General features: G+C 55.2%; 71 protein-coding genes and 3 tRNA genes (1 of these 74 running past the window's edge). 35 read left to right on the top strand and 39 right to left on the bottom strand.

The features are described from left to right. Positions 1-55: 55 nt before the first annotated feature. The 7 genes from VF694_RS13665 to mnmG form a co-directional block, all read right to left on the bottom strand. Positions 56-130, bottom strand: a tRNA-Thr gene (locus VF694_RS13665). A gap of 38 nt (positions 131-168) precedes the next feature. Further along, positions 169-242, bottom strand: a tRNA-Gly gene (locus VF694_RS13660). 56 nt (positions 243-298) lie between these two features. Beyond that, positions 299-385: transfer RNA gene (locus tag VF694_RS13655), tRNA-Tyr, on the bottom strand. Between the two features lie 529 nt (positions 386-914). Further along, the gene (locus VF694_RS13650; protein WP_003800820.1) at positions 915-1,853 is read right to left on the bottom strand and encodes a ParB/RepB/Spo0J family partition protein; all 939 of its coding nucleotides are present in this window, start codon (positions 1,851-1,853) and stop codon (positions 915-917) included. A gap of 29 nt (positions 1,854-1,882) precedes the next feature. After that, positions 1,883-2,698, bottom strand: a complete 816-nt coding sequence (locus VF694_RS13645; RefSeq protein WP_003800818.1) for a ParA family protein — start codon at positions 2,696-2,698, stop codon at positions 1,883-1,885. A gap of 2 nt (positions 2,699-2,700) precedes the next feature. Continuing rightward, complete coding sequence (rsmG, locus tag VF694_RS13640) at positions 2,701-3,372, bottom strand: 16S rRNA (guanine(527)-N(7))-methyltransferase RsmG (protein WP_003800816.1); 672 nt, start codon at positions 3,370-3,372, stop codon at positions 2,701-2,703. Next, complete coding sequence (mnmG, locus tag VF694_RS13635; RefSeq protein ID WP_440164660.1) at positions 3,369-5,285, bottom strand: tRNA uridine-5-carboxymethylaminomethyl(34) synthesis enzyme MnmG; 1,917 nt, start codon at positions 5,283-5,285, stop codon at positions 3,369-3,371. The genes rsmG and mnmG overlap by 4 nt, the downstream gene beginning before the upstream one ends. Before the next feature lie 826 nt (positions 5,286-6,111). Here mnmG and VF694_RS13630 point away from each other — a divergent pair. Next, positions 6,112-7,281 carry a methionine aminotransferase gene (locus tag VF694_RS13630; RefSeq protein WP_440164658.1) on the top strand — a complete coding sequence of 390 codons (1,170 nt, stop codon included), beginning with the start codon at positions 6,112-6,114 and terminating at the stop codon, positions 7,279-7,281. Between the two features lie 1,167 nt (positions 7,282-8,448). Here the strand turns inward: VF694_RS13630 and VF694_RS13625 are convergent. Continuing rightward, positions 8,449-9,507: a metallophosphoesterase gene (locus tag VF694_RS13625; RefSeq protein ID WP_440164656.1), complete on the bottom strand. Its 1,059-nt coding sequence runs from the start codon at positions 9,505-9,507 to the stop codon at positions 8,449-8,451. A 1,486-nt stretch (positions 9,508-10,993) separates the two neighbouring features. On the opposite strand from VF694_RS13625, the gene VF694_RS13620 reads away from it, so the two are divergent. The 3 genes from VF694_RS13620 (at position 10,994) to VF694_RS13610 (ending at position 14,539) form a co-directional block, all read left to right on the top strand. Next, positions 10,994-12,361 carry a diguanylate cyclase gene (locus VF694_RS13620; protein WP_003800809.1) on the top strand — a complete coding sequence of 456 codons (1,368 nt, stop codon included), beginning with the start codon at positions 10,994-10,996 and terminating at the stop codon, positions 12,359-12,361. Positions 12,362-12,580: 219 nt separating this feature from the next. Continuing rightward, on the top strand, positions 12,581-13,429 hold the full coding sequence (gene asd, locus VF694_RS13615; RefSeq protein ID WP_039943175.1) for an archaetidylserine decarboxylase: 849 nt from the start codon (positions 12,581-12,583) through the stop codon (positions 13,427-13,429). Positions 13,430-13,537: 108 nt separating this feature from the next. Continuing rightward, on the top strand, positions 13,538-14,539 hold the full coding sequence (locus VF694_RS13610) for an Lnb N-terminal periplasmic domain-containing protein (protein WP_440164653.1): 1,002 nt from the start codon (positions 13,538-13,540) through the stop codon (positions 14,537-14,539). 210 nt (positions 14,540-14,749) lie between these two features. Here VF694_RS13610 and VF694_RS13605 read toward each other — a convergent pair whose 3' ends face one another. Continuing rightward, entirely contained in the window at positions 14,750-15,667 is a 918-nt protein-coding gene (locus VF694_RS13605; protein WP_039943139.1) for a pyridoxal-phosphate dependent enzyme, read from the bottom strand. Positions 15,668-16,228: 561 nt separating this feature from the next. On the opposite strand from VF694_RS13605, the gene VF694_RS13600 reads away from it, so the two are divergent. From VF694_RS13600 to VF694_RS13585, 4 genes are all read left to right on the top strand, one after another. After that, on the top strand, positions 16,229-16,582 hold the full coding sequence (locus tag VF694_RS13600) for a hypothetical protein (RefSeq protein ID WP_003800802.1): 354 nt from the start codon (positions 16,229-16,231) through the stop codon (positions 16,580-16,582). Between the two features lie 260 nt (positions 16,583-16,842). Then, positions 16,843-17,631, top strand: coding sequence for a PhzF family phenazine biosynthesis protein (locus VF694_RS13595; protein WP_131071106.1), 789 nt, complete (start codon positions 16,843-16,845; stop codon positions 17,629-17,631). Positions 17,632-17,936: 305 nt separating this feature from the next. Next, positions 17,937-18,812: a hypothetical protein gene (locus VF694_RS13590; protein WP_440164650.1), complete on the top strand. Its 876-nt coding sequence runs from the start codon at positions 17,937-17,939 to the stop codon at positions 18,810-18,812. A 279-nt stretch (positions 18,813-19,091) separates the two neighbouring features. Continuing rightward, complete coding sequence (locus VF694_RS13585; RefSeq protein WP_059318436.1) at positions 19,092-19,841, top strand: DUF4880 domain-containing protein; 750 nt, start codon at positions 19,092-19,094, stop codon at positions 19,839-19,841. Positions 19,842-19,868: 27 nt separating this feature from the next. Here the strand turns inward: VF694_RS13585 and VF694_RS13580 are convergent, their stop codons facing one another. Continuing rightward, positions 19,869-23,171 carry an autotransporter outer membrane beta-barrel domain-containing protein gene (locus VF694_RS13580; RefSeq protein ID WP_440164647.1) on the bottom strand — a complete coding sequence of 1,101 codons (3,303 nt, stop codon included), beginning with the start codon at positions 23,169-23,171 and terminating at the stop codon, positions 19,869-19,871. Positions 23,172-23,371: 200 nt separating this feature from the next. Between VF694_RS13580 and VF694_RS13575 the strand changes: the two genes are divergently transcribed. Then, on the top strand, positions 23,372-23,872 hold the full coding sequence (locus tag VF694_RS13575; protein ID WP_440164644.1) for a hypothetical protein: 501 nt from the start codon (positions 23,372-23,374) through the stop codon (positions 23,870-23,872). Positions 23,873-23,995: 123 nt separating this feature from the next. On the opposite strand, the gene VF694_RS13570 is transcribed toward VF694_RS13575, so the two are convergent. From VF694_RS13570 to VF694_RS13560, 3 genes are all read right to left on the bottom strand, one after another. Further along, complete coding sequence (locus VF694_RS13570) at positions 23,996-24,385, bottom strand: DUF6180 family protein (protein WP_003800789.1); 390 nt, start codon at positions 24,383-24,385, stop codon at positions 23,996-23,998. A 268-nt stretch (positions 24,386-24,653) separates the two neighbouring features. Then, positions 24,654-26,027 carry a tRNA uridine-5-carboxymethylaminomethyl(34) synthesis GTPase MnmE gene (mnmE, locus tag VF694_RS13565; protein ID WP_003800786.1) on the bottom strand — a complete coding sequence of 458 codons (1,374 nt, stop codon included), beginning with the start codon at positions 26,025-26,027 and terminating at the stop codon, positions 24,654-24,656. 283 nt (positions 26,028-26,310) lie between these two features. Further along, on the bottom strand, positions 26,311-26,913 hold the full coding sequence (locus tag VF694_RS13560; protein WP_230406229.1) for a helix-turn-helix domain-containing protein: 603 nt from the start codon (positions 26,911-26,913) through the stop codon (positions 26,311-26,313). Between the two features lie 108 nt (positions 26,914-27,021). Between VF694_RS13560 and argE the strand changes: the two genes are divergently transcribed. The 4 genes from argE to VF694_RS13540 are packed head-to-tail and all read left to right on the top strand — an operon-like array spanning position 27,022 to position 31,234. Continuing rightward, entirely contained in the window at positions 27,022-28,218 is a 1,197-nt protein-coding gene (argE, locus tag VF694_RS13555; protein WP_003800783.1) for an acetylornithine deacetylase, read from the top strand. Positions 28,219-28,250: 32 nt separating this feature from the next. Continuing rightward, complete coding sequence (locus tag VF694_RS13550) at positions 28,251-29,225, top strand: threonine ammonia-lyase (protein WP_301606236.1); 975 nt, start codon at positions 28,251-28,253, stop codon at positions 29,223-29,225. A 2-nt stretch (positions 29,226-29,227) separates the two neighbouring features. Then, the gene (locus VF694_RS13545; RefSeq protein WP_003800779.1) at positions 29,228-30,232 is read left to right on the top strand and encodes an ornithine cyclodeaminase family protein; all 1,005 of its coding nucleotides are present in this window, start codon (positions 29,228-29,230) and stop codon (positions 30,230-30,232) included. 30 nt (positions 30,233-30,262) lie between these two features. Then, positions 30,263-31,234: a tripartite tricarboxylate transporter substrate-binding protein gene (locus VF694_RS13540; RefSeq protein WP_059318432.1), complete on the top strand. Its 972-nt coding sequence runs from the start codon at positions 30,263-30,265 to the stop codon at positions 31,232-31,234. Between the two features lie 66 nt (positions 31,235-31,300). Here the strand turns inward: VF694_RS13540 and VF694_RS13535 are convergent, their stop codons facing one another. The 6 genes from VF694_RS13535 to rpmH form a co-directional block, all read right to left on the bottom strand. Continuing rightward, positions 31,301-31,690, bottom strand: coding sequence for a VOC family protein (locus VF694_RS13535; RefSeq protein WP_003800776.1), 390 nt, complete (start codon positions 31,688-31,690; stop codon positions 31,301-31,303). Positions 31,691-31,795: 105 nt separating this feature from the next. Next, positions 31,796-33,238: a catalase gene (locus tag VF694_RS13530; RefSeq protein ID WP_003800775.1), complete on the bottom strand. Its 1,443-nt coding sequence runs from the start codon at positions 33,236-33,238 to the stop codon at positions 31,796-31,798. 352 nt (positions 33,239-33,590) lie between these two features. Further along, the gene (yidC, locus tag VF694_RS13525) at positions 33,591-35,258 is read right to left on the bottom strand and encodes a membrane protein insertase YidC (protein WP_440164636.1); all 1,668 of its coding nucleotides are present in this window, start codon (positions 35,256-35,258) and stop codon (positions 33,591-33,593) included. A 107-nt stretch (positions 35,259-35,365) separates the two neighbouring features. Beyond that, positions 35,366-35,608 (bottom strand): membrane protein insertion efficiency factor YidD, encoded by a 243-nt coding sequence (gene yidD / locus VF694_RS13520; protein ID WP_035269485.1) that lies wholly within the window; start codon positions 35,606-35,608, stop codon positions 35,366-35,368. Next, a complete protein-coding gene (gene rnpA / locus VF694_RS13515; protein ID WP_003800772.1) occupies positions 35,605-35,970 on the bottom strand; it encodes a ribonuclease P protein component in 366 nt (121 codons plus the stop codon). Before rnpA ends, yidD begins: the two co-directional genes overlap by 4 nt. A 66-nt stretch (positions 35,971-36,036) precedes the next feature. After that, the gene (gene rpmH / locus VF694_RS13510; protein ID WP_003800771.1) at positions 36,037-36,171 is read right to left on the bottom strand and encodes a 50S ribosomal protein L34; all 135 of its coding nucleotides are present in this window, start codon (positions 36,169-36,171) and stop codon (positions 36,037-36,039) included. Between the two features lie 224 nt (positions 36,172-36,395). Here rpmH and dnaA point away from each other — a divergent pair, with 224 nt between their 5' ends. The 3 genes from dnaA (at position 36,396) to gyrB (ending at position 41,435) form a co-directional block, all read left to right on the top strand. After that, the gene (gene dnaA, locus VF694_RS13505) at positions 36,396-37,793 is read left to right on the top strand and encodes a chromosomal replication initiator protein DnaA (RefSeq protein ID WP_003800768.1); all 1,398 of its coding nucleotides are present in this window, start codon (positions 36,396-36,398) and stop codon (positions 37,791-37,793) included. A 2-nt stretch (positions 37,794-37,795) separates the two neighbouring features. Beyond that, entirely contained in the window at positions 37,796-38,905 is a 1,110-nt protein-coding gene (gene dnaN / locus VF694_RS13500) for a DNA polymerase III subunit beta (RefSeq protein ID WP_003800766.1), read from the top strand. A 76-nt stretch (positions 38,906-38,981) separates the two neighbouring features. Then, on the top strand, positions 38,982-41,435 hold the full coding sequence (gene gyrB, locus VF694_RS13495; protein WP_003800764.1) for a DNA topoisomerase (ATP-hydrolyzing) subunit B: 2,454 nt from the start codon (positions 38,982-38,984) through the stop codon (positions 41,433-41,435). Positions 41,436-41,781: 346 nt separating this feature from the next. On the opposite strand, the gene VF694_RS13490 is transcribed toward gyrB, so the two are convergent. Genes VF694_RS13490 through VF694_RS13465 form a run of 6 tightly spaced genes read right to left on the bottom strand, consistent with a single transcriptional unit; the run spans position 41,782 to position 50,920 of the window. Continuing rightward, positions 41,782-42,633 carry a hypothetical protein gene (locus VF694_RS13490; RefSeq protein ID WP_440164630.1) on the bottom strand — a complete coding sequence of 284 codons (852 nt, stop codon included), beginning with the start codon at positions 42,631-42,633 and terminating at the stop codon, positions 41,782-41,784. After that, positions 42,630-44,459 carry an AAA family ATPase gene (locus VF694_RS13485; RefSeq protein WP_440164627.1) on the bottom strand — a complete coding sequence of 610 codons (1,830 nt, stop codon included), beginning with the start codon at positions 44,457-44,459 and terminating at the stop codon, positions 42,630-42,632. The genes VF694_RS13490 and VF694_RS13485 overlap by 4 nt, the downstream gene beginning before the upstream one ends. 1 nt (position 44,460) lies before the next feature. Beyond that, entirely contained in the window at positions 44,461-46,440 is a 1,980-nt protein-coding gene (locus VF694_RS13480) for a restriction endonuclease subunit S (RefSeq protein ID WP_440164624.1), read from the bottom strand. Next, positions 46,440-48,218 carry an N-6 DNA methylase gene (locus VF694_RS13475; RefSeq protein ID WP_440164621.1) on the bottom strand — a complete coding sequence of 593 codons (1,779 nt, stop codon included), beginning with the start codon at positions 48,216-48,218 and terminating at the stop codon, positions 46,440-46,442. Before VF694_RS13475 ends, VF694_RS13480 begins: the two co-directional genes overlap by 1 nt. Positions 48,219-48,253: 35 nt before the next feature. Continuing rightward, the gene (gene hsdR / locus VF694_RS13470; RefSeq protein WP_440164618.1) at positions 48,254-50,692 is read right to left on the bottom strand and encodes an EcoAI/FtnUII family type I restriction enzme subunit R; all 2,439 of its coding nucleotides are present in this window, start codon (positions 50,690-50,692) and stop codon (positions 48,254-48,256) included. Further along, positions 50,693-50,920, bottom strand: coding sequence for a helix-turn-helix domain-containing protein (locus VF694_RS13465; protein WP_440164616.1), 228 nt, complete (start codon positions 50,918-50,920; stop codon positions 50,693-50,695). 1,224 nt (positions 50,921-52,144) lie between these two features. Between VF694_RS13465 and VF694_RS13460 the strand changes: the two genes are divergently transcribed. The 5 genes from VF694_RS13460 (at position 52,145) to VF694_RS13440 (ending at position 58,287) form a co-directional block, all read left to right on the top strand. Then, positions 52,145-52,570: a helix-turn-helix domain-containing protein gene (locus VF694_RS13460; protein WP_440164614.1), complete on the top strand. Its 426-nt coding sequence runs from the start codon at positions 52,145-52,147 to the stop codon at positions 52,568-52,570. A gap of 319 nt (positions 52,571-52,889) precedes the next feature. After that, a complete protein-coding gene (locus tag VF694_RS13455) occupies positions 52,890-53,438 on the top strand; it encodes a TnsA endonuclease N-terminal domain-containing protein (protein WP_440164612.1) in 549 nt (182 codons plus the stop codon). Further along, positions 53,419-55,392 (top strand): hypothetical protein, encoded by a 1,974-nt coding sequence (locus VF694_RS13450; protein ID WP_440164610.1) that lies wholly within the window; start codon positions 53,419-53,421, stop codon positions 55,390-55,392. Before VF694_RS13455 ends, VF694_RS13450 begins: the two co-directional genes overlap by 20 nt. After that, on the top strand, positions 55,379-56,416 hold the full coding sequence (locus VF694_RS13445) for a TniB family NTP-binding protein (RefSeq protein ID WP_440164608.1): 1,038 nt from the start codon (positions 55,379-55,381) through the stop codon (positions 56,414-56,416). The genes VF694_RS13450 and VF694_RS13445 overlap by 14 nt, the downstream gene beginning before the upstream one ends. Continuing rightward, on the top strand, positions 56,413-58,287 hold the full coding sequence (locus tag VF694_RS13440; RefSeq protein WP_440164605.1) for a TniQ family protein: 1,875 nt from the start codon (positions 56,413-56,415) through the stop codon (positions 58,285-58,287). The genes VF694_RS13445 and VF694_RS13440 overlap by 4 nt, the downstream gene beginning before the upstream one ends. An 89-nt stretch (positions 58,288-58,376) precedes the next feature. Here VF694_RS13440 and VF694_RS13435 read toward each other — a convergent pair whose 3' ends face one another. Together VF694_RS13435 and VF694_RS13430 are read right to left on the bottom strand one after the other, a co-directional pair. Beyond that, positions 58,377-60,470 (bottom strand): DEAD/DEAH box helicase, encoded by a 2,094-nt coding sequence (locus tag VF694_RS13435; protein ID WP_440164603.1) that lies wholly within the window; start codon positions 60,468-60,470, stop codon positions 58,377-58,379. A gap of 2 nt (positions 60,471-60,472) precedes the next feature. Beyond that, a complete protein-coding gene (locus tag VF694_RS13430; protein WP_440164601.1) occupies positions 60,473-61,330 on the bottom strand; it encodes a HamA C-terminal domain-containing protein in 858 nt (285 codons plus the stop codon). Between the two features lie 870 nt (positions 61,331-62,200). Between VF694_RS13430 and VF694_RS13425 the strand changes: the two genes are divergently transcribed. Beyond that, positions 62,201-62,902, top strand: a complete 702-nt coding sequence (locus VF694_RS13425) for a pseudouridine synthase (protein ID WP_003800762.1) — start codon at positions 62,201-62,203, stop codon at positions 62,900-62,902. Positions 62,903-63,306: 404 nt separating this feature from the next. Here the strand turns inward: VF694_RS13425 and VF694_RS13420 are convergent, their stop codons facing one another. The 7 genes from VF694_RS13420 to VF694_RS13390 form a co-directional block, all read right to left on the bottom strand. Further along, a complete protein-coding gene (locus VF694_RS13420) occupies positions 63,307-63,981 on the bottom strand; it encodes a GntR family transcriptional regulator (protein ID WP_059318429.1) in 675 nt (224 codons plus the stop codon). A 70-nt stretch (positions 63,982-64,051) separates the two neighbouring features. Next, a complete protein-coding gene (locus tag VF694_RS13415; protein ID WP_219235384.1) occupies positions 64,052-65,821 on the bottom strand; it encodes a TRAP transporter large permease in 1,770 nt (589 codons plus the stop codon). Then, on the bottom strand, positions 65,818-66,411 hold the full coding sequence (locus tag VF694_RS13410; RefSeq protein WP_003800755.1) for a TRAP transporter small permease subunit: 594 nt from the start codon (positions 66,409-66,411) through the stop codon (positions 65,818-65,820). The genes VF694_RS13415 and VF694_RS13410 overlap by 4 nt, the downstream gene beginning before the upstream one ends. 169 nt (positions 66,412-66,580) lie before the next feature. Continuing rightward, on the bottom strand, positions 66,581-67,591 hold the full coding sequence (locus VF694_RS13405) for a PDR/VanB family oxidoreductase (RefSeq protein ID WP_219235387.1): 1,011 nt from the start codon (positions 67,589-67,591) through the stop codon (positions 66,581-66,583). 51 nt (positions 67,592-67,642) lie between these two features. After that, positions 67,643-69,148 carry a Rieske 2Fe-2S domain-containing protein gene (locus VF694_RS13400; protein ID WP_003800752.1) on the bottom strand — a complete coding sequence of 502 codons (1,506 nt, stop codon included), beginning with the start codon at positions 69,146-69,148 and terminating at the stop codon, positions 67,643-67,645. A gap of 33 nt (positions 69,149-69,181) precedes the next feature. Further along, positions 69,182-70,198, bottom strand: coding sequence for a ketol-acid reductoisomerase (gene ilvC / locus VF694_RS13395; RefSeq protein WP_003800751.1), 1,017 nt, complete (start codon positions 70,196-70,198; stop codon positions 69,182-69,184). Between the two features lie 119 nt (positions 70,199-70,317). Further along, positions 70,318-71,223 carry a LysR substrate-binding domain-containing protein gene (locus VF694_RS13390; protein ID WP_039943134.1) on the bottom strand — a complete coding sequence of 302 codons (906 nt, stop codon included), beginning with the start codon at positions 71,221-71,223 and terminating at the stop codon, positions 70,318-70,320. Positions 71,224-71,393: 170 nt separating this feature from the next. Here VF694_RS13390 and VF694_RS13385 point away from each other — a divergent pair, with 170 nt between their 5' ends. From VF694_RS13385 to VF694_RS13335, 11 genes are all read left to right on the top strand, one after another. Next, positions 71,394-72,233 (top strand): class II aldolase/adducin family protein, encoded by an 840-nt coding sequence (locus VF694_RS13385; protein ID WP_003800746.1) that lies wholly within the window; start codon positions 71,394-71,396, stop codon positions 72,231-72,233. Positions 72,234-72,307: 74 nt separating this feature from the next. After that, positions 72,308-73,390 carry a TRAP transporter substrate-binding protein gene (locus VF694_RS13380; RefSeq protein ID WP_440164597.1) on the top strand — a complete coding sequence of 361 codons (1,083 nt, stop codon included), beginning with the start codon at positions 72,308-72,310 and terminating at the stop codon, positions 73,388-73,390. Positions 73,391-73,715: 325 nt separating this feature from the next. Next, on the top strand, positions 73,716-74,873 hold the full coding sequence (locus VF694_RS13375) for an ABC transporter substrate-binding protein (protein ID WP_003800741.1): 1,158 nt from the start codon (positions 73,716-73,718) through the stop codon (positions 74,871-74,873). Positions 74,874-74,937: 64 nt separating this feature from the next. Then, on the top strand, positions 74,938-75,798 hold the full coding sequence (locus VF694_RS13370; protein WP_003800738.1) for a branched-chain amino acid ABC transporter permease: 861 nt from the start codon (positions 74,938-74,940) through the stop codon (positions 75,796-75,798). Next, entirely contained in the window at positions 75,795-76,775 is a 981-nt protein-coding gene (locus tag VF694_RS13365) for a branched-chain amino acid ABC transporter permease (RefSeq protein ID WP_440164595.1), read from the top strand. The genes VF694_RS13370 and VF694_RS13365 overlap by 4 nt, the downstream gene beginning before the upstream one ends. Further along, positions 76,772-78,379, top strand: coding sequence for an ATP-binding cassette domain-containing protein (locus VF694_RS13360; protein ID WP_059318423.1), 1,608 nt, complete (start codon positions 76,772-76,774; stop codon positions 78,377-78,379). The genes VF694_RS13365 and VF694_RS13360 overlap by 4 nt, the downstream gene beginning before the upstream one ends. After that, complete coding sequence (locus tag VF694_RS13355) at positions 78,372-79,889, top strand: class I adenylate-forming enzyme family protein (RefSeq protein WP_003800730.1); 1,518 nt, start codon at positions 78,372-78,374, stop codon at positions 79,887-79,889. Before VF694_RS13360 ends, VF694_RS13355 begins: the two co-directional genes overlap by 8 nt. Further along, a complete protein-coding gene (locus VF694_RS13350) occupies positions 79,889-80,260 on the top strand; it encodes a hypothetical protein (protein WP_003800728.1) in 372 nt (123 codons plus the stop codon). The genes VF694_RS13355 and VF694_RS13350 overlap by 1 nt, the downstream gene beginning before the upstream one ends. Positions 80,261-80,262: 2 nt before the next feature. Beyond that, positions 80,263-81,063, top strand: a complete 801-nt coding sequence (locus VF694_RS13345; RefSeq protein ID WP_003800726.1) for an alpha/beta fold hydrolase — start codon at positions 80,263-80,265, stop codon at positions 81,061-81,063. 12 nt (positions 81,064-81,075) lie between these two features. After that, positions 81,076-81,843: a GntR family transcriptional regulator gene (locus VF694_RS13340; RefSeq protein WP_059318421.1), complete on the top strand. Its 768-nt coding sequence runs from the start codon at positions 81,076-81,078 to the stop codon at positions 81,841-81,843. 27 nt (positions 81,844-81,870) lie between these two features. Continuing rightward, complete coding sequence (locus VF694_RS13335) at positions 81,871-82,701, top strand: enoyl-CoA hydratase/isomerase family protein (RefSeq protein ID WP_003800723.1); 831 nt, start codon at positions 81,871-81,873, stop codon at positions 82,699-82,701. Between the two features lie 228 nt (positions 82,702-82,929). Here VF694_RS13335 and VF694_RS13330 read toward each other — a convergent pair whose 3' ends face one another. From VF694_RS13330 to VF694_RS13320, 3 genes are read right to left on the bottom strand one after another with little or no spacing between them, the layout of a single operon-like run. Continuing rightward, the gene (locus tag VF694_RS13330; protein WP_003800720.1) at positions 82,930-83,685 is read right to left on the bottom strand and encodes a hypothetical protein; all 756 of its coding nucleotides are present in this window, start codon (positions 83,683-83,685) and stop codon (positions 82,930-82,932) included. A gap of 17 nt (positions 83,686-83,702) precedes the next feature. Beyond that, positions 83,703-84,671 carry a Bug family tripartite tricarboxylate transporter substrate binding protein gene (locus VF694_RS13325; RefSeq protein WP_440164590.1) on the bottom strand — a complete coding sequence of 323 codons (969 nt, stop codon included), beginning with the start codon at positions 84,669-84,671 and terminating at the stop codon, positions 83,703-83,705. Positions 84,672-84,717: 46 nt separating this feature from the next. Further along, entirely contained in the window at positions 84,718-85,446 is a 729-nt protein-coding gene (locus VF694_RS13320) for a GntR family transcriptional regulator (RefSeq protein WP_003800716.1), read from the bottom strand. Between the two features lie 166 nt (positions 85,447-85,612). Between VF694_RS13320 and VF694_RS13315 the strand changes: the two genes are divergently transcribed. Together VF694_RS13315 and VF694_RS13310 are read left to right on the top strand one after the other, a co-directional pair. Beyond that, positions 85,613-86,539 carry a DMT family transporter gene (locus VF694_RS13315; RefSeq protein WP_039943168.1) on the top strand — a complete coding sequence of 309 codons (927 nt, stop codon included), beginning with the start codon at positions 85,613-85,615 and terminating at the stop codon, positions 86,537-86,539. Between the two features lie 34 nt (positions 86,540-86,573). Next, entirely contained in the window at positions 86,574-87,815 is a 1,242-nt protein-coding gene (locus tag VF694_RS13310; RefSeq protein WP_440164586.1) for a CobW family GTP-binding protein, read from the top strand. Positions 87,816-88,028: 213 nt separating this feature from the next. On the opposite strand, the gene VF694_RS13305 is transcribed toward VF694_RS13310, so the two are convergent. Continuing rightward, the gene (locus tag VF694_RS13305) at positions 88,029-89,006 is read right to left on the bottom strand and encodes a tripartite tricarboxylate transporter substrate binding protein BugD (protein WP_003800710.1); all 978 of its coding nucleotides are present in this window, start codon (positions 89,004-89,006) and stop codon (positions 88,029-88,031) included. 222 nt (positions 89,007-89,228) lie between these two features. Then, positions 89,229-89,246 carry the final stretch of an MFS transporter gene (locus VF694_RS13300; RefSeq protein WP_003800708.1) on the bottom strand. The gene runs 1,497 nt beyond the window's last position, so only the last 18 of its 1,515 coding nucleotides appear in the window; the start codon falls outside the window, past its right edge; its stop codon occupies positions 89,229-89,231.

Below are 89,246 nucleotides of genomic sequence, written 5' to 3'. Positions count from 1 at the left end.
GCCTTTAGCCATGGCAGACTCCTGAAGGGATAGAACGATAGAGAGAAGAGAGATGTGGTGCCCATGACGCGGATCGAACGCGTGACCTCTCCCTTACCAAGGGAGTGCTCTACCACTGAGCCACATGGGCATTCAACTTCAGCCGAGCGTGGCTAAAGATTTTAAACCTGGAGCGGGTGAAGGGGATCGAACCCTCGTCTTAAGCTTGGAAGGCTTCTGCTCTACCATTGAGCTACACCCGCAGACTTTTCTTCACCCTCTCCTAAAGTTGCCTTGCTGGCTAACTTTAGAAAAGTGCTGGTGGTGGGAGTTGGATTCGAACCAACGTAGGCGCAGGGCCAACAGATTTACAGTCTGCCTCCTTTAACCACTCGGACATCCCACCCGAAGCGAAAATCGAATTATGGACACATTTTAGGATGTCGTCAAGTCTTTTGACAAGAAAACTGAATAATTCACGGAATTTTTTTAAAAAATGGCGATTCAAGTCCCTTTTCCTCTGGTTTTGCTCCGTTTTCAGGGTGACTTTTCGGCTCATTTCGAGCGTATAGGAAAAAGGGAAATCGGTGTGAAATCCGGGTAAACACCGCATTTTCTTCGTATTTTTACTCTTTTTTTTGTAAGCAAAAGATACTGTAGCCTGTTTTTAGATTTTTAGTTCCAACTACCGCTGCGCCCAAGCTTTTGGATTCAGCGCTGTCTGCGCTCTGCAAGCAGTTGCCTCGGGCATTGGATAAGTCACCTGGTCTGTCAGCAGTTCCACGGCCCTTCCAGCCTCATCGTCCTTGAATAGCCCTTTCCGACAAAAGCGTGCTGCCATTGATCCGGCAAGACAGGGGCAAACGACATACAAGGCAAAGAAAAAGCCGACCTACGGTCGGCTTTTAAATATGGCGACATTGCCCGGGCCTGACTTAATCGTCAGTCTGATCCAACAAGGACGACAAGCCCTGCTTTTCCAGCAAGGCATTCAAATGCTCCCAGCCATGAAAAGCGATCTGCAGTTGACCCTTATCCTTGGCCCCCACCTTCAGGGTCACTTTTGTGCCCAGGTGGTCCGACAACACCTTTTCAAACCGCTGAACATCGCCACTGCGACTTGCTTTGTTGTGCGCCTGCTTGCTGGCCGGCTCATCATCCTCATGCAAGGCGCGCGCGACCAGCTTCTCGGTTTCACGCACCGACAGTCGTCGAGCGATCACTTCATTGGCCAGCATGATCTGTCGTGCCGCATCCACCGCCAGCAAGGCACGAGCATGCCCCATGTCAATATCCCCTGCCAGCAACATGATCTGAACAGGTTCGGCCAGGTTGATCAGGCGCAACAGATTGCTGGTCGTCGAACGCGATCGACCAATGGCCTGGGCGGCCTGCTCATGGGTCAACCCGAACTCATCCAGCAGACGCTTCACACCTTGTGCTTCTTCAAGCGGATTAAGGTCTTCACGCTGAATGTTCTCGATCAGGGCCATGATAGCGGCGTTTTCATCGCCCACTTCCCGAACCAGAACCGGCACTTCTTCCAAGCCCGCAATCTGGGAGGCCCGAAAACGGCGTTCACCGGCGATGATCTCGTACTTGCCTTTGTCCTTACCGGATAAAGGACGCACCAAAATAGGTTGCATCACGCCTTGTGCGCGAATGGATTCGGCCAGCTCATTCAGAGCGCCTTCGTCCATGCGGGTACGTGGCTGATACACCCCGGCCTTGAGCAGCTTGACCGGCAACGTGGAAGGCGGGCCATCGCTCACTGCCGCTTCGCCTTTCTTTCCTATGCTTGCGATAGCGCCTGCGTCTGCGCCGAGCAAGGCATCCAAGCCTCGACCTAGACCTTTGGGTTTTCGTGTAGCCATGCTTACATTCCTATTGATTCTTATGTGCCTTATGCCTTGTCGCTGCGGGATTCTTTTTTCAAGCGTTTGATCAGCTCTTTGCCAAAATCCATATAGGCCTTGGCACCCCGGGAATTCTTGTCATAAACAATACCTGGCATGCCGTGACTTGGCGCTTCCGCCAAACGCACATTACGTGGCACTACTGTCTTGAACACCTTATCGCCAAAGTGTGTCTCGATCTGGTTGGACACCTGCTGCTGCAAGGTAACGCGCCCATCAAACATCACTCGCAGCAAACCAATCAACTGCAAATCCGGGTTGATATTGCGATAGACCCGCTTGACCGTATTGACCAGGTCCGACAGCCCTTCCAATGCAAAGTACTCACACTGCATGGGGATAATCACGCCGTGCGCGCTGGCCAGACCATTCAGTGTCAGCAGCGACAAGGTAGGCGGGCAGTCAATCAACACAAAATCATAATCGTCCAGGACCTGTGCCAGCGCTTGTTTGAGCTGTTGCTCACGCTCTTGCATCTGAATCAGGTCAATTTCAGCCCCCGAGAGCTCCCTGTTGGAAGGCAGGACATCGTAACCACCTGTTTCTGAATGTATCTTTACATTAGCAATGCTTTCATCGCCAATCAGCACTTGATACAAATTACCCGATAGGCTGTTTTTATCAATGCCGCTGCCCATGGTGGCATTGCCTTGGGGGTCCAGGTCGATCAATAAAACTTTTTTCTTCAAGGCAGCAAGTGCAGCGGCCAAGTTAATGGCTGTGGTTGTCTTGCCTACCCCTCCTTTCTGGTTTGCAATACAAAACACATAGGCACGGGGAGTTTTTACGTCGTTTTTACTCATGATTATCCTTGCTGCACCAACCACACTAGACAACGCTGTGCCTCTAGCTCCGGTACGGTTAATGATTCAATTCGTTCGACCTGCCAGTTGCTTTCGGATTGCAAGGCAGCTATCTCCAGATCGGGTTCTTTACCCTTCATAGCCGCAATGCGCCCACCTGGACGAACATGCCTACCTGCCAAATTCACAAAATCAAGCAGCGAAGAAAAAGCTCGGGAAACTACGATATCTGCTTGCAAAGGTTCCTGCTGCTCTACCCGTACATGCATGGCTGATAAATTGGGCAAACCCAATGCCCCAACCATTTGCTGGACAAATGCCATTTTTTTCTCGACCGCATCAATGCAGGTAATGTTCCACGTGGAACATGAGGCAGCCAAAACTACCCCTGGCAAGCCTGCCCCCGATCCCACATCTACAATCCGAACCGCTTCCTGAGTCGGAAGATTTTTACTGGCCAGATAATTCTGAAACGGTCGAACAATCGACAGGCTATCAAAAATATGTTGCACCAGCATTTGATCTGGGTCACGCAAGGCGGTCAGATTATAGGTACGGTTCCAGCGCTGCAATTGCTTGATGTAGTCGAGCAGCTTGCGCACCAGTACGGGGTCCTGATCAAGCCCCAGATCTACCAGGGCCTGATTCAGACGTTTTGAATACATATCACTCATGCCGATTGCTTGCTTTTCTGCTTGCGTTTCAGGTGTACCAACAATAATGAAACCGCGGCGGGAGTCACACCTTGAACCCGTCCGGCCTGTCCAATCGTCAATGGTTTGGCCGCCTTCAACCGTTGGCGAACTTCGATCGACAAGCCTTTGATATCGTCATAATCCAGATCCTCTGGAATAACCTGCTCTTCCAGGGCTGCCTGTCGCGTCACCTCATCCTGCTGGCGCGCTACATAGCCGGCGTACTTAACCTGAATCTCCACCTGTTCAATATGAACTGGATCTTCTAAGCCTGGTCCCGCTATAGGTAGTCCTTGGTCGTTCAGTACGGCCATCAACTTCCCATAGTCCACTTCAGGCCGCTTGAGCAAATCAAAAAAGGAATATTCCCGTTCGATATTTTTACCTAACAGTGCTTGGGCTTGCTCAGAAGGCAGACTGCGAGGGTTCACCCAAGTTCCCTTCAAACGCTCAATTTCACGTGCGACAGCGTCACGCTTGCGGTTGAAATGGTCCCACCGAGCATCATCCACCAGGCCCAGTTCACGACCAATTTCGGTCAGCCGCTGATCGGCATTATCCTCCCGTAAGCTCAACCGGTATTCAGCACGTGAAGTGAACATGCGGTAAGGCTCGGTGACACCGCGAGTGATCAGGTCGTCAACCAAGACGCCAAGATAAGCCTCATTACGACGAGGGTACCATTGCTCTTTATCCTGGGCTAAACGGGCCGCGTTCACCCCCGCCAACAAGCCCTGAGCGGCGGCTTCCTCGTAACCTGTCGTGCCATTGATCTGACCGGCAAAGAACAAGCCACGAATCTGCTTGGTCTCCAACGTGGGATACAGGGATCGAGGGTCGAAATAATCGTACTCAATCGCGTAGCCTGGGCGCATGATGCGGGCATTCTCCAAGCCAGGCAGACTGCGCACCATAGCTAACTGAATATCAAATGGCAAGCTAGTTGAAACACCATTTGGATAAATCTCGGTGGTGCTCAGCCCTTCGGGCTCCAGAAACACTTGATGACTGCTTTTGTCCGCAAAGCGATGAATTTTGTCTTCGATCGATGGACAGTAGCGTGGACCAATTCCCTCAATCGTTCCCTGGTCGCTATACATAGGCGAACGATCCAGACCCGAGCGAATAATGTCGTGAGTACGCTCGTTGGTATGCGTAATCCAGCACGGCATCTGTTGGGGATGCATGGAAACACCCCCCATATAAGAGAACACCGGAATGGGATCACTATCGCCGGGCTGAACTTCCAGACGGGAAAAATCGATGGTATTGGCATCAATACGCGGAGGGGTTCCTGTCTTCAATCGCCCTTGGGGCAGTTGCAGTTCCCGCAAGCGATGCGCCAGGCTGATGGAAGGGGGGTCCCCTGCCCGACCGGCAGAATAGTTATTCAGGCCCACATGGACCAGACCATTCAAAAAAGTACCTGCCGTCAGAACCACGGACTTGGCCTTGAACTCCAAGCCAATCTTGGTCACGGCACCGACCACCCGATCACCTTCCACAATCAGGTCCTCGACCGACTGTTGGAACACCATCAAATTGGGTTGATTTTGCAGAACCTCTCGAATAGCCTTGCGGTACAGGGAACGATCTGCCTGTGCACGAGTAGCACGCACCGCTGGGCCTTTGGAGCTATTCAGGGTGCGAAATTGAATACCTGCGCGGTCGGTAGCCAAAGCCATTGCCCCGCCCAATGCATCTACTTCCTTAACCAAATGGCCCTTACCAATCCCGCCGATGGAAGGATTGCAGGACATCTGTCCCAAGGTATCCATATTATGGGTTAGCAATAAGGTAGACACGCCGGTTCGAGCTGCCGCTAAAGCCGCTTCGGTACCAGCATGTCCGCCGCCTATGACAATAACGTCAAACTCTTCGGGATAAATCATGTCAGAACAGCTAAAAAATAAAAATCAATTATACGATTACCAGCGAGGTATGTTCCACGTGAAACACATGGAATCTGGATCTGTTCCACGTGGAACACACTTTTTTGCGTAAATACCACTGTGGATAACTTTGTGGAGAAAGAGGCCGTTTTTTCAAGTCGGACTTGACCAAGAGACGCGGAGCAACGCTCCAAAGCCAATCCTCGAGGGGATGACGCTATGGAGCGAAGCCATAAAAGGCGGGCTTGTCACTCTTAAATCTCTTAAAAGTAGCTATCTGAGCAGCTACTCCAGCTCATGGGTATAGAAGCTTGACTGTCAGGTGGCAAAATTGTGGATAACAGAACCCTAAGATGAAATATCGCCTGATGTCTTCCTAAGTGCTTCCAACGTGAAACAACCATAAAATCTCGGCAATTGTTGAACGAAACGGCACTACCGCTACTCCCTTTCTCCCGCTCCAACAGCTCACTGTGAAACGTCCTATGAGCAAGCAAAAAGGGAAACAGACAAAGCGGGTACACAGGTTTATTCTCCTTGTCATACCCGTGGGGCACGGCGATGCTGAAAAAATCCCAAGAAAAAAGGAGCGTTATCTAGGACTTTGCAAGAGGCAGTAAAAACGTGAAGAAGCGAAAAGCAGGGCCTATATAGGCACCCGCTATATTCATGTGTAAGAACAGCTCAGCCAAGCCGTTCCACGATCAACGGAACCATACGAAATCTGTGGTATTTTCCTCAGGAATTCGTCTGATACGTCGCCACCCCACTTTTTCCAGAAAATTTAAAGGGCGGGTGCATTCTTATTATTTATATCAGTAGACCCATGCAGATTACCTCCAAGCTCCCCTCTGTGGGCACCACTATCTTCACCACCATGAGTCAGCTGGCTCTGGAACATAAGGCTATCAATCTGGGACAAGGTTTTCCAGATTTCAATCCTGATCCCGCGCTTATTGAGGCCGTCCACCAGGCCATGCTCGATGGTCTTAACCAATACCAGGCAATGGCAGGTTACCTGCCTTTACGCAACGCTATCGCCAGCAAGACGCAATCACGCTATGGCCGTCGCTATGACGTAGAGACAGAAATTACCGTTACCAGCGGTGCCACCGAAGCATTGATGGCCAGTTTCCAGGCTTTCGTACACCCTGGCGACGAAGTCATTGTGATCGAGCCGTTCTACGATCTCTATATCCCTGCCATTGAACTAGCGGGAGGGATTCCTGTCGCCGTCCCCATGACACCACCAAGTGAAGCTGTACCTTACTACCGGGTAGATTGGGATCGCGTCGAATCTGCAATCAGCAGTAAGACACGCATGTTGGTGATCAACTTTCCACACAATCCCACTTGCACTATTTTGCGAGCAGAGGATCTGGATGCTCTGGAGCAGATTGTAGAAAAGCATCCTTTGATTATTTTGTCTGATGAGGTTTATGAGCACCTGACCTTTGATCAGAGAGAACATTTAAGCTTGGCGACCCGTCCCTCTCTGGCCGAACGAGCAGTGATCGTCTCTTCCTTTGGCAAGACCTTCCATGCCACAGGCTGGAAGGTTGGCTATTGCTGCGCCCCAGCCAAACTAAGTGCAGAGATTAGAAAAATCCATCAATACACAGTTTTTACCGTTCCCAGCCCTTTACAGGCGGGTCTAGCGACTTATATGCAAGAACCTGCTACCTGGGAGAGCCTGCCCTCTTTCTACCAGGAAAAACGCGACCATTTACACCAAGGCTTACAGCACACCCGTTTCAAACCCATGCCCAGCGAAGGTACGTTTTTTCTGTTGGCCAGCTATGACAATATTTCAGATCTACCTGAGTTGGATTTTGCCAAATACTTGAACCAACACTATGGTGTAGGCGCAATACCGGTCTCTGCCTTTTACCTGAATCCACACTCCGAACAGGCTAATCATCGTTTGCTGCGCTTTTGCTTTGCCAAACAGCCCAGCACCCTGGACCAAGCAATCGAACGATTAAAGAAGGTCTAGCACTCCGTTAACTATTCCGTACCACCAACCGCCGCCAGGCGGTTTTTTTTATCCCATTTTTGTGGACAAGTACACATCAGTAAATCTCATCTCTTCAAATGCAGAGGAGCGGCTCAGGCCTTGTGAAACATGCTTCCCCACTTGAAGCACAAAACCTCGTGCGCGCAACACAAAATCACCGCTTTGTGGCACATGCATAAAGAAACGTAAAACAGCCCTCTCAGCCTTCAAACGAGCCCCCTGTTGATAACTTTGGGGGTAAACCTGATTTTTTCTCCAGTTATGGCCTTTCTTTCACCGAGAAAAAAGCAAATTAAGCGATACAGTCGCTTTTTCGTGTTGAGTCCAAGCTTTACGAATGAAACCGGAGCAATAAACACAAAAAAGAAAAATATAGATATAAAACAATGACTTATTTCGATATTGAAAGCACATTCACAACTACGTAACTGTGTAAAAAAACAGCCTACTGACCTCAAGCGAACACAGGTGACAAGTGACAAACCGCCACTGACGCTTTACCCACAAATTGTGGATAAGTCAAAAGTCTAAACACGATTGACCTAGTACAAGCTCCAGGCACAACAACTCCCTAAGCCAAAGCAAATACTTGGCTAAACAATTTTTATCGGTAGAACAGGTCTTTTTGCTGCCAACACCCTTTCCTTGAGCTTTTCTCATACTGCAGTAAAGCCTCAGAAGGCAACAACAAAGCCGATCCTCAACAGGCTTGAAAAATATTTTTCAGCTCTGTTGGCTCAGTTTTCTGTATGCAAAACATGCATAAGCCAGTCTTGAGCGAGATCGTGATTTTTGTTCATGGACTGCATCTTAGTCGAGAACTTTTGACTTGCAAAGGGTAAGAGCCTGGTCAGGGTACCGCTGAACTTATCTTATATAACAAGCACTTAAATTTTTTATTAAGATGATTGGATGGAAGCCTGTTGATAAGTCGAACAAGTGCTTTTAAGAGTGGTAAAACAAGTACTTAGCCTGTTTTTTAACGGGGATAGATCTGACGCTTGTCAGTGGATGGTTTAGGAACAACTTTTAGAGAGCGCGAAGAAGTACCTACTTATACCTTATGTATCCACACGCTGTGCACAATCACCTTCCTAGAGCTTATCCACAGAAAAGAAAATTGTAACAGCGCACGGAAAGCCTTATTTATCGCGTGGGGTAAGTAAAACCGGTGTCGGTCATGATGATTTTTTCAGGCCAGCGCAACGCTGCCAGATGAAAAGCGGAGTCTTCAGGCGCCTGGGCTTTATGCCGATCGCGCCAGCGTGCCCCTACGGAGTAATCGATGCAAAACGTATTTTTCTTCGCTCCGTGCCATGAAAAAGGATCTATGTCTTTGAATAATAAGGAATATTTTGACATTTTCGCAACTGGCTGAGGAAACAGCTGACGCCAGTAATGGCCAAAAACCACAGGAACGTCGTCCAGGTAGCTGTCCCACCAGGCGGTACGATCCGAAAAACGCCATCGATTTCCTGCAAAAAAAGCTTGTTTAGCAGGGCCTTCGGTTCCGGAGGTCAGCAAACGGATTGGGTTGAACTCATTTTTGAGCAAATCGTAGTCAATATAGGACTGCAATAAGGGCATCAAAACGTGTGGATCTTCAATTTTTTCTTTCCAGTCCTGTTTTGCACGCAGATATTTATCTAGAATTCCTTTTTTTTCTGCATAATTATCCGCTTTATGTTCGCATTCAAAGAAATAATCAAGAAAATCGTCACTTTTTACGGCTCTAAGCGTATCAATTGCTGGATTACTCCACGCTGCATGCACGATTCTAAGATCATCTCTCTCCAAAACAATGGGTAATGTACGTAGAAATTCTTTAATTTCGTCTCTATTTTCAGGTTTTACCCGTTTGAATGGAGAGTAATTTCTTAAGTCTGATCGGTACCGTTCTTCAAAAAACCATCCAGAACCATCTTTTGCATCATCAATCAGCAGGTTGATCTCATGATTACCTAAAATTCCTTTTGCTTTTTTATTTGTAATCAATGACTTAAGGTAATCAATTACGGCTGGGCTATCTGGCCCTCTGTCACAATAATCTCCAACGAATATTAAATGACGGTTTTCAGGATGAGAGCCATCAGGCTCATAATCTAAATTTTCGATCAGTTGCAGTAGGGCCTGGAACTCTCCATGTACATCACCAATGATGTCTAAGGAACCAGTAGGTAAAGCTTGTACAAGAAAGTTGGGCATGGGTGAAAGCTTCTTTATTTAACAATAACTATATATATAACTGGTAATGGATAATGGGTGTCTGTGGATAAGTGGCATAGCCTAAAATTTATCTTTAATTTCATCCACTTAGCGACTGTTTTTACCTGTGAACCATCCCGAGGAAGACGGTGGAGCGAAACTGGACAACATTTGGGGTCTGGAAAAACAGGCGACTTATCCCCCTTTCATCCACAGCGCGTCCACAGCAACCCCTCTTGGAGCTTATCCACAGGGGCCAGACGCCTGTCCCAGCCTTAAATATAGCTTTTTTGTTCAGTCCTCGACCGGTTTTCTAAGCAAAATCCACCCTGGCGAGAAGTGCCGGGGTGAACGAGACCCCCCCCATCAACAGCATCATTTTCTGGGACTGATTAAGCCTTTATAATATCCACAAACTATTCACTTTCTTATTAACCGACCCTTTTGTCGGAAACGATATTTTCATTTTTGGTTTAATCGAATTTGTTAATAAGATTGTGGATTACTTTTTAATCCCATTCTGTGGATAAGTTCATATATCACGATTGTTATTGGTTTTGTTCAAAACAAGATCGTTGTTTTGTTAATCAAACCGAAGTTCTTGTGCGGTCTTTTTTTATTGAACCCGTATCGTCTTTTGTTATTTTTCTTCAGCTTTATTTTTATTAATCGACTTCTTTTTGGTCAAGAATCTTATTTCCCGTGTTATGAAAGTGAATGTTCTTGCTAATCAATAAGAAGGATTTTTATAGATGTCTTCATGTTTTCTATTTTTTTATAGAAAACGAATTTTTATTTTTTAATTTTCAAAATTTCAAAATTTCAAATTTTTAATGAGAGCACCTGTTCTCATTAGCAAAAATTCTGAAGTACAAATAAAAGAGTTGGAAGGTTGGGTTTTGCGCAGGAAACTACTTGCCGACCCGACCCGACCCGACCCGACCCGACCCGACCCGACTCGAGAGGACCGATCTGATAAGTTGTCGAGGAACAGGCTATCTTGCTGTATAAATCTGTTTATTTATTCAGTACTGATTATAAAATCAGTTTTTGTTCTGGGCAGGCAGTCCTAATCCTGGCGTTTTTTTATTGCGTGATCCGGACCAGGGCAGTAACCGTGGCTTTTTGGCGAAAGTGGCAATTTCGTTTGGTCGACGCTCTACTTTGATAGGACAATCTGTCCATGTTGGAACTTTCAAGATGTTTCAGCCAACAAACTCTTGAGTTTGAATCGCAGATCGCCGTCAAGGTAAGGCGAAACAGGCGATTGCCCGAGTGCGTGAACAGGTGGCGTCCCTCTTGCACGGCGGAATCACCCACTTATCTTTAAGGGGTATGTTTTTTCCTTGAACCAGGCAAGGGTATTCTCCTGCTGGCCAGGAGCCCAGACCGCTATAAGAAATAGCGCGAAATCTGCCCTCATGTAACAATTGCCGCCAAGGCTGTTTAATCCTTAAGTATCGTCTCGCTACTCTTCCCGTACTTCATGTCTCAACCGAATATCGAAGAAGCCGCTCAGGATTGGCACGGCTTGCTCCAGAAAGTGCCCCCGGCGGTTCGCGCTCACGTACTGACTATCACCCAAGATAACCAGGACGAGCTTGCGACCCACTTTTATACCCATATGCTCAAGCACCCTGCCGCGCAGGTGTACCTGTCGCACGATCAGGTACACAAGCGTTTGCATCGCTCCTTGCGCAGTTGGTTGGTGCAACTGTTCTCCGTAGATGAGCACAGTGACATGCAAGATCAGGTCAAGCTGCAGAACCAGGTGGGGGAGGTCCATGCCCGGGTCGGGGTGCCCGTGCACCTGGTGTTGCGGGGAGCCCGTTTGCTCAAGGGGCGCTACGCCCGCTTTTTGTTTGAGTCCTCGGACATCAGCTCCGAGCAGGCCTGGGAGTGTTTTCGGTACGTACAGAACTTTATTGATCTGGCGATGGAGCTGATGAGCCATGCCTACGCCAACTCACGTGAGCGCAAGTCTCGCGCAGAGGAGTCGTACCGTTTGTTTGCGATTGTGCAGAACGTAGCCGCCGAGCGCGGTCGACAGCGGGCTGCCCTGCTGGATTGGGAGAACCTGTTCATGTTCGCAATGGCTGTCAACAATGGCGTCACCCCTGCCCCGCGAATCGGGGACTCGGATTTCGGTATCTGGTTCAAACATAAAGGCGCCCATGCATTTCAGGGTACGGTAGAGAGCCGCGAGATCCTGGATCTGATGAATTTGATTGATACACAGCTGATGCCGGCCTTTGAGAAAGGTGATGCGAAGGGTCAGGTACTGCTTTTGCATGAGCTGCGTGATCGAACCCGAGCAATTGGTTTGCACCTGGATCGCCTGTTTGAGCAGCAAAATGAACTGGAGTCGGGGCGGGATGTGCTTACCCGCCTGCTTAGCCGCAAGTATCTGCCCGTCGTACTGAGTCGTGAGGTGGGCTATGCCCAGCAACGTGGATCACGATTCGCGTTGTTGGCAGTTGATATTGACTACTTCAAACGGGTCAATGACACGCATGGGCATGATGCCGGCGATCGTGTCTTGCGTCAGTTTGCTGAATTACTCAGCAATAGTGCCCGAGCTGGTGATTATGTATTTCGTCTCGGCGGCGAGGAGTTTCTCCTGGTGCTGGTGGACGTGGATGCGGACGGGGCGATGCGTGCTGCCCGTAATTTGCGTCTTCGCATTCATGCTGAGACCTTTCGGGTCGTGGATGGGGAGAGCATGGCTATTACCGCCAGCATCGGCGTGGCCTTGTACGATGGTCATCCGGATTATGAACGTACACTGCGCCGTGTTGATCGTGCCTTGTATCAGGCTAAAGAGGAAGGGCGCGACCGGGTCGTGTACGTTTGACAGGACAAGCCTGTCCGCTCTTTTATGTCGTATGGCGGCAACCTGTGCTACAAGTGCGTATTGTTTTGTTTTTGCCTACGTTTTGTGGCTTGCCGTTGACCTAAGGGTGTTTCATGAGGACGCCGCTCCGACTTAAGAGCGGCCTCGGGTCCCACTACATTGAATGGCATAAACGCGTTGGCTGATGGCCAAGGCAAGATTTGTTTGCGAGCTGATTTTATGCATCCCCGTTTGGCTGTTTTCCCCCAGTATCTACTTCCTAAACAGGCGTTGACCGAGTTTTTGGGCGGCCTGGCCTCCAGGCCCATGGGCGGACGTACGACCTGGGTCATCAAGCGTTTTATTGATCGTTACCAGGTCGATATGAGCGAGGCAGAGAACTCCGATCCAGCCAGCTATGCGACGTTTAACGAGTTCTTTGGCCGAGCGTTGCGCCCCGGGGCCCGACCTATTGCCGATGCGGCACTGGTCAGCCCTGTTGATGGAGCCATTAGCCAACTGGGCGTGATCCAGGGCGCGGAAGTGTTCCAGGCCAAGGGCCATAGCTACTCGACGACAGCCTTGATTGGGGGCGATGCCCAAGAGGCTGCCCGTTATCAGGATGGGCTGTTTGCGACCCTGTACCTAAGCCCCAGCGACTATCATCGGGTGCATATGCCTTGTCAGGGTGTGCTCAAGCGCATGATTCATGTGCCGGGCGATTTGTTCTCGGTCAATCCTACGACTGCGCGTGGTGTGCCAGGACTGTTTGCTCGTAACGAACGGGTGGTTTGTTTTTTCGACTCTGAGCAGGGCCCATTTGTACTGGTGCTGGTAGGAGCGACCGTGGTGGGCAGCATGGTTACGGTCTGGCATGGCGTTGTCAATGCGGCGCGTGACGGCAAGGTTCGCGAATGGAATTATGAGGGCCAGAATATTGTTCTGGAAAAAGGACAGGAAATGGGCCGCTTTCTGCTAGGTTCCACTGTGGTCATGCTGTTTCCCAAGGAAAGCGGATATCGTTTTGAGCCGAGCTGGCAGCCGCAAGGGGTCATTCGTCAGGGGCAGGCCATGGGCTATCAGGGCTAAACCCTGTTCTCTTGAGAGTAGAACCTGTGTTCAAGTGGGCACAGGTTTTTTTTTACCCCTTTTTTCAGGGTAAGCGTGATTTGAAATCAGGTGGTTTGTGGAGTGTGTATGAAAAGGTGGGGGGCGAGGGTGATCAAGATATTGATTCTGTTATTGGTCTTGATGGTGACTGTCTGGGGGGCGTTGGCGCTGCTGTTTCAATGGCCGGCAGGCGCAGGACGCTGGATGCTCGTGTCTGTTTGGGTGGGGATGGCCTTGCTGAGCCTGTATGCCTTGAGCAACGGCAAGAACGTTTTTTTTGTGCCCCAGGGCCTGGGACTGGTGCTATTGCTTGGCTGGTGGGGCAGTATCGTCCCGAGCAATGAGCGACTGTGGGCCACCGATGTAAACAGAATGAGCTATGGCGAGATCCATGGTTCGGTGGTGACTTTGCATAATGTGCGGGATTTTAATTGGCGCAGTGAAACCGATTTCGATGAGCGCTGGATTACGCAGGACTATGACCTGCAAACGCTTAAATCGGTTGATATGTTTCTTTCCTACTGGATGGGACCGGTCATAGCACATACTTTGGTGTCGTTTGGCTTTGAGGATGGTCGCCATGTGGTGTTCTCGGTAGAGATTCGCAAAGAGCGAGGTGAAGCCTTTTCTGCGATAGGCGGATTTTTCAAAGAGTTTGAGTTGAGCCTGATCGCTGCAACAGAGCAGGATATTGTCCGCACACGCAGCAATGTTCGAGGCGAGGACGTGTACATGTACAGTGTGGAATTGGCCAAGCCGGCCATGCAGGCACTTTTCCTGTCTTACGTGGAGCAGGGCCGACAACTGCAAACCGCGCCCCGCTTCTACAACACCTTGACGGCTAACTGCACCACGATTGTTTATGACATGGTGTCCAAGATTGTGGATGGGGTGCCATGGGACTGGCGGGTGTTGGCTTCGGGCTATCTGGCAGAGTATGTGTATGGTTTGAATGCCCTGGCTCCAGGCCATACTTTCAAGGAATTGCAGCAATTGGGTTATATCAACCCCCGGGCGTTGGCTGAACAGCCCGGAGAAGATTTTTCTGCTCTGATTCGACGGGATTTACCCCTTGTAGGCCCTATTTAAGGCTGTTTTTGACGTTTTTGTTCCACGTGAAACATACGTTTTATTCTTTTTGATCTTGAAATTAGAGCGAATTTGTAAACCATCTAAAAAATAAAATCCCACTCTGCGAGAAATCATGGAGTGGGATTTTTTTATAAAAAAATGATTGTTTTTTAAATGGGCTCTTCTTGTCCTCGTTCTAATACTTTTTTGAGGGTGCTTGGTGCCGGCTCAGGGGGTTGCTCGCCATTGCACCAGTTGCTCCAGCGTCATGGTGTTCCCGCCGCATACCACCACCAGAATGTTGTTGTAAGGAGCCAGTGCTTCGTGGTCCAGATACAGCGTGGACAGGGCCGCGCCACATGCTGGTTCCACCAGGACCCGATGGTCAGTCAGAAAGCGCAGGCACGCGCTGACAGCCTGTGCGTCACTGACCTGGACGCAGGTGGTGGGATGGGATTGGCTGACGGCATAGGCCTGATCGCAGACCCGGGGGGCGGCTAGCGAGGTCGCTACACCACTTACTTCATTTAGGGTGATGTGTTGACGTTGTCGCACGGACTCTCCCAGGCTTGCTGTGCCCTGAGTTTCGACTGCAATGATCGTGGTCTTGTCCCAGCCTTGTTCCTGCAGGCCCTGAGCAACCCCGCTTAGCAGGCCACCGCCGCCTACGGCCAGCAACACGGCATCGGGCTGTATACCCATCTGCGCCACCTCTGCGATCATGCTGGCGTGTCCCTGCCACAGTAAAGGATCGTCGAAGGGATGGATAAATGCGTCGCCTTCTTGAGCCAGGGTCAAGGCGTAGTCATGAGCTTCCTGCCAGTTCTTGCCCACGACATGCAGCTCGGCTTTTTCCCGTTGAATCAACCGTCTGGCGTGTTCACTGGTGCTTTCTGGGACGATGACCAGCGTGGGGATGGTCAGCCTACGCCCGGCATAAGCTACCGCAATGCCCGCATTGCCACCAGAGGCAATGATGAAGCGTTGTTTGCCTTGTTGGGCGTGGTGCTGGCATAAATGACCGATACCCCGAATCTTGAAAGATCCACTCGGCTGCAAGGCGTCCATTTTTAACCAGATCTGCTTGCCGAGCTGATCGCTTAAGGCGTGTGAATAAATAAGGGGCGTCTCAAGGTGAAGAATCATTTCTTATCGTTCCAGATTTTATAGTGATCTGAGGGGGCGCGGGAGGCGCTCAGCAGCCTGCTCGTCCCATTTTATCGGTCTGAAAGTTTTGTGGCCAAAGATCTTGGCTGCTGTCTGTGGGCGGTCCACTCACGGGAGGAGAAATAGGTTTGAAATCGAGGTTTATATCGTCAGCTCTGTATTTTGTAACTATTTTTATCTGTGAAGTTAAGTCTCTTAATGCCGTTTAATGTGAGGCGGCTTACGAAGTTCATACTCGACTGCACCTTCTTACAATTTCGTGTGCTCCGTCCTTGCTCGTTCAGGCTAAATCAAAGGCTGATCTGATAAAATTCCTGTTAAATCGCCCGACTCAAGACCTTTTTCCGGCTGAAGCTCCGGTTCGGTCTTAAGCGTTTAATTTTATGTGCGTGATAAGCACGGAAACTCATTCCAATCATTCGGGCCATAAAGCAGGCTTGTTTTTTGCTTTGCCTGATCGGAATAAAAACAATAATAACCAGAACTTATTTCTAGAAAAGACGCTGTGGTAGCGGCTCTTAAAGGAATAACGATTTTGTTATGAAAACTGCCACCAGACCTGCTGATATTTATATGCGTTTTTTGCAGCTCGCCGATTCGCTGCATACCTTGCCCTGCCTGCCCTGCCTGGACCCGCTCGAAGAGCGTATTCTGGTGCTGGTTGCCAAGGCATCCAAAGACTCCTTGCGCTTGTCGGTGCGAGATGTCATGGCCGTAGAAAGGCTGGGTTCGCCCGCGACCATTCACACACGCCTTAAGTCCATGCGTGAGAAGGGCTGGATCGTCCTGAGTGACACCGAGGATACGCGTCGCAAGCAAGTGGATTTGAGCCAGGCTGCTTTATTGCACTTTGATCGCCTTTCCGCCTGCCTGCTGGAAGCGGCAAATGTTTAAGGGATCAGGTGAAGTTGTGTCGCAGTCTGCGCGATACAGTTCGATAACAAAAAATAGGCTGGCAATAGCGAACCGCTAAGTTTTTTGGCTAGTGTGTTCCGCTTATGGAACCCAAACAGCTGCAGGTCTCAGGGTCAGTACATCAATAAGAGAAATAGACGGTTTAAAAACAATATCCCTATTGCTTGTCCTGCCCAGCTTCCAAGAAGCCCTTTTTTCTATACAGTAGGCTCATTGTCGATTCCATGACTGGAGGCGGGATGCGCTTACCCATATATCAGCTTGATGCTTTTACCGACACATTGTTTGCGGGTAACCCCGCTGCCGTGGTGTTGCTCTCTGAGTTTCCCGACGACGCCCTGCTGCAGTCGATTGCGCAGGAAAACAATCTGGCTGAAACCGCTTTTTTGGCGCCACAAGGCGAGGATTTCCGTTTGCGCTGGTTTACTCCTACGGTAGAGGTGCCTTTATGTGGGCACGCCACTTTGGCCAGTGCGGCGGTTGTGCTGCGCAGTCTGCGTCCAAATGACAGCCAGGTCGTGTTTCATACTCAAAGTGGTGCGTTGACCGTGCGTCGTGATGCGTCCAGCTATGTGATGGATTTGCCAGCACGCCCGGTCACCCGTGTGCCAGATAGCCCTGATTTGGAGCGGGCATTGGGAGCCAGGGTTATCGAGTTATGGCGCAATGACTTTACCCATTTGGCTGTTCTTGAGTCCGAGGAGCAGGTTCGCCAATTGCAGGTGGATGCTGGTGCTCTGCTCGCTTGCGGATTGGACGGCTGTATTGTGACCGCAAAAGGGTCGGGGCGATTTGATATTGTCAGCCGCTTTTTCGCCCCAGGTCATGGCATTGATGAGGACCCGGTGACGGGTTCGGCTCACTGCGCCCTGTTGCCCTATTGGGCGCCTATCCTGGGTAAAACGCAGTTGATGGCTTACCAGGCTTCTGCACGCGGTGGGGTACTCGATTGCTCCTTGAATGGAGATCGTGTGTTTTTGAAAGGTCAGGCCGTTATGTATCTGGAAGGGCATATTAATGTGGCCTGAAGGAAAGTAAGTGGCCGTCTCGTGGCATGAGCTTATTCGACCGGCCTGTTGGAGCGCCGGTCGAATGTCTGTTGAGCTGGTATTGTGCTTATCAGCATAAGGTCCCCTATTTCGTAGACCGCCTTGAGGGGCGGTTTTTATATTTCTGAGCTCTTATGATTCCTGTTGCACCGATTTCTCTATTTCTTTTGGTGATTATTACGCTCGGGCCGCTTGCGTGGGGGATCGTACTGGTTTGGGGTGTTTTGCTCGTAGTCCAGCCCCGGCGTCGGGTTAATTTCAAAAGTAATCCCTGGCCGCGCCTTTTGTGCTGGATCGCCCTGATAGCCTTGGCCGCTTACTACGGTTTTTTCCAATGGACGGTGTATCAATACAAAAAAGAGCAGGAACGTGAGCTGGCCAGCCGTCAACATGTTTTAAAAGAGACCGGTCGCTTTGCTGGTCTTCTGATGCCTGCTGGTACCCAGTTGGAGCTGGCGGTATGGGGAGACCCGGATAGCGTGGCCTGGGCCCGTTTCCCGGAGGCGGTGGGGGTGGCCAAGGCTCCCGTCCTGTCTTTTGAGCGCCCCCGACCGGATCTGGCTGATTCCCATTGGCATATGCAGCTGGCGCGGGACGTGGAGTTGGAGGGGTGGCTTTGTGACAGTAGCCAAGTCGTTGAAATGCAACAAGATCCACTGGCTGAGGATGGGTTTCGACTTGCTAGTTGTACCTTGGCCGAAGGTAACCGGATTACTGCCTGGAGTCCCTACGCCGCCGCGTCCAATCTGAGTTCAGCGCCGGATTTGGTTCTGGCTTTGCCCAAGGGGACTCGGGTGCAAGCCAGACCTGAAGGGACACGGTATACCAATGGAGAGCGAGATCAGGATCGCTGGTTGCTTCGTGTGGAGGCGGAAGGGTTGCAGCTCAGCGCCTGGAGTCTGCCCCTGGAGCGTGCCTACTTGGCAGTCGATGAACATCAAAAACTGCTTTATTTGTCGCATGCCCAATTGGCACAGGAAACACAATGGGGTGGTTTCACCTATCCGGTGGGAACGCAGTTTTCCAGCCCCAACTATCGGCTTTTTCCGCAATGGCCGCTTTTATTGAAGGCGGTAGTGCCCGCCCAAGGGGATTCAGTCCCGACACAGGAGCGCATTCATGCGTTGCCGGGTGGAGAAATTTTGGACGAATTTCATTAAGTAACGGCAGCAGTTCGATTTTTTTTAGCTTTAAGTGTCATTTTTTCGGCTGTCAGTGCAATTAAATAAGGCGAATTCGTTTTGCCTGCCTCAAATTTGAGTTACTGTAAGCTTTTGAAGCGTTTGTATAAAATAAAAACGTATCGTTTTCAAAATGAACAGTCACAGAGGTGGTGACGATTGTTTCGCTTTGGCGGTCGTGGTGTTTTGAGCAGGAGCGAATCTGCCGACCCCGGCCCACCCTATTGCTGGCTTAACTGGACAAGGTTAGATGCCGCTATGACGACATATCAGGGAGATCTGCTGGAGCATACGCAGGCTCACGCCCAAGCTGCTTACTGGTTTACTCGCTTGAACTCGGGTGAAGCGACGGCGGCCGAATTACGTGAGTTTGAGGATTGGCGCCGTGACAATCCAGAAAACGAACGTTCTTATCGCTATATTTGTTACTTTTGTGACGCCAGTCTGGATGCCCCTGAGCATGAAATCCGTCGTTTATTGGCAAGCTCGGCGGATAAGGTCATCGTACTCAAGCCCTATCACCGGGTCTTACTGAGCGCTTTGCTATTGTTGGCGCTGGTGTTGACGGTCTTTTTTTCCTGGCCCGAGCGGGTGCTGCGACAAGCGCATCTGGTGTCGGGCGAGCAAGCGCTGGAGCAGCGTGCGGATGGACTGGTGCTGTTATTGGGGCCCGACTCCGCACTTGAGCTGCGAGAGTATGAGGACCGCTTGAATGTGCAGTTGCTGCGTGGTCAGCTCACCTTGCAATTGGCGGATCAAGCCCAGAAAAGTGTAACGGTATTTACCAGTTTTGCGCAGGCACGTAGTAATCAGGCGCAGTTTTCTGCCTGGCTGGATAATAATCAGATGAAGTTTACGGTCATGGCTGGATCGATCGAGGTGTCCAGCGGGACCTGGTGGCGTCGCCAGACGCGGGTGCTGATTCCCGGTCAACATGTCTTTGTGGATCGATGGTCTGGGATGAAACGGGTTCAACCCGCTCCCATAGCGTTGAATAAGGCCGACTAATAGTCGGCCTCTTACATTTTGGCGAGCCTAGAACATCCAGTTCAGGAACAGTTTGCCGTTTATATCGGCACGGCTGTCACCCCATAAACGGGTCTGGGCCGACAGTCCTACACGCAAGCGTTCGGTTTGCTGCAGGCTGACGCTGGCTCCCAGTGACAAGGCATGGCGATCCACCCGTGCATAGCGACCCTCAAAGCCGACGGCCGGAGCACTGGCAAAAGCGGCCTGCTGGGTTTGATGGTGGTGCAGCAAGGCCTGTTCCCAGGCCAGCGAGACGGACGTGTGCAGTTGGCGATCCTGTCTGAGGTCCCAGTTTTGACGCAAGGTCAGCCCGATTGAGGCCTGCAAGGCTTGCTGACGGCTGGAATCCAGACGTAGACGGCTGGCGGCATCCCCCTCTTCTTCCAGACCGGGACGACGGTAATGGATGTAATCCAGGGCCAGAACGGGGCCGATGCTGCCGCTCTCGCCCAGAGCCCAGTTGTATCCGGTCTGTATGCCTGCCGAGAGGGCATGACCGGTCCAATCCGCCGCGGGGCGCGCTTGATAGCCCGCAACGCTGATAGTGCGGTTCATCTTGCCCTGCTCCATGCCCACTCGTACGTGAGCCAGGCCGTTCCAGCCTGGCTGAGTATCGTCACGGTAGCGGGCATGGATGCCCAGACCCAGGCCGGTCAACTTGCTCTTGGCTTGGAAGGGGGCGTCGATATTCACGTGTTGCTCGTTGGCATTGCCGTGTATGCCCAGGCTCCAGTCACTGCCTTCAGCACGATGTTCAGCCCCCAGCATGACGCCATAGGTTTCGCTGCGGTGGTCCACATCGTTGCTGCCTAATTGCCAGTGATAGCGACCGCCGTACGTGTGGATGAAGCTTTGCCAGCCACTGTGGGTGTTGCCCCTGGTTTGACGCAGTTGTTCGGACACCAGCTGTTCACGGCGCAAGGAGGCAGCGGTTTGAGCGGCGTAGGCACCTGCGCTTAACTGATCCAATGCCAGTCCAATATCGCTGCCATCTGCACGCGAGAAGTCCATGGCCTGATATACGGCTGCTAGAGCTTGCGTGTCTGAGGAGGCCTGTGCCAGGCTGAGGCCCACTGCGGCAGCATTGGGCGAGGCTGCATATTGCGAATAGGCATCTTGATGACGGCTGACGGTCCAGCCCTTGTCGGTGCTTTGTACCTGCAAGGAGGGAGAGGCCAGGGTTGCGCTGTATACGGCAAACTGCCCTTGCGTCTGACTGGCGGTGAACACCTTGTTCTGATCCAGCGTCCAGCCGTTCTGATACCAGTCCGGTTGCAAGTCCACCTGCAGTTCACCATCGAGCTGAGCCACACCCTGTACGTCAATACGGTCGTTCTGGGTGGTGGATGCTTCCGCCAGAATCCGGCCCTGGGCACCTTGGACAAAATTGCCCTTGATCGTCATGGTCCCGTAAGAGTTACCTGGACTGAGCGTGCCGTTATTCGTGAAGTTGTATTCGGGATTGAGGGTAAATTGGCTATGGCCGTACAAGGTCGCACCTTGATCGACACGCAGGCCATACAGCTCATGTTCTCCATTCAAGGATGTGGCGCCCCCGGCGATGACGACAGCCAGATTGTTCAGGCCTTTGATATTGCCGTCATAGCGCATCTGGAAATCGGGGTCGGCATTGGCGGTAGCGCGGCCGTTCTCATCGGCCTTCTGTCCAAAGCTGATACGGGTCAGCAACAGGTCCCCATTGGCGTCACGGCGATTGTAATCAGAAGTAATGTCGCCTGTAATGGTTGCGCCCTGCAGAACATGGATGTTTTGCACCCAGGCATTGTCCGCGATATGGATGGCCGCCTTCCGGCCCGACAAGGTGCCCGACAGGTCATACCGCTTAATCAACGCGCCTTGCAAAAGCGTTGGTACAGCAAGACCTTGCCCTTCCGACTCGACGAGCCAGGAGCCGTGATACTCATCGTCGCTTCCCATGGCATTCTGGCCAAAATCAAACAAGGTCCCGATGCCATCCTGACCGTCTGCCCGGACTTCGCCTTTTTGGACAATATGGTGATGACGTCCATAGCTAAATTGCAGGCCACGCCCATACGCTCCCAGCGCATGAATTCGGGTAGCGTCCGGGATGATAAGGGTGTTTTCGCTGCCATCGACACGTACACCTACGCCCCCGGGTCCCGCACTGAGCAGGTCCGCTGCCTGGGTGATGGTGTTGCGTTCGCCATAAATATGCAGGCCCAGACCCTGCGTGGCCCTGTTGTATTGGCCAGGCAGGTAGGCAGTGCCTGCTTGGTTACGTGCAAAGTAGCCCTGCGTGTTGGTCAGGGTGATGTCGTTGCCGTAGACCGAATAACCAAAGAAATTGCGGCGATCAATATTCAAACCAATATCCTGCAAGGCAGCGATTTCGGCTTCCATCAGATTCACGTAGTTGCGATAAGTCTGGTGGCTCATCAGGCTGTTGCGCAGCTCCGTGTGGCTCATGTAGTTGCGGTCTACCCCGTACTGCGGTTTGTCATGGTAGTTCAGGATGCTGACGGGGATGCCCGGCATAGCGCCGTTGAGCACCTCTTGCACATGGCTGCCGGTGAAATACCCGTTGTCCTGGCGCAGATCAAAGGCATCGGGCTCGTAAGGATTGCTGCACACGGAGCACAGGATTTTTTGCCCTGGGCTGGGTGCGCGGCCCTGATCGTCGCGCAAACCCAAGGCCCATGGGCTCAGATCGTTCAGAAAATAGGGGTCGGGCGGGTCGTTGCTGTTTTCAGCCAAGTTGTCCGCCACCGTGTTGCTGATCCCTAAAGCGTGGGCCAACTCGTGGAAAATCACGGCGTTGTAGTCCACTTTGCCCGTGATGGGCAATTGGCTGGGGGTGACGGGGGCGGTATCCAGATCCAGTTCTCCAACACCGATAACAGCGTCGGGGTTGTCGGGAGAGCCCGGGAAGATGCCTTGTAAGCGTGCCTGCAAGGCCGAAAAGGTGAAATGAGGGTTGGAGGGGCTGGTCAGAGATGCGCCATATGCGTTGGCGTTCTTGCCGTTCATGGTGCCAAGATTGATGACTGCTGGCGTGTAGTTGGCCGGCAGATCGATGATCTCAGCCCAGCGTTCCAGCGCAGCCCGGATTTTCAGTCTGCCATTCTCGTCAATATCGCGGGGGGAAACACGGGGGTCTGTTTGTTCAGTCGTATCGTAGCCCCCATCATCAGGCCCGTAGATTCGTAACTCAAAGGCCTGCTGGCCTTGCTTGTTCAAAATGAATTCTGTTTCGTAGGCATGCGTGCTGCTGGCCCAGCTCAAGGCCAACAGGGTGTGGCCCAGTAGTGCTTTGATTTTGAAGTTCATTGGATCCAAGGAAAGGGGGACGAAAGGTAGAAGGCACTTTCCGTATAAAAGTAAATAAAAGTGTCTTGTTTTGCTACTTATTTCGCTGACGACGGAGGCGATTGAGTAAATGGCGCAACATCTGATTGGACCCTGACGGTAAAGATTTACTCTCGGTCAGCCGTAACCTCTAAGGGATAAAGTGTTAAAGAGAGGAAACTATGTCGATAGAAATCAGTGGGCAGGGGTTGGTACATCAACAAACTATGCCTGTGACCGAGCCTTTGCACGCGACCGCCATGACGCCCCCGGCAGTATCCGGGCAGAATGAAAATGCAGCTGTAGACTCATCGGTGCGTATTACTGTGAGCTTGTCACCTTTGGGAAAAGAGCTGTCCCTGACGAGTCAGCAGGCCAGCAAGATAGAGCGCGACAAAGATATTGATGACAGCTCCCTGCCCGATGGCATTAAAGAGATTCTTAAACGAATTCGTGATTTGAAAGAGCAGATTCAACAAAAATTGATGGAGCTGCAGCGAATTCAGGCCAATGACAAATTGAGCGAAGCGCAGAAAAAACAGGAATTGGAACGTGTGCAAGCGGAGCTGACCAGCCTGAACGGTGCCTTGTCCAGTGCGCATGCCATGTTGAACAAGGTCATGGACGACATTGAGCTAGGTGGCGAAGCTCGTATTGAGGTCGGGGATTTATTGATGAAATAAAGGTCAATCCACTGGCTCTGGGGGGCGGCTTGAAGCGCCACCCGCAGTGCCAGTGGAACAGCATGATCCCGTTGCTGCATTCTTCACGGGTTCCGAGCATCGGTGACCCGGCCCAGCACGTGTTCAGGGCTGGGCCGCTACCGTCAATGCCTGTGCGATCTTGTGATTGAGCTGGTGAGGCGACATGAGTTCGGCGCTGACCTGAGCCCGGGTATGAATGATGTAGGCGGTCGACGGTTTCAGGTCAATGCAATACACGACCAGCGAGCCGCCTCCTAAAGGGGCAGCGCCAATATACACGCCCAATTCGTCGCTGATGCTCGGATCAGTGCGCTGATGGTACCCCTCCCCTGCAGCCGTCTGTCTGACGGTATCCACACACTGGGCTACGCTTAGGCGGGAGATGGAGCGCTGCTCGGCCTCCAGCTCCAGAGGGTGCAGGTGCTGGGCGTGTGCCGTCCAGGCGCCCTGCAGTAATGCGGCCATCAAAACCCATTTGCTGACTGTGCACATGATGTCCTCCCGCAGGAGACGATGGAACGTTCAGCATAGACCTGATTGATAAGGACAGGCTTTGACAGCGTGTAATTCAGCGGGAAAGTCGGGTTTTTACTGAGGCAAAAACGGGACGTTCAGTGACAGGGATGGAACAAGACCGTTGCAGGTGTTTCGCCCCTGTGCCCTGCTGGGGTGGCTCAAGCGGACCAAGATGCTTCGTACAGCGCTGAGTTCGCAGGCTGATGCCAGATAGGGACAGGAGCGACCGGGGGCAGGTCCAGTATTACTTCCCGATGCAGAAACTGGAAAAAATCTCCCCTAGCAAATCGTCGCTGCTGAACTCGCCGGTAATCGAGCACAGGTCCAGGTGGGCCAGACGCAGTTCCTCTGCAAACAGATCCAGCACCTGATCGCTGTGGGTGGCATGTTCTGCGGCCAGGCTCAGGTGGTACTCCGCCCGTTCCAGGGCCCGCAGATGTCGTTCACGTGCCAGCCAGGGGGATTCACTGCCGGGGTTCCAGCCTGCGATATCCAGCAAGGTGCGGCGCAGTGTGTCCAGACCGACATCTTTACGGGCAGAAATGGGCAGCACGGTGGCGCCGCTTTCCTGGGCAGGCAAGGCAGCCTGTTGCTCGGCGCTCAGCAGGTCTATCTTGTTATAGACGCGCAGCACGGGTACGTGCGATGGCAGACGAGTGGTAATGGCACTATCCAGTTCGTCTTGTGGGTTGCGTGCATCGAGCAGATGCACGATCACGTTGGCCTTGGCGATTTCATCCCAGGTTCGGGCAATGCCGATGCGCTCGACCGTATCCTCGGTTTCACGCAGACCGGCGGTATCCACGATATGCAGGGGAATGCCATCAATGTGGATCAACTGCATGACGCGGTCGCGGGTGGTGCCCGCAATATCGGTCACGATGGCCACGTCTTCGCCTGCCAGCGCATTGAGCAGGCTGGATTTGCCCACATTGGGCTGGCCTGCCAGTACGACGTGCAGGCCCTCGCGCAGAATCGCCCCCTGGCGCGAATGCTGCAGGATGCTTTCCAGCTCGTCCTGAATGCCTTGCAGCGTGGCGGCGGCCTGGTATTTTTCCAGAAAGTCGATTTCTTCCTCGGGAAAATCCAGGGTGGCTTCCACCAGCATGCGAAGATGGATAATCCGGTCGGCCAGGGCGTTGACCTTGTTGGAGAACACGCCGGACAGTGAGGCCACCGCACTGCGGGCAGCGGCTTCCGAAGAGGCGTCAATCAGGTCTGCCACGGCTTCAGCCTGGGCCAGATCCAGTCTGTCGTTCAGGAAAGCGCGCTGGGTAAACTCGCCGGGTTCGGCCAGTCGCAGGCCCATCTCCTTGCCGGCTTCCAGGCAGCGATCCAGCAAGCGGCGCAGTACAGCGGGTCCGCCATGTCCTTGCAGTTCCAAGACGTCTTCACCGGTGTAGGAGTGCGGGCCTTTGAAAAAAAGCGCGATGCCCTCGTCGATGGCCTGGCCTTGTGCATCCTTGAAGGGCAAAAAGTGCGCATGACGCGCTTGCAGCGTACGACCAAACAAGGTTTGAATCAGCGTATCAAGCTCCTTGCCGGATACACGGATAACACCAATACCACCCCGGCCGGGGGCGGTGGCAATAGCCACAATAGGGGAAGAGCTGGACATGGTCAGATCGATCAAAGAGGCGGAACAGAACCGTATTGTAATGGAGGCGACGGACGGTTCGGGCTTGGAGCTAAGGCCTGTGCAGGTGGTTGAAATACGTGCGTTTATGGGGGAGTGGCCTAGGCTCTTGAGAATCAGGCAATCAGGCAATCAGGCAATCAGGCAATCAGGCAATCAGGCAATCAGGCCACTATTGGGATCACTTGGCAGAGCTCAAGGCCATTGAAAAAGCGATGGGCAGTGTCATCACCGCGGCTGTGGCCTGTCGTCTGCGCCTGGGTCCTTAATGGTTGTTGACACACACCACCAGAATTTCCACGCTTTCTCCGTGTTCACACAAGTACAGGTGTCCCAGGTTGCTCTTGAAGTAGATACTGTCGCGCGCTTGCAGTACGTGACGGCGACCGTCCTGAAACTGCATGGTCAACTGCCCTTCAATGACAAAAATAAACTCTTCGCCTTCGTGCTGACTGAAGTCACTGGCATCACGAGGTTTGCCGGCGAGCACGCGCCCATGCATGGGTGTCATTTTCTTGTTGATCCATTCTGAGGCCAGCATGCCGTATTCATAGCGGTGTGCATGGTAGGTGACCGTGCGCGAAGCCCGTCCTACCAAAATATCCATCCCCGATTCGTTCTGGTCGCGCGGCGTTTTGAACAAATCCGACAGATCCATTTTCAAGGCCCGGCTGACGGCCAGAAACTTCTCGTAGCTCAGACCAATCAGGCCACGTTCTGCCTTGGATAGGGTGGATAGGGATACATTGGACAATCGTGCCAACATAAGCAGGGTCAAACCCTGTCGTTTGCGTTCATCGCGTATGCGAGCCCCCATGGCGGTTTTGCTTAATAAATTGGGAGCGGGGTTGGCTAAGTCTTTTGTCATAACCTAAAGAAGTAATAAACGGCTTTCTTATAGATATTATTAATTTTCTTATAAGAAAACTCTGTCCTATTGTATAGAACTACACGCTTTACGCTGGAGAAAGAAGGCATGACTGCGATGTTTGATCCTACTGCTTATCCCTCTACCTCGGTGGAATGGATAAAAAAACTGATTGCTTATGATACGACAAGCCGGGAATCTAACCTGGAACTGATTCACGACGTGCAAGCTTATTTGCAGCAGCAAGGCTTGGAAACGGTGCTGACGCATGACGCCAGTGGTCGCAAGGCCAATCTGTTTGCCACCATTGCCGCCGCCGATGGCACCCGCACCGGCGGCATTGTTTTGTCCGGCCATACGGATGTGGTGCCGGTAGATGGGCAGAACTGGAGCAGCGATCCTTTCAAGGCCGAAGTGCGTGATGGGCGGCTGTATGGTCGTGGCACCTGCGACATGAAGGGTTTTGTCGGCGTCACCCTGCAACTGGTTCCCGAGATGCTGGCGACCAGGCTGTCCAAGCCGATTCACCTTGCGTACTCCTATGATGAGGAGGTGGGTTGCGTAGGCGCCCCGGTGATGATTGACGATCTGGTGCGTCGTGGAGTCAATCCCGAAGGTTGCGTGGTGGGGGAGCCAACCAGCATGCGTACCATCGTTGCGCATAAAGGCATTAATGCCTATCGCTGCCGTGTGCATGGTCGCGCCGCGCATTCTTCGCTCACTCCCAAGGGCGTGAACGCGATTGAGCATGCGGCGCGCATCATTACCGCTATCCGCGATCTGGCCGATGATTACAAAAGTATGGGTCCGTACGATCATGATTTCGATGTGCCTTTCACGACCTTGCAAACCAGCATGATTCGCGGCGGTATTGCATTGAACACCGTGCCCGATTTGTGTGAGTTTGAATTTGAATATCGCAACCTGCCTGGCGTAGACCCCGAGCCGATCCTGCAGGAAATCCGTGAGTTTATCGATCTGAAGGTTTTGCCTGCCATGCGCCGCGAGCATCCGGATGCCTTGGTAGAGCTGGAAAAGCTGGCCAGCGCCCCCGGGCTGAATCCTGAGGAGCAAGCGGCCATTACCAAGCTGGTACGGGAACTGACACGTGATGACACCGTGCGCAAAGTAGCCTATGGCACCGAGGCAGGCCTGTTTCAACAGGCCGGTATTCCTTCGATTATTTGTGGGCCCGGCAATATTGAGCAGGCTCACCGCCCGGATGAGTACGTGGAACTGGCTCAAGTGGAGCAGTGCGAGCAGTTTTTGCGCGCCTTGATCCGCAGCCAGGCCGTCGCTTCTTAAAAAAACAGACAAACCGGTTTCAACGACAATCCATGACAACAGACAAAGTTACCCAGGAAAACGTGGTGCAGGCGCATGAGCGTCTGCGCCCCTATGTGCGCCAGACGCCCGTGTTCGATTATCAGACCGGGCGTCTGGATAGCGCCGTCAATTTCAAATTTGAGCATTTGCAGGCCTCGGGCACGTTCAAAGCACGGGGGGCGTTCAACAATTTGCTGAGCCTGTCCGAAGACGCACGCCAGCAAGGAGTGACCTGCGTGTCGGCCGGCAACCATGCGGTGGCGGTGGCCTATGCGGCCCATCAAATGGGTGTGAAAGCTAAGACCGTCATGATCAAGACAGCCAGCCCGGCGCGCGTAGCCCTGTGCCGCGAATATGGGGCCGAGATTGTCTTTGCCGATAACGGCGAGCAGGCGTTCGAGCTGGTGCGCCAGATTGAAAGGGACGAACAAAAGACCTTCATTCATCCCTTCAGCACCTACCCGACGGTATTGGGAACTGCCACGCTGGGCTATGAGTGGTTGCAGCAAGCGGGCAAGCTGGATGCGGTCCTGGTGCCGATTGGTGGTGGTGGGTTGGCCGCGGGTGTCTCGGCCGCCGTCAAGCTATGGCAGCCTGATTGTGTGGTTTATGGCATTGAACCTGTGGGTGCGAACGTTATGGCACTTAGTCGCCAGGCGGGCGAGCCGCAAAAAATTGGCGCGATGCACTCCATCGCAGATAGTCTGATGGCTCCGCATACTGACGAATTCAGCTTCCGCGTGTGTCAGGACAATATCGATACGCTGGTCACCGTCAACGACGACCAGATCCGCGCTGGAATGCACTTTCTGTTCAATGAGTTCAAAATGGCCACCGAGCCGGCCTGTGCCGTGGCAACCGCCGCCTTGATGTTTCCCTTGCGCAAACATCTGGCCGGGCAACGGGTGGGCGTGCTGTTTTGCGGCTCCAATACGGATACCGACACCTTTGTCCGCCACATCACTACGCCTGTGGCTCAAGGTTAATCATGACGCTGAATGTGTATGTCGCAAAAGCTCAGGAAGTGTATGAGGGGCTGGAGATGGGCGCTGCCATTGACCTGATGCGCCAAGGCTTTATTGCCCTGCAGCAAGGGCGTATTGATCAGCCTTTACGCACCATTGTGCGCAGCGATTTGTCCTGTGGGTTTCTGGGCATGATGCCCGCCTGCATCAATATGCCCGAGATCTATCCCGAGCCCTTGTACGGCGCCAAGATGGGTACGCTGTTTCCTGACAATGTTCGCCTGGGCAAAGACCCTCATCAAGGCTGTGTACTTTTGATGAGCGGTTTGACCGGCGAGACGCGTGCCATTGTCGATGCCAGCAGCGTAACGGCGTTACGGACTGCAGCGGTCAGCGGCCTGGCAACCGATTTGCTGGCGCGCCCCGATGCCAGCGTGCTGACTTTGTTTGGCGGCGGCCATCAGGCTTTATGGCAGTTGCGTGCCGTCGCGCAGGTGCGCCGTCTGAGCAAGGTCTTTGTGATTACGCGTTCGCCCCAGTCGGCCCAGCATTTTATTGAAGAAGCCCAGGCTTATCTGGACTGTCCCTTGATTGCTGAGGTGTCGGCCGCGCAAGCCGTCTCCCAGTCTGATCTGGTGCTTACGGCCACTAGTTCGGCCACACCTGTTTTGCAGCGTGAATGGCTGCGCCCCGGCACCCATGTCACCGCCATGGGCTCCAGTACGCCGGCCAGCAGTGAGCTGGATGGCCCCACCATGACGGCAGGTCGCTTGTTTGTGGACCGCGCCCAATCGACCCGTAATGAATCGGGTGAATTTTTGAATGCCTGCAAGCAGGGTTATCTGTCCGCGGATACAGAGTTGAACGAGCTGGGTGCTGTCTTGCAGGGAGAAGCCGCCGGGCGCATGAACGATGAAGAGATCACGATTTTCAAGTCTTTGGGACTGGCATTTGAGGATGTGCTGACGGCAGCTGCTTTGCTAAGCCGCCATGCCGCCCAGGGCAAGGGACGAGTAGTAGCACTTTAATAGCGTCAACTAGAGGTAGGGAGACAAGTGATGAAAAAGCAATGGGCGCAGGTTTTGCTGGGAACAGCGTTGGCATTGGCGTCAGGCCTGTCGGTGGCCAGCAAGTTGCCCGACACCATACGTTTGGTCGTGGGTTACCCGGCCGGAGGAACGGCAGATGCCGTGGCTCGTGTATATGCCGAACAACTGCGTGAAAAACTGGGTGTCAATGTGGTGGTGGACAACCGCGCAGGCGCGGGTGGGCAGGTTGCGGCTCAAGGCTTCTTGCGCTCGCCCACGGATGGTTCGGTGCTTTTGGTGGCGAACAATCACATGATGACCACCCTGCCCCTGACCGTGAAAACAGTCAGCTACGATCCCATGAAGGATTTTGCGCCGGTAGCCGTGATCGCCAAATTCGAGCATATCTTTGTGGTGGGCAAAACCACGCCCGCCAATACCTTGGCAGAGTATGTGGAGCTGGTGCGCAAGGAGCCGGAAAAATACGGCCACTACGGTATTCCCGCCCCTGGCAGTGCCCCCCAGTTCATGGGTTACAGCATCGCCAAAAAGAATGATATCCAGATGTCTCCTGTGCCTTATAAAGGCGGCGCCCCTTTGATTAATGACCTGCTGGGCGATCATATCCCTGCTGGGGTGGATGCCGTGGGCATGATTACTGAACATGTTGCCGCCGGTTCAGTTCGCGTGTTGGGAATTACAGGCGAGCAACGTCTGCCTATTCTCAAGGATGTGCCTACCTTTGCAGAAATGGGCTACGGAGACCTGAAGGCTTCGGGCTGGATGGGAATCTTTGCGCCCCTGGGTATGGAGCCGGAAATGGTCAAGCAGTTCCAGGATGCGTTCAATGAAGTGGCCAAGCTGCCTAAAATTGAAAGCGCGATTGTGCCGATCGGCTTTCGACCCGAGTCGGGCGATGCGCAGGAACTGGCCCGTACGGTTCAGGCGGATCTGGATACCTGGGGACCGATCATCAAGGAGTCGGGGTATTTGCAGCAGTAAGGTGCCAGACCAGGCACAACAAAAAACGCCCTGCCTTTGTGTAGGGCGTTTTTGCGTGCAACGGGTTTATTTCACCGGCGTACACAACTCCACCACGATGCGCTCGGGCGTCTGTACGTAAGACACCATCTGCCCCCAAGGCTTTTCCTGTGGTGGCGCCAGTTCTGTGCCCCCTTCTGCCAGCGCTTTGGCATGAGCGGCAGGTACGTCGTCACACACCAGGGCGATTTCGATACCCAGCGGTACTTCTGACGCGTGCGGTGATAAATGACCCTTTGGATAATTCATGTACGCCAGCATTTCCGCCGCAAAGGACAGGGTCGTTTGGCCGGTTTCCAGCTCGCCGTACAGCCCGGTCTCATGCAACATTTTGGTGGACAGGCCAAAGGCGCGATTAAAGTAGTCCAGTGCCTGGCCGACGTCAGGAACATAGATGATGGTGTAGCCAAATTTCATGGTGGGACTCGGTAGGGAAACGCAGGGCCAGTGCAAATAAGATCGGCCCCCCGATTGTAGAGCGGGGGGCCGATCTTTTTAGGGCTTTACAGACCCGGTCAGGGTTTAAAGCTGTCCGCGTCTGCTCAGTTCCGCTCGCACACCTGCGCCATAGGCGGGGTCTGCCTGGGTGAAGTGGCCCAGCTGACGCTCGATGATTTCTGTCGGCACGCCTGCCATGGCATCGGCAATATTGCTGAACAGACGTTGCTTTTCCTCGTCGTTGAACAGGCGAAACAGATTGCCAGGCTGCGAGTAGTAATCGTCGTCTACCCGGTGATCCCAGTGGTCTGCAGGCTGGCCGTCCAGCGCCAGGGGCGGTTCGCTGCGGGGAGCCTGTTGCCATTCACCTTGGCTGTTGGGCTCGTAGTTGATCGTGCCGCCGTTATTGTCGCCAGTACGCATGGCGCCATCGCGGTGGTAGCTGTGAAACGGGCAACGGGGGGCGTTCACAGGCAGCAGGCCGTGGTTTACGCCCAAGCGGTAGCGCTGGGTGTCGCCGTAGGAAAAGATACGGCCTTGCAGCATGCGGTCAGGCGAGTGCCCAATGCCGGGGACCAGATTGGCCGGCGTAAAGGCGGCTTGTTCAACCTGGGCGAAGTAGTTGGTGGGGTTCTCGTTCAGTTCCAGCATGCCCACATCGATGAGCGGGAAGTCGCCATGTGGCCAGACCTTGGTCACGTCAAAAGGGTTGATGTGGTAGTTGCGCGCCTGCTCTTCGGTCATGACCTGAATACGCAGCGCCCAGCGTGGGAAGTTGCCCTTTTCGATGTTCTCGTACAGATCGCGTTGCGAGCTTTCACGATCCTGGCCCACTACCTTGGCCGCTTCTTCATTGGTGTAGTTGGCAATGCCTTGCTGGGATTTGAAGTGGAACTTCACCCAGTGGCGCACACCCTTGTCATTGATCAGGCTGTAGGTGTGGGAACCAAAACCGTGTTGTTGGCGAAGGTTACAGGGCAGGCCCCGATCGCTCATCAAAATAGTGACCTGATGCAAGGATTCAGGCGACAAGGACCAGAAATCCCAGGCAGCGCTCATATTGCGCAGGTGGCTGCGCGGGTCGCGTTTCTGTGTATGGATGAAGTCAGGGAATTTCAATGGATCCCGTATAAAGAAGACAGGAGTGTTATTGCCCACGAGGTCCCAGTTTCCGTCTTCGGTATAGAACTTGATGGCAAATCCTCGAACGTCGCGTTCTGCATCGGCGGCTCCTGCTTCACCAGCTACGGTGGAAAAACGTAAGAAAACGGGGGTGCTGCTGCCTGGCTTGAAAACCTTGGCCATGCTGTACTGAGTGATGTCGTGCGTCACGGTAAAGGTGCCGAACGCGCCCGAGCCTTTGGCGTGCACCACGCGTTCCGGGATGCGTTCACGGTCAAAGTGAGCCAGCTTCTCCAACAGCCAATAATCCTGCATCAGGACGGGACCACGGGGGCCTGCCGTCATGGAGTTCTGGTTCTCCTCAACAGGACGGCCGGCGGCGGTCGTCAGGGTTTTCTTACTCATTGTGATTCTCCGTTTAAGCTGACCCGACCTGAGGGGGCGGGTCGTTTTAAGAAGTTGAGATCAGTCTACTGGCCTTGGTCGAAATAGTTAAATCAAATGATTTTAGTGAACGCATAGCTTTTCGCTATATTGACGGGCTTTCCTCCTGATCATAGCGGTAAGTAGAAACACATAAAATGACATTTCTACGAACGGGCCAGACAAGGAACGTTAATAAATGACCAAAGACGGGTTTTTAGTGCGGTGTGACAAAGCATTATTGGCAGGCCGTCGCGTTTAGTGCAATCAGGTATAAGCAACAGGCGAAAAAAAACCCCGCTAAGGGTAGCGGGGTTTTCTGGGCCAGAACGAATTAGCTATTGGCGGCTTTCGCGCTGTTCTTTTCGATCTGCACCATGATGTAGCGCTGCTGGGCGATGGACAAGATGTTGTTCACGCACCAGTACAGAACCAGACCGGCGGGGAAGAAGAACATCATGCCACCAAAGACCAGAGGCATCAGCATCATGACCTTGGCTTGCATTGGATCAGGCGGTGTTGGATTCAGCTTGATCTGCAAGAACATGGTACCCATCATGATGGCGGGCAGAATCATCCAGGGGTCGCGCGCGGCCAAGTCGTGAATCCACAGAATCCACGGCGCACCGCGCATCTCGACGCTGCCCAGCAGCACCCAGTACAGCGCAATGAACACAGGGATCTGAACCAGCATGGGCAAACAGCCGCCCAGCGGGTTGATCTTCTCGGTGCGGTACATCTCCATCATGGCGGCATTCAGCTTGGCCTTGTCGTCGCCAAACTTCTCGCGCAGCGCTTGCATGCGAGGAGCAAATTGCTTCATCTTGGCCATGGAGCGGTAGCTGGCGGCCGACAGCGGGAAGAAAACCAGCTTGATCAGCACGGTCAGCGCCACAATGGCCCAGCCCCAGTTACCCAGCAAGGAGTGCAGCCAGGTCAGCAGTTTGAACAAAGGCTTGGAGATGATGGTCAGCCAGCCGTAGTCGACGACCAGATCCAGGCCGGTTGCCAGTTGCGACATGGCTTTCTGGTCTTGTGGGCCGACCCACAGGGAGGCGTCCACAGCCTTGCTTTGGCCGGCATCAATCGAACCGACCGATTCCAGCGTGCGCACGGCGTACAGGTTGTTGCCCAGCTTCAGGATCTCGTTGGTGCGCTGCACGTCCTGGACCGGAACCCAGGCGGTTGCAAAGTAATGCTGCACCATCCCGATCCAGCCGTTATCGACGTTGCGCGCGTAGCTGGCCTTGTTCTTGTCGATGTCCGAGAAGGTGATTTTCTGAAACTTGTCGCCGCTGGAATAGACCACAGGACCGGTGAAGGTGCTGTACAGGCGGGACGAATCAGGTGGGTTATTGCCGTCGCGGGTCAACTGCAGATACAGGCGCGGGTCAATGGCAGCGCCGCTATTGTTCTGGATGTCGTGACGAACCTGAATGTCGTAGCGACCCTTGTGCAGGGTGTAGGTTTTGGTGACCTTCACATCGTCCGAGGTGGCTTCGAACACTACATCCAGCGTGTCGCCGGTCATGTTGTGCTGGGTCGAGACCAAGGTGAACGGGGTCAGGTGATTGGGCAGGGTCTGCCCGGCGGCGCCCACAATACCGGATTGGGCCAGGTAGATGGAGGCCGGCGAGTTGTCCAGCAACACCATGGGTTGTTCAGGATTCTCGGGCGAGCCATATTTCAACAGTTCCGCTTTGACCAGCTGGGCACCTTCGGTGCTAAAGCCAAGCTTGTAGACGTCCGTTGTAATGTCGATGGTTTGCGCTTTCGCGGACACCGCGCTGTTGCTCGATGGCAAGGCAGCAGACGCAGTGGGCTCTTGAGCAGCGGGAACACCCCCATTTTGGGCAGGTTCGTCGGAAGCTGCTGGCGCTTGTGTGGTGGCCGGGGTAGAGGCAAACAGCGATGGCTTGCCGTTATATTCCTGCCAGTTGTTCCACAGCAGCAGCAGTGCAAAGGAGAAGATCATCCAAAGGATGGTGCGTCGGATATCCATAGCGCCTGTATCACATTTATAAAGCTGAGCAAAAGCTTAGCAGTTTAACGTAGCTGGTCTGCAAACAGGGGGTTGCCTTGAAAAACAAGGCGCAGACCAGGACGATTCTAGAAAGTGTTGCGGTCTTCGGGCGTGCGAGCGGGCACGGGATCATGCCCTCCCTTGCACCAGGGATTACAGCGGCAGATACGCACACCACCGAGCCAGAGCCCTTTGAGCGGGCCATGAATGTCAATGGCCTGTAAGGCGTAGTTCGAGCAGCTGGGAGTAAAGCGGCAGTTTCGTCCGATCCAGGGGCTCAGGAAAAACTGGTAAAAGCGGATCGGCGCTGACGCCAACTTGCGCATCATGGCCGTACCTTGGCAAACAAGGTGTCGGCTTCGGTGCGAACCAGTTGCTTTAAGGCGGTCAGCGACACCTGGGGTACCTTGCTGTGCAGCCGAAAGACATAGGCGGCATTAGGCAAACCTGCGCGTTTGTGGCGGAAGGTTTCACGCAAGATACGTTTGATGGTATTGCGGGTGACGGCGCGATTGGCAAAGCGCTTGGGGACGATCAGTCCCAAACGGGCGCCTTCGGTTTGCTGTGGATCTTCGCCACGAGAGCGAGTGACCACGAACAAAGCCCCGCGACCTACGCGTTGTCCCTTAAGTGACAGCGCGTATTCGGTGGGGCTATGTAAGCGAGCCGTAGCTGGAAAGGAGGCACGCATGATGCGTAACGTGGGAGCCGGGCTTTAGAAAGATCTATTGCCCTGGGCCACGCATCCCGACATGGCTTATACAGCCAGACGTTTGCGACCTTTGGCGCGACGTGCGTTCAAAACAGCGCGACCACCGCGAGTTTTCATGCGAACGCGAAAACCGTGGGTACGCTTGCGACGGGTAACAGAGGGTTGGTAGGTGCGTTTCATGGTGTATCCAAAAAAATGAGCCGCCAGAAATCGCAGAAAATCTCCACCCCGACAGCACAAAGGCTTGGGATCTGGCAACAAAAAATCGTGTTAAGCCCGTCATTTCAGCAAATTCTTTCTGTTGTGTCAATTATTTAGCCCGATATTACGCAACTAAATTTGTTAGCCTGTGGATAACTTGGCACAGCTCAGGGTAGAATCGAGGTTTACAGAAGTGATGACCGATGAATGAATTCTGGCAGTCCTGCGTTCAGAAATTGGAGCAGGAGCTTCCCCCCCAACAAATAAGTGCGTGGATTCGTCCACTGGTTCCCCTGGACTTCGATAGTGAGGCCGGGGTGTTGCGCGTTTCTGCTCCTAACCGTTTCAAGCTGGATTGGGTCCGCAAGAATTTTGCTACGCGCATCGAGGAACTGGCCTCGGATTTCTACGAATGTCCCGTAACGGTTCAGTTCGAGCTGCCTTCGGCCAGCGCGGCGCCTCGTCGCGCCCTGGCTGACCGGGCCGCGCCCGCGCCTGCCGGCAGTCCAGCCGGTGAGAACCTGGCCCCGCCCGGCGCCAATCCGGCCGTGACCGCGGTGGTGGATGCGGTACAGGATCGCTCGCGCCTGAATGCCGAACTGACCTTCGACAATTTCGTAACGGGTAAAGCCAACCAGCTGGCACGCGCTGCGGCCTTGCAGGTGGCCGAGAATCCTGGTGTCTCCTATAACCCGCTCTTTCTGTATGGTGGCGTGGGTTTGGGCAAGACACACCTGATTCACGCGATCGGCAATGCGCTGGTCGCCAATGGCAATGGTGTGCGGGTACGGTATGTCCATGCCGACCAGTACGTGTCAGACGTGGTCAAGGCCTACCAGCGCAAGGCGTTTGACGAGTTCAAGCGTTATTACCATTCGCTGGATTTGCTGCTGATTGACGATATTCAGTTTTTTGCCGGCAAGAACCGCACGCAGGAAGAGTTTTTCTACGCTTTTGAAGCGATGGTGGCCCAGCGCAAGCAGATCATCATCACCTCGGATACGTACCCCAAAGAGCTGGCCAATATTGATAGCCGCCTGATCTCGCGCTTTGACTCCGGTCTGACCGTGGCCATCGAGCCACCCGAGCTGGAAATGCGTGTAGCAATTTTGCTGCGCAAAGCTCAGGCCGAAGGCATCGCCATGCCGGAAGAAGTGGCCTTCTTTATCGCCAAGCATTTGCGCAGCAACGTGCGTGAACTGGAAGGAGCTTTGCGCAAGGTCTCGGCTTATGCCCGTTTTCATGGTCGCGATGTCCTGACGGTGGAAGTGTGCAAGGATGCGCTCAAGGATTTGCTGTCCGTCTCCAATGGGCAGATCACCGTGGAAAATATCCAGAAAACCGTAGCCGATTTTTATAAAATCAAGGTCGCGGATATGTACTCCAAGCGCCGCCCCGCCAATATCGCCATGCCGCGTCAGGTGGCCATGTATCTGGCCAAGGAACTGACCCAAAAGAGTTTGCCGGAAATTGGCGATCTTTTCGGTGGCAGGGACCACACAACGGTGCTGCACGCAGTGCGCAAGATCTCGGACGCACGCACCAAGCAAGCCGAATTGAATCACGCATTACACGTACTGGAACAAACTCTCAAAGGATGACCATGCAACTCGTTCAAGCTACCCGCGACGCATTGCTAAAGCCCTTATCCACAGTTGTTGGCATTGTGGAGCGCCGCCATACTTTGCCGATTCTGGCCAACATCCTGCTGCGTAAAAACGGCTCGGACGTCTCTTTCCTGGCCACAGATCTGGAAGTGCAGATCACCACCAATGCCGGCTTTGGTGTGGGTGAGGACAATGCGGCCACCACGGTGGCAGCCCGCAAGCTGCTGGACATTCTCAAAGCCCTGCCCGATTTTGGTGACGTGCGTCTGGGTCTGGACAGCGGCAAGCTGACCATTCAGTCTGGCAAGAGCCGTTTTCAGTTGCAGACGCTGGAAGCGGCTGATTTTCCAGTGCTTACCCTGCCCGAGCAATGGGATGTGTCGCTGAGCATGCCCCAGCGCACCCTCAAGCACCTGTTCAACACGGTGCACTTTGCCATGGCCCAGCAGGATATCCGCTACTACCTGAACGGCATGTTGCTGGTGTTCGAGCCCGGCATGGTGCGTACGGTGACCACGGACGGGCACCGCCTGGCCCATAATGCCACTGCGATTGACGGTGTGCAGGAGCGCCACGACATTATTGTGCCTCGCAAGACCGTGCTGGAAATGCAGCGTCTGCTGGGCGATACCGACGATCTGGTCAATATTGATGTGTCCAGCCGTCAGATCCGTTTCCGTTTTGGCGATGTGGAGTTGATCTCCAAACTGGTGGAAGGCAAATTCCCCGACTTTGCGCGCGTGATCCCTTCCAACTACACCCGCCACTTTGATGTTAGCCGCGACGTGCTGCAAGGCAGTTTGCAACGTGCGGCCATCCTAACCACCGACAAACTGCGTGGCGTGCGACTGCAACTGTCGCAAAACCAGCTGAAGATTTCCGCTTCCAATGCCGAGCAGGAAGAAGCGGTCGAAGAGCTGGATATTGATTATGAACACGAAAGTCTGGACGTTGGCTTTAACGTCAGCTATCTGCTCGATGTGTTGGCCAGCATCAAGGACGAAACAGTCCGCTGGTCTGTGCAGCCCGATGCCAACGCCTCGGTGTTGATGACGCTGCCCGAGCAAGAACACTTCAAGTACGTGGTCATGCCGATGCGCATTTAATGCGGCATGTTCGACAGGCATGGCCCGCCGGGTCATGCCCGCTTGAAGCAGACAGGCTATTACAAGGTTTTATGCTATGACCGATCAAACCACGACCACCCAGCCAGCCGATTACGGTGCTGATTCCATCAAAATGCTCAAAGGCCTGGAGGCCGTGCGCAAGCGTCCAGGCATGTACATCGGGGATACGTCCGATGGCACCGGCCTGCACCACATGGTTTTCGAGGTGGTGGATAACGCGATTGATGAGGCCTTGGCCGGTCATTGCGACGATATCGTCGTCACCATCCATTCCGATAACAGCATTTCGGTGTGTGATAACGGCCGCGGTATTCCAACCGATATCCACAAGGACGACGAGCATCAGCGCAGCGCCGCTGAAATCGTCATGACCGAACTGCATGCCGGCGGCAAATTTGACCAGAACTCCTACAAGGTGTCTGGCGGCCTGCATGGTGTGGGTGTGTCATGTGTGAATGCCCTGTCCGAATGGCTGTTGCTGACGATCTGGCGCAACGGTAACGAACATCAGGTGGAGTTTCGCCGTGGTGAGCGCACGGCGCCCTTGTCGGTGACCGGCCCCGCAGAAGGCCGCACGGGCACCTGCGTGCGTTACCTGGCCGACGTGGAGATTTTCAGCAATATCGAATACCACCACGAAATTCTGGCCAAGCGCTTGCGCGAGCTGTCTTTCCTGAACAATGGCGTCAAGATCCGTCTGGTTGACGAGATTCAGGGCAAGGAAGAAGACTTTGCCTTCCTGGGCGGGGTCAAAGGCTTTGTTGACTTTATCAACCGCAACAAGACTCCGCTGCACCCAAATGTCTTTAGTGTTGCCACCGAATCCAGCGCCGGCGGCACGACAGTGTCCGTTGAAGTGGCCATGCAGTGGAACGACAGTTATGCCGAGACGGTGCTGTGCTTCACCAACAATATCCCCCAACGTGATGGTGGTTCCCACCTGACCGGTCTGCGTGCGGCCATGACCCGCGTGCTGAACAAATACATTGCCGATAACGAGCTGGCCAAGAAAGCCAAGGTCGACACCTCGGGCGATGACATGCGCGAAGGCCTGGTGTGCGTTTTGTCGGTCAAGGTGCCCGAACCCAAATTCAGCAGCCAGACCAAAGACAAGCTGGTGTCCAGCGAAGTGCGCCCTGCCGTTGAAGAAGCGGTGGGTCGGACCCTGGAAACCTGGTTGCTGGAGAACCCCGGCGACGCCAAGGCGCTGTGTGGCAAGATCGTGGAAGCGGCCCGTGCTCGTGAGGCGGCCCGTAAAGCCCGCGAGATGACACGTCGCAAAAGCGTGCTGGAAGGTGCTGGCCTGCCCGGCAAGCTGGCCGACTGTCAGGAAAAAGATCCCGCCCTGTGCGAACTGTACATTGTGGAGGGTGACTCCGCAGGCGGTTCGGCCAAGCAAGGCCGGGACCGTAAATTCCAGGCTATTCTGCCTTTGCGCGGCAAGGTGCTGAACGTTGAAAAAGCCCGTTTTGATCGTCTGATTTCCAGTGAACAGATCACCACCTTGATCACCGCGCTGGGCACCAGCATTGGCCCGGACTTTGATATCGACAAACTGCGCTACCACCGCATCATCATCATGACTGACGCGGACGTGGACGGTGCTCACATTCGTACGCTGCTGCTGACGCTGCTGTACCGCCAGATGCCTGAGCTGATCGAGCGTGGCTACGTCTACATTGCCCAGCCGCCGCTCTACAGGGTCAAGGTGGGTCGTGAAGAGATTTATCTGAAGGACGACGCCGAGGAAGCCGAATTCATGTTGAGGTTGGCCCTGCGCGATGCTGTGCTGACCCCATCCGAAGGCGCGGCTCCCATCACCGGCGAGGCCCTGTCCGATTATGCTCACCGCTATGTGAAGGCCAAGGGCGTGATAGAGCGTCTGTCGCGCCATATGGACGGTGATGCTTTGTCTGCGCTGGCTGAAGGCGTGAAGCTGAATCTGGATACTCAGGAGCAGGCTGAGCAAAGCGCGCAGGATTTGGAAAAAGCACTGTATGACGAGGCGATGCCTAACGTGGTGAAAGTGTTTGCGGCCTTTGATGAGGCCAGCGAATCCTGGCGCGTAGTGGTGCAGCGTTTGCATCACGGCAATATCCGCGTGACCGTGTTCGACCGCAACTTCATGCGTGGCGCCGACCATCAAACCCTGGCCCGTGCGGGCGAGACCTTTGCCGGCCTGATTGGTGAGGGGGCAAAGGTCGCACGCGGTGAAGGTGACAAACGTCGTGAAACCGAGGTCGATGACTTCCGTGAAGTCATGCAATGGTTGTTGACCGAAGCCGAGCGCGGTATGAGCAAGCAGCGCTACAAAGGTCTGGGTGAGATGAACCCCAGCCAGCTGTGGGAAACCACCATGGACCCCAACGTCCGTCGCCTCTTGCGTGTGCAGATTGCCGATGCCATCGACGCGGATCAAATCTTCACGACCCTGATGGGCGATCACGTGGAGCCACGCCGTGCCTTTATCGAGACTCATGCCTTGCAGGCGGGGAACCTGGATATTTGATGATGTAGGATCCCGTTGGAGTTTAGATTTTTCCCAAAAAATTTAGATATTGCAGAAGAGGCTGCCGTGATGTGGCCTCTTCTTTTTCGACCAAGTAAATTGCCTCGAAAAATTCCGTCGACACGGCTAGGCGAACACGTTCACGTGCACGCGCCAGCAACGTGGAGTATGTCTTAAGCGTCTGCTTCCTGCTCCTCCGACTGTCAGCAAGAATCGTTACGTAAAGACTTGCATAACGACCCAAAGCCGTCCACTCTTTCGACTACGAAGACGTAGCTGGTCAGGCTTATCGGACAAAATAAGAACGGCAATGTTTGCGGCGTATGGATTTCTGAGATATCGGTACTCAACCTAGCAGCCTGGCTAGCTGTTGATCGTTGCGCAAACGGATGCAGCATTTCGCCACTGCTGAAAGCTCGGCATCTGGCTTTGTGAGACAGACAATGTCGCGAGCGGCGGCTCTTACCCGCTCACGCGCCGCAGCAGATGTTCGGGCCTCAGATAGCGCCTTCAGATACTTGTTAATCAGGTTTGTCGTTTTCTGCCAGACCTTTCGACGCTCCTCCGACAATGCTTGGTGCTCGGTGAGTTTCAGCCGCTCCACTGTGCGCTTCACACGCACGCGCTCCCAGCGCGGGATACCAGGTGCAGGAACGGCCTTCCCTTCCTCGTCGAAAGCAAGCAGCGTGACATCATGGGCGTTCGTCGGGTCGAGAAAGTGCATAACTTCATCCCCCTCGCAGCGACGGGCATAAGTCGAGCATTGGGAACCGTGCCGGAGGGGAAACCAAGCGCCCTTCTTCCGATTTGGTACGGTACCGGCGATCCGGAAGTTCATATAGTCGAATGCTAGCCACCAATAGCCATCACGCTCTGGCCCTTTTATGTTGCGCGCAGCCTTTTTCGGGCGGAAGTGTTCAACATCGAGGTGTGAGGCGATGTCGCGCGCTTCAGTGAACCAGCACTTGCCGTCCGAAAGTGCTAACAACCATGGCTTGAGTTTTCCCCAGTGACCGCCGTGTTTATCGATTAACTCATTGCGCTCCTTGATCTGCCCTTCGGCGTCAAGCTTCGCCAACTCACCTACCAGGCGTGCAGACTCAGCCAGCCATGCGTCCCAGTCGGGCTTCGTCCAGCGAATCTCCGGAGGCAGATCGGCATCAGTAGGCAGCTTGTTCTCCAGATCGATGAAAATCACTTCCCCGTCTCCTCTCGCAAGATTTCGTCGATGATGGAATCGGCAATCGCATCTTGCTCGGCCTGCTCCTCGGACGTGAGTACGGGTTTACGGAAGCGGCGGTGTTGCGCCATTTTTCGCACGAACAGCGCGTAATCAGGATCGCGGAAGTCAGCCGTCGAAAAGCCAAGATCGGACAACTCGGCTGACAGACGGCTCAACTCACCATCCTCCTCCGATGTGCGGGGTGACTTCACAAAAAGTTCATTTCGGCGGAACAAGCGGCGCTCGGTTTCGATGTCGAGTGTGGACGAGAGGCCAAACAGCTCACTTTTAAGTAGCCCGGTCACGCCCATGCCCTGCGGATGTTCGTCGGGTACATCCACCACCGTGCGGCCACCATCGCGGCGAAGGATGTGCACTTGCTCTCGCTTGAGACTGCCCACCATCATCGGGTCGTGGGTAGTGATTAGGATTTGAGATTGCCCTGCGGATGTATCGAAAGCACTCCTATCAAACGCACCGCTGTCGAACCCACCGACATGACTATCACCCAATACGCCCTCGATATCGTCGAAGTAGCGCAGCTTCCAGATCGGGTTGAGGTGGGTGTCCGGTTCGTCGAGCAGGAACAGGCAATGGTCTTCCCGAGTGATGCGCATCAGGCCCAGCACGGTGAGCATTTGCAGCTCGCCTTCGGAGAGTTGGGTGAAGCTCACCTTGCCGCCATGTTCATCGCGCTTCTTAACGGTGATGCGCACCTCGTCGATCAGGTCGCCAATGTAGGCGCCCTCGGCGTAGCGGAAGAAGCTATCGGTGCCGCCAACCAGTTCGCCTAACTCCTTGAGTTTTTTCTGGCTGGGGACGTACAAGTAAAGCTGCTTCTGTTTTTCGCTGCGACCACGGAAGTCGATTTGCTTTGTGGCTTCTTGTTCAATCGGCGCCCAAGCCACCTGCCACAGTTTGTCGAGAAACTCGCTCACCACATTGCCGCGTGCATACCAGAAACGTGGGTCGCCTTCGTTGAGTTCTTCTTCATCAAACTTGCCGTTACGACGCTTTTCACGCAGACGGTGCGGTTCTTTTAACACAAACAAAGCCGACTCCAGCGACTCGATGTGCAAGTTTTTTAGTACCTTCTTGAATACCGGGTCGTCGGACAATAAACACGCCAGCAGCACTAACTGGCTATGCCCGCCACGGCAGTAGAACAGTCGGCGCAGGCGGTCGTCACCCGCTTGCTTCAGCCGCGCATCGCGGCGGCGTTTGGCATCTTCGACGGCTCGAATATCCGCCTCAGAGCCGGTAAAGTTTTTCAGCAACTGCTCGGAAAGCACTTCGTCCGTGGTGATTTCCTGGCGCTGGTTGAAACGGCGCTGATGCTCCTGAAACAACATCTCAATGCGTTCATTGCGCCCAGAGTAGTAAGCGAAGATATGTGTTGGTAGTAGGCGAGGGCCGCGACGATGATCGGGCGATTCTTTGCCTGGCGTGTCGTTTTTGGTCAGGTACTCTTGGCTAACACGGTCACCATCCACCCATACATAAGGACGCTTCTGCTTGGAGGTATCCGCCTCAATGCGCACAGCGTGTCCGCGAATGCTGTATTCCAGCGTGTAGTCGAACGCCGCCTCGCGGTCCAGATCCACATCGCGAAAAATGGTGATCAGCGCCTCGATCAGGTTGGATTTGCCGGTGCCGTTCTGGCCGATTAGCGCATGAGTGCGGATGGGCTTGTGCTGTGTCTCAGCAGGCGCACTCACCGCAGTTTGCAAGTGCGTCTCGAAAGCGATGTCGAGACCACGCAAATTGCGAAAGGACGGGATACGGATACGAAGCAGTTGCATATCAGGCGCTCACCGTATCGGCCGGCTTTTCGCGCATTTCGGCGGGAGCCGGTTCCAAAATCCAGCCGTGTGCTACCTCGGCTTTCAGTTGCGCGTAAAAGGCATCGATTTCGCCGCCGAAGCGCTGCCACAAATCCTTGGCACTCATTTCGCCGTTGTGACGAGCCAGAATAGTGGCCAGCGGCGCCTGGGCTTTGATGTCGGGCGTGGTGCCCAGCCGCAGCGGCGCGATCAATACGGTTTGCGGGGCTTTCATAGGTTCCTCTTCTTGTTCAATGGCGATGCCGGTTAGGCTGGACACGGCACTGGCAGCAAGACTGGCTGCAATGCGCTGCTTTCGAGAAAGCTGATCTGCGTAACGGTCGCACATGCGGAAAAGCGCATCGACGATGGCAACAATTTCATCTTGCTCTGCCTTGGGTGGTACCGGAACAACGAGATCCTCAACGCCACCTACTCGCAGATGCTTGACCGTCATGCCAATCGCGGCTTCGATCATTCGTGTTTGAAAGCTCGGGCTCTGAATGACATATAGAAGAAAACGATTACTGAACAGTTCAGGAAAAAGTCGGATCAGCATTGAGCGTTGTCCGAGGCACACCTTTTCTCCATCAGGGACAATCGCGGCCTCACCCATTGGAGCTTCACGCGTGAAGAAGATGTCGCCACCCTTTGGAGGCATACGCCTCGCCCAATAGGCATACGTCTCTTCTGAAATCTTCCGTGTGCTGGATAAATCCATCCGGCCGTTACGAATGTCAGTAGTTCGAATGAGGTGAATGCCTTCGCCGACATAGGGCGCGGTTTTGTTGTGGCAATCAACAACTGCTTGTGATACCTGAAGCAGTGACGCCCATGCCCAGTGTTCCGGCAAAGGATCTTCGGGAATACGCACTTGCTGAGTTCGCAGCTTCTTTAGCATCGCCAAGGCTTCTTTTTGCTCCTGCCCTTCCGACCCCTGTGACCATTCAATACGTTTCTCTGCAATAGCATTGAGCAAGTCGGCACCAGTAGCAGCATGGCGATGTTTAATGTTCAACAACTCGCCACTCACAGCCAAGTCGAGAATCAAGCCCTTGAACGCAGCCACATCTCCCGGCGCATGAAACAGACGGCTGAAATTGTCGGTTAGGCGGGTCCAGGTTGATTGCAGTTCGTATGAGCTGGTGGCGCTGGCGACTGCTTGCAGGGTGGACTGACGTAGGTTGTTTTGTAGTTTGCGGCGGGCCTGCTGCTGTGCTTCCAGCTTGTCGCACAAAGCCATCAGCTCATCGACTTTGGCGACAATGCGGGATTGCTCTTCGATAGGAACTACTGGAAAAGGAGCTAACAAAAGGTCATCCCTTGAAAAGCCTGGGATCATGCTTTTGGATTTTTCCACCAGTTGACTAACAAACCCATCAAGCCAGATTTTCAAAAAGCCTGTATTTAGTTTTTCTGAAAAATTCCTTACTGCCATGATTTGGCGAGCAATATGTGCCTCACCAAGAGTATTGAATGCCGTTTTTCCAATAGTGCCCTTGCATGTGACCAGCAAGTCACCTGTAATTGAAACTACAAGAGGTTCTGACGTCCATCTGTTAACGTTGATGACGCCGTTCTCAAGATTACTGGCACCCGTTATGTATGGAATTCCATTATTGGAATCGTTGTACTGGCTAGGCTCTAAATCACGACCAGACAATAATTGCCAGAGCTCACCAAAACGTGCCCATTCCCAATGCGGTGGAGAATCAACAGGGGTTTCCTTTTTCAAAATCTCTGGAAACGGTTTTTCGCGTGGAAGCTTTTTATCTAAAACCAGGTCAGCTTTAATCGAGCGTACTTCATGAAGTAAAACACATGTCGATTCGTCAGCCTCTGTTGAGGCGATCAACCTTCCTTGTACAGCCATCTGTAGGATCAGCTCACGCAGCTTCCCAATACCACCGGGTGCATTGGCAATATGCCCAAACTCCGCCAAAAACTGCTGCGCATCCATCAGGCGTCCTCGCCGACAAAGTGATGCGCCAGCGCGGCCGTCAGTTCGCTCTTGAGCTGGTTTTCAGTTTCTTCAATTTCGCCCAACAGCTTTTTGTATTTTTCCAGCAGTAGGTCCGGGTCATGGATTTCCTCTTCCGGCGCGTTTGGGTTTTTCAGGTCGAGATTGAAGATAGGCCAGTAGAGACGGTCGCCCGCCGCCTGCGCGTCACGCGCTTGCAGGCGCAGTGGTTCGGCGTTCGCGCGTAGCTGGGCGATCTGGGCTTCGATCTTTTCGCGGTAGGTGGCATCGGTGCTGCCTACTAAGCCGTTGCGCAGGTCGCGCGCTTGCCCTTCCAGTACAGCGGCCTGGTTGTTCAGCTCTTCGGCACGTTGCCAGTGTGGCTTTGCGGCGGCTTCGGCCTGTTCGCGTTTAGTTTTGAAATCCACCTTCCAGGCGAATTCGTTTTCCACGCGGTCAGCAAAGTCGTTGGCCTCGCGGCCCCACCAGTCTTGCTCGGGTTTGAACTCTTCCAGCCGGATGGGTTTGGTTTTGGAATAGCTCTTGTACCCCGGCGGGTACGGGTGTTCGTAAAACCAGATGGTGTCAGTGTGGAAGTGTTCGGTGCCGTCATCGACCGTGCTGCCCTTGGTGAAGAAAAGCAGGTTGGTCTTGATGGTGGTGTAAGGAGCAAACACGCCTTTGGGCAGGCGGATGATGGTGTGTAGCTTGCAGTCGCGCAGCAGCAATTTTTTCAGCGTGCCTTTGATGCCATCGCCAAACAGAAAACCATCGGGCAGCACTACGGCAGCACGGCCATTTTCTTTCAGCAGCTTTTTGATGATGAGCGCCATGAACATGTCGGCGGTTTCGCGCGTACGCAAATCGGCCGGGTAGTCGCTGCCGACACCATCGTCCTCATAACCACCAAACGGCGGGTTGGTGATGATGCAATCGACCTTGTCGTTGGCGCTCCATTCATTCCAGCCAATGCCCAGTGTGTTACGGTGCTCGATCTGGCTGGGCACGTCGATGCCATGCAGCAGCATGTTGGTAGTGCACAGCAGGTGGGGTAGTTGTTTCTTTTCGATGCCGTGGATCAGCTCTTCGATGGCACGCTTGTCTTCGGTGCTGGACTTCGTGGTGAGCTGGTTGCGGAAGTGGTCAATGGTGGCGGTTAAAAAGCCGCCGGTGCCGCAGGCCGGGTCCATCACGGTTTCGCGTTTGTCCAGCCGCGGGTTGACGCGGTCGGCCATGAAGGCGGTGATCGCGCGTGGGGTGTAGAACTCGCCAGCATTGCCTGCACCGCGCAGGTCGTTGAGCATCTGCTCGTAGACATCGCCCAGACTGGCGCGGGTTTTGAAGTCGTGGAAGTTGATGGCTTCTTCCAGCTTTTCGATCACGGCCAGCATCTGCGGACCGGATTTCATATAGTTGTTGGCATCGCGGAATACTTCGCGGATGACCTTGTGCTGGGGGCTGCGGTCCGCGTCGATCTGATCCTTGAGCGCGGGAAACAGTTCGTTATTGACGAAGCCGATCAATTCGCTGCCTGCGATCTGCGGCTTCTTCTTGCCGTCGGCATCGGCCTTGTAAGCCGCCCAGTTGCGCCAGCGGAAACGCTCTGGCAAGGGTGATTGGTAGGCGGGGTTATCGTCTTCCCATTCTTCCTCACGCTGATCGAATACTTTAAGAAAGAGCATCCAAGTTAGCTGACCAAGGCGCTGGGCATCGCCGTCGACGCCGTCGTCCTTGCGCATGATGTCCTGGATGGATTTGATGGTGCTGCTAAGATTCATCTTGTGGTTCTCGATTTACGTGCCCTGATGCTTGCTCAAGCCTGTTTCAATTCATTCTGGTCGTAGAGCGCTTGTTCAAGCTCTTGTACGGCCTGGGTATATTGCTCGACGCTGCCGAAGATGCCGCGCCGGATCTGGGTTTTGCTGCCAAACTGGTCAAACGGCGGCAGTTCCAGTACCTTGGCGTCTTCGATGTCCTGCACGCCGTGGTCGGCGAACTTATCGAGTAGAGCTTCGAGCACGGCACGGGCCTGCTCGCCATATTTGCCAAACACATCGCGCTTCTTCACGTTGTTGGCGCGCTCGCGGCGGGTGAGCGGTTTTTGGTCGAAGGCAACATGGGCGACCAGATCAAACACATCCAGCTCGCTGCCGTTGGCCACGGCCTGTTGCAGGATTTCGATCGGCACACCGTGATCGGCGAGTTCTTCCAATATGGCCTGCTTGCGTTCAGCGCTGTTCCACCGGCGCAGGAAATCGGTCAGGCTGCCGAACTCAGCCTGAAGCGCTTTCTTGATGTCGTCTTTCAAAAGAACGCGGTAATCCTCGGTGATGAGCTTGCCATCTGCATCGAGGTATTGCGAGCGCTCCACCGCCACGCGCACGTTGACATCGTCAATCACGTATTTGAGGCGGCCTTCGCCGCCACCAGCTCCGCCCGTATTGCCGCCGGGTGGCGTGTCATCACCACCATTCGGGCCAGGGCCATAGGGAGGGGGCTCGGGTTCGCTAATGCCAAGTGGGTTGGTAATGTCCGGCGGCACTATGGGTTCGTCGGGTGTGGGCTCGTAAATCACCACCGGCTCACCGTCGAAATCTGGATCTGCGAACAGGCGCGTGGCGCCTTTGAAATCCATGATGGTGAAGTACAGCTTTTGGTAGTCCTCGCGCAGGCGGGTGCCACGGCCAATGATCTGCTTGAACTCAGTCATCGAGTTGATGTTTTGGTCCAGCACGATGAGTTTGCAGGTCTTGGCATCCACACCGGTAGTCAGCAGTTTGGAGGTGGTGGCGATGACGGGGTAAGGCTCATCGTTGTCGATGAAGTAGGAAAGCTGCGCTTTGCCCTCGTTGTCGTCGCCGGTGATGCGCATGACGTAGCGGCGGTTGCTGGCAGCTGCCGGGATGAGCTTGACCAGCTCTTGCCGCATGCGTTCGGCGTGGTCCTGGTCATCACAAAACACGATGGTTTTGGCCATTGGGTCGGTGGCCTTGAGGTATTCCCATACTTTGCTGGCCACGAGTTTGGTGCGTTTTTCCAGCACCAGGGTGCGGTCAAAATCCTTCGTGTTGTATTGGCGCTGTTCCACCGCCTGGCCGAGTTTGTCGATCTTGTTTTTTTCGGGGGTGTAACCCACGGCATCGACATCGGTGGCGATTCGGATCACTTTGTAGGGTGCGAGGAAGCCGTCTTCGATACCTTGCTTCAGCGAGTAAGTGTAGATTGGGTCGCCAAAGTAGGTGATGTTGCTGACCTCCTTGGTTTCCTTCGGCGTAGCCGTCAGGCCCAAGTGTGTGGCACTGCTGAAGTATTCGAGCACATCGCGCCAGGCTGAATCATCTGCGGCACTGCCACGGTGGCATTCATCAACAACGACAAGATCGAAAAAATCGGCCGGAAACTGCTTGTAAATTTGCTTCCATTCTTCCTTGCCGGTGACCGCTTGATAAAGGGCAAGATAGATCTCGTAGTTTTTCTTGATCTCGCGGTTCGAGACCTTGTGCATGACCTCGCCAAAGGGGGCGAAGTCTTGCTGCATGGTTTGATCGACCAGGATGTTGCGGTCGGCCAAAAACAAGATGCGTTTTTTCGCCTTGGCTTTCCACATACGCCAGATGATCTGGAATGCGGTGTAGGTTTTTCCGGTGCCGGTGGCCATTACCAGCAGCACGCGCTGCTGTCCTTTGCCGATGGCTTCGATGGCACGGTTGATAGCGACGCGTTGGTAATAGCGTGGCTCCTTACCGCTGCCGTCGGTGTAGAACGGTTGCTCAATTAGCTTAACTGCGGCAGGCTCAACAAGGCCTTTCCATTGCTGATAAAGCGGCCAAAGATCGTCCAGTGATGGAAACTCGCTGAGTGAGAGCTCGCGCTCGCTGGGCTGCGTCAGGCCAGTGCGGTCGTGCAGCAGGAAGCCGTCGCCATTACTGCTGATGGCAAAGGGGGCATCTACCATCTCGGCATAGGCCAGTGCCTGCTGCATGCCGTGGCCGACCGAAAAGCGCGCTTGCTTAGCCTCGACTACCGCAATCGGTATGTTGGGCCGGGCATACAAAACGAAGTCCGCGCGCTTAGGGCCACCTTTGGCATAGGGATTCTTAATGCGTGCCGCAAGCTTGCCGCGCACCATGACGCGACCGTCCGTGAGATTCACTTCCTCGCGAAACTGATGCTGCTGCCAGCCCGCCTGCACAATAGCTGGCGTGATGAACTTGGTGCAGATATCGCGCTCACTGAGCTGGTACTTGTCCATTCATCCCCCTGATGTGTGGCGGCCGGTATCTAACCTGTCGTGCGCATCGTCTTCGTCAGCTCCTCCCGCCCGCACCCATGCATCAACCTCGGAGAGCTGAAACTTCCAGAGCCGACCGATCTTGTGCGCTGGCAGGCCCTTGTGCTCCCGCCAGCGATAAACGGTGTCCTTTACGACGCCCAGATGCTTAGCGACATCGATTGCTGTGACCCACGGTTCGGAATTCATGGCATTGGCTCTCTGGTTAAAGCCTCAAAGTCGTTCAAAATCGTCAGCAGTCTACCAGAATGACTTATAGTGGACTATCCCTGACCTTGGGTTGAGTAGTCCAGTGAAATTGTTGGTTTGGCCGGCCCTGATGAATTTCCGCGAGGATCAGTGGGTGAGATGTGGGGCGATGCTGCACCAAATTGTCTAAGGGCTTAATTAATAAGTCATTAGCATATGATGATGACCCTGAGAAGCTTTTACTAGCGTATCCATTAATGGCAAAGGCTGAATGAAGAGCCTGTTATGGACTAGCAGGGCTGCATAGGTCAGTTTTTATACATTAGTCAATAGGTTCAAATCGATACGGAACATCATGCCGCGTCGCTAAACGAGCCAGCATTCCCGCTATCGGCGATGACGGGTAAATTACAAGCTCGACCTTTCGGCCCCGTATTGTCCGTATGGTCCCCATTCCCAGGCTTTTAGCTCTAGGCTCAAGCGTTTATTCACTTGGCGTTTACGTTTCCTATTTTTCGTACAACCTTCTGTTGAATTGAAAATGTGAAAAAAACCTATGCTTACCATGAGAAATCCGATTCTGGGATGATAAAGCTACGGCTCTTGTCGAGGAAACGAACAAGCTTCCGATTTGAAGCAATGTTGGGTTTGCTGAAAAACCATAAGCCACGGGGCAAGCCGTTGGCCACTATGATTTCCACCCACACTGTGGCACTCCGATAAGCCCATAACAGGCTCTAGTGTTCACATAGCAGGCAGTAATTCACTACTTTTCAGACAAAACAAACAGTAATCAACTACTTTTCAGACATTTTTACCCAGCGTCGCTGGGTAATTGAGTACTTTTCAGACATCGAAGGGAAGTTTACGCCGGCAAGGCGTCCTCGGTCGCTCTGTCCAAAATTTCCAGTTACTAGGCTGAGGCGGGATCTGAGGTGGGAGGAGCGGCCGCCCGGGCAGAAAAAGCCACGTGTCTGTGTTTTACGTGTACTGCTGTTACTAGCTAGCAAAATTGTTGCTATAAACCCTCTCGAAGTAGACAAAGTGCATGTTTTGATTATACTAAAATTCTTTTTATAATCAATGACTTATTGAATTTTCTGTCGAAGGCGAGTACTCTTTTGTCCATTATTATCTGAAGGAAAAGGGTATGAGGAAAAGTCTCGGCATGTGGGCGGGTATGACTGCGGGCGTGTTTTGACCGCGAATATGGTCGCATTGTCGATGAGCCCGTTTGCCTCCTACCTTCGCGAACTACGCTGCCGGCGAGGTCTTAAACAGAAAGACGCCGCGGAGCTGCTCGGCTATGAGCAGAGCTATATCTCCGCACTCGAACGCAGCGCCAAAGGCCCCCCAAAACAAGATTTTGTCACCCGCTTGATTCGGGTGTTAAAGCTTAGCGCTGCCGAGCGCGTAGAGCTCGAAGAAGCATTGCGCAAATCCAAGCGCCAGGTTTCGCTGCCTTGCTCGGCCCCGGCGGAAGAATATGAGCTGCTGCGGGAGCTGGAGCCCCAGCTCGGGCGACTGCACCCCGTGCAAATCAAAATGATTCGGCAGGTCTTGTCGCTTCCACAAACTTTTTTCAAAACTGTGCCTGAGGAGGGTGCAGCCAACATGTCCGCTGGCCAAACGGAGGTGGTGATGACGTAAACGAAAAAGCGAGCCTGTGAGGCCCGCCTTCCGATGTAGCAATTGATACTGAGTCGACAGCTACAGTATCCGTTGCTCCCTCCGAGGCGTCAAGGCCGGATTCCCTTTCCACACTGATTTTTCGCGAGTTTTGAACTCCGCGGGGGTTCACTTTTGCCCGAATTTTCAGCGTGGTTCACCGAATTACGACTATGCGCGGACAGGCGCAGAACCTCCTATTGCCTGCCGCCAGGAGAAAGCAAACATGTTATCCAGACGAGTAATCACGAGAAGTGGCCGGCACTTCAGAGGTAGGTACCCATCGCGAAAATTAGGACGGATGGTGGCATTTGAGTCGCTGATCGAGCGCGACGTGATCCTGTTGCTAGAGTTCTCCCGAGGAGTTCAAAGCTACCAAGAGCAACCGGAGCGGATTGTCTACAGTGACGGGCAAGCTATGCGGGACTACTACCCGGATTTCGAGGCACGGCTGACTTCAGGCCCGCGGGTACACATTGAGGTCAAGCCCAGCGCAAAACTCGACTCTCCCAAAATCGCCAAGAAACTTCAGCAGATCGCGACGCATTACGCCCAGCACCGCGACGAGCATTTTCGTGTCATTACTGAACTTGATGCACGCAAGGAGCCGCTGCATTCCAACTTGAAAACGCTCAGCCCATTGCGTGCAAAACCGGCTGCCTCGCCTCAAGCCTTGCCCATCGGCCTTCATGGCAAACCCTGGCACGCCTTGGAAGCCTCGGTAGGTCGCGATGTCCTATTGAAGCAAGTCGCCTTGGGCAATCTGGTGTGCGACCTCGCGAGCCCGCTTCAGGGTGATCTCATGGTCTTCAACGCAAAGGAGGTCGCACATGATTCGCTTTACCTATAAACGCGGTCTCGTCTTCATCGAGGGCCAGATGCGCTGGACGCTGGAGCGTTTGCTGGCCACCGGAAAATATCAGTTGATCTCCGATGCCGGCGAAATTCGGAATTTCTTCCCCGACGAATTAAACGCCCAGTGGCTTAAAGGGGAATGGGTAATTGATGAGGCTTGCCTGGGCACCTTAGCCAATGCAACCTACTTGGCGACGCCGCGAGACTTGTCTACGTACACAGCCCATCAGCAAAAAGTTGCGTTGCGCAAGCTAGGTTATCTACTGGCGATTGATCCTGAAAAGAATCGCTACAACCCGGTTCTATGGGAAAAGCTCATTGATGCGCATGCAGCGGATACTGGAGATACAAAGCCACCTTGTCCGTCGTCCGTACAGAACTGGTGGCGCAGGTATCGCACAACAAAATCGGTCCATGCGTTGATCCCTCAAAAAAAAGGTCGTGCAAAACCGTACCATGGGGATCGCTACGCCCTCTTCGAAGAGGCGGTCGCCGACGTTTACCTCACCTTGCAAAAACAACCCAAGTCCGCGGTTTATGAACGTGTGCTGCGTCACACTAATTCGTTGAATGCGTCCTTGCCGCCAGATTTGCATATACGGTGCCCCGCCCGTTCAACCGTCTATCGTTGGCTCGATGGTCTTCGCCAAGATATTGTGGACGGTGCTCGTCTGGGTGCCGAGGTTGCCCGCGCAAAATATCGCATCGCAGTAGGTGGGCTCAAGGTCAGCGGGATCCTTGAGCGCATTGAAATCGACCATACCCCGATCGACCTGATCGTAATCGATGCGGTGACGGGATTACAGATGGGTAGACCTTGGCTGTCGCTAGCGACCGACAAGGCATCCAGGATGATCATGGGTTTTTACCTGAGCTTCAACACGCCTAGCGCCCACTCAGTACTCCAATGCTTGCGACGAGCGATTCTGCCCAAAACGGAATGGTTGGCTCGTTTCCCAGATATCAAAGGCACATGGCCGGCTCAAGGGATTCCTGATCTGATTGCGATCGACAACGGCATGGACCTTCATGCCTCTGGGTTGCAGAAAGCGTGCGAAGAGATGGGTATCCAGATGCTCTTTTGTGGCGCCCGTACGCCGGAACACAAAGGCAGCATTGAGCGGTTTTTCAGGACGATGAATCAAGGCCTGATCCATCGGCTGCCTGGCACTACGTTTTCCAATGTCGGTGAGCGCGGGGACTATCCCGCTGAGAACCTTGCAGCGATCACGCTTACAGACCTTGTTCACTTGATCACTAAATGGATTGTCGACATCTACCTGGTACGCCCACATCGCGGAATTGGCGCAACCCCGCTCGCGAAGTGGTCCGAACTGGCCGGACGGCGTTCCATCGAGTTGCCGCTTTATCCTAAACAGCTTGAAGTGATCAGTGGCATCCCGGCTAAACGCACACTTTTTCATTACGGCATTGAGCTTGAAGGGCAGCATTACAACAGCCGTCAATTACAAGAGCTGCGGCGTCAATCTGGCCAGAACATAGTGGTTGAGCTGAAGTTCTATGAGCATTCGATCAGCTTCATCCATGTCTTCGATCCAATGGCAAAGGAATATCTGGAGGTTCCTTGTGTTGATCCGGCCTACGCAAACAATCTGCCCAGGGAGGTCCATCGCCTGATACGGGAGCGGGCAAAGCAGCAATTTGGCGACAACGCTTCTTCCGCTCAAATGCTCGAGGTCCGTGCAGAGCTGGAAGTAATCATCGAGCAAGCGATCAAGAACAAGAAAATGGCTGTACGCAAAAACGCTGGCGGCTTGCTCATGCATGACAGCGAGGCTGTGCTGAACAACGAGGATCCTTTGGCCAAGGCACGAAAACCCGTCAAAGAACTGGCGCCTGAGCTACCCGAGAATCTTCCCTCAGGCCTCGATGACGTGTTGCCAACATTGAGCGTGTTCACAAAAGGAGCCCAGCATGAAGCCCATTGACCTCATCCATATGATCGCTCCTCGGGCCGGTAGCGAACACGAGGCATTACATGGGTTTCGGCTGATTTCCGACCCGATTCAACACCGACGTTTCAATACCGGCCTGTACAAAATGGCTGAGCTTCACCATGCCCGGCAGGTCAAGGGCAGCGGAGGTGGCGTTTTGATTACGGGGCCAGCAGGCGCTGGCAAGACCGTGCTCGTCTCATCGTACGCCAGCCGTTTTCAACGCGAATCAACGCTGGGGAGTACCAAAATTCCAGTGCTGGTTGTGACGGTTCCTTCATCTCCTACCGCCAAAAGTTTAGGGGAAGCGATTCTAATCGCACTCGGCTATCCGAAAGCCTATCGGGGAAGCGGTCCGCAAAAGACCGTCTTGATTCACGAGCTCTTCGAACGCTGTGGTGTGGAGCTCCTGATCCTGGATGAGTTTCACCATCTGTTCTACGCTCCGACCATTACACATTTTCGGGATGTCACTGATTGGCTCAAGAACTTGATCAGCTTGACGAATATCGCGGTAGTGGCTTGCGGCTTGCCGGAAGCGCAGTCCGTGGTGGATGCGAACGAGCAGCTGGCCAGGCGCTTTGCCGCCAGGTTTGCGCTGTCTCCGTTCGATGGCGCGACTACTGAGGATTTCACCGAATTTCGCGGCATTCTGAAGTTGCTTCAGGAATATCTTCCGGTACCGTTCGAAACGCCGATTTACGAGGCTAATATGGCTCGGAGAATGCTCGTGGCCAGTCATGGCCTGATGGATTACGTTCGCAAGATACTGGAAGGTGCCATCAGTGTTGCGGCCAACCTTGGGCTCAAAGAAGTTGACCTTGATGTATTGGCCGCTGGGTTCCGCGACCGTGTTTGGCGTGAAGTTCCGGACAAGCTCAATCCTTTTCATCCGGAATCCTATCTCAGGTCGTTAGATCGCAGCGGAGAGGTGTTTTACTTACACACCCGCCATGATCCGGTAGGCTCGGCTTTAGCCAGGCGGATCAGCCTTAACGCCGTCAAGGTAGCAAAATGACAGGCGGGTTGTTGATCAAGCTGGCTCCCTATCGCACCGAGGGGCCCAACGGATACTTATTGCGCTTGGCCGAGGCGAACAGGCTGGAGTATTCCGATCTGCCGGATCTTGGTGTGACGTACGATGCCGATGCACTGCTGCGCAGTCACTTGCTGCCAGAGCGTGGCCTGGATCCAACGTTGCTGGCCTGGGTGCAGAACATTGCCACATTGAGGCAGAAGACATCGCGAGTATGGAATATGCGCTACTCGCGCTTCTGTCCTTTATGTCTCAACGAGGAACCATCCTGGCGAGCAGAGTGGGAGTTGTGCTTTTATGATGCCTGCGCCCAGCATGGGGTGTGGATGGTTGACCGCTGTTCGTCATGCCATGAGCCAGTGTCCTGGCACCGTTCACAGGTCGTTCGATGTGGCTGTGGTGCAGATCTACGTGCGGAGCCATCCCACCTGGCACCAGCTGAAGTAACGCAGTTGTCCCAGGTCCTGTCGCGGAAACTGACAGGGCGCGGTGCGGCCGACATGCCGGAGCCACTGCGTGATCTTAATGTGGACCAGACCCAGCGGTTGATTCGATATCTTGGTATGCATCTGGATCCTGCCGGGGTGTCCAAGTCTCTGAAATTGAGCAACGTGGGTCGCATGGAAGTCTCGTGGCCTGTGACGTCAGTTGCGGCAGCGATCTTGTCTGGCTGGCCAACGGCGTTTCATGTGCGGTTTTCAGAAATCCAGGAGCGGTCAGGCGGCAAAAAGGTTGGGCTACCAAAGCTGTTCCAGAGGGCCTACAGCTATCTGTACAAGGGATTAAAAGAGCCTGCGTTCGATGCAGTGCGGTACGCTTTCGAGCAGTGGTTGGTGGAAAACTGGCGTGGAGGTTTGGCACTTCGAAACCGAAGACTGGCCGGGCAGTTACTGCATCGTGTCCATTGGATTCCGGCCAACGTAGCGGCCGAGCGGTTAGGCGTGCGAGTAGCGCGTATTCGGCGGCTTGTCTCGGAGGGGGTGATCGATGGTCATGAATCCTACAGCTCTACAGGCCGGCGCTTTCTGTTAATCCGTAAAGAACAGGTCGATGAGCTCACGCACGCTGATCTTTCCGAAGTCGATTTGACCACTGCGATGGAATATCTCGGACTGGGCAAGGTCCGAATGCGAGAATTGCTCAGGCTTTTGTTCCCCTCCGCGTATCGTCCTTTGAGCGAGTATGGCTTTCCGCCATGGCGAATCAGTCGACAGGATGTCGAGCGCTACCTAGCAATCGGTGAGGGTCTACCTGTGTTGGCCATTCCCGAAGAGCTACAGGTGTCGCTGTTTCATGTCTTGAAGTATTGGGCGTGGAGCGAGAATGAGATCGTCGATCTGATCGAGGCTGTGCGAGATGGTGAAATCGAGCTTGAAGGTCTGTTGAATGGTGCTGTCGGGCTGGCCAGGTGGATCTTTGACAGCCAGTCAATCAAGATCTGGCGACAGCGCCGCAATCCTGAGCTGTCGAACTGGCTGAGCGTGCCGCAGGTAGCCAAGTTGCTGGGCCTAAAACAGGAGGTGGCATACTGGCTCGTCAGGAATGAGTTTATTCCAGCAGAAAAGCTTCGTACCCTCAGGGGTTGCGGGGCGCGAGTCAGTCGCGTGGAGTTTGAACGATTCAAGGAGTCGTACGTGTTTGCCACGGAAATCTCTGAGGCGCTCAAAACCACTTCCAGGAAAGTCAACGCGTTGCTATCAGAGCAAGGAATTGTGCCGGCATCTGGTCAGGGACTGGAGAAGTGCGGGAAGATATTCTATGCCCGGAGCCGAGAGTTGCTAGATTATTTGGCAACATTGAATGTTTCTCTGCCAAGTATGGACTCCAGTGCAATTAACTCCGCGCACCGGTGACCGATGACTGGTGACCAATCTAATCAGAGAACAAAGCTGCGCCAGCGTGAGCGCCGAACGGTGGCATTGCCTGGGTCAATTGATGTCATCTAGGGGGCGTTGAGCTCCAAAGCAGCCAAAATCCAATCACGCTCGAACGGTGACAATTGATTAGAGCCGCTTTGAGCAAGTTCTGCTAACTTCTCAATAAGCGCTTCCTTGCCTTCGCCTTCATGAAAACGCTCAGAGATTTGGATTGGGATGCCTTCTTCGTCTAGGTTTTTTAGCTCTTCTGGTTTGAACCATCTGCTAAGCGATTGAACGAAGAACGTGTAGTCGGCACCGCCACCAAACGAACGGACGAATGCTTCGACTAGCGAGAACCACTGAGGAAGGCCGTACTCGCAAGCGCGAAGGAAGCGGAAAATTGTGTCGTAGCCTTCGGGCGAGCCCTGATAATTGGCGTCCTGCTCCAGCAGAAACTCCCTCATCGACGGCGCCTTTCTTAGCGCATAAATTAGGTAAGTCAGCTGGTTAGGTTTAAACGCCCCAAACTCAGTGGGTTTGCGGACCGCACAAATTACGTTCACTACAGCCTGAAGTTCGGGATATGTTGGATGGCCAGACCACTGAATCTTTGTACCGGCTCTCAGAGCGTTTACGACAGCATCCTTTATCGCATGTGCACTCTCCAGACCAAGAGAGGCCGCTAGCCTCAGGCCGGCAGGTTCGAGCCCGAGCGCATCACGGACAGCTGTGACTCGATCATCCGTTGCTTTGCGTGCAGGTTGCTCTTCCAACTGCACTATGTAATCGAGAGGAGCTGATTCCTCGTCTGCAAACAACGTAGGTGAGACCTGCATTTCTTCATGCTCCGGAGTCTCGTTAAACAAGAACACCTTGCCGACGTGGTGCTGGCCAAGGCGGCCAGCTCGACCTTTGATGTTTGAGTACGTAAAGAAGTCGTAGGGTGCCTTGTTAATGTTCTTGTCGAAGATGAGGACCGTCTTGGCGGCAGTGTTCACACCCTCAATCAATGTAGAGGTGCAGAACAGGACTGGTAACGTCTTGTCGTTGAACAGCCTGACCATTTGGGAGGCTATTGCGCGAGGAAGACGGCCGTGATGCACTCCGAATCCATATTTAACGGTGTAGACGAGAGCCCATTTCGCTCCGACGTTATCCGCTAGCCATTGAGAGAAAGCGGCGGCGGTATCTGAAACTGCCATGCCCTTTGCCGCTAAGTTGGCAATCTTGTTTGCCCGGTCGGGCGACGAGACGAAGACCAAAGCAGGCCAATTGGAATCGTCACCAATTTCATCTAAAAGGCGATTCTCCTTGTCGCCCGACTTTCTCAGATCATAGGTATCGACAGCTACAGTCGAGAACTTGGTCCGTAAGAACTCAAATTTCCACTTTCCGCCCTCGGCGAAGCGGACGCCATCTATGTTTGGACCTAAGAAGAAAAATTGTTTGGACCGATTCAGCAACTTGTAAACGGCTGCATTAAGCGTAAGGCTCCTATCATCTTTTCGACCGGGATCAAGTTTGTAGAACTCATCAACAACCGTAAGATCCAGCGAGCCAAGGTCTCCGCGATGTATAAGGCGTTCTTGCGTGCCTAGGAAAATCGTAGGTACTTCTGGGTCAGCGGTGTCGGAAGGATGCATGACCACAGAGAAATTGTTACGAAAGCGCCTCCGCAGTCGCCTGCGAAACTCGTCTAGTAGTGCGATCGTAGGTAAGACGATGGCAACACGCTTGTATTTTCCTGAAGCCAGTAATGCGTCGATCAGAAGGCTTTTGCCAAAGCTGGTGGGAGCGCTAAGAATCAAGTTACGACCAGCGAGCAAGTCGTTCAATGCTTCTACTTGTTCGCGGTGCAGTGTGATGTTGTCAAGTTCTGGGACCGTAACCGCTTCCGCAAGAAGCAAATCTGGCTCTGCGGCGGCTTCTTTGTCGATGTAGTTCCAAAGGCCGCAAGCCCGCGCCAGTGCGCTGAACGGTTCCCTGTAAGTCGCAAGTTCCGCACGTGCAGGGATGATCTCTGCTAAGCGAGGGACGACTTCAAGTATACCTGGGTCGTCTGCCGCGTCAGACTGGAGCGAAACCGAAACCTCCTGCAAGAGCTCAAAGACCCTTCCCTTGAGCGCGTTGCCCTGCAAGCTGGAGATGTGAGCCCAATCTTCAGTGGAGATGTGCATGATCAGTCTTTGGGGTTTAAGCCTTTGAGTCGTTTATCGAATGCAGCTGCCAGCTGGTCTTTTGAATCGATCGGCAGGTAAATGAGATGCAGTTTTATCTTTGTTGGGAGATCAGACTCTTCTATCTTTTTCCTGAGCGTGAGCAGTTCTTCTCGCACAGCGTTTAGATAGGAATCCGAATATTCTTTATGAGATGCGACCGCCTTGCTATCACAGACGATGCATACAGGGAACACAGCGCTGGCAAACAGAGCATCCAAGGATGTCTGTCTAGCGAGCAGCTCGCGAATACGGTCAAAATGGGGAAGCTTGTTAGAAACCTGAGGCCCAAGCAGCAGTTTCTCGTGATTGAGAAAACCGGCGTCAATATGTTGCTTGATAGATTCTATTGCGGATGCAATTGCTTCTGCACCGCTCTTGTAGAACTTCGATTCTCCAAGCCAAATCTCGAATTTTGCGTCATCTGTGTATCGAATGTGCGCCATGTCAAAGGATTTCACTACATCGTTAGACGATGTTTTGTAGAAGACTCTAGGCGCGAGCGGTATCGTCCCAAAGAAATCTCTACAGATGGCGTGGATAGCGATCTCCCCTAGCTCACCGCGCTTCCCATAGTTATCGGTGGCGTAGACACGTGCTGCTGCTTCTTTGAGCCGCACGTACATGTTCCCGTGATTGACGTTCAGTTCGTCTTCTTTAAGCGCATAGTCAGGTAGCCATTCAACGACATGGTCGGCCAAGGCGTTGCAACGCCATTGCTTAACTTCAAATCCAGCGCAATAGCTTTCATGAGACCAAGGTTTGCCGTCGGATTGAAGCTGCGTCAGAAGTCGGGCTGGAAGCCCCTCATTTGCCTTCATTGCGCGGCAAAGTGACTGGTAAACCAGAAACGGTCGCCTAGACCACGCGAGGAACAGTAGCCACGCTGCACACTTATTTCCGACACTACGCCTCCCGTCTGTACTACATTGTTATTGGTCGCCCACTGTTGCAGGTTTGTACATTTAGAGGCTTATTTTGATTCCGAAGTGTCTCAAAAGCAAGAGGCGAGCGCGTGTGTCGATTAGCCAAGCCCGCGGATGACAGTTATGGTGATGAGCTATACTTCTTTATATAAGGGATGGGCCATCATCTGTCCCAGGGTTTTATTGAATATTTGCCAATCTGCACTGGCAAGATGGTTAGCCCGCAGCAATAGCTGCACCAAGTAGGAAAATCTAAAAATTTGGGACAAAACGATCAAAACTGTCCGATTCTACGTTTCTAGTGCATTGATTTTGAAAGTTGCGGATCTAAGTTGAAATCGGATCCTACAGATGACGGTGTTCACAATTTCTGCATTCAGGAATTCGTGAAAAACCTTGTGTTGATGTGGGTACCCAAAATGGGCCCTGGCATTCTTGCTGGGGCTCATTTTTTTGATGATGGCGATCCAGTTCTGAACCCTGAAGATTCAGGCTCCTTGGGCAGGCTCAATTAATCTTTGACAGCAAACACTGGCTGATCAAGTGCCAGGTAGCTTAGTTGTCATGAGGTCACGCGCTCTAGGAATGTAAAGGCGCACAATCACGCTTATATGGTCTACTTGCAGTGATTCACCCTGCTTCAGAACGAACGAAAAGAAGGGGCGAGTGGGTCTGAAGGTGGCACTTGGCGTCGGCCTTGCAAGGCCTCTTGGTCGATAGCGCTGACGCTATAAATTATTCAATAACTCTTTGTTTGGAAATGGTATGCGACTGGACAAGTTTCTTGGTGAGAGTACGGATCTGAGTCGTTCAGACGCACGTAAAGTGCTTAAAAGCGGGGAGATCACGGTTAACGGGGAGGTGGTGACCAAAGGCACCCACGTTGTGCAAGAGGGCGATGTGGTGTGCTGGGACGATGAGCCGCTTGCCTTGATTGGCCTGCGTTACATCATGCTTAATAAGCCCGCTGGTTACGAGTGCAGCCTTAAAAATAGCGCCTACCCGTCCGTGATGATGCTGATCGATGTAGAAAAGCGCGAACGCTTGCACACCGTCGGTCGATTGGATGTGGATACTACCGGCTTGATTTTGATTACGGATGACGGCCAGTGGACGCATCGTATTATCTCGCCCCGTCATCAGTGCGATAAGGTCTACGTGGCGACATTGGCAGAGCCTTTGCCTGACAATGCAGAAGAACTGTTCAAGGCCGGTATCTTGTTAAATGGCGAGGACAAGCCAACGCTGCCAGCCGTGCTGGAACGCATTGATGAACGCACCGCAAGGCTGACCATCCAGGAAGGGAAATACCATCAGGTGAAACGTATGTTCGCGTCCCTGGGGAATCTGGTTCAGACCTTGCATCGTGAGCGTATTGGCTCCCTTTCCCTGGATGACAGTCTGGAGCCCGGAGAGTCGCGTTATTTGACCCCTGCCGAGGTGCAGCAGTTTGCAGAAGAGGGTTAAACGGTTTACCTGTTCCAGTACGTGGGACGAAGCCTGTTCTTGAAGCAAACTGCCGAAGGCACGGTGCTGCTTGGCGTTTGCTGGCCTTCTAAGCTGCATCACCGTATGGGATCGCGGATCTGGAACGCAAACCCAGCCTGAACCTGGATTCTTTGCCACGTAGCGTGCATACCGCCTGCCGTGTCGTTCCTGAGCTTGCCCCTTTGCCTGTATCGCCAGCTCGCAGGGTTTAACCGTAGCCGTGATGGACGAGCAGCCGCGCTTTGGCGGGCAGGTATTCAGGCAGGCGCCCGGGGAGTTTGCGGCGGCGGCTCCGGACTCCCTGCACACCTCTCTTTTTCACACAGCTTGTTTGAACCGGCGCGTGACCTAAGGCTGTGCAGTGGCATTCTTTTGCCGTTTCCTCAGACCGGTTGTTCCAGTATTTCCTGCAGACGGCTCAGCAGTTTGTCGCTGGCGTTGTGCATATGCCGTTCGCAGATGGCGATGGCACCTGCTTCGTCACCCGATGCAATGGCCGCAGCCAGCTCTTCATGCTCGTCCCAGATGGACAGGCGCTGCTCTGAAGATTGCAGTACTGCCCCCATGACACGGCGCAGGTGCACCCAGTGGACTTGGGCGCTTTCAGCGATCATGGGATTGCCCGACGCGTCGTAAATGGCCTTGTGAAAGGCCTCATCGGCTTCGATCATGGCGCGCACATCGTGCCCCCGGGCCACCTTGCGTCCCATGCGGATCAGGTCCGGGTCCAGCACGGCACTTTGGCGTGCCGCCAGCCGGGTCGCCAGGACTTCCAGAGCGCCACGTACTTGATACAAATGCCCGATATGTTCCAGATCCAGTGGCGCGACCATCACGCCCCGCCCTTCGGCATCTTGCAACAGCCCATCTTTTTTCAGTAACTGGATCGCTTGCAGGACCGGCGAGCGCGACACGTTGAGTTGCTCGGCGATGTCTTCTTGCGTGATGCGCGAGCCAGGGGCCAGGGAACCGTCACTGATCGCATCGAGCAGGATGCGATAAACCTCGTCCACGTAGTGGGGACGGGCCTGCAACTTACCGGAAAGCTTGGCATGCATGAGGTCTGGAACTCCGATACAAACAAAAAAACAGGTGAAGGCCGCAACGGCGTTGCGGCCCCGGGTTTCATCAAGGCGTGGAACGCATGGATTGCAAAAGCATGGCCATGGGGTCCGAGTCCGAGCTCGCCTGTGCGTCAAAGGGGTTGCCAAGCGGGTCATCGGCCTGCCGCGCACCGGGTGTCAGGCTGGGCGAAGGTCGGTTGAGCTGGAGCAGAATTTCTTCTTCGCTCAGGCTGACCGTCTTGTGCAGTCCACCCGTCACCAACTGCGGATAGGCAATCACAATACCGACCACCAGCAATTGTAGTACGACGAAGTAGGCTGAGCCCTTCCAGATCTGCTGGGTACGAACCCGAGGAATAGTTCGGCGACTAATTGAATCCACATAATCTGAACGGGGTGCCACGCTACGCAAATACAGCAGAGCAAAGCCAAAAGGCGGTGTCAGAAAGGAGGTTTGCAGGACCAGGGCGATGACAATGCCGAACCAGATCAGATCAATGCCCAGGCTGTTGGCAACGGGTGCCAGCAGCGGTACCACAATGAAGGCAATCTCAAAGAAGTCCAAAAACATGCCCAGCACAAAGATGATGGCACTGACGGCAATGACAAACCCCAGTTCGCCGCCGGGAATGGCATCAAACAGATGCTCTACCCACAGGTGGCCGTCTGCGGCGCTGAAGGTGAAGCTAAAGACTGTCGAGCCGATCAGGATGAACATGACGAAAATAGCCAGCTTGGCGGTATTTTCCAGGGCCTGGTTCAGCAAGGTCCAGTTAAGGCGTTTGCGGATCAGGGCCAGGATTAGCGCACCAATAGCGCCCATGGCACCGCCTTCCGTGGGTGTGGCAATACCCAGGAAAATCGTGCCCAGTACCAGAAAGATCAGGATGACCGGAGGGATCAGGGCGAAGACAAAGCGTTCTGCCAGCTGCGAGAGCAGCCCCCAGCCTGTAACCCGATTGACGGTCGCAAACAGGAGTGCACTCAGGGAGGCGACAACCAGGGCGGTGATGGCAACTTGATCCGTGGGGGCCTGAGCCGGCTGGGAAAAGACCTGGGCCATGACTTCGTTGTGCAGACCTGCCCAGGTAAAGCCGATGAAAGCGCACAACAGAACCAGCATGCCCAGTGACCGGCGTCCGCTGGCGCCCGCGGCGGTGACCTGGCTTCGGGCCTGCTCAGGCAAGGCGGGCATCCAGCTGGGGCGAAGCAAGGCCAGAATGATGACAAAGCTGATGTAGATCACCAGCAGCAGCAAACCGGGGCCCAGCGCAGCGGCATACATATCACCGACGGACCGGCCCAACTGGTCGGCCATCACAATCAGAACCAGAGACGGTGGCAAGGCTTGCACCAGTGCCCCCGAGGCCGTGATGACGCCGCTGGCGATTTCCGGCTTGTAGCCGTAACGCAGCATGACAGGCAGGGAGATCAGGCCCATGGAGATGACGACCGCCGAGGTGACGCCGGTGGAGGCTGCCAGCAAGGCGCCAACCAGAATCACGGAGACGGCCAGACCGCCGCGAACGGCGCCAAACAACTGCCCCATGGTCTCGAGCAGGTCTTCAGCCATGCCCGAGCGTTCCAGAATGATGCCCATCAAGGTGAAAAAAGGGATGGCCAGCATGGTCTCGTTTTGCATGATGCCAAAGATGCGCAGCGGCAAAACCTGGAACAGGTTGGTGGGAAACAGATCCAGGGCGATGCCCAGAACGCCAAAAATCAGCCCGGTGGCCGCCAGGCCAAACGCGACGGGAAAGCCGGTCAGCAGGAGCACAATCAGGCTCAGGAACATGATGGGGACGAAGTTGTCCGTGATAAAGGAGACAATCATCGCGCGCCCTCCTGGACAGTCGATAGCGCTTGGGCAGGCACATGAATAGGCGTGTCCTGGGCGTTATCTTCGGCAATGCAGTCCGGTCCTTTGCCTGTCAGGAACAGGATACGTTTGACCAGCTCGGCCAAGCCTTGCAGCAACAGCAGACTAAAGCCGGCGGGAATCAGCAGATAGGCGGGCCAGCGCACCAGTCCACCGGCATTGCCGGACATTTCACCTGAATGCCAGGCGGCGGTGAAAAAGCCCCAGCTCAGGTTAATGACAAAAAGACAGAACGGGATCAGGACGACAACAATCCCGGCGATATCGACCCAGTTGCGTCCCCGCGCCCCCAGGCGGGTGGAGATGAAGTCGATGCGAACATGGCTGTTATGCAGAAATGCGTAGCCCCCTCCCAAGAGAAAGACAGCCGCATACAGGTACCACTGAGCTTCCAGCATGCCGTTGGAACTCAGGTCAAAGGCCTTGCGAGTAATGGCGTTGCTGGCGCTCAGAATGGTGGTGGCCAGCAAGAGCCATTTGATGATGAATCCGATACAGCGGTTCAGGTGGTCTATTCCCCCCACCATGGTTTTCAATGCAGTCATTTTTGTCTCCGCGAATATTGTTGTGTTCGTCGTTGTGCTGCCGGGGAGTGTTTGATAGCGGACGTGTGCAAGCCGCGTGGTAGCAGGTGCTGTGGTGACTCCTTGGGCCACGATCGTGCCCGAAGTAAATGGGGTGTGCCCTGGCGGGAGCCAGGACCAGGGGATGGCCTTACAGGTCCAGAACCAGTACGTCCGAGCGTGCGCGTGAAACGCAGGCGGTCAGGCAATGGCTTTGCTCATCGGGACTAAGGATGTAGTCCTGGTGATCAACATCTCCTTGCAGGTAGTTGATGCGGCATGTACCACACAGGCCCGATACGCAGGAGGTGGCAATAGGCACACCGGCTTGCGTCAAGGCATCGCTCAGGGATTGATCGGGAGCAACCTCAATGCACTGGCCGGTACTGGCAATTTGCGCCACGAAGGCACCGGGAGGCAGGGTATTGGCATTGGGGGCGGGTTCGGGCGCCTTGAAGTGTTCGCAATGCACGGAACCGGCAGGCCAGTGTGAGCTGGCCTGGGCACAGGCCTGCATGAAACCGGCTGGGCCGCAGTAATACACGTGGGTGCCTTCATCTGTATTGGCCAGCAAGTCCTGCAGGTTCAGACCTTGTGCCGGATTGCCATTGTCCAGATGCAGATGCAGGCGGCCTTGTTCCTGCCACCTGCGCAGTTCAGGGCCGAAGGCTGCCGTGTTGGTGTTGCGGGTGCAGTAGTGCAATTCAAAGGGCTGGCCCTGAGATTCCAGAAAGTGGGCCATCGCCTTGATGGGGGTAATGCCTATCCCCCCGGCCAGCAAGATGGAGCGGCGGGCGTGCGGGTCCAGTCTGAAATGATTGCGGGGTGTGCTGACGGTTACCTGCTGCTGGACCTGCAAGGCGTCGTGCAAGGTGCGTGAACCGCCTCGTCCATTGGCATCGCGCAAGACAGCAATGACGTAGCGGTGACGCTCATGCGGCGGGTTGCACAGCGAGTATTGGCGGATCAGTCCGGCCTGGATATGGACATCAATGTGGGCCCCGGCTTCGAAAGGGGGGAGTTCCCCGCCGAGAGGACAGCAGAGCTCGTAGGAATTGATACCCTGCGCTTCGTAGCGGATCTGCCGGATCTGCAGCGATAGCAGCCCGTCTGGTTGGGTGACCGCCTGGACGGGAGTGGCGGGTTCTGCAATGGCGTTCATGGTGCTCTCCGTAGGGGGCACCCGCTCCGATGGGGCGGGTGCGGCGGGCGATCAGGCCTGGGCAGCGACAGCGCTGAGCGATTGTTGCAATTCCTGCATGCTTTGCTTGACGAAGGCTTCACGTTCGGCGCCTTTCATGCCATCGGCAGAGGTCAGGATGCGCACGATCTCGCGGGTGGCATGACGGCGGCGGGAGACTTCCTGCGCCACATCGTCGGACTCGGGGATGGACAGCACATTGCCCGAACAGTAGCTGTTGGGCGCGCCACCGCAGTCTTTGAGCCATTGGGCAAAGCCTTCCGGGGTGGCGGCCGGGTTGGCGCCACGCAAGGCATCGCGCAGCATCTTGCGGAACATGTACAAGCCAGCGTCAAACTTGGTCGGATTCTCCAGCGCATGGACGGCAATCGGACGCTGGCTGATGATGGCCTCGTAATCGCCGGGTGCCTGCTGGCATTCCTTGTAGTTGTGGCGGGCACGGTGATCGGACGGGATGGGCGGCAGGTCTTCCAGCTTGTACTTGCCGAAGCGTTCAGGGCGTCGCATGGCGACCTGCCCTTCCAGAAAGTCGATGGTCTCATAGCCCACCATGTCCTTGTTGCCCACTGCGCGTGTATCAATCCCTGGCCCCATGACGCGCCAGCCGATCATTTTGCTGTTCTGGTCGTCTACCGGCACCGTCCAGCGCACGATGTGAAAGCGGCTGAAGAATTTTTCTTGCGAGCCATCTTCCGAGGTGTAGGCATGCAGGCTCAGGTTGGGAAGTACCTGGTGCTGAACACGGATAAACAGATGATCCTTGCTGGCACGACGCGCGCCGGCGCAAGCCAGACTGCGACCGTTGTGGACAGGGATGAACTGCATGTCGGGCGCCACTTCCATGGAGGCCGCTCCCACCTCATCGAAGGTGGTGCCCTGGTAGTTGCCGCCCACCACGTTTTTGGCGGCGTGCAAGGCCGTGGGATGGAAGTTGTCGGCCGCATTGTCCTGTACTTGCAGCCAGTTGCAGTGCTGGAAGTTGCTGAAAGCCACCAGTTCATCGCCGGGCATGACGGTGAAGTTTTCCTCCCATTCGGGGAAAGGTGGTTCGGCATCGGGTGGGCCCATATAGGCAAAAATCAGGCCATGGCGCTCGAAGGCCTTGTAGGCACCCTGACGGATGGAGCAGGCATATTTTTCGCCTTCGGCCTCTTCGCCTTTGGGGTACGGCACATGCAGACAGGTGCCGTCCACGTCGAACACCATGCCGTGGTAACAGCACATGATGCCCTTTTCCTGAATGGCACCGTATTCCAGCGAGGCACCACGGTGCGCACAATGGGCGTGCAAGACGCCGATCTGGCCGCTTTTGTCGCGAAAGGCGACCAGTTCCTCACCCAGGATCTTCAGAAAGCGGGGCGTGTCTGTCAGCTCTGCCGCCATACAAACGGGGTGCCAGAAACGACGCATGTACTCGCCCATGGGCGTGCCAGGGCCTACTTCGGTCAGTTCAGGGTCATGCTCGGGGATGCGGTTGGTGTAATAGCCGCCGTAGGGAATCAGTTTTTTTTCGGTCATGTCGTCCTCGTGTACAGATCAATGGTGGAAGGGTCAGGCTACTTTTCGGTCGACCAGGGCCTGGGCCTGAATCCAGGGCATCATGGCGCGCAGCTGCTCGCCGACGATTTCAAGGCGGTGGCGCTGGTTCAGGCGTCGATGGGCATTCAAAGAGGGTTGGCCGGCACGGCTTTCCAGGATGAAATTCTTGGCATAGGTGCCGTCCTGAATGTCGCGCAGCAGCGCTTTCATGGCCTGGCGTGTGTCTTCGGTCACGATGCGTGGACCGGCCTGGTATTCGCCAAATTCGGCATTGTTGGAGATGCTGTAGTTCAGGTTGGCGATGCCGCCCTCGTATAGCAGATCCACAATCAGCTTGAGTTCATGCAGGCATTCGAAATAGGCCATTTCTTCGGCATAGCCGGCTTCGACCAAGGTTTCGAAGCCACACTTGACCAGATCCACCATGCCGCCACAGAGCACCGCCTGCTCGCCAAACAAGTCCGTTTCGGTTTCTTCACGAAAATCGGTTTCGATGATGCCGGAGCGCCCGCCGCCATTGGCGATGGCGTAGGACAGGGCCAGGTCACGAGCCTGACCGGAACGGTCGGCATGAATGGCGATCAGGTGGGGAACCCCGCCGCCTTCCACATAGGTGGAGCGCACCGTGTGGCCGGGCGCCTTGGGGGCGACCATGATGACGTCCAGATCGTCGCGGGGCTGGATCTGACCGTAATGGATGTTGAAACCGTGGGCAAAGCCCAGCGTGGCGCCGGGGCGGATGTGGGGAGCGACTTCCTGCTCGTAGACGCGGGCAATGTCCTCGTCAGGCAGCAGCATCATCACGATGTCGGCTTGTTGAACGGCAGACGCGATGTCGGCCACAGCCAGACGGGCAATGGCGGCCTTTGGACGCGAGGTACTGTTGGGGCGCAAACCCACAACCACTTCCACGCCAGAATCGCGCAGATTCAATGCATGTGCATGGCCTTGAGAGCCGTAGCCGATGATGGCAACCCGGCGTTGCTGCACCAGGGCCAGATCGCCGTCCTTGTCATAAAACACCTTCATACTGCCTCCTTTTGGTGGATTCTGTGTTCTGTATACAGAGTTCAGTATTGTGGGTCGATATTCGAGGTGTCAAGGAAAAATTGTCAGGTCGGGGGAAATCCCTAGGGCAGTGTGTTTGCTCAGCGCACGGGGCTGAGGCTGGCCTCGCGCAGTAGCCATTCACGCAGGTGTTCCACGCGTTTGAGCGTGTCGCGGTGATTGCGGTAGTAGAGAAAATGCATCTCGCGCTGCAGGCTGCGGCCATTGGGAGCGGGCAGAACAATCAGCTCCCGGTTGTCCAGTTCGCGCTCGGCAAAACGTTGGGTTTCCAGACAGACGCCCAACTGGTCCACGGCAGCGGCTACCGCCATGGCGCCGCGATCAAAGGACAGCCTGGGGCCGGGAGAGACGGCCATGCCATTGCTGCCGAACCAGTCCGCCCAACTGACCGGGCTGATGGTGGAGTCGATCAGGGGCAGGTGCAGGTACCAGGGTTGGTGCAGGGCCAGACTGGCGTAGAGCTTGGGTGAGCACAAGGGCAACAACGGTTCGGGATGCAGCGACTCGACCACCAGTCGGGGGTCGTGGCTTGGTGCGTGTCCGTAACTGATGACGCAGTCAATGTCGGTGGACTGATGCAGATCCGGGGGAGTGGCGTCGGTACGCAGATGGATGGGCAGGCCAGGATGATCGCGCATGAAAGCATGCAGACGTGGTCCCAGCCATTTGACCGCCAGGCTAGGGGCGCAATGCACGGTCAGCGCCGGGTGAATTGCGGTCTTGCCCTGGGTGTCCTCGCATAAGCGGGCCAACTGGTCCAGCAAGGGGCTCAGCTCCCGATAGAACTGCTGACCGTGACTGTTCAGGCTGACACGGCGGTTATGGCGCACAAACAGATTGCGACCCAGATGTGTTTCCAGGCTTTTAACCTGATGGCTGATGGCCGAGGGGGTCAGGTGCAGCTCGTCGCCTGCCAAGCGGAAACTCTCTAAGCGGGCGGCGGATTCAAATGCCCGTAACCAGGCGAAATTTGGAATGGCTCGCATCAGTGGCGCCTTGTTCAGGTGAATATTTTTAATCAATAGCTGAAAAAGCTTCGTTTGTCATTCATGGTTTTCGACCTCTACCATGGTTTTACGTTTTACCCGTACGCTGCGCTCGATGGGCTGGCGTGCGGGCAACGCAACATCTTGCCGAACCCGAAGGAGACCCTCCCATGAACGCTAAACCCGATATCAATGAAATGTTGGCCATGACGGGCCGAAAGTCGATTTACCAGCCCGAACAGCAAGGCCTGATCTACCCGCAAGAGCCTCAATTCGATTCTTTTGAGGAAGCGCGCACGCATTTGAAGCAGCGCCTGGTGGCCGCCTGCCGTGCTTTTGCGCTTCATGGTCTGGACTATGGTTTCGCAGGCCACCTGACCATTCGCGATCCCGAGCACCCCAGCTTGTACTGGACCAATCCCATGGCCGTGCACTTTGCTGACGTGAAGGTATCGAACCTGATCCTGGCAGACCATGAAGGCAAGGTTGTGGAAGGGGATTACGCCCTGAACCGCGCGGGTTTTGTGCTGCATGCCGCTGTGCATGAGGCTCATCCTGACATTGTGGCGATGTGCCATGCGCATACCGTCTATGGCACGGCCTTCGCCTCGCTGGGGCAGGAGATTTTGCCCATTACGCAGGATGCGGCCGCCTTTTTTGAAGACCATGTCGTCATTCGCGAAGAAGCCGGTCAGGTTGCGGTGGAAACCAAAGCGGGTCACAAAGTGGCCAATGCCTTTGCCGGTGTCAAGGCGGCCATCCACCAGAACCATGGTTTGCTGACGGCTAGCCGCCACAGCATTGAAGCGGCTGCTTTCTGGTTTATTGCGCTGGAACGCTGCTGCCAGCAGCAATTGATGATTGCCGCAACCGGCATGACTCCGACGCTGGTGACGCCCGAACGCGCCCGCTACAGCCGTGAGCACGTAGGCAGTGAATACATTGGCTGGCTGCACTTTCAGCCCATCTGGGAAAACCTGTTGCGCACCCAGCCCGATATGTTTGATTGATCCGTCCCGCAGGCAGCTTGGCCGTTGGGGGACAAGCTGCTGATTTCGCATAAATAAAACGAGGAGACACAAGCGTGGAACGACGAGCAATGCTGAAACTGACCGGCCTGGCCGGTATTGTGGCCAGTGGCATGGCCCCTGCCCTTGTCAAGGCGCAAGAGAATCTGCGCTGGCGACTGGCATCGAGCTTCCCCAAGAATCTGGATACGATTTATGGCGGGGGCGAAGTGTTTGCCCAGAAGGTGCGGGAACTGAGCGATGGCAAATTTACTATCTCGGTGTATGCGGGCGGAGAGCTGATGCCGGCGATGGGGGTGGTGGATGCGCTTGAGCAAAACTCGGTGGAAGCGGCCCATACGGCGCCCTACTACTTCTTTGGTAAAAACGAAGCCTTTGCCCTGAGCTGTGCCATCCCCTTTGGCATGAACTCCCGGCAGTTGACGGCCTGGATGTATCACGGCAATGGCTTGAAGCTGACCCGGGATTTTTATGCCAACTACAACATCGTCAATTTCCCCTGTGGCAATAGCGGGGTGCAAATGGGGGGCTGGTTTCGCAAGCAGATCAATACGCCGGATGACATCCGGGGGCTGAAGATCCGCATTGGGGGACTGCCGGGCAAGGTGATTGAAAAGCTGGGTGGCATTCCGCAGAACATCGCCGGTGGCGAGGTGTACCAGGCCCTGGAAAAGGGTGTCATTGATGCCGCTGAGTGGGTGGGGCCGTATGACGATTTGCGACTGGGCTTTCACAAGGTCGCGCCCTATTACTATTACCCCGGTTGGTGGGAAGGTTCAGTAGGGTTGGATCTGCTGGTGAACAAGAAAGCCTATGAGGGCTTGTCCCAGCATTACAAAGACATCGTCGCGGCGGCCAGCACCTATGCACACCTGGATATGCAGGCCAAATACGATGCTCGCAACCCGGGTGCCTTGAAAGAACTGGTTGGGCAGGGAGCCAAGGTGCTGCCGTTCTCCAAAGAGGTGCTGGACGCTTCTTTCAAGGCCAGCGAGCAGTTGTATGCCGAACTGAGTGAAAGCAATCCGCAATGGCGAACAATCTATGCCGACTACCGTGCCTTTCAAAAAGATGAGCTGTTGTGGTTCCGCTTTGCGGAAGCACGCTTTGACCAATATATGCAGTCTGTGAATCTGTAAATGCTGGGTAGAGACATGTTTGGACTGCAAGCCGCTTTCCATGATGGAAAGCGGCTTTTTTGTCAGCCTGCTAGCGGTGTGCTCTGTCTGGCAGGCAGGTGGCTGCATTCGTTATGCATTTTTTGTATAAACATATGAATTAAGGTCCGTACAAATAAACTGACCGACTGGGTCGGTGTTTTCCCTTAACTTCAGACGAATTGCTCTGTGTGCGCTGGTTATAAGGTCATTATCAATCCATATTTCCGTAGACAAGTATCGCCTCCTTATTATATTGTTCGTATCAAACAATAATTATGTCCGGTCAATTAATAGGAGCAGGTCCATGAAAAACGGGATTCGGAGTGTACTGGCGGTCGCAGGGATGGTGGCCGCGCTGGGCGCGCAGGCTCAAACGCTCAAGCTGGGTGTGGTGGGAGGCATGACGGGACCAGGCGCGCCCTGGGGACTGGCGATTGATGGAGGCGTGAAAATCGCCGTGGATGAAGTCAATCAGGCCGGTGGTCTGCAGGTGGGCGACAAGAAATACAAGGTTGAGGTGTTGACCTACGACGACCATTACAAGGCTGCCGATGCGGTCACGGCCACCAACCGTCTGATCGATCAGGACGAAGTGAAATACATCATCGGCCCGATTGGCTCGGCCTCGGTCATGGCCATGAAGCCCATTACCGAGCGCAACAAGGTCATCATGCTGTCCAACAGCTACTCGACCGAAGTGCTGGATGCAAACACAAAATATATGTTCCGCGTGCTGCCTACGCAGTATGAATACAACCGCCAGTTGATTGGCTGGCTGAAACAGGAACGTCCTGAGCTGAAACGTCTGGCGATTCTCTCGCCCAATGACGCCACCGGCTGGAGCACCCAGAAAATTCAGACGGCTGCTTATAAGGATGCCGGTTACGACGTAGCCGAGACCAAGTTCTTTGAGCGGTCGCAAAATGACTTTCGTACCTTGCTGACCAGCATTCTGGCCAAAAATGTGGACTTTATCGAACTGGATACGGTGCCCCCCGGCCCGGCCGGTATCGTGATTCGCCAGGCGCGAGAGATGGGATTCAAAGGCCAGTTCACCAAATTTGGTGGCAATAATGTGGCTGAAACCGTGAAGTCTGCCGGTGCTGACAACGCACAAGGCACGTTGGTCTATTTATCGGCTGATCCGTCCAGCGAGCCTTATCAGAAGCTGAGCCAGGCCTACGCCAAGATCCACAGCAACAGCATGGATGACTTTGCTTTCTACTTCTACGATGCCACCCGTCTGCTGTTCAAGGCCATCCAGGAAGCCGGCACGGTGGAGGATACCGATGCCGTGCGTGCCCGCATTGAGGCCAATACCAGCTATGACGGCATTCAGGGTGCCATTGTCTGGGGCGGCAAAGATGTTTACGGCGTGAACCACCAGATCGCGACCCCGGCCTATCTGGGCGTGATCGAGGATGGCAAGGCCAAGGTCATCAACAAGTTCGACGCCCGTTAAATATCGGGCTTGTCTCAGTTCGCACTGCGCCACGCGGGTGCAGTGCCCCTTGATACGGTTAGCAATGATGCAGATTGCAATGCAAATCGCCATCATCGCCCTGATGTCCACCTTTGTGTATGCCCTGGTAGCCCTGGGCTTCACATTGGTGTTTGGCATCTTGCGGGTGGTGAACTTCGCCCACGGCGAGTTCTACATGCTGGGCGCGTATGCCATGTATGTGTTTTACGGACAGTTTGGCTGGTCCTATCTGCCTTCTATCGCGGCCGCTGCCGTGCTGGTGGGATTCCTGGGTTTACTGGCTGAACGTGGCCTGTTCCGTCGCTTTGTGGGCGACGAGATGGGCGGCATGATCATGTCCCTGGCGTTGGCGATTACCTTGCAAGCCGGGATTTCGCTGCTGTTCTCGGTGGACGAGCAATCGGTACGCCGTCCGGTGGAAGGCGCCTGGCAGATCGGTCAGGCGTTTTTCGCCAAGGACCAGTTGTTGATCGTCGGCATGAGTGTGCTGGCGCTGGCGGCCTTTTACTTCTTGATTGAGCGCACCCGTATCGGCATGACCATACGTGCGGTGGCGCAGGACCGGGAAGTGGCGCGTCTGCAAGGCGTCAGCTCCTGGAAGATCATGGCCTTCACCTTTGCACTGAGCTGTGGCTTGGCGGGTGTGTCTGGCGCTCTGATGGCACCCGTCTATACCGTGCATCCCTATATGGGCGAAGCCGTAGTGGTGAAGGCTTTCATTATTGTGGTCCTGGGGGGCCTGGGCAGCTTGCCCGGTGCCGTGGTGGCCGCCCTGATTCTGAGCGTCACCGAGGCGGTGGCGTCTACCTTCTATAACGCGACCGTGGCCACCATGCTGTCCTTCCTGATCGTGATGGCTGTGTTGCTGGTCAAGCCCAGCGGCTTGATGGGGAAATCGTCATGAGCGTGATCAAGACAGTGTCTTTTTATCCGCGCGATGGCGTGTTGAACTGGGTTTGGCATGCCGTGGTGGTGACGGTGCTGCTGGGCTGGCCCGTGTGGGCCGGACAGCCTCGCTTTGCCCTGCATCTGGCCATCATGGTGTCCTTGTACGCCTGCCTGGCCATGAGCATGAATCTGGTGCTGCGCATCGGCCAGCTCTCGCTGGCGCATGGTGCCCTGTTCGGGCTGGGGGCGTATGCCTCGGCCATTTTGAGCCGGGATTATGGCTGGTCTTTTCCAGCCGCGTTTTTGGGCGCCGGAGTACTGACGGCAGCATTGGCTGTGATCACCGGCCCTATTTTTATGCGTATCAAGGGTGTGCATTTCGCACTTTTGACCTTCGCCCTGGGCGAAGCCGTGGTGCTGTGCTTTATCGAGTTCCACGAACTGTTTGGCGGCAATAACGGCTTTGGGCAGATTCCGCCTTTGCAGGACAGCCTGCCGATTCCCGAAGGGCGGTATGGCGTGTACCTGATTGTGGTCAGCTTTGCGCTGCTGGTGTATTTCGTGCTGCGGGCCTTGTACCGCCGCGAATGGGGCATGGTGGCCGACTCCTTGCACCAGAACGAACAACTGGTGCGCTCCGGAGGCTTGAATGTGCTGCGTTTCCGGGTCAGTGTGTTTGTTCTTAGCGCCCTGATTGCTGGCTGGACGGGCAGCTTGTACGCCCACTATCAAGGCTATATCTCGCCCGATTCCTTCGGTTTCTGGACAGCGGTGAACGCCGTCATCATGAATGTGCTCGGGGGTGTGGGGGCATTGGCCGGTGCGGTAATTGGCGCAGCCATCTTGATCCCCTTGCCGGAGTTGCTGCGCGACCTGCAGCAGTATCAACGCCTGATCTACGGCCTGACCTTGATTCTGCTGCTGTTGTTCATGCCGCAAGGACTGGCCGGACTGTGGAACAAGTGGCGCGGCGCGCGCAAGGAGGCCGCATGAGCGTGCAATTGAATGTCCAGGGCCTGAGCCGACATTTTGGTGGTATCCGTGCGGTCGATGAGGTGTCCTTTAGCACCGCTCCCGGTCAGATTACCGGGGTGATCGGCCCTAACGGGGCTGGCAAAACCACGCTGTTCAACCTGATCGCCGGTACGACCAAACCCAGTGCGGGTGTGGTCACCCTGGATGGTGCCGCCATTACGGGTCGTCCGGCTGCAGCCTTGGCGCGTCAGGGCGTGGTGCGCACGTTCCAGATGACACATGTTTTTGCCGGTCATACGGTACTTGAAAACCTGTATCGCGCTGCCCTGTTCCGTCAGTTTCCCTCCCCCTGGTCGCTGTTCAACCCTTGGGGTGTGCGTCGTGGCCGCGAAGAGGCCGCGCGGCAGGCAGAACAGGCCTTGGCCTTGATTGGCCTGGAGTCTGTCGCCAATGAGCAGGCCGATTCACTGGCCTACGGTTTGCAGAAGATTTTGGGTGTGGGCATGGCCCTGACCGCCATGCCGCGCCTTCTTTTAATGGATGAGCCCGCTGCTGGCCTGAACCCGGTGGAAACCGTGGCCATGGCCGACCTGATCGAACGCATCCATGCCAGTGGCATTGATGTGGTGGTGGTCGAGCACGATATGGGCCTGGTGATGCGCCTGTGCCAAAAGCTGGTGGTGCTGGTTAACGGTCGTTTGCTGGCCGAAGGCCCGACCGCGCAAGTGCGTCAGGACCCGCGGGTGATTGAAGCCTATCTGGGTGCGGATCTGGACAGGGAGCCGGGGCTGGAGCCAGCAGTGGAGGCCCGCGCTGCGCAGAACGGTACGGGACGCTCGGCTTCGGTCTCTACGGCTGGTCAGGGAGCGACCAAGGTCAACAAGCCTGTGCCCATGCTGGAAATCAAGGACTTGAGTGTGTCCTATGGCGCGGTACGGGCCTTGGACAAGGTCAGTTTTGCAGTAGAAGAAGCCAGTGTGTGTGCCGTGATCGGAGCCAATGGTGCGGGCAAATCGACCTTGATGAAAGCCATTAGCGGCCTGGTGCCGGTGGCCGAAGGAGAAATCCGGCTCGAAGGCCAGCCCATTCAGGACTTAAGCGCGGAGCGCCGCGTGACTCTGGGCATTGCCTTGTCCCCCGAAGGTCGGCGGCTGTTCCCTGAGTTGACGGTACGCGAGAACCTCTTGATGGGAGCCTATCTGCGTAAGGATCAGGCCGACATCACGGTGGATCTGGAACGTATCTACGCCTATTTCCCGCGTCTGCTGGAACGGGAGCAAAGCCAGGGGCGCCACCTGTCTGGAGGTGAGCAACAGATGTGCGCGATTGGTCGCGCGTTGATGTCCCGACCGCGTTTGCTGTTGCTCGATGAGCCTTCCTTGGGCCTGGCGCCTGCCGTCACGCTGGAGGTGGCGCGCGCCATCCGCCAGATCAGCCAGGACGGCACCACGATTGTGCTGGTGGAGCAAAATGCCCGTCTGGCTCTGAAGCTGTCGCAACATGCCGTGGTGCTGGAAACCGGGCGTTTGAGCCTGTCCGGGCACAGCAGGGACATCATGAACAACCCACAGATTGCGGCGGCCTATCTGGGTCACGCCGGAGAGTCATCGCATCATGCCTAATATTTACCAGGTCGCCATGTTTAACGCCGAGCGCTACCCCGACAAGGTTGCGGTCTCGGACGATCGCCAGGCACTGTCCTTTGCCCAGTTCTGCGCCCGTGCGCGCGCCTTGTCGGCTTATCTGAACGGGCTGGGGGTGAAATCGGGGGACCGGGTGGCGATCATGACACCCAATTCCATCGACTATCTGGCCTTGCTGCATGCCACGGCGGTAGGCGGTTTTTCTCTGGTGCCGGTCAATACCCGTTATGGCGTTGCCGAGTTGCGCTACCTGCTGGATGATGCCCAGCCCACGGTGTGCATTGTGGACCCGGCCTACCGGCCCTTGCGTGAGCAGATCGAGTCTGCGGGTGGTTTGAGCCGTGCTGTACAGTGGCTGGAAAAACTGCCTGAGTCTTTGCCTGATCCCCGCGGGGACGACCCGGTGCAGTATCGCTTTGGTCGTGTGGATGATGAGGATGTGGCCATCATCATGTATACCTCGGGTACGACATCGGCCCCCAAGGGGGCGATGCTGACGCACGGCAATCTGTCGGCCAATGCCGTGAACTACATCATGGAGCTGGGCATTGATGCCACGAGCCGCTCGTTGCTGGCGACACCGCTGTTTCATATCGGGGGCTTCGGGGTCATCAATGGCCCGATCTTGTACGCGGGGGGCAGCTTGCATGTGGTGCCGCGCTTCGACGCCGATGCGGTGATGGATGCATTGCGTTTGTATCAGCCTACGCATGTGTTCTTGCTCTCTGCCATGTGGGTGGGACTTACCGATCATCCGGAATTCAAGGAGCTGTCCCTGCCCGCGGCCCGGTTTGTGCAGACTGCGGCTGCGCCTTTGGGCCAGTGGCGTCAGGACCTGATTCGCACCGTGTTTCCCAATGCCGAGTTCAGTTGGGGCTTTGGCATGACGGAAAGCTGTGTCACCACGATCAAGAATCGCTACACGCAGGAGATTCTGGAGCATCCCGGTTCCATCGGTTACCTGTGGCGGCATGTGCAATATCGACTGGTCGATGCAGACGGCAAGGTGCTGCCCGATCAGCGTGGCCCTGGCGAGATGCAGGTACGCGGCCCCACGGTTTTTAAAGGCTATTGGCGCCAGCCCGAGCTGACCGCTCAGGTGCTGGATGCCGAGGGATGGCTGCACACGGGCGATGTGATTCGTGTGGATGATGAAGGCTTTGCCTATTTCATGGGCCGCAGCAAAGATATGATCAAGACAGGCGGGGAAAATGTGGCCGCGCTGGAAGTGGAAAACTGTCTGGCCAGCCACACCGATGTGCGCGAGGCTGCTGCGTTTGGCCTGCCGCATGAATATTGGGGCGAGGAGCTGGTCGCGGCCATTGTGCCGGCCAAGGGGCGCGAACCGGATGTGGAAGCCTTGCGTGCGTTTTGCCGGGAAAAACTATCGGGCTTTAAAGTACCCAAACGCATCTTTATTGTGGATTCCCTGCCTCAGTCCTCGTCGGGCAAAGTGCAGAAGTTCCTTCTTCGACAAAGGTATGTCTGATGCTGACTTCGTTATCTCTGTTTGATCCTGCGGTGCTGGCTGCCTGGGCGCAACGCGCCAGCGCCGATGAGTTTGTACGGCAGCACAGCGTTTTGGCCGATGTGTGTGTGGCGCTGCGCAATACTGACACCGGCGAGCACATTTGGCTGGCCGTGTCAGAACAGGGGGTGCAGGCAGGCACAGGGCCGCGTGAGGTGCCGTTCTGGCTGGAAGGTGATCGTGCCGCCTTTGCGGATCTGGCCCAGGGCTTTCCATTTAACCGCTTGGTGCGTCAGCACCGACTGGTTGTGGGAGGCGATTTGCGTGCCTGCGTGCAGAACTGGATGTTGTTGTATGCCTTGACCCGTCTGACGGGCGAGCTGGAGGTCTGAGCATGCCTTATGTGACAACCGCGGACGGTATCCGTGCCTATTACGATCTGGCCGGTTCCGGTCCGGCCTTGGTGATGGTGCATGGCGCCAGCCAGGACAGTCTGTCCTGGCAATATGTGCTGGAGCACTTTGCGCCCTTTTACACGGTGTATGCGCTGGATTTGCCCGGCCATGGCAAAAGCGGCATGCCGGCTGGCGGGCCGCATACCGCGACTCCCCAGAACGCGCAGTATCTGCTGCAGTTCCTGGAGGCGGCGGGTATCCGGAATCCGGTCTTGATGGGCCATTCCATGGGCGGGGGCGTTGTCGCCCAGGCCGCTGCCATGGCGCCTGAGCGGATTCGTGGTCTGGTGCTGGTCGATGGCGCGTCAGTCAATGTAGTGAAGTCCTCCGGCTATAACCCGCGCATTCTGGAGATGGCGCGCATCAACCCGGGCGACTGGTTTGAAGTGACCTTCCGAACCCTGATGGGCACCCTGTCCGACCCGACGCGTGCGCTCGAAGTGGTGACGGATGCCCGACGTTGCATTCCGGCGGTGGCCTTTGCGGATATCTGCGCGTTTGGCGGCTTTCGGATGGAGCAGATTTTGAGCGATATTCGCTGCCCGGTGGTGATTGTGGAAGGCAGTGAGGACTGGTCCGTGCCACCAGAGTCCGCCCGAGAGGTTGAACGCTTGCTGCGAGAAGGCAAAGTTCCGGTGGAATATATAGAATGGCCGGGCATCGGGCATTTTCCCCAAAGTGAATGTCCGGAGCAGTTCACCCGCGACACCTTGGCTGCGATGCGCCGCCTGTCTCTTTAAACTGAAAACCGTATGGCAAACAACGAATCCCAGTCCAGTGCCAAGCCAACCCTGTATCAGAACATGAGCGATCGCTTGTTGGAGCTGATCCGTTCGGGGCATTACCCGGTCGGCTCCAAGCTGCCTACCGAGATGGAGCTGTGCGAGATGTACGGGGTCGGTCGGCACACGGCGCGTGAAGCCATACGCAAGCTGACCGATCTGGGTTTGATCGAGCGGCGTCGCCGTGCCGGTACCACCGTGATACGCCAGCATCCCAAGCCGCAGTTCGGCCTGGCGCTAGATACCACGGATCAGTTGCAACGCTATCTGGAATTTACCGATCTGCACGTGCATAAAAAGGCGGCGGGTGTGGACAAGCAGCCGCCGGAGACCGCGCTGGACGGTGAACCGTCCGATTGGGTGAAGGTGGAGACCTATCGCAGCGTGCCGGGCAGCAAGCGCGGTATTTCCTGGACAGATATCTATCTGCGCAAGGAATACCAGGCGGTGGCGGATCTGATTTCCACCCAACCCGGGGGTGTCTATCCGCTGCTGGAGGAGCACTGTGGCGAAGTGGTGGAAACCATCGAGATGGAAATTTCCGCCTCGCGCTTTCCCCCGCATGTCGCCCGCTTTCTGGGTTATGAAGATGCGGACCCCGCCTTGCTGATTATCCGTACCTTCCGCAATCAGGCGGGCAAGGTCATGGAAGTGGCGGTCAGCTTTTACCCGCCTTATGAATTCCGCTACGTCACACGCCTGTCGCGCAGTGACGGAAGCCACCGCTCGCAGAGCTGATTTTTCCGTACCTTTGGGGAGACATTCATGAAACGCAAATATGGCCGCAGTGTGACGGTCAAGGTGACGGGCGACCACGCGCTGGTGCGCTTTGATCGCGGCGTGAACCGCAACGCGATCGATCAGGACACCTTGCTGGCCTTGACGCAGGTGGCGCAGGATCTGGCCTTGTCGCTGGAGATTCATACGGTGGTGCTGACGGGGGCCAAGGATATTTTCTCGGCTGGAATCGATCTGAAGGACCCGCAAAAGTGGAATGACGAACAGGCCGGTTTGCTGGAGCGTCGGGATGTGGCCCAGCGGGGCGCGCGTCTGTGCCGCCTGTGGGAAGAGCTGCCGCAGCTGACTATTGCCGCCATTGAAGGCGCGGCGGTGGGAGGCTCGGTCGCCCTGGCGCTGGCTTGCGACTGGCGTGTGGCCTCGCAAGCGTCATTTCTGTATTTGCCCGAGGCCAAGGTGGGGCTGAATATGGGCTGGGGTGCCATTCCGCGCATGGTGAACATGCTGGGAGCGGCCCGTACCAAACGAGCCATCTTGCTGGCCGAACGTTTCGGTGCTGAACAGGCGCTGGAATGGGGCTTGCTGGATGAAGTCTGCGAACCCGGTCAGGCCGTGGCAGTGGCGCAGTCTTTAGCCAAGCGGGCTTCGGAGTCGCCTGCGGCGATTATTCGCATGACCAAGGAATCGGTGAATCAGGTCGCCAATGCGTTGAATCGCTTGGGCATTTATATGGATGCCGATCAGGCGCTGGTATGCCGTGACAGCGTAGAGGGAGTCCAGGCGCGTGCGGGTTTTTTGTCGCCGGGCCGCCCCAAGACAACAAGCTCCTCCTCGGCGGGCAGCACACCGAAGGCGTAGCGTGGGGGCTTTTCGTGTCTATGCACGATGAGCAATTCAAGCTGGATGTGGCTTAGCCTGGGTTACCGCGACGCTGGGAGGCCGGAACCGCCCTTTGCGTTGCGTGGACACCGAACCGGTCACGTCCGACTGTGGGGTGGCACACGCTACGTGGTTGTGGTGTCCAACCATAGCGTCTTATGTGCCCCTTCCCGCGGGTGCGGACAAGGGGCTGTCCATATCGTGGTATCAGGCGGTTTGACGCGTTTGTGCCAGTCGTCCCATCCCCTGTGGGAATAAATCCAGGCCAGCTGTCGCCACCAGATCCCAGAAGCCAGCGGGGGAACTGGACACGACGGTGACGCCTAGTTTGTCCTCGACCTGACGCACGGCTTCCAGCGAGACCAGACCACCGCAAGACAGCAGCAGACCTTGTGCCTGACCGGGAGCCTGCTTTTGGGCGATGTCCCATGTTTTCAGGCACAGATCGACCAGCTCTTGCGTGCTGATTTGCGACATGGCGGTGACGTCATTGACGCCCAAACCATACGCGCATACGGCCTGAATCTGGTTCTGGGCCAGAAAGCGGACCAGACGCTGGTTCACGTCATCAATATAAGAAGACGCGACCGCAACCCGTTCGATGCCGCTGACACGCAGGCCGCGCAAAATGGCGTGGCTCATGGTCGAGCATGGCAGACCGGTGGATTCGCGCAGGCGTGCCACCAGTTCCTCGTTAAAGTCCGAGCCGCGGTAAAAGCTCAGTGAGGTCCCCATCAAGGACACGGCCTGGGCTCCCCGAGCGGCCAGCTTTTGAGCGGCGTCGACGACCTGGTCAATAACCTGGTCATAGCCTTCCTTGTCCACGGAACTGAGCGCCAGGCCTTGGGCGATGAAGTCAATTTCCGGGTACATTTCCGGGCCTTCCGGAGGCACCAGACCGGCGGCTGGTGGCACGATCAGGCCAAGTACGGGGCGCTGGGCGCCAGAGTTGTCAGTCGTCATAACAGTAGCTGCTTGGTTCATTGTTTAAAGTCGAGCTGGGCACTTTCGATGACTTTGGCCCAGCGTTGTGTTTCTTCACCCAGCCATTGTTCGGTGGCTTGGGCATCTTGATAGCCGGCAACGGAGCCTTGGGCCAGGAACGCGTCCTGCACCTGTTGTTGCTGCATGCTGTTTTCCAGGGCTTTGCTGACCGTGGCGATAAAGGCCGGGTCCACGTTCTGGGGTGCCAGCATGAACAGCGACGGCGTCACGCTATAGCCGGCGATGGTTTCCGAGACGCTGGGCAGCTCGGGCATGCCGGGAAAGCGGCGCTCGGACAAGGTGGCCAGCAGACGGATACGGCCAGACTTGGCCAGGCCGATCGAAGAGGCCAGGCTGGCAAAGGACATGGAGACTTCGCCGGCAGCCAGTGCCTGACTGGCCGGGGCGCCACCGCGATATGGGACATGCACCAGTTCTGTCTGGGTTTTCAAGGCGAACAGCTCGCCACCCAGGTGGTGTACCGAGCCCACGCCCACCGAGGCAAAGGTTTCGGTTTGAGGGGGAGATTTGAGGATGGCTTCGACCAGTTCGGCCACGTTCTTGACGGGGCTGTCGCCGGGGACGGCCAAAGCCAGATCGGACTGACCGACCATGCCGATCGGGGCAAAGTCGCGCTGCAGGTCGTAGCGCAAAGCCGGGTAGATATAAGGTGCGACCAGCAAAGAGGTGTCTGCAAACAGCAGCGTATTGCCGTCGGCTTGGGATTTGGACACATAGTCGGCAGAAATTGTGCCGCCTGCGCCCGATTTGTTCTCCACAATGACGGTGCGGTCCAGTTCTTTGCTCAGCGCCTGGGCGGTTACCCGCGCCAGGGTATCGACGCCGCCGCCGGGGGCAAAGCCCACGACCAGACGAATGGGCTCGGCAGCGTGTAAGGCGGCCACAGGGCTGAATGTCAGGACGAGCGCAGCCAGCGCCCGCCGTGTGAAACGGCTTGCAAACATGAGAAAGTCTCCTCGGTATGAGTGGTTGTTTTTAGCTAGTTATGAATTAGTGCCGCATATAAAATCCGGCCAAGGGATTGAGCTGGGCATTGAGCCAGCTGTAGCGCTCGCGCTTGTCGAACTCCCATTTTTCGGGATGGGCTTGGGCGACACGGCGCAGGGATTCAGCACCGGACAGCACATGGCTGGCCGCGGCCTGCATGGCGCTGGGGCCATCGCGCAGGGCCAGTGCCTGGGTCAGTGCCTGATGCTCATGCCAGGACTGTTCCATGCGATTTTCCTGATCCAGATGACGATGACGATAGGGGTTGGTCAAACGGCGCAGATGTTCAATCTGCTGCACCATGAAGGAGTTGCCGGCAATGCTGTGAACCAGGGCATGTAGTTCGGCGTTATAGGCGGCGTAATCGCCCAGACTTTTGTCCTGCAAGGCCTTGGCGCCCCGCTTTTGCAAACGCTCCAGCTCACGAATCTGGGCATTGCTGATCCGGTAGGCGGCCAGTTGGGTACAGGCACCTTCGAGCAAAGCCAGGGTTTCCAGCATTTCTTCCAGTTCCTCAATGGTGTGCTGGGTGACAAAAATACCGGCACGCGGGGCGATGCGCACTTGACCGGTGGCGGCCAGTTGCAGCAAGGCCTCACGCACCGGCGTGCGTGACACCCGAAAGAAGGTGCAGAGCAAGGACTCGTCAATGGCGCTGCCCGGCGGCAGATCACCGCTGGCAATGCGGTGCTCCAGTTCGATTCGTACCCGGTCGGTATTGCTGAGCGTCATGGCTGTCTCCCACGCCTGGTGCTGTTTTTTAGGCTTAAATCATTCTAGGTAGAGCTTTTTGATATATCAATTAAGGCTTATCCGAGGGTAAAGAAGCGGGCGGCCCGTTTTGATTCGGCCGTTTTTCGCGGATAATCAATTTTTTCTGTCCGAGTCCCCCTGCCTGATGAGCAATGAACGTAAACCCCTGGATGCCCTGGCCAGTGGTGCCATGCTGGTCCTGTGTCTGATCTGGAGTTTTCAGCAGATTCTGCTCAAGGCTACGGCCAATGACATGGCGCCTGTCTTTCAGATTGGCCTGCGCTCGGGCGTGGCCTGCGTGCTGGTGGCCCTGCTGGTTCTGGTGCGCACGCACAAATTGGCTTTTACTGAAGGGGCCTGGAAACCGGGACTGATGGCCGGCCTGTTGTTTGCGCTGGAGTATTTGCTGCTGGGCGAGAGCTTGCGTTTTACTTCGGCCGCGCATGTGGTGGTGTTTCTGTACACGGCACCGGTGTTTGCAGCCCTGGGCCTGCACCTGCTTTTGCCCTCTGAGCGGCTGGCGCGCCTGCAATGGGTGGGGATCGGGCTGGCGGTGGCGGGTATTGCGATTACTTTTCTGGGGCCGGGCAGCCCCGACGGCGCCGATGTGGGGCGCATGCTGATAGGCGATTTGATGGCCTTGGCGGCGGGGGCCTTATGGGGCTTTACCACCGTGCTGATCCGTAGCACGCGCCTGTCTGCCGTCCCGCCTTCGGAAGCCTTGCTCTATCAGCTGTTCAGCGCTTTTGTCATTCTGATGGTAGCTGCTGCCGTGACCGGACAAACCGAGATTCAATGGTCAGGCTTGCTGGTCGCCAGCCTGGTGTTTCAGTCCGTCGTGGTGGCGTTCTTGAGCTTTCTGGTCTGGTTCTGGTTGCTGCGTAACTATCAGGCGTCGCGTCTGGGGGTCTTTTCCTTCGCCACCCCTTTGTTCGGTGTTCTGTTCGGGGCGTTTTTGCTGGGTGAAGCGATCGAACCCCGCTTTGTCACTGGAGCCTTGCTGGTGCTGATGGGCATTACGCTGGTCAGTGCGTATGGCTGGATCATGCAGTTGCGCCAACGCGTCCGTTGACCATGAGTGCTTACTTTTTACAGGCAGCAGGACTATGAAAACGGGTGTTCAATCCGCGCCCATCCCCGTCACACTGTTGACCGGTTTTCTGGGCAGCGGGAAAACGACTCTGATCAATCGTGCTTTGCAAGAAGCACAGATGGCCGACACCCTGGTCATCATCAATGAGTTTGGGCAGACGGCGCTGGACCATCATCTGGTGGCGCACAGCCAGGAAAACGTGATCGAGGCCATGGGCAGCGGTTGCCTGTGCTGCACCATACGGCGTGATCTGGTGCAGACCTTGCGCGACATTACCTGGCGTTTTTCGCGGGCAGGTCAGCGGCAGTTTCGACGGGTGCTGATTGAGACGACCGGGCTGGCCAATCCCGCACCCATCTTGCACACCTTGTTAAGTGATCCACAATTGGCGGGCAAGTACAGCCTGGCGGGTGTGGCGACGGTGGTGGATTTGGAGCATGGACTGGAAACGCTGGCGCGCCATGCCGAGGCACAGCGACAGGTGGCCGTGGCCGACCTGCTGCTGTTTAGCAAGCGTGACCGGGTGGATGCAGGGACTGAAACGGCGCTGCGTGAATATGTACGTGGCTTGAATCCTTTGGCGCAACAGCAGATCCTGAGGGCCGGGCAGCCTGTTGCGCCCAGCCTGTTAGGCTTGGGCGAGCAAGTCGGACAAGGACGGGCCTGGAGCCTGGAGGCTTTTGAGGTGCTGGGGCAAGATACTGGCGATCACGATCACGATCACGATCACGATCACGATCACGATCACGATCACGATCACGATCACGATCACGATCACGATCATGTGCATAGCCATAGCCATAGCCATAGCCATAGCCATAGCCATGGCCACGGCACGGGCACCCTGGCTGGCAACAGCAACAGTTCTGAGTCTGCTCACCCGCAGGGAGAGCGTCCAGGAACGTCGGCGGTCAGTATGCCGGATACCTCCCGCCATGGAGACTCCATCTATTCGTTAAGCGCTCTGTTCCCCCAGCCTTTGCCTGCCGACACGCTGCAATCCTGGCTGTCGAATCTGTGCCAATGGGCGGGCCCTCGTCTCCTCCGCCTGAAGGCGGTTCTGCCCGTACAAGGCATGGACCAGCCACAGGTGATTCATGCCGTGCAGCATCAGTCCTACCCTTGGCAGACCGTGCCTCACTGGCCTTGGCCGGATCAGCAAGGGCGCATGGTATTGATCACGCAGGATCTGGATTTTCAGGAGCTTTGGGCGCGATTGCAGGAACTGGATGCTGCGGTTCGAAAGACGGATTAAGACTCGATGAGTCCGAGCCTCTCTTGGCCGGATGTCCTTTAGTCGTTAAGTCCGAGCCTTTCTTGATCGGCGTTTCTTGAATCGCCAGGAGCCTGAGGGCGCATTGCCTCTTTCTCATCCGAACAGGCTATCCACCGCTATGATAGACCGTTCCTCAAGCCGAAAAAAAGGACGCCTAAGCGTCCTTTTCAAAAGCCTTTGGGCTAAGCGATTTTATTGGGGCTCCACGCCCACTTTCTTGAACAACTCAGCCCATTGGGGCACTTGTTGCTCTACCTTGGCTTGCAGGGCTGCCGGGTTGGCCTCGTTTTGCATGACGGTGGCACCCAGGGTGGCCATGCGCTTTTTGAAATCCTCGTCGGCCAGACCTGCCTGCAGGGCCTTTACCAAGGTGTCGACTACAGGCTGGGGCGTGTCTTTGGGAGCCCACATGCCGTGCCAGATGCCGACTTCAAAGTCTTTGAAGCCTGACTCCTGCATGGTGGGGACATCGGGGAATGTGGGGACCCGCTCACGGCTGGTGACGGCATATACCTTGACCTTGCCTGACTTGATTTGCTGAGTGGTGTTGGTGGTCTGGTCACACATGATGTCCACCTGCTTGCCCATCAGGTCCGCAATGGCGGGGGCCGTGCCTTTGTAGGGCACGGTCAGCAGATCGATACCCAGTGCTTCGGTGAACATGGTGCCGCACAGGTGGCTGGCTGCGCCAATTCCGGCATTGGCCAGGGAGACCTTGTCCTGGTTGTCCTTCAGGTACTGCACCAGTTCCTGGATGTTATTGGGGGGGAAGTCCTCACGGGCAATGATGGTCATGGGTACGTCCACCACAAGACCAATGGGAGACATGCCGTTGATGGCGTCATAGCCGGGCTTTTTGTAAAGCGACGGTGCGGTGGAAAAGCCGATGTGCATCAGCAGGATGTTGTAGCCATCTGGCTTGGCACGGGCAACCTGAGCCGTACCGATGGAGCCGCCCGCCCCGCCCTTGTTCTCGACCACAATGGTCTGGCCCAGTACGGGTCGCATGGACTCGGCCAAGGCGCGGGCCACGTTGTCGGTCGGGCCGCCTGCGGCAAACGGCACCACCATATTGATGGGGTGGTCCGGATAGTCCGCCGCCTGTGCGACGGCCGAGCAGGCCAACGCCGCGCCTAGACTGACCAACAGCTTGTTTAATGCAACAGCCATAATGCCTCCTGGATAAGGATTGCTTATTCTTGTGGGCGATACTTGGATACGTTCGCGAGTTGCTGCCAAACGTTAAGGAGCGGGTTTTATTCTACTGAGGGTCGCCGCGTTTCTTTTTAAGGTCTAACCCTAGGAAAGCGCTGAAATGGACTAGGGGAATATACGGGGGCAGCAGACGCGGCAAGCCGTTCTTAAGGGGGAACGGCTTGCCGGGGGGGCCTGTCAGGAGGCCGGTTTGTG

Source organism: Alcaligenes sp. Lyrl_28, from assembly GCF_051948705.1.
Classification (GTDB): domain Bacteria; phylum Pseudomonadota; class Gammaproteobacteria; order Burkholderiales; family Burkholderiaceae_B; genus Alcaligenes; species Alcaligenes ammonioxydans.
The sequence above is the reverse complement of the archived record's forward strand: the minus strand, read 5'-3'. Positions and strand labels throughout refer to the sequence as shown.

Excerpts from the sequence above, each read along its gene's own strand:
- VF694_RS13570 (WP_003800789.1), bottom strand. The coding sequence starts at position 24,385 with ATGTGCACAGTCAGCAAATGGGTTTTGATGGCCGCATTACTGCAGGGC.
- gyrB (WP_003800764.1), top strand. The coding sequence starts at position 38,982 with ATGACCGATCAAACCACGACCACCCAGCCAGCCGATTACGGTGCTGAT.
- VF694_RS13320 (WP_003800716.1), bottom strand. The coding sequence starts at position 85,446 with ATGACGCTCAGCAATACCGACCGGGTACGAATCGAACTGGAGCACCGC.
- VF694_RS13405 (WP_219235387.1), bottom strand. The coding sequence starts at position 67,591 with ATGAACGCCATTGCAGAACCCGCCACTCCCGTCCAGGCGGTCACCCAA.
- VF694_RS13535 (WP_003800776.1), bottom strand. The coding sequence starts at position 31,690 with ATGAAATTTGGCTACACCATCATCTATGTTCCTGACGTCGGCCAGGCA.
- VF694_RS13460 (WP_440164614.1), top strand. The coding sequence starts at position 52,145 with ATGAGCCCGTTTGCCTCCTACCTTCGCGAACTACGCTGCCGGCGAGGT.
- VF694_RS13430 (WP_440164601.1), bottom strand. The coding sequence starts at position 61,330 with ATGAAGGCAAATGAGGGGCTTCCAGCCCGACTTCTGACGCAGCTTCAA.
- VF694_RS13530 (WP_003800775.1), bottom strand. The coding sequence starts at position 33,238 with ATGAGTAAGAAAACCCTGACGACCGCCGCCGGCCGTCCTGTTGAGGAG.
- VF694_RS13625 (WP_440164656.1), bottom strand. The coding sequence starts at position 9,507 with ATGCCCAACTTTCTTGTACAAGCTTTACCTACTGGTTCCTTAGACATC.
- mnmE (WP_003800786.1), bottom strand. The coding sequence starts at position 26,027 with ATGTCCAGCTCTTCCCCTATTGTGGCTATTGCCACCGCCCCCGGCCGG.
- VF694_RS13400 (WP_003800752.1), bottom strand. The coding sequence starts at position 69,148 with ATGACCGAAAAAAAACTGATTCCCTACGGCGGCTATTACACCAACCGC.
- VF694_RS13335 (WP_003800723.1), top strand. The coding sequence starts at position 81,871 with ATGAAACGCAAATATGGCCGCAGTGTGACGGTCAAGGTGACGGGCGAC.
- VF694_RS13415 (WP_219235384.1), bottom strand. The coding sequence starts at position 65,821 with ATGATTGTCTCCTTTATCACGGACAACTTCGTCCCCATCATGTTCCTG.
- VF694_RS13650 (WP_003800820.1), bottom strand. The coding sequence starts at position 1,853 with ATGGCTACACGAAAACCCAAAGGTCTAGGTCGAGGCTTGGATGCCTTG.
- rpmH (WP_003800771.1), bottom strand. The coding sequence starts at position 36,171 with ATGAAACGCACCTACCAACCCTCTGTTACCCGTCGCAAGCGTACCCAC.
- ilvC (WP_003800751.1), bottom strand. The coding sequence starts at position 70,198 with ATGAAGGTGTTTTATGACAAGGACGGCGATCTGGCCCTGGTGCAGCAA.
- VF694_RS13580 (WP_440164647.1), bottom strand. The coding sequence starts at position 23,171 with ATGAACTTCAAAATCAAAGCACTACTGGGCCACACCCTGTTGGCCTTG.
- VF694_RS13360 (WP_059318423.1), top strand. The coding sequence starts at position 76,772 with ATGAGCGTGCAATTGAATGTCCAGGGCCTGAGCCGACATTTTGGTGGT.
- dnaA (WP_003800768.1), top strand. The coding sequence starts at position 36,396 with ATGAATGAATTCTGGCAGTCCTGCGTTCAGAAATTGGAGCAGGAGCTT.
- rsmG (WP_003800816.1), bottom strand. The coding sequence starts at position 3,372 with ATGAGTGATATGTATTCAAAACGTCTGAATCAGGCCCTGGTAGATCTG.
- VF694_RS13610 (WP_440164653.1), top strand. The coding sequence starts at position 13,538 with ATGAAAAGGTGGGGGGCGAGGGTGATCAAGATATTGATTCTGTTATTG.
- VF694_RS13355 (WP_003800730.1), top strand. The coding sequence starts at position 78,372 with ATGCCTAATATTTACCAGGTCGCCATGTTTAACGCCGAGCGCTACCCC.
- dnaN (WP_003800766.1), top strand. The coding sequence starts at position 37,796 with ATGCAACTCGTTCAAGCTACCCGCGACGCATTGCTAAAGCCCTTATCC.
- VF694_RS13545 (WP_003800779.1), top strand. The coding sequence starts at position 29,228 with ATGACGCTGAATGTGTATGTCGCAAAAGCTCAGGAAGTGTATGAGGGG.
- VF694_RS13310 (WP_440164586.1), top strand. The coding sequence starts at position 86,574 with ATGAAAACGGGTGTTCAATCCGCGCCCATCCCCGTCACACTGTTGACC.
- VF694_RS13450 (WP_440164610.1), top strand. The coding sequence starts at position 53,419 with ATGATTCGCTTTACCTATAAACGCGGTCTCGTCTTCATCGAGGGCCAG.
- VF694_RS13370 (WP_003800738.1), top strand. The coding sequence starts at position 74,938 with ATGATGCAGATTGCAATGCAAATCGCCATCATCGCCCTGATGTCCACC.
- VF694_RS13465 (WP_440164616.1), bottom strand. The coding sequence starts at position 50,920 with ATGAATTCCGAACCGTGGGTCACAGCAATCGATGTCGCTAAGCATCTG.
- argE (WP_003800783.1), top strand. The coding sequence starts at position 27,022 with ATGACTGCGATGTTTGATCCTACTGCTTATCCCTCTACCTCGGTGGAA.
- VF694_RS13345 (WP_003800726.1), top strand. The coding sequence starts at position 80,263 with ATGCCTTATGTGACAACCGCGGACGGTATCCGTGCCTATTACGATCTG.
- VF694_RS13455 (WP_440164612.1), top strand. The coding sequence starts at position 52,890 with ATGGTGGCATTTGAGTCGCTGATCGAGCGCGACGTGATCCTGTTGCTA.
- VF694_RS13605 (WP_039943139.1), bottom strand. The coding sequence starts at position 15,667 with ATGATTCTTCACCTTGAGACGCCCCTTATTTATTCACACGCCTTAAGC.
- VF694_RS13375 (WP_003800741.1), top strand. The coding sequence starts at position 73,716 with ATGAAAAACGGGATTCGGAGTGTACTGGCGGTCGCAGGGATGGTGGCC.
- VF694_RS13575 (WP_440164644.1), top strand. The coding sequence starts at position 23,372 with ATGTCGATAGAAATCAGTGGGCAGGGGTTGGTACATCAACAAACTATG.
- VF694_RS13385 (WP_003800746.1), top strand. The coding sequence starts at position 71,394 with ATGAACGCTAAACCCGATATCAATGAAATGTTGGCCATGACGGGCCGA.
- VF694_RS13420 (WP_059318429.1), bottom strand. The coding sequence starts at position 63,981 with ATGCATGCCAAGCTTTCCGGTAAGTTGCAGGCCCGTCCCCACTACGTG.
- VF694_RS13475 (WP_440164621.1), bottom strand. The coding sequence starts at position 48,218 with ATGAATCTTAGCAGCACCATCAAATCCATCCAGGACATCATGCGCAAG.
- VF694_RS13365 (WP_440164595.1), top strand. The coding sequence starts at position 75,795 with ATGAGCGTGATCAAGACAGTGTCTTTTTATCCGCGCGATGGCGTGTTG.
- VF694_RS13620 (WP_003800809.1), top strand. The coding sequence starts at position 10,994 with ATGTCTCAACCGAATATCGAAGAAGCCGCTCAGGATTGGCACGGCTTG.
- VF694_RS13445 (WP_440164608.1), top strand. The coding sequence starts at position 55,379 with ATGAAGCCCATTGACCTCATCCATATGATCGCTCCTCGGGCCGGTAGC.
- VF694_RS13330 (WP_003800720.1), bottom strand. The coding sequence starts at position 83,685 with ATGACGACTGACAACTCTGGCGCCCAGCGCCCCGTACTTGGCCTGATC.
- VF694_RS13645 (WP_003800818.1), bottom strand. The coding sequence starts at position 2,698 with ATGAGTAAAAACGACGTAAAAACTCCCCGTGCCTATGTGTTTTGTATT.
- VF694_RS13350 (WP_003800728.1), top strand. The coding sequence starts at position 79,889 with ATGCTGACTTCGTTATCTCTGTTTGATCCTGCGGTGCTGGCTGCCTGG.
- yidC (WP_440164636.1), bottom strand. The coding sequence starts at position 35,258 with ATGGATATCCGACGCACCATCCTTTGGATGATCTTCTCCTTTGCACTG.
- VF694_RS13325 (WP_440164590.1), bottom strand. The coding sequence starts at position 84,671 with ATGTTTGCAAGCCGTTTCACACGGCGGGCGCTGGCTGCGCTCGTCCTG.
- VF694_RS13550 (WP_301606236.1), top strand. The coding sequence starts at position 28,251 with ATGACAACAGACAAAGTTACCCAGGAAAACGTGGTGCAGGCGCATGAG.
- VF694_RS13585 (WP_059318436.1), top strand. The coding sequence starts at position 19,092 with ATGACGACATATCAGGGAGATCTGCTGGAGCATACGCAGGCTCACGCC.
- VF694_RS13485 (WP_440164627.1), bottom strand. The coding sequence starts at position 44,459 with ATGCAACTGCTTCGTATCCGTATCCCGTCCTTTCGCAATTTGCGTGGT.
- VF694_RS13410 (WP_003800755.1), bottom strand. The coding sequence starts at position 66,411 with ATGACTGCATTGAAAACCATGGTGGGGGGAATAGACCACCTGAACCGC.
- yidD (WP_035269485.1), bottom strand. The coding sequence starts at position 35,608 with ATGATGCGCAAGTTGGCGTCAGCGCCGATCCGCTTTTACCAGTTTTTC.
- VF694_RS13540 (WP_059318432.1), top strand. The coding sequence starts at position 30,263 with ATGAAAAAGCAATGGGCGCAGGTTTTGCTGGGAACAGCGTTGGCATTG.
- VF694_RS13600 (WP_003800802.1), top strand. The coding sequence starts at position 16,229 with ATGAAAACTGCCACCAGACCTGCTGATATTTATATGCGTTTTTTGCAG.
- VF694_RS13315 (WP_039943168.1), top strand. The coding sequence starts at position 85,613 with ATGAGCAATGAACGTAAACCCCTGGATGCCCTGGCCAGTGGTGCCATG.
- VF694_RS13560 (WP_230406229.1), bottom strand. The coding sequence starts at position 26,913 with ATGACAAAAGACTTAGCCAACCCCGCTCCCAATTTATTAAGCAAAACC.
- hsdR (WP_440164618.1), bottom strand. The coding sequence starts at position 50,692 with ATGGACAAGTACCAGCTCAGTGAGCGCGATATCTGCACCAAGTTCATC.
- VF694_RS13390 (WP_039943134.1), bottom strand. The coding sequence starts at position 71,223 with ATGCGAGCCATTCCAAATTTCGCCTGGTTACGGGCATTTGAATCCGCC.
- asd (WP_039943175.1), top strand. The coding sequence starts at position 12,581 with ATGCATCCCCGTTTGGCTGTTTTCCCCCAGTATCTACTTCCTAAACAG.
- VF694_RS13435 (WP_440164603.1), bottom strand. The coding sequence starts at position 60,470 with ATGCACATCTCCACTGAAGATTGGGCTCACATCTCCAGCTTGCAGGGC.
- VF694_RS13305 (WP_003800710.1), bottom strand. The coding sequence starts at position 89,006 with ATGGCTGTTGCATTAAACAAGCTGTTGGTCAGTCTAGGCGCGGCGTTG.
- VF694_RS13340 (WP_059318421.1), top strand. The coding sequence starts at position 81,076 with ATGGCAAACAACGAATCCCAGTCCAGTGCCAAGCCAACCCTGTATCAG.
- VF694_RS13440 (WP_440164605.1), top strand. The coding sequence starts at position 56,413 with ATGACAGGCGGGTTGTTGATCAAGCTGGCTCCCTATCGCACCGAGGGG.
- VF694_RS13425 (WP_003800762.1), top strand. The coding sequence starts at position 62,201 with ATGCGACTGGACAAGTTTCTTGGTGAGAGTACGGATCTGAGTCGTTCA.
- VF694_RS13480 (WP_440164624.1), bottom strand. The coding sequence starts at position 46,440 with ATGGATGCGCAGCAGTTTTTGGCGGAGTTTGGGCATATTGCCAATGCA.
- rnpA (WP_003800772.1), bottom strand. The coding sequence starts at position 35,970 with ATGCGTGCCTCCTTTCCAGCTACGGCTCGCTTACATAGCCCCACCGAA.
- VF694_RS13630 (WP_440164658.1), top strand. The coding sequence starts at position 6,112 with ATGCAGATTACCTCCAAGCTCCCCTCTGTGGGCACCACTATCTTCACC.
- VF694_RS13595 (WP_131071106.1), top strand. The coding sequence starts at position 16,843 with ATGCGCTTACCCATATATCAGCTTGATGCTTTTACCGACACATTGTTT.
- mnmG (WP_440164660.1), bottom strand. The coding sequence starts at position 5,285 with ATGATTTATCCCGAAGAGTTTGACGTTATTGTCATAGGCGGCGGACAT.